The following is a 102,653-nucleotide window of genomic DNA, read 5'->3' on the forward strand; positions in this document are numbered from 1 at the left end:
TGATCGCGGTCGGACGCGACGGGTTCGCGCCGTTGACGAAATACGACACGCGGTAGACCAGGCGAGCGGAACCATTGTCCTGCGGATACACGAACAGGTCGGTCTTCTGGTTGCTGATGGTGGCGCCACCGACCAGGGTGGTGTGCGCATGCGCCCGGAGCGCGGAGATCGCGCGTGCAGCGCTGAGCTTGGGCAGCACCGAGGTCAACCCCAGCGAAGCACCCTGCATCAGTTCACCCGAGGCGCGCAGGGCATTGCCCTGGGCGTCCTGAACCACGGCGATGCTGCGGCCGTAGACCGGCACGCCACGATACATCTGCTGCTGGCGCACGACCTTGTGACCATTGGCGATGCTGACGGCACTGCGTGGCGCCAGCGACATGTCCTGACCGAGGTTGAGCTGCGCGGCCAGCGAGCTCGCCGGCACTGCACCGAGGTTCTGTGCATGCAGGGTCTTGGTGGTGGCGGCGGTGGCGACCGAGGCAGTGGCCATGCCGATCGCGGCGACCAGCAATTTCAGGCGGTAATGATTGGGCATTGAATGAACTCCTAGACAATGACGGGGACAGGCGAGCCCGATGTGGCCACGAGGCCCCATGCAAGATTTGCCGTGCGAGGCACGACCCCTTCTTCAAGTTCTGTCTAGCGATCCCAAACTACATCCGTATCGCCTGCCCTCCCCCTGACATTCCATTGTGCAGGCAGTGCGGGGATGCGTAACTGCAAGACGGCGATCACGCCGCCAAAGGACCATCCGTCAACCTCCCCGAAGACGGATCGCTTTACCATAAGCTTCGACGCAAGCCGGAACAACCCGACTTTTTCCTACTTCGAGTGATCGATATCACAGCCGCGGCTCTCATCACGAAGACAGGCAAAAAGCGCGAAATCATCGTGAAGATGACGTGCACGAGCGCGCGCCAGCGCTGAGCGATGACGGTGCACGATCATGGGGTGCCGATGATCGGCAGGGACGCTCGCGTGCGCGGCTCAGCCCGAACCGCACCGATGAAACTCAGAGCATGCCGGTTTCGAGTTTCGCCGCGTCGGACATCATCGAATGCGACCACGGCGGATCGAACACCAGATCCACCTCGGCCTCGCTGATCGTGGGAATCATCTCCAGCTTGGTGCGCGCATCGTCGACCAGGATGTCGCCCATGCCGCAGCCGGGGGCGGTCAGCGTGAGCTTCACGTAGACCTTGCGTTCGCCGGATTCGATCTGCTCCAGGCTGAGGTCGTAGACCAGGCCCAGCTCGACCACGTTCACCGGGATTTCCGGATCGAACACGGTACGCAACTGCTCCCAGGCGAGCTTCTCCACATCCTCGTTGGTGGCGTTCGCCGGCACCTGGATCGGTTCGGGTCGCGGCTTGCCCAGCGCGTCGGCGTCGTCGCCGGCAATGCGGAACAGGTTGCCTTCCACGTAGACGGTGAAGCTGCCACCCAGCGCCTGGGTGATGTAGCCGATCTGGCCCGCGGGAAGCGTCACCTGCTCGCCCTGCGGCACCATCACGGCATTGCAGTCGCGCACCAGGGTGAACGGTTCGCTGCTCAGACTGAAACCACTCATGCCAACGCCAATCCTGTTTCGATGGGCGCGCACGTGCGTCGAACCCGGGTTGCCTATTATGCCGGCCACCGCGTGCGGCCGCTTGTCCCAGATCAGGCCTCGGCGGCCGAACTCAAGGGCCTGCGAGGGCCCGTGGCCCGGCGGCACGCTATGATGGCCGCTTTGCCCGATGGACGACGCATGCTTCCCGCCCCACTGAACCGCCACCACCGATGAGCACGCGCGTCGCCTTGCTGTATGCCTTTTCGCTGTTCAGCGCGGCCATGCTGGGACTGGCCGGCGGCGCGGTATGGATGGTCGTCTCGATGTATCTGCGCCATTCCGCGCCATGGCTGGCCCTGCCCATCGGCGGCCTGCTGGCGTTGACCATCCGCACCTGCGTGCGCCCGGCGGGCACCGGCGCAGCGCTGCTGGCCGCCGCCGCGACCCTGCTGGCCGCGCTTTACGTGAACGTGCTGATCGCCGGCGTGCTGATCGCGGGCAACATGGGGCTGGGCCTGATCGAGGCGATGCGCACCGCCGGCGTCGGCATGCTGTGGCAACTGGCGCGCATGGCCTTGTCACCCGCCGATTTCGCCTGGACCGGCCTGGGCATGCTGGTGGCAGCATGGCTGGCCTGGTGGCGACGTCGCCGGGGCTGAGAGCAACAGCGCCCGGACTGCTTCTCAGCCGTCCACGTCCTTCAGCGCCGTCACCAGTTCGCCCACCGCTGCCTGGCCGTCGCCGTACAGCATGCGGGTGTTGTCGGCGTAGAACAGGGCGTTCTCGATGCCGGCGAAGCCGGTGCCCCTGCCGCGCTTGATCACGATCACCTGCTTGGCGTTGCTCACGTCGAGAATCGGCATGCCGTAGATCGGCGAGGCCGGGTCGGTCTTGGCCAGCGGGTTGACCACGTCGTTGGCGCCGATCACCAGCGCCACGTCGGTGGTGGCGAACTCGGGGTTGATGTCGTCCATGTCGGCGATCAGGTCGTACGGTACGCCGGCCTCGGCCAGCAGCACGTTCATGTGGCCGGGCATGCGGCCGGCCACCGGGTGGATCGCGAACTTCACCTTCACCCCGCGCTTGATCAGCAGCTGGGCGAACTCCCACACCTTGTGCTGCGCCTGGGCCACGGCCAGGCCGTAGCCGGGCACGATCACCACGCGTTCGGCGTAGGCCATCATCACCGCCGCGTCGGCGCCGTCGATGGGTTTCTGCGCGCCAGTGATCGCCTGCGCCTCGCCGCCGGCCGCCCCGAAACTGCCGAACAGCACGTTGCCGATCGAGCGGTTCATCGCCTTGGCCATCAGTTGGGTCAGCAAGGTGCCGGCCGCGCCGACCACCATGCCGGCAATGATCATCGCCTCGTTGCCCAGCACGAAGCCCTCGAACGACACCGCCAGGCCGGTGAACGCGTTGTACAGCGAGATCACCACCGGCATGTCGGCGCCGCCGATCGGTAGCGTCATCATCAGGCCGAACAGCAGCGCCAGCGCGAAGAACACCAGGATCAGCGGCAGGCTGGCCTGACCCAGCACCAGCATGAAACCCGCCACGACGGCAGCGGCCAGCAACAACATGTTCACCGCGCGCTGGCCGGCGAACACGAAGCGCCTGTCCATCCAGCCCTGCAACTTGGCGAACGCCACCAGCGAGCCGGAAAAACTCACCGCGCCGATCAGCGCGCCGAGCACGCCCAGGGTCAGTTCGACCGGCGAGAGTGCCGGCGGCAACGCATTCACCGCCCACGCTTCCGGACGCAGCGGCGAGGTGTCCGGCACCGCATGCAGCATGCCCAGGCCGCGCGCGTAGCCGATCAGCTCGACCGCGCCGATCGCCGCTGCCGCGCCGCCACCCATGCCGTTGTACAGCGCCACCATCTGCGGCATCGCGGTCATCGCCACGCGGCGACCGGTCCACCAGGCGGCGCTCACGCCGATCAGCACCGCGGCGACGATCAGCCCGCGGTTGTGCATGTCGGGCAGGAAGAAGGTGGCCAGCACCGCCAGCAACATGCCGTAGCCGGCCCAGACGATGCCGCCGCGCGCGGTGCGCGGCGAGCTCATGCGTTTCAGGCCCAGGATGAACAGCAGCGCCGCGATGAAATAGCAGGCCTTGATGGCGCCATGCCCGATAAAATCCGGCAGCCAGTTCATCACTTGGCCTCCTTGCCGGCGCCCGGCTTGCTGGACTTGAACATCTCCAGCATCCGTTCGGTCACCACGTAGCCGCCGGCGGCGTTGCCGGCGCCCAGCAGCACGCCGATGAAGCCGATGGCGATCTCGAACGGGGTGTCGGCCCGGCCTAGCGCGATCATGGCGCCAACCAGCACAATGCCATGCACGAAGTTCGAGCCGGACATCAGCGGGGTATGCAGGATCACCGGCACCCGCGCGATGATTTCATAACCGGTAAACGCGGCCAGCATGAAGATGTACAGCGCCAGGAACCCGTCGATCATGACCCCACCCCGTCGGAACACCGTTGAGCCTGCATCATACGGGTGCCGGTCAACCCGTGCGAGCCTGCCGCGTTGAACTCCGGGAGCACACCGCCGGAGCCCGCAGATGATCCAATCGAAGACGGGGACGCGGTCGCCGTGAACAGCGCGATCGGCACCCTCGACGCGGATCTGCTGAGCGAGGTCCGCGAAACACCCGCCACCCTGGATGCGTTCCTGGCCCAGGTCGAACGGCGTGCGTTCCGCATGGCCGAACTGCAGCTGCGCCATCGCGAGGACGCGATGGACGCGGTGCAGGACGCCATGCTGCGGCTGGTCAGGCACTACCGCGACAAGCCCGCGACGGAATGGGCGCCGCTGTTCTGGGGCATCCTGCGCCGGCGCGTGGTGGACCTGCAGCGGCGCCGCAAGGTGCGCTCGATCGTGGTCGGCTGGCTGGGTGGCGGCCGCGATGGCGACGGCGACGAACTGCCCGTGTGGGAGCCCGCCGATCCCGGCCAGGACCCGCTGGGCCGGCTGCACGACGTGCAGTCGTACGCCGACCTGGCCGCCGCGGTGCGGCAACTGCCGCAACGCCAGCGCGAAGCTTTCATGTTGCGCATGCTGGAAGGACTCGACGTGGCCGAAACCGCCCGTGCCATGGGCTGCTCCGAAGGCAGCGTGAAAACCCATCTGTCGCGCGCCATGCATCATCTGCGCGACCAACTGGAGGACTGGCGATGACTTCGCTGGACAAAGGCAGGCCGGACGACAACCGGCCCGGCGAAAACCTGGAGCAGCGTGCACGCGAGCTCTGGCACGAGGCCGCGCAGCATATCGACCCGGTCACCGCCGGGCGGTTGCGTGCAGCCCGACGCGAGGCACTGCGGGCACCTGCCGCATCGGTGCAGCGCACGGTGCGCTGGCTGATCCCCTCCGGCGCGTTCGCCGTGATCGCGCTGGCGGCGCTGATGGTGTGGCAACCGCTGCCGCACCAACACACGCAGGCGGCCATCCATCCGGCGAACACCCTCGACGATGCCGACGCGGATCTGCCGCCGGATGCCGACAAGACCGACCCCAACCTCTACCAGAACCTGGAGTTCTACGACTGGCTGGCCAGCACCGACAGCCCGTCCACGAAACGCTGAGCCATGAATCGAATCCTTCGCCCGATCCTGCTCCTGTTGCTCGCCACCCTGCTCGGCGGCGTGGCGGTGGCGCCACTGCACGCACAGGATGCGCCACCACCGTCGCGCGACGCGGCCGTGCCGCCGGTGCGTCCGTGGAGCAGCCTCGACCCGGCCCAGCGCGAAGTGCTGGCGCCGCTGAAAAATGACTGGGACGGCATGTCGCCGCGCAAGCAGGCGCGGATGCTTCATCGGGCCGAACACTGGGTCACCCTGCCGCCGGAAAAGCGCGAGGAAGTCCGCCAGCACATCGCCCGCTGGCAACAGATGACGCCTGCCGAACGCAGGCAGGCGCGTGAGAACATGCGCAAGTTCCACCAGATGCCCGAGCAGCAGCGCGAACAGCTGCACACCACCTTCGAACGCTTCCAGAAACTGCCGCCGGCGCAGCGCGAGGAATTGCTTCGACGCTGGCGGGAGCTGCCACCGGACCAGCGCCGCTGGCACGGCCCGCGCAGCGGACGCGACCGTCCGCCTCCGCCGTCACCCGGTGACCAGCCGCCCCCGCCACCGCCCGGCCAGAACAGCCAGATCTAAGAGGGGTTGTGAGTTTTTCAACCTCTCAGGTCGGCCATGGCGAGGGCATGGGTGCCCGAGTTGAGGCAACGCAGGAGCAGTTGCCCGACGGCCGGGCATGAAACAGTCATGCAAGTGACTGTTTCATGTGAACGAGCCCGGGCGTGTACCGGGCTCGCGATAGAAGAAAACCACAGGAAATGGTCTTCTTCACAGACTCTCAGCCACGCTCAGCCGGCGAAGCGCGTCTCGCCGGCGTGGCTCAGGCAGCTTTTCGCCACCAGTTCGTCGTCGAAGTCCGGCTTCAGCGCAGCTTCGTGCACCAGCAGCTCGACGAAGTTGAACACGTTGCGGGCGTACATTTCCGAGGCGTGCAGCGGCGCACCCGCCGGCAGGTTCAGCGGCCCCAGGATCACCACGCCGCCATGCTCGACCCGCTCGCCCGGCCGGGTCAGCTCGCAATTGCCGCCGCCCTCGGCGGCAAGATCCACGATCAGCGCCCCCGGCTTCATGCCTTCGACCATCGCGCTGGTGAGGATCTTCGGCGCCGGCCGTCCCGGCACCGCCGCGGTGCTGACCACCACGTCGAACACCTTCAGGTGATCGGCCAGCGCCTGCTGCTGCGCCGCGCGTTCCTCGGCGGACAGCTCCCGCGCGTACCCGCCGCTGCCGGCCGCGCTGACGCCCAGGTCGAGGAACTTCGCACCCAGCGACTCGACCTGCTCGCGCGTTTCCGGGCGCACGTCATAACCCTCGATCTGCGCACCCAGCCGCCGCGCGGTGGCGATCGCCTGCAGGCCGGCCACGCCGGCACCGATCACCAGCACCCTGGACGGCCGAATGGTGCCGGCCGCCGTGGTCAGCATCGGGAAGAATTTCGGCGAAGCCTCGGCGGCGATCAGCATCGCGCGGTAACCGGCCACCGCCGCCTGCGAACTCAGCACGTCCATCGCCTGGGCGCGGGTCGTGCGCGGCAGCAACTCCAGCGAGAACGCGGTGAGCTTGCGCGCATTCAGCGCCGCGATCCGCCCGGCCGCACCGTAGGGACGCAACTGGCCGACCACCACGCTGCCCTCGCGCATCCCGGCAAACACCGCATCGTCCGGTGGCAGCACGCAGGCCAGCAGGTCGGCCTGGCCGAGCACCGTCGTGGCATCGGCAAACTCGACGTCCGCATAGCTGGCGTCGGGAAAACCGGCTGCGCGCCCGGCGTCGCGTTCGAGCAATACGCGCAGGCCCTTGCCGCGCAGCTTCTTTGCCATCTCCGGCGTGATCGCCACGCGACGTTCGCCAGTGGCGGTCTCGCGCAATGCGGCTACGGTGATCCCCATGGTGCAGCCCCTCGACAATGGTCGGGCCATCTTAAGGCATGGAGAGCCTTTGATCCGGGCCGGCCCGAAAGAGTAAGCTGATCCGCCGGCCAACGCGGTTCGTCCGTCCCGGGGTCATCACCGGAGATCCCGATGCCCGCAACACCCGCCGCTTTCGATCCCTCCTCGCTCCATGACCTGATGTCGCTGGCACGCAGGGCGCGCGAACTGGCCTACGCACCGTATTCCCGCTTCCAGGTCGGCGCAGCCGTGCTGACCCGCGACGGTCGGCAATTCAGCGGCTGCAACGTCGAAAACGCGGCCTACGGCTTGTGCAACTGTGCCGAGAGAACCGCCCTGTTCAGCGCGATCGCAGCCGGTTGCCGGCGCGGCGACTTCGTGGCGCTGGCGGTGATCGCCGATACCCCGGACCCGGTCAGTCCCTGCGGCGCCTGCCGTCAGGTGATGTCCGAGCTGTGCCACGACGCCATGCCGGTATTGTTGGGCAACCTGCACGGCGACACCGAGCAGACCAGCGTGGCTGCGCTGCTGCCGGGCTCGTTCCAGTTGCCGATGCCGGCCTGATTCCCCTCACCGAAGCCTTTCCATGCCCTTCGATCTTTCCTTGCTGCAGCAACGCCACTCCGTTCCCTCGCGCCAGCTCGGCGAACCCGCGCCGGACGAGGCCACCCTGCACGAGCTGCTGGAGGCCGCCATCCGGGTGCCCGACCACGGCAAGCTGGTGCCGTTCCGGCTGATTCGCCTGCAGGGCGAGGCCAAGCTGGTCTTCGGCCGGCGCGTGGCGGAAATCGCGCAGAAGAACCAACCCGAGATGTCCGACGCCAAGCTGGAGAAGGATCGCCTGCGCTACACCTTCGCGCCCCTGGTGATCGCGGTGATCGCCCGCCTGGACGCCCTCAGCAAGGTGCCGGAAATCGAGCAGAAACTGTCCGCCGGCACGGTCGCCCACAACATCCTGCTGGGCGCCTTCGCGCTGGGCTACGGCGCCCAGTGGCTCACCGGCTGGGCCGCCTACGACCGCGAAGTGGCAGCGCTGCTTGGCCTGGCCGACAACGAGCAGGTGATCGGCTTCGTCCACCTGGGCACGCCACAAACCGACGTCCCCGATCGCGATCGCCCGGCGCTGGGCGACCTGCTCAGCAGCTGGACCCCGTGAACGCCACCGAAAATGGCCGTCCAGCCGTCCATCTGGTCGATGGAAGCCTGTACGTGTTCCGTGCCTGGAACTCGATGCCGGACGAGTTCCACGACGTCGACGGCCACCCGGTCAATGCCGTGCATGGCTACACCCGTTTCCTGTGCGAGCTGCTCGAACGCGTGCAGCCCGAACACATCGCGGTGGCCTTCGACGCCTCGCTGACCAGCTCGTTCCGCAACGCGATCTATCCGCCGTACAAGGCCAACCGCGAGCTGCCGCCGCCCGATCTCGAGCGGCAGTTCGTGCAGTGCCGCGCGATCACCGAAGCGCTGGGCCTGTGCCTGATGATCGACCACAGCTACGAAGCCGACGACCTGATCGGCAGCACCGTGTGGAACCTGCGCGCCCAGGGCTGGCGCAGCGTGATCGTCTCCGCCGACAAGGACTTCGGCCAGTTGCTGGGCGAGCACGACGAGCAGTGGGACTACGGCCGCGGCCTGCGCTGGGGACCGGCCGGCGTGCACGAAAGACTCGGCGTGCATCCGCACCAGGTCGCCGACTACTTGGCCCTGTGCGGCGACAGCGTGGACAACATTCCCGGCGTCCCCGGTGTCGGCGCCAAGACCGCCGCCGCCCTGCTCAGCCACTTCGGCAGCCTCGACATCCTGCTCGAGCGCATCGACGAAGTCGCCTTCCTGCGCCTGCGCGGTGCCGCCGCCTGCGCCGCCAGACTGCGCGAACACGCCGAACAGGCGCGTATCTACCGTCGCCTCACCCGCATCGCCCTGGACGCTCCCGGCGCCAGCAGCATCGAGGTCCTGCAACGCCAAAGCCGCCCGGCCGAACAACTCGAAGCCCTGTGCGAACAGCTCCGCATGGGCGCCTTCACCCGCAGCCGCCTGCGCGCATTGCTGCGCTGAAAGCCAAAGTCAAAAGCCTCACCCCCTCCCAACCTCCCCCTGCCGTGCAGGGGGAGGAGCTCAAGCCTGCCACGCCCGGCTCCGCTCCCTCCCCTGCTCGCAGGGGAGGGTCGGGGTGGGGTCGCTCTTGATCTTCCCCGCGACCCTCGGCCACCCCCTCCTGCCCCCTGCCCGCAGATGGACGGACTAGCCGAACTGAAAGAAAAACGGCGACCCGAAGGCCGCCGTTTTCATCACCACCAACCAGCTCAGTGCGAACCGGCTTTCGCTGCATCCTTCGCCGTCCACTGTTTCAGCCACGCGTTCACCGCGTCGTGCCATTGCACGCTGTTGTGCGGCTTCAGCACCCAGTGGTTCTCGTCCGGGAAGTGCAGCAGCTCGCTGGGAATGCCGCGGCGCTGCAGCGCGGTGAACGCGCCCAGGCCCTGGGTGTCGGGGATGCGGAAGTCCTTCGCCGAGTGCACCACCATCATCGGCACGCGCCAGTCCTTGACGTGGTTGACCGGGTTGAACTTCTCGTAGTTCTCGGGGTGGTCGAACGGCGTGCCGCCGTTCTCGTATTCCTCGAACCACAGCTCCTCGGTGTCGTAGTACATCGCGCGCGCATCGAACACGCCGTCGTGGTCGACCAGGCACTTCCACGGCTGGTTCCACACGCCGGCCATCCAGTACACCATGTAGCCGCCGTAGCTGGCGCCCAGCGCGCAGGCGCGGTCGCCGTCGAGGAAGCTGTACTTGTCCAGCGCGGCCTTCCAGCCCAGCTTCAGGTCCTCCAGCGGCTTGCCGCCCCAGTCGCCGGAAATCGAATCGGTGAACGCCTGGCCATAGCCGGTGGAGCCGTGGAAGTTCACCGTCACCACCGCGAAGCCCTGGCCGGCATAGGTCTGCGGGTTCCAGCGATAGCTCCAGCCGTTGCTCATCGCGCCTTGCGGGCCGCCATGGATGATGAAGGCCACCGGATAGGTCTGCCCGGCCTGGTAGTCAACCGGCTTGACCACGTAGCCCTGCACGGTTTCGTTGTTCCAGCCCTTGAAGGTGAAGAACTCCGCATCACCCATCTTCGCGTTCTTCAGGTCCGCCGCGTTGAAATGCGTGACCTGCTTCAGGTCACTGCCATCGGCGTGGGCCATGTATACATCCGCCGGCCGCTTCAGGTCGTCGCGGGTCAGCAGCAGCTTGCCGGCGGCCAGCGAGAAGCCGCTCACCGTGCCCTCGCTCACCAGTTGGCTGACCTTGCCACTGGCCGCATCGATCGCGAACAGCGGGTGCTGGCCGTTGTCGTCGGCGGTGGCGTACAAGGTCTTGCCGTCGGCGGAAACCGTCAGCCCGCCGGGCGAGCGATCCCACTGCGGATCGACCTCGTGGCGCGCTCCCGTGGCCAGATCCAGCGCCATGATCGCGAAGCGGTCCGCCTCGAAGCCCGGCTTCCTCATCGCCAGGTAGTACAGCGTCTTGCCGTCCGGCGACGCCACCGGGGAGGCATCCCACGCCTTGTTTTCAGCGGTCAGGTTCCTGGGCGCCGCCGAGCCATCCGCGGGCACGCTGTACACGTCGAAATTGGTCGACCACGGCTCGCTGGTTCCGGCGATGCGCACGTCGAAGTACACGGTCTTGCCATCGGGCGAGAAGCTGAACTCGCCCTCGTCACCGAATGGCTTGCTCGGCACGTCGCCGTCGATGCCGCGACTGAGCAGCTTCGGCTCGGCCGCCAACTGGCCCTTGCCATCGAACTGCCCCAGGAACAATTGATTGCGCCGACCATTGGCCCAGGTATCCCAATGCCGCACGAACAGCTTCTTGTAGATCGTGCCGCTGGCCTTGTCCTTGTCGCGTGCCTCGACGCGCTGCTGCGTGCACGCCAGCGTGGCGCAATCGGTGAACACTTCATACGACAGCAACACCTGCCTGCCATCCGGCGACAGCTTGTAGCCACCCAGATCCAGCGCGCCATGACTGACCTGCACTGCGGCCGCGTGCTTGACCAGGTTCAAGCCCGCGCCATCCCCCAGATCCACCCGCCACAATTGGTCGACACCCTTGGCCGGCGCCATGAAATACAGGCTGCGCCCATCCACCGCCCAGCGCGCCGAACCGCCCTTGTCGACCACCTTCACCGGCTGGCCGCCATTGCGCAGATCCAGCACATAGATCGACCCCACGCCCTTGTTCGCCGCGTAATCCGTGCTACGCAGCCCGAACGCCGCATAGCGCCCGTCCGGCGACAACTGCGGATCACCGACCCGATCCATCATCACCAGGTCGCGCACGTTGAAGGCGTGCGGGCCCTGGGATTTGGTGAAGCTGGTATCCACGACGCTCTGCGCCATCGCGGGGGTCACCGCCAGCGCCAGCAGCAATGCGGCAATCAGGGGTTTCATGGGAAGGTTCCTTGGCTGGTCGAAAGCCATGACGGTAAGCGTCAAACCGGTCTCAGACAAGCCTTGTCCAGATCGGCACGGCGGGAAGGCCCCCGCCCCAAAGCGCCCCGCGTGGGGGCGACTTCCCGTCGCGACGCTTTTCCAGCCCGAGCTTTTGCGCCTGGAGCAGCTCCCACGATAAAGCCGTGCAGACTGACTCCTGCAAGTTGGCGTGATTCCCCGACGAACCGCAATGTCATGAATTCATGACTTTTTTGGCAGGCATGCCCTACCATCCCACGACATGAAAAGCGTGGACACACCGCTGCTGCTGCTTGCGCGTCAGCTCGGCACCGCCCTGCGCGCCGAACGCAAACGGCTGGGTCTGGCCCAGGCCGAAGTGGCGCGGCACGCCAACGTTGGTCGCCAGAAGCTGATCCAGGTCGAGCAAGGCAAGCCTGGCGTCGCCCTGGCTGCTTATGCGGCGACCATGGACGCGCTGGGTCTGGTTCCCGAGGTCACGCCGGCAAAAATTCGAGTGGCCGAATATCCCCAACTCAAGCGGCTGACCTGGAACCGGCCTGGCGCAGACACCGTGGCCGAACGCGACGCACTGGCACTGTACGAACGTCACTGGGACCTGGTCGACGTGGATCACATGACCACGCACGAACGCAGCTTGCTGCAGCGGCTGATGGACAAGTACGGACAAGGAATCCTGCATGTTTGAGCGCCCGCATCACCAGAAGATTGCCCAGATCCTTCACACCATGGACGCCGACCTGCTCACGCACGCAAAGTGCTACTTCGGCGGCGGCACTGCGATCGCGCTGAAGCTGGGCGAGTATCGTGAATCGGTCGACATCAACTTCCTGTGCTCCGATCTGGTCGGCTATCGGCTTCTGCGCGAGGCGATCACGCCACCCACGCTCGGTGCGGTTCTTCGCGCGCCGATCAAGCACCTTCGTGAGGTGCGCACACAGCGGGACAATACCTCGACGTTTCTGGAGGTCGACGGAACGGCGGTCAGGGTCAAATTCGTCCTGGAAGGACGCATCGCCATCACCGGCGCCCTCGATCCGGAGCTATCCGTACCCGTGCTCTGTCGTGAAGACATGTACGCCGAAAAACTGCTCGCCAACGCCGATCGCGCGCTGGACCGCTCGCAGATGAGCCGTGACCTGATCGACCTGGCCATGAGATCCAGGCATGGGGCCCCATCCCCACGGCGCTGGAAAAGGCGGAAGGCGCCTATGGCCGGTCCATCCAGGACTATTTCGATCGCGGACTGAAGCTGCTGCGTGACGACCGTTACCGCAACGAATGCCTGAAAACCATGGCGATGGATCCGGAATTCGGCGCCGGTATCGTCGCCACGCTTACCGCGCAATCAGGCCGCCATAGTCACCCTTGAAAACAGTCTCGAAAAGCCTCGTCGGACCATCCGTGGGAGCGCACCCTGTCCACGAGGGACTTCCTTCGGTTGCGCGCGATGCGTTTCCGTCACGTGACGAAGAACTATCGCGCACAGGGTGCGCTCCTACGACAACCTAATCCGTAGGGCGGACACCGTCCGCCACCCGCGCCCCGCACCGCAACATCAAAAGCCGGCGGACAGTGTCCGCCCTACCCGCGATCACCCATCAAGCAGACGACTCCGGTGCTGTGTGTATCATCGGCGCTTTCGCGTGCCGCCGAGCACGTCCAAGGGGAAGGGAACGATGGGCGTTGACCAGCACCGGCTCGGCTATCGGGGCGATATCGAGGGCTTGCGGGCCATTGCCATATTGCTGGTGGTGGCCGCTCACGCGAAGGTTCCCTGGCTGGCTGGCGGCTTTATCGGGGTGGACATCTTCTTTGTCCTTTCCGGCTACCTCATCACCGGCGTCCTTCTGCGCGAGATGGAGCAGACGGGACATCTGCGGTTCGCCAATTTCTACGCGCGACGATTCCGCCGGTTGCTGCCCGCCTTGCTGGTGATGCTGGTGTGCACCAGCCTGTTCGCCGTTGTCGTATTGCCACCGGCAGCCCAAGGCGACCAGGCCGTCGCAGCGGCCACCGCATCGGCGTGGCTCAGCAATATCCATTTCGCATTTGCCAAGCTCGACTACTTCAGCCCCGGCGCGGCGAGCAACCTGTTCCTGCACACCTGGTCGCTGGGTGTGGAAGAGCAGTTCTACCTCGTCTGGCCAGCGCTGATGATCTGGACTTTCGGCGCATCGCGAGATGGCAGCAACCGCACCAAGCGCCTGAAGATCACCATGTTCGCCATCTCCGGAATCAGTCTGGCCTGGTGTTTCCTGCTCACCGAAACCGCTTCGCAAATGGCCTTCTACATGATGCCGTTGCGCGCATGGCAATTCGCTGCCGGAGCACTCGTCTGGCTGCACTTCGGCTCGTCCAACGATCACACAGAACGTAACGAAACACGCACGATCAATGCATGGGGCGGCTGGGCTGGCCTGGCATTGATCGCCGTGGCCGCATTGTGGTTCAACGCCAACATGCCCTACCCCGGCTGGCGTTCGCTGCTGCCAACCCTCGGAGCCGCCGCGATCATTGCCGCTGGCGCGCACGGCGCCAGCCGCGGCATGTCGCGGGTACTCAGCAGCAAACCATTGCAAGCCGTAGGCCGCGTTTCGTACTCCTGGTATCTGTGGCATTGGCCGGTACTTCTGCTGGGTGGCGCCCTGGTCGCCACGGACAGTGCGCTTTACCGAACCGCGCTGGTCGCGCTGTCGCTCCTGCTTGCCATGGCCGCCTACCGCTGGGTGGAATCGCCCATCCGCCACCAGGCCCGATGGGTGGCACGACCGGGCGTGACGATACTGGCTGCCATCGGATTCATGGCAGCAGCGAACGTGTTGTGCATCAGCTGGTACAACGCCGCATGGAACTGGCTGCATACCCCCACCCAGCAGCGCTATGCCAAAGCGCACGCCGATCTGCCAACCATCTACAAAATGGGTTGCGACGACTGGTATCAAAGCGACCAGGTGCGACCGTGTTCATTTGGCCCAAGCGACGCCAAACATACCGCCGTGCTGATGGGCGACAGCATCGGCGCACAGTGGTTTCCAGCCGTCGCCGCCGTCTTTGATCGACCGGACTGGCGGCTGCTGGTGCTGACCAAGTCGTCATGCCCGATGGTGGACGAAACCATCTTCTACCCCCGCATCGGACGCGACTACACCGAATGCACCACGTGGCGAACCCACGCCTTGCAACAGGTGGCGGCATGGCGGCCGGATATTCTCATCCTGGGCTCGGTCCAGACCTACGACCTCAGTCAAACCCAATGGCTTGAGGGCACCACACGACTGTTGCGCAGCGTCGATGACAGCGTCGGTCACACCTATATCCTGCGCGGTACGCCGCACCTGCCGTTCGATGGGCCCAACTGCCTTTCCGCGCAGAGTTGGCTCCCCCAGCTCTATGCCCGTCAGGCTCCCTGTCGCGCACCAGCCTTCAGCCAGCAGAACGATGACGTATTCCGATGGCAGCAGCAGGCCGCCGCGCGCTTTGACAACGTCACTGGGCTGGACATGAACCAGTTCGTCTGCCCCAACGGCGAATGCGCTGCCGAACGCGGCGACATGGTGGTATATCGCGACTCGCAACACCTGACCGCGAGCTTCGTGCGGTCGTTGAGCGGAGAACTGGTGCGGCAGCTTCATCTGGACGGGCCGATGGAGCATTCGGCCGGAGATCATCCGTCGCCAACGGCCAGAGCCAAAGCACATCAACCCTCGGCCGAAACCGAACGCAACTGAAGATGGTGCCGGGCGGTTTTGTGACCGCCACCACATCCCGCGTCCTCTGACCGGCAATCAGAGGGTTTCTCACCGCCGCCAGCACGCCTCGCAGCATGCTTGGTACAAAACGTGCGTGTCTCCGGGCTACTCACAGGGGAGAGTTCACCATGTTGCGCCAGCGCCATGCCGCCGGTTTCACGTTGATCGAGTTGATGATTGTGGTGGCGATCATCGCTATCCTGGCGGCCATCGCGTTGCCGCTGTACAGCGACTACGTAGCACGCTCGCAAGCCGTTGCCGCACTGGACGAAATCACCTCCGGTCGCACGGCATACGAAGAGCGCACCAATAACGGTGACAGTGATGCCACGCACTACACCACTGTCGACAATCTGGGCATGCAACAGGAAACGGAGCGATGCAGCGTCTCGGCCACCGCGCCGGTGGAAGGGGTGGGCAAGATCACCTGCCAGATCAAGGGGAATCCCGAGGTCAATACCCGGAAGATCAACTTGCTGCGCGACAGTTCAGGCAACTGGACCTGCCAGACCGACCTCGATGCACGCCAGATTCCGAAAGGATGTCATCCATAGGCGGCGCACCTTTGCCGGCTCAATTGATACCGACCTCCCAGCACCGCACAAGCCCCGCGCACGTTTTGAACCAATCAGGCACTGCGTCGCGCCAGAAACTGACGCCCTGCGTCAATTGATGACACGGCACGGCAAGCCATATTCCTGCACCAACCCGAGCGCGCGCCTCTTTAATTTCTCATTCCGGCAACGCTTGTGGAGATTCGTGACTGTGTGCACAATCAGTGAACCCACAACCATGCGGAAATATCACGGCGGTAGTGATGGCACACAAACTGCTTGAACTGCCGTGAGCTTCCTGGTCGTTCCTGACCGCGAGTAAGGGGTACCGTTCCCGCCTAGGGGGAATTCGGGACCGGGGCTCAGGGGGCATCAACGGTTAGCTAACCAAAACAGAGGAAACACCATGAAGAACATGCAGAAGGGCTTCACCCTGATCGAATTGATGATCGTGGTTGCGATCATCGCGATCCTGGCCGCGATCGCGCTGCCGCAGTACCAGAACTACGTGGCTCGTGCGCAAGCAACATCCGGCTTGGCTGACATCACCCCAGGAAAAACGGCGTTTGAAGAGAAGGTCAACAACGGTATCGTCTCGGCGGCATCCTACAGCCCCGCTGAAATCGGTCTGCAAGGGACCACCGAGCGCTGTGTTATTACCACTACGCCTGCCGACAACACCGGTGCAGGCAGTATCACGTGCACGCTGTCTGGCAACCCGAAGGTCAAGGGCGCGTCGTTGACGTGGACCCGCGATACCAACGGCGCATGGAAGTGCACTGGCGCAGATGGTACTGCCACCGGCTTCAAGGCCAAGTTTGAACCGAAGGGCTGTAACTAATAGCCACTGAAAACACTCAACTCCCAATGGAGTAGGTGTACCGAAAGAGGGGCATTGCCCCTCTTTCTTTTTGCCTTGCTTTTGCCTCAATAAGCCGGTCACTCATGAACACATCCAGCGCCAGCTCTCGACAGGGCCTTTTCCCACTGCTGTTTGCGCTGGTCGTCATTACCGCCGTCATGTGGCCAGCTCTTTCCGGCAGCTTCATCTTCGACGACTACACCATGTTTGCCGACAACAAGGTCATCCAGGGGGTGACCTGGAACTGGCAGTCATGGCACGCCGTGTGGCTTTGGGCTGAACAAAACATCCAACGCCCGCTGGCCATGTTGAGCTATTCACTCAACTACGTGTTTGGAAGCAGCACCTGGGGGTTCAAGGCCACCAACCTGGCTATCCACCTGTTCAATACTTTGTTGCTGCTCACCTTGGCCAAGCGGTTGTTGTTAGCTGGCTGGCAGCCGCGTGCAAACGATGACGTCGCTACGCACGAACGTCGCACGGCCAAATGGGCACTGCTGCTGGCTACCGCTTGGGCGATACACCCGCTACAAGTCTCCACGGTCATGTATGTCGTGCAGCGCATGGAGCTGCTTGGGTTCACATTCACGTTACTGGCCCTGCTTGCCTACTGGCGGGCTCGCCAGCGGCAAATGACCGGCCAACGCGACTGGACATGGTTGCTTGCAAGCATTGCCCTCATCGCCATGGGCTATACCGCGAAGGAAACGGCAGCGCTCACCCCCGGCTACATGCTGTTGATGGAGCTGACCGTTCTCCATTTCCGGGCGAAAAACGCAACAGTCGAAAAGATTTGGAAAATCGCATACGCCTTGGGTTGCATTGCAGCCATTGTCCTGCTGTTTTCCTACGTGCTTCCGCACTACGCACCACCTTCGTCTTTCGCCGGGCGCAATTTCAACGCATGGGAACGCACGCTGACGCAAATGCGCGTGCTGCCGATGTACATCGGTTGGTGCGTACTGCCGCTGCCGAGCCTCACCCACTTCTATTACGACAACTACGTGGTTTCCACCGGCTGGCTTCATCCAGCCAGCACCCTGGTCGGGGGACTGTTCCTGCTAGCGCTCATGGGAACAGCCTGGAAAGTACGTAAAGGTCGCCCGCTACTGGCGCTAGGCATCGCCTGGTTCTTCATGGCCAACGCCATCACCAGTGCACCGCTACCGCTGGAGCTTGTCTTTGAGCACCGCAACTATCCGGCATTGTTTGGCATCCTGCTCGCGATTACCGATCTGATATGGCTTGCCACACGGCGTGCGCACCCTCGAATGCCGGCGTTGCTGGGAGGGCTGCTGATCGTCAGCCTGGGCTTTTTCACGGTGCTGCGCTCTGCAACCTGGGGCAACCCGCTACAACTCGCGATGACATTGGTCAATGACAACCCGACATCGCCTCGCGCCAGCTACGACTTGGCCATGCGCTACATGCAGCTGTCGCGAAACGACCCCAAATCGCCCATGTACCCTCGCGCCGTAGCAGAATTCGAACACACTGCGAGCCTCCCCAGTTCATCCCCACTCGCGGAACAGGCGCTACTGTTGATGGCGGCGAGCAGCGGCTCGCCCATCAAGCAAAAATGGTGGGATGGCTTTCTTCGCAAGCTTGAAACACGCCCCATTGGTCCGCAGGAATTCATTGCGCTTAATGCACTAGCAACCAAACGGGTCAACGACAATGCCACTGCTATCGACGATCACGAATTGCAGCGTGCGTTCGAGATCATGATCCAGCGCCAGCCAAAGCGAAGTACTTGGCACGTGCAGTACGCCGATCTTGCAAGCTTGGTTCTTCATGACGGAAAACTGGCGAAACAACAATTGCTGATCGCGTTGGAACTGGAACATGACTCGCCCTCATTTGCCAAGGAACTAGGTCGGTATCTGGTCAATAACGAGCGCTACAGCGAAGCGCTCGCGGTTCTGACCAGAGTCATGGAAGTTGATCCTCCGCTGACTAAAGATCCGGAATTAAGTGATTTGAAAGCAAAGGCCGAGACAGCACTGGGACTGAAAGGCAACCACGCCCAGATAGAAGGTATTCAGTCACCCTCAGCTGTCCAAGACAAGCGTTAGCGCCGCGCCGACCACTCTTCGTCCGCCATCCGAACGTGATGCCTAGAAAGGGTCGCAGTGAATCACGATCGATCTTGATCATCGAGCGATCCACGGCAGCCATGCTTATGTGAGAGAGTCACGGGCAGGTTCCTGAATAGCTGCCTGCCATGAACGCAATAACCAAAGATCATGCGCACAGCGCCGGCCAATTCGAGGTCGCCTTCGTATGACACTGCTTGCCCGTTGCCGCCATCCAGGCTCATGGCTCTTGCTGTTAGCCATGCTCTGCACCCTGTTTATCTACAGCACCGGCCTTCAAGGAGGCTGGCTGTTCGACGACTACCCCAACATCGTTGACAACCAGGGCGTGCATCCCGTCGACAACAGCATTGCGAGTCTGGTACGCGCCGCGTTGTCTTCTCCGGCCAGCGAGTTCAAGCGCCCGCTGGCTTCGCTGAGTTTCGCGGCAAACTACCTTGCCAGCGGGCTCGATCCGTACAGCTGGAAGTTGGCCAATGTGGTCATCCACCTGCTGAACGGGGCGCTGGTTTTCCTGTTGGCGCGCGTACTGCTGCTTGCGGCTTCTGAGGGATCGTCTCCAGTTTGCAAGGGATTTCCTTCGATCGTGCGCGATGATTTTCGATCGCCTGGCGAAGAGCTGTCGCGCACAGGGTGCGCTCCTACATCCAAACGTACCGGCATCGTCGCTGCAATGATCGCGGGCGGCTGGATGCTGTTGCCGATCAACCTCACCGGCGTGCTGTATGTGGTGCAGCGAATGGAGAGCATGGCGAACCTGTTCGTGCTGCTTGGCCTGATCGGTTACGTCGCCGGTCGCCGGTGCATGCTTGTTGCAACCACCTCGACTCAAACCGGCCCTGCGCGCGGCGCCGGATCGGGCTGGGGTGGCTTCAGCCTGTGCCTGCTCAGCATCACCCTGCCCACCGTGCTCGGGTTGCTGGCCAAGGAAACCGCGGTGATGTTGCCGCTGTATGCGCTGCTGGTCGAGTGGGCGATATTCCGGTGGCGAAAGGCGGTGCCGCAAACCGTTGGCGCAAGCCGTTGGGTGCCGGAAATCCCGGCCACACCCACCACCGTAGGGCGGGCAATGCCCGCCACTCCCTTGCAAGGCGACCGGGATGAAGAACCGGCGGGCAGTGCCCGCCCTACGCTGGGTGAGTCGCGGAAGGACTGGCGCGTCATCACGCTGTTCCTGCTGGTACTGGCCTTGCCCTTGGTCATCGGCTTGGCATGGCTGCTGCCCGATCTCTTGAAACCGGAAGCCTGGGCCACCCGGGACTTCACCTTGGGCACCCGCTTGCTCAGCGAGGCGCGCATCGTCACGGATTACATCAGCTGGACTTTGCTGCCCACGCCGGATGCACTGTCGTTCTATCACGATGACTTCCGAATCTCGACCGGCTTGCTGGCGCCATGGACGACCTTGGCCAGCATCGTCTTCCTGGTCAGCCTGATGGCATTGTTACCGTGGCTGCATCGACGCCAGCCGCTGGCCGCGCTCGGCATCGCGCTGTTTCTTGGCTGCCATTTGCTGACCGGCACCGTGCTTCCGCTGGAGCTGACCTACGAGCATCGCAATTACTTCGCCAGCTTTGGACTGCTGCTGGCGGTTGTGCCGTTGCTGGCTGCGCCCTCACGCGGCATCGCTCCTACGGACGCGACGGATGACGACTCATCAGCAAGTGAGTCCACGGATCGGCTACCGATGGCCTTACCGCGCTACGTGTTGCTGGCCGGATTGATGCTGCACTGGACGGCGCTTACCGCCATCACCGCCCATGCCTGGGGCGATCCGTTGCGACTGGCCGAGGAGCTGGCTTCGCGCGCGCCGCAGTCGCCACGCGCCCAGTACGAACTGGGCCGAACTTACATTATCTACTCGCATTACGACCCCTCCTCGCCTTTCACCCAGCTGGCGTATGCACCACTGGAAGCTTCCGCCGCGCTGCCCCATTCCTCGATTCTTCCGGAGCAGGCGCTGATTTTCATGAACGCCCGCATGGGACTGCCACTGAAGGATGCGTGGTGGAACAGCATGATCGCAAAACTGAAAGCCCACCCGCCCGGGGTACAGGACGAAAGCTCGCTAGGTGCACTGACCCAATGCGCACGCGACCGTCACTGCACGCTGCCGGCACAGCGCATGGTGTCGGCATTCGATGCAGCCTTGGCACACCCGAACCCCGGTTCGCGCCTGCTTGCAACCTATGGTGACTATGCCTGGAACGTGCTGGACGAACACAACCTCGGCGAACGCCTGACCGAGCATGCCGTCCAGGCCACACCCGACGAACCCGCCTACCGGATCACCCTGGTGCGCATGCTGGTGGCACAAGGTCGCAAACAGGAGGCTCGCGCGGCACTGCGTGGACTGGAGGCGCTGAACATTGGCGGACGCCTGGACCGGGAACTGGATGAATTGCATGCGTTGGTGGATTTGCCTTAGCGGCCGGCAAGCGTGCCTTTCAGTCGACTGGACATTGGGTTATCCGGAGGCTTAAGCACCGACATATTGACGTCCTACGACCCAAATGGGAGTTTGGCGTCGATATATCGGTGCTTGCCTTGGCAACACCCGTGACGCGCCCTGGAATTTCGCAGACTGCGGAACGACCGTCTGTGCATGTGCGATGACATGAGCAATCGCGAACCGCCAAGCACCATGGATACAACTGCCCCTACGCACACGGACAGCCAGCATTTAGACTGTTACCTTGCGGCAACCAACTGCCATCGGATCACACATGAAGCGCGCGCTTATCTCGGGAATTACCGGCCAGGACGGCGCCTATCTGGCGGAATTCCTGTTGGCCAAGGGTTATGAGGTCCATGGCATCAAGCGACGCGCGTCATCCTTCAATACCGAGCGCATTGATCACTTGTACCAGGATCCGCATACGCCAAACCGAAAGCTGGTACTGCACTATGGCGACCTGACCGACTCGACCAACCTGATCCGCATTGTCCAGCAGGTGCGGCCCGACGAAATCTACAACCTCGGTGCGCAAAGCCACGTGCAAGTCTCCTTCGAGACGCCCGAGTACACCGCCAACGCGGACGCCCTGGGCACGCTGCGCCTGCTGGAAGCTATCCGTATCCTCGGCCTGGAGAGCAGCACCCGTTTCTACCAGGCCTCAACTTCGGAGCTCTACGGACTGGTGGCCGAAACACCGCAAAGCGAACGCACACCGTTCCACCCGCGCTCGCCCTACGGCGTCGCCAAACTCTATGCCTACTGGATCGCGGTCAACTACCGCGAGGCCTACGGCATGTACGCCTGCAACGGCATCCTCTTCAACCACGAATCGCCCATCCGCGGAGAAACCTTCGTCACCCGCAAGATCACCCGCGCCTTGGCCCGCATCCATCTCGGCCTGCAGGAATGCCTGTATCTGGGCAACCTCGATGCTCGCCGTGACTGGGGGCACGCTCGGGATTACGTGGAAGCACAGTGGCTGATGCTGCAACAGCCGCAGGCCGAGGACTATGTGATCGCTACCGGCAAACAGCATGCCGTGCGCGAATTCGTGGACTGCGCTGCGCGCGAACTAGGCATGGTGCTGGAATGGGTCGGCAACGGTCTCGACGAGAAAGCCGTACTTGCCAGTGCATCCACCGATTCCGCAGCAAAACCAGGCCAGTGCATGGTTGCCATCGACCCACGCTACCACCGGCCAGCCGAAGTGGATACGCTGCTGGGCAACCCGACCAAGGCCCGCGAAAAACTCGGTTGGACGGCCCGCATTGGCTTCGAGGAGCTTGTACGCGAGATGATGACAACCGACCTTTCCCATGCACGCCGTGACGCCTTGGTCGAACGCTCTGGCTTCCGGATCGCGCAGCACCACGAATGAACTCGATGCGGATGTCTTCCAAAATCTATGTTGCTGGCCATCGCGGCATGGTTGGCTCAGCCATCGTCCGGCGCTTGCAGGCGGAAGGCTACGACAACCTTTTGCTGTGCACGCGGCAAGAGCTGGACCTGACCGACCAGCACGCTGTGGAAGCCTTCTTCGCCAGCGAGAGCCCCGAGTACGTTTTCTTGGCAGCCGCCAAGGTCGGTGGCATCCACGCCAACGATACCTATCCAGCGGAATTCCTGCGCGACAACCTCGCCATCCAGACCAACGTGATCCACAGCGCTTGGAAACACGGTGCGAAAAAGCTCCTTTTCCTCGGCTCCTCCTGTATTTACCCGCGTGACTGCCCGCAGCCGATCAAGGAGGAATACCTGCTGACTGGCCCACTCGAACCGACCAACGAGTGGTACGCCATCGCCAAGATCGCGGGCCTAAAGATGTGCCAGGCCTATCGCAGGCAATACGGCTTCGACGCAATCTGTGCTATGCCGACCAATCTCTATGGGCCGGGCGACAACTATCATCCGGAAAATTCGCATGTGGTGCCGGCGTTGATACGGCGACTGCACGAGGCCACGCAGAGCGGTGAAGCGAAGGTGCTTATCTGGGGCACTGGTAAACCGCTGCGTGAATTCATGCATGCGGACGACCTTACCGATGCGCTGTTACTTCTTATGCGCGATTATAGTAGCGAGTCCATCGTCAATATCGGCTCCGGCCAGGAGCTGAGCATCGCGCAACTTGCGCACATGATCGCTGATGTCGTCAGCTTTCGCGGCGAACTCATGTTCGATCCGTCAAAGCCCGACGGCGCGCCACGCAAACAGCTCGACACCACACGCATGGAAGCACTGGGCTGGAAGGCACGCATCGCCTTGCGTGATGGACTTGCGCAGGCATGGCGCGCCTGGCTTGCGAGCGAATCGGCGCATGCGGGGGGCGATGCTGTCTCGCAATGAGCGCACTCAAGATTCCATTGCGCGTCGTCAATTCCACGCTGCGCTTGCTGCCCTCGACGAACATTCTGCGGCAGGCCGGATGGCTCGCGGTTGCAAAAATCGTTCAGGGCGTAGCCAGTATCGCGGCAACTCTTGCTGTCGCGCGTCATCTTGGCCCTGCGGAATTCGGCCTGCTCTCGCTTGCGTCAGCTATCGCACTGTTCGTCGGATCTGCCGCGTCTCTGGGCTTGGAGCAAATCGCAACGCGTGAACTGTCCACCGCAGATCCCTTTCGCCACCCACCGATGCTGTCCGTGCTCCGCCGCATGCGCGTGATCGGCGCGCTGCTTGGTTGCACAGTGTTGCTCGCAATCACCTTGACACCAAATGCACGCGGGTATGGGGTCTCCAGCCTACTTCTAATCCTTTGTCTGCTGCCGTTTGCGCAAGTCGGCGACCTGGCCGAGTGGCGGCTAATAGCCGCCGGGCGCAGCCGACGCGTTGCCTTCGCAACCGCGCTGTCCTCGCCGTTGGCTGCACTGGCGCGGCTGGCATTTGCACTCACCGACGCAGGCGTCGCGGTATTCACGTGGCTGTTGGTCGGCGAATGGGCGCTCCGCTCGTTGCTGTTGGCGCTCTCCTCCCGCGACCGCAACTTGATCGCACCCGAGTCCGAGCCCATCCTTCTCGCAAGCGCACTTCCTCTGCTGCGCGACAGCTTGCCGCTACTCCTCAGTGGCATCGCCGTGTTCGTCTACATGCGCATCGATCAATTCATGATCGCCGCCTTGCTCGGGCCGCGCGAGGTCGGCCTGTATTCGGCGATTGTCGCCTTGGCCGAAGTGCCGCTGGTGCTCCCAGCCTTGTTGCTTCGTGCAGCGCTGCCAATCCTTACCCGCCAATCGGAAGCCGACCCTTTTCTACGCGACCAGACGCTTACGAGCCTGATGCGCAACGGTTTTTATCTGCACCTTGTGATCGCGCTCATTGCAGCGGCGTTCGCGAAACCACTTGTAGAGTTGCTGTACGGGCCCACCTTCGCTGCATCAGCGCAGGCGTTGGGTATTTTGGTTCTAGCCGCACCGTTCGTCGCACTGGGTGTGCTCAGCTCGTCTTGGTTGGTGCTTGAACGTCGTACTGGTCACGCCCTGCGTCGCACAATGGTAGGTGCTGTGTTAAACGTGGTGCTTAACCTATTCTTCATCCCGCGCTTCGGGGTTGCGGGCGCCGCAGCCGCGACGCTCGCCGCACAAGTGACGGCCACCTACCTGATCGATGCCTTTCATCCGCAAACACGAGCCTTGTTCCACATGAAGAACCGCGCACTGTTTCCCCGCTTCCGGAGCGGAACATGAAGCTTCCTATGTGGATACGACACTGCATCGCGCGCATTGAAGCGAGCAATTCAGGTTACCTGGATCAGGTGGGCTGGATTCGTACCCGCGCCGAGCGCATCGCTCTCGATGCGAGCGGTGAGCCCATGCCGTGGTTCACCTATCCCGCATTGCACTTTCTCCGCGAGCGCGTCAAGCCAGATTGGCGCGTACTCGAGTTCGGCGCAGGCATGGGAACGCTATGGTGGAGTCGCCATGTGCGCGAAGCCGTAGCCATAGAGCATGACGCGGACTGGGCAGATCATGTAACCAACAAATGCAATGCACGACTGATTCGCGTATCCGCCGGCAGTGCAGAGGATTACCTGCGGCCCGCGCTCATTTCAGGGACCTACAGTGTGGTAATTGTGGATGGCATTTTTCGCAACGAGTGCCTCGCGATCGCACCAAGCCTTCTGGACAATGGTGGAGTGATCGTGCTTGACGATGCACAGCGCGAAGAATATCGATCCGCTGTCGAGGCATTACGCGGACAGGGATTCAAGCTGCTCCCGCTGCATGGGCCACAACCGGTCAGCAAGCACCCAGGCTGCACGGCCATCCTGTACCGCGACGTTAACGTGCTCGGTTTGTAGACAATGTCCGCAAACTACGCGCCAATCGCATATTTCGCGTTCAACCGCCCCGCGCACACCGAGCGAACCCTGGCTGCACTTGCCGCTAATCCGCAGGCGGAGGCAACAGATCTGCATGTATTCGTGGACGGCGCTCGCAACGAAGCAGAGTGCCCGCTTGTCGCTAAAGTGCTGGACGCGGTGCGTGCTGTGCAGGGATTCCGAACGGTCACGGTGCATGCATCCAAAGCCAATCAAGGGCTCTATTCCGCGATCACGGGGGGCGTGAGTCGTGTACTCGCCGATGCGGGCCGAGTGATTGTCGTCGAGGACGATATCCTCGTCTCACCGTTCTTTCTGGCCTACATGAACGAAGGACTGGATCGCTTCGAATCGGATTTGCGGGTCGGTTCGATCCACGCATACAGCCCGCCGATCGCTGGTCTGCCGGATCATTTCTTCCTGCGCGGCGGCGATTGCTGGGGCTGGGCGACCTGGACGGACCGCTGGAGCCTCTACCGTGAAGATACTCATGAGCTCGTCAGCGAACTCGTGGCAAATGATCAAATAGACGCATACCTTAGTATCTACGGGCACCATTCGCTCGTTCATCTCATCAAACGCGCTTGGGGGCGGAACTTTTCTTGGGCGTCAAACTGGCATGCGAGCCTTTTCCTGGCGGGCAAATTGACTTTGCATCCCGGCCGATCGCATGTCGAGAATATAGGCAACGATGGCACCGGCACACATGCTGCGGATTCTGGCATTTATGCCACAAAAACCACAGAATCGTACGATGGCATTGGCGCTGTTCATGTTCTCCACGACAGCGATTGCGCTAAAGCCATGCGCGATTTCATGGACGGTGTCGCATGCGAAACTCCCTACAGAATATTGCGACGTAAGCTGGTAACCCTGCTGTTCAAGTGGAACGCTCATTTGATCTTCGCAAAGCAGCGCGGCAGAACAGGCGCGAACGTGTAACTTCACTGGCTTGGTGAACCTATGATTGAGCGCATATGTTGCGGCAACAAAGAACTTGCCCTGATCGTCCGCCGTGATTTCCGTCATGAAGGCATCGAGTTCTTCACTCCGGGCACCTACTCCCAACAGCTCGGCTACATGAACCGTCCAGCCGGGTACGTCATCCCCCCGCACGTGCACAACGCCGTGCGGCGAGAAGTCCAGTACACCAAGGAAGTCCTGTTGATCCGTAGCGGTCGGGTTCGCGTCGATTTCTACACCGAAGCGCAGGAGTATTTGCAAAGCACCGTGCTCGTGGCCGGCGACGTGATCCTGCTGGCCTTCGGCGGGCATGGCTTCGAAATGCTCGAACCCACCGAGATCATCGAGGTCAAGCAAGGGCCCTACTGCGGCGATCAGGACAAGACGCGGTTCGATCCGGTTTCGGGCGATCGCATCGTGACCAAGGACAGCAACACATGAGCACAACCGGCATTCCCGTCAACACGCCGTTGCTCGACGGCAACGAAAGGAAGTACCTGCTCGAATGCATCGAGTCAGGCTGGATTTCCTCCGAAGGGCCGTTTGTTCGGCGCTTCGAGGAATCCTTCGCCGAACGCGTCGATCGTCACCACGGTGTCGCCGTGTGCAACGGCACAGCGGCGCTCGACGCGGCAGTCGAGGCGCTGGGCATCGGTGCCGGTGACGAAGTGATCCTGCCCGCCTTCACCATAATTTCCTGCATCGCTCAGATCGTCCGCGCCGGAGCCACACCGGTGCTGGTGGACAGTGATCCGGTGACTTGGAACATGGACGTGCGTGAGGTGGAGGCAAGGATCACGCCACGCACGCGCGCCATCATGGTGGTGCACATCTACGGCTTGCCAGTGGACATGGACCCGCTGCTAAAGATCGCGGCCCGGCATGGCCTGGCTGTGATCGAGGATGCGGCGCAGATGCACGGCCAAACCTACAAGGGGCGACCCTGCGGCAGTTTCGGCGACCTCAGTACCTTCAGCTTCTACCCAAACAAGCACGTCACCACGGGCGAAGGCGGCATGGTACTTGCGAACGACGACAAGCTGGCGGATGACTGTCGCAGCCTGCGCAACCTCTGCTTCCAACCGCACAAGCGCTTCGTGCACGAGCGTCTGGGCTGGAATCTCCGCATGACCAACCTGCAAGCCGCACTCGGTCTTGCGCAACTGGAACGCCTGGATGAGTTCCTTGTCCGCAAGCGCCGCATGGGAGCACGCTACGATGCTGCCTTGTCAACGCTGCCTGCCATCCAGCTTCCCCTTGTCGAGACCAGTTACGCGCGCAACGCCTACTGGGTATACGGCATCGTGCTTGGCGAGGAGCGCGACATGGATGCCGAAGAAGCCATGCGCCAGCTGGCCGCTCGCGGAATCGGCACGCGCCCGTTCTTCTGCCCGATGCACTGGCAACCGGTACTGCAACGCAAGGGACTGTTCGAGAGCGAGTCCTATCCCGTAGCCGAACGCCTCTATACGCGCGGTTTCTACATTCCAAGCGGGTTAGGTTTGGCCAAGGCGGAACAGGACAGGGTTTGCGAAGCCGTGACGGAAGTCCTGGCATGAGCGCCTTCGCCGATCTCGCCCGCTTCTACGACGTCGTCTACGCGGACAAGGACTACGCCGCCGAGGCGAACTACGTCGCGCGCCTGCTCGATACGCACGGCCACAATCCGCGCAGCGTGCTGGAGCTGGGTGCGGGCACCGGCCGTCTGGCCGTGGAGCTGGCGCGCGGCGGCTTGCGCGTGCTCGGCATCGATGCCAGCAGCGACATGGTAGAGCTCGCCAACGGCCGCCAGCGCCAACTCGGCGTGGAAGGCATCTCCTTCCTTGCCGCCGACGCCACCCGTTTCCGTGCCGGACAACGTTTCGATGCCGTCATCGCCTGCTTCCACGTGCTCAATTACATGGCCTCGCCGCAAGCACTGACTGCCGCCTTCGCCACCGCAGCGGCACATCTCGAACCGGGTGGGCTGTTCCTGTTCGACAGCTGGCACGGCCCGGCCGTGCGTGCGCAGGGCCCCGAAGCGCGAGTGCGCGACCTCATGGTGGAAGGCGCACCGGTGGTGCGCATCGCCGAGCCTCACCACGACCCAGGGCAGCAGACCGTGGACGTGCGCTACCGGTTCTTCGTCCAGCCGTCTTCCGCGGAGACTTGGCAACTGATCGAGGAAACCCACCACCTGCGCTATCTGTTCCGCGAGGACATTGCCACCGCCTGCCGCGATGCCGGCTTTGAATTGGTGTGCGGAGAAGCTTGGCTTAGCGGGGCTCCGCTTGACGAGCGGACGTGGAGCGCCTGCTATCTGGCCAAGCGGATTCGGGGCGATGACTGGCAGTAATGCCCTGGATTCTCAGGGGACGAAGCCTGACGTCCTGATCCTTTTTCCGGACGACTGGGCGATCTACTCTCCCACGCTGCTACGTCTGGTAGATATCCTGTCGGAATCCTTCGCCGTGCGCGCCCATGTGCTGGACACTGGCCGGGTCGATAACACGATGCTTGACCAGCCGCGTTTTCGGCGCATCTGTCTGTCCGGAAGCATTGCAAAGCTGCTCAGGAAAACCGGCACGTATCGGCCGTTCCGCGCCATGGCTTTGGCACATTCCGCCCGTCACGCTGTCGGCCCGCATACACAGGTCATCGCCGTGGATGCCGACGGCACCATGGCAGCACGACTGCTGGGGCGACCCTTCCATCTCCTTTCGCTGGAGGTGGGCAGGCATCCGCTGTTTCGCCTGATAACAGGAAGACACGCCCGTTCGATCATCATCCAGAGTCCGGAACGACTGCAATATCAGTTTGGCGGCGCCATCGCTTCCCAGCTGCCGGTCTTCTATGTGCAGAACGCCCCGGAAGTGCAACACCACCCCCCCGTGCGCGTTGCTCGCCGCGAACACCCTCGACTGGTTTACATGGGTCATCTGATGCCCATGCATGGCCTCGCAGCCATGCTGAACTTGGCTCGTGCGTGGCCGCAGGCTACCTTGACCTTGCTAGGGTTACGCAATGCCGCCGGCATGGAGCTCGTCAGAGCGCACAACGGGGATCTCATCGAGTCGGGCCGCGTGGTCGTATACGAGGACTACGTGCCGGAGGCAGCGTTACCGACTTTTCTTGGCGACTTCGACATCGGCTTATGCCTGTACGAACTTGGCCGGCGGCGCCATGATTTCAACTATCTGAGCTCGCCGGCAGGGAAGATGTTCAATTACTTCTCCGCGGGCCTTCCCGTAGTCGCTTCAAACTTGGCCGGGCTCAGTCCGGTATCGCTGCACCAAGCCGGCATCCAGGTGGATTCGCACGGGGTCGAAGCTCTGATCGGGGCGTGCCGTACCATCCTGGATGACTATACGCACTACAGCATGGGGGCTAGCCATGCCGCCATGCACTACGACTTCAGAAGTGCAGTCGTCCCTCTGGCAGATTTTCTGCGTTGCTGCATGGAACACTCGTGAGACTCCTTTTCGTCGGCAAGCGCCATCCACAACAGCGCGACCTCATTGAGCGTCCCTACGGTCGCTTCCACCATCTTCCGGTGGAGCTTTCCACACTTGGACATGAAGTCCAGGTGCTTCTTTGCAGTCATCGCCATTTGCCATCTACACGTACCCGAATTGCCGACGTGGACTGGCTCAACGAGGATATACGGACGCTCGGCGTCGGAGATTTCTTTCGCAGATTGAGCCGGCACGCCGCCGAGTTCCGACCCGACTGGATCGTAGGCATGTCCGACACCTACTACGGCTGGATTGCGAATGGACTGGGGCGCACCACGGGAGCCCGCGTTGCCATTGACGCCTACGACAACTACGAAGCCTACATGCCGTGGAATCTCCCGTTGCATGCGTTTTGGAGACGATCAATCCGTGCTGCCGACCTGGTGACGGCGGCGGGTCCGCAGCTGGCGCAGCGACTGCAATCGCACCGTCGGGGCGGACGTCCGGTCGAAATCATCCCCATGGCTGCAGATCCGGAATTCCGGCCACTGGACAAACAGGCCTGCCGTCGCACCCTTGGGTTGCCGGCTGAGGGGCGTTTGGTTGGTTACGTGGGAAGTTGGGCACGAAACCGGGGCACGACCATGTTGATCGACTCGTTTCGGCAAGCACGCGCCGTTCGGCCCGACCTTCAACTTGTGCTCAGCGGCAAGCCGCCGCCGGAGGCCTTGGCCGAACCGGGCGTGGTGAGCACCGGTTACGTCCCGGATGCACAGCTACCCGATGTGATAAATGCATTGGACGTAGCCTGCGTGGTTACCGCCGACACCAGTTTCGGTCGATACAGCTATCCCGCCAAACTGTGTGAAGCCATGGCATGTCACGTACCGGTTGTGGCCACAGACACAGAACCGGTGCGTTGGATGCTGGCGGGAAGTACCGACCATCTTGTTCAACACGGGGATGCGGCGAGCTTCGCGAAACGCATGCTGGATCTTCTGGACGCACCGCGCGCTGAATACGGCCCCCGTCCCACTTGGCAAGACCAGGCGCTCAAGCTCGATCAACTGTTTTCGGAAGTCGTACGATGAAAGCGATAGATCAGCGTCGGAATGATTCTGCGCAGCGGAAGCAACGCCCTATCCGGGATGCGTCGCAGCACGCCAGCAGACGCAGACTTCGCCCGCTCAATCTCGAACGTGGTCCGTAGCGCGTCGATGCACAAGTTGCGGCAATCCAGGCCCGCATCTGCGAAAAAGCGTTCAAGCTGCCTCATCTGCAGTGGCTCGCAGTCATATACTGCGCCTTTGCCCATCAGGCGCAGATAAGGCGTGCGCCAGGCATGCGGCAGCCAACTCAGGAACGCCAGCTTGTAGTGCGGCTCGACCAGCATCCACCGATTGGGCACGGCCAGATAGCCCACGCCATCCGGGCGCAGCACGCGGCGCAGTTCTGCGAGATGGGCGCGCTGAGTACCTTCATCACCAACGTGTTCGATGACATGGTTGGTCAGCACAACATCGAAAGACTCATCGGCGAACGGCAGTTGGGTATCGCGTACATGATGGTAGCGATAGCCATCCGCGACTTGGCGATTGTCATGGACATCCACTGCATCGACTGCGCATCGCAGTTGCGGATGGGTTCCGAAGTAGTGGGCGATGCCACCTGAGCCCGTGCCCACCTCAAGCATGTGAATGGGCTGCGGTCGACTGGCCAACTCCAGCAGGCGCTCAATTTTCAACCCTTTCAGGTTCCGCGAACGCATGTCCTTAGATATGTGCGGCTTTCGATCGGTTGGAGTTTCGTTACCCATGGCCAATGCAAGCCTCAAGAATTTTCGCGTAGTTTTGACTTACTGCCAGCCAATCGAAACGCCGGATGATCCCTTCCCGGAATACTTCGACGCCGCGAAGGTGAGCATCCCTGCGAATCAGAATATCCCTCACTGCTTCGGCCAACTTCTCGCTGTCACTCGGGCCGACACGGATACTCCCCTCACCCTCCGGCAGTACGTTCCGCGTCGCCGGCAAATCGGATACGACAACCGGGCAACCACAGCCGGCAGCTTCCAGACATACTAGGCCGAGCCCTTCCTGATCACCTGAGGATGCTTCTACAAAGGGAGCCACAAACACCGCTGCACGTTGATAGCGGGCTGGCAAGTCCCTCTGAGACAAGGCGCCAATGAAGTGAATCTTGTCTTGCAGGTCAAGGCCTTCCACCTGTGCCCGACGTTCCGTCTCTTCCGGGCCAAAGCCCACCACCGTCAGATGCGCAGAGGGAAACGTATCCAGGATTGACGGCATGGCGCCTATCAGATGGCGCAATCCCTTTTTCTCCACCAGCCTCCCCACGAAGAGAATTTCATCGCGGGATCGCTCCGTGGCGATGTCGGGAATGAACCGCGAGATCAAATCGACTCCCATGGGCTGGACGGCAACGGCATCCACATCTGCTCCGAGCCGTGCCAGTTCCTCGCGCATGGCTTCGCTGACCACGGTGGTCGATGCAGCCCGGCGAATGACAAATCGTTTGAGTGCGTTCAGTACCTTGCCTCGCAGGGCAAACAGATCGGCTCCGTGCGAGGTGACCAGGAAAGGTGGTGCCTGTCGGGACAGCTTGCCCAGCAGTGCGACGATCAGGCCCTGAGGAAGCAGCCAATGGGCATGAATCACATCAACTTTTCTGCTGCGCAACAAGCACCAGATTCGCCATGCCTGCGCCAGCACGAAGGTGGGCACCAAGAACATCTTCCAGCGGTTGCGGCGCAGGTTGTTGACGATGCCACCACCGTTGACGAGCGTTTCGAAGCGCCTGGGTGCATAGCGATATCGAATCACTTCGACACCATCAAGCATCTCGCGTTTCGCAGCACCGGGCGCGCTGGGCACCAGGGCGACGACATGGAATCGATCGGTGAGGCGCTTGGCCAACTCGTGAACGAACCCAGGCTCGGGGTCACCACTCCAACGAGGATAGGTCGACGCCAATACAACGAGCGTGGGTCGCTCGTGCATAATCGTGTCAGGCATCGCGTCGGTACATCAGTCCGGTGATCTGTTCGGATACCAGTCCGATCAGAAACACAATTACCGAGGCGCTCCACAGCAGCGTGCTCATGTTTGTCAGTCGGCCATCATGCATGAATGTCCACGCATAATTCGCACAGCCCAGCAGAAAGAACACCACGCTCGCCGGCACGAACAACTTCAGCGGCGAGTACAGCGTGGCGATCTTGAAGATGATCAGCAGGAAGCGCAGGCCGTCGCGCAGTGGCTTGATGTGGCTCTTGCCCACGCGCTGGGCGGCCTTGATGGGGATGTAGGCCACGGCGTAGGCGCTGCGGAAGAACGCCATGGTGCTGGTGGTGGGGTAGCTGAAGCCGTTGGGCAGCAGGTGCAGGAATTCGCGGAACTTGTCCGCGCGTACGGCACGGAAGCCGGAGGTGAGATCGAGCACCGGATGGCCGGTCATGCGGGTGGCGAGCCAGTTGTACAAGGTGTTGGCCAGGCCGCGGCCGACGCCGGCCTGGCTGTCCCAGTCACGGGCGCCGACGACCATGTCGTAACCGCGGTTCAGCTGGTCGAGCAGGCGCTTGATGTCGGCGGGATCGTGCTGGCCGTCGCCGTCCATGAACACCAGGATGTCGCCGCTGGCGGCCCGGGCGCCGCGCTTGATCGCAGCACCGTTGCCCATGGAGTACGGCGCGCTGAGGCAGGTGATGTCGTTGCCCTTGCAGATACTGCGGGTGTCGTCGGTGGAGCCGTCGTCGACCACGACGATTTCCGCATCGGGGTGGGCGGCGCGCAGCTGCGGCAGGAGGGCCGCCAGGGCGGGCGCTTCGTTCTTGGCAGGCAGGATGATGCTGAGGCGGTTCAACAGGTGGCTCCCCCGGATGACCCCGGGATCATAGCGTGAAGGGGGGGATGGGGTCAGGCGGGAAGTTGGCAGCGCGGGAATCTCGGGGATTGGATCAAGAGCTTGACCCCCTCCTGCCCTCCCCCTGCTAGCAGGGGGAGGAACCGGTTCCGTAGCTGCGCGCCTTGCTCCCTCCTCTGCGAAAGCTGGGGAGGAACCGGGGCGCGGGGTGGTTCGCCTTGAGTAGAGGAAGATCGAGGGCTCGCGCACAGGGTGCGCTCCTGCGCAGGGTCACTGGGTTCGGGCGGGTGCGGCGGACGGTGTCCGCCCTACGGGAGACGGGAACAGCGTTCCTACGGTAGCAAGGTCATGCCCGCGTGTTTTGCGGCGCCACGGTCAAATGTCATGGTTCGTTCGCAGCCGGCGGACATCGCGGTGCAGGCGATCAGGCAATCGGCGAAATCCGCCTTGGAATCGCGGTACACGCGCACCGCTTTCCAGACGGTCGCGGCGCGCTCCACGCTCAATTCCTTGGTGCGCAACAGGGCTTCCAGCGCTTCCGTGAGCTGCGTGCGGTTCAGCCCGTACGCCGCACCAAGCACCCAGGCCAACTCGACCACGGATACGATCGAAATCCAGCCTGGATCTTCGACAGTCAGCGCATCGAGCAAGGCAGAGGCTTTGGCCGACTGTGCCGCATCATCCTGCATGATGTAGCGCACAAGGACGTTGGTATCCAGGCCGATCATTTGGCTGCCGCGCCCGCCGCTGCGATCGTTGCGTTCATCTGCTCGATCGACACCCGCTTGGCCGGTTTGCCGAACATGCCCTTCAGTGCGGTCACGGGGCGCGTGGCAGCCATGAATTCATACCTGCCCGGCTCGATTTCCACAAATTCCACCCGATCCCCGGCACGCACATGCATCGCCGCACGTACGGCGGCCGGGATCGTGATCTGGCCTTTGCTGGTGACGCTGGCGGTAGTCATGGTGATCTCCCGTTGTTTCCTTACATTAGTGTAAGGAATTTTTACTCCGGGAGCAAAGCTGCGCGCTTTGCTCCCTCCCCTGCAACAAGCAGGGGAGGGTTGGGGTGGGGTCGCTCTGCGCGGCAAGCGCAAAGTCAAGAGCCAACCCCCTCCTGCCCTCCCCCTGCAAGCAGGGGGAGGAATCGGTCCGGTGGCGTCGCCCAACCATGGGGGAGTGCAGCAGGTGTTGTGCGTTTGTGCGCTGCGTCGGGCTATCCGGCGGTGACCCGCGGGGAATTGCATTCAGTGGGTGACCTGCGGGGCGGACTGCGGTAGATTCAACAACATACAGGGGCAAGGTCGAGCCGTTTATGTCATCTCAATTGCAACCGTCGCTTACGGGTCTGTCCGGCATGGCGCGCCGGCTGGTGTCCGAAGGCGTGATGGCGGAGGACGTGGTCCGCAAGGCCATGGCGGACAGCGGGCAGCAGAAGGCTGCGCTGGGTACGTGGCTGCTGGACCACGGCCTGGTCGACAGCGCGGAGCTGACGCGGGTGGCGTCGGTCGAGTTCGGCATGCCAATGATGGACGTGACCTCGTTGAGTCCGGCCACGATGCCGCTGGATCTGATCAGCGAGGCGCTGATCACCAAGCACCAGGCGCTGCCGCTGTTCCGACGCGGCAAGCGGCTGTACGTGGGCATCGCCGACCCGATGCAGTCGCATGCGCTGGACGAGATCAAGTTCCACTCCAACTGCATGGTCGAGCCGATCCTGGTGGAGCGGAACTCGCTGCAGAAGGTAATCGAAAGCCTGCTGAACAACCTTCGCAACACCATGCCGGACATGGGTGGCGGCGACCTCGACGAGCTCGATATCGAGGCCGGCGACGGCGAGAACGAGTCGAACAGCGGCGTCGATGCCACCGGCAATGACGACGCGCCGGTGGTGAAGTTCGTCAACAAGGTGCTGGTCGACGCGATCCGCCGGGGCGCCTCGGACATCCATTTCGAGCCGTTCGAAACGCAGTACCGGGTGCGCGTGCGCATGGATGGCATCCTCAGCACGGTGGCCAACCCGCCGATGAAGATGGCCAACCGCATCTCATCGCGCATCAAGGTGATGTCGCAGCTGGATATCGCCGAGAAGCGCGTGCCGCAGGACGGCCGCATCAAGCTCAACCTGTCCAAGACCCGCGCGGTCGACTTCCGTGTCAGCGTGCTGCCCACGCTGTTCGGCGAGAAGATCGTGATGCGTATCCTGGACGGCTCCTCGGCCAAGATCGGCATCGAGAAGCTGGGCTACGAGCCGGATCAGCAGAAGCTCTACATCGACGCCATCCACAAGCCGTACGGCCTGGTGCTGGTCACCGGCCCCACCGGCTCGGGCAAGACGGTGTCGCTGTACACCGGCCTGAACATGCTCAATACGCCCGAACGCAACATTTCCACCGTGGAAGACCCGGTGGAAATCCGCGTGGAAGGCATCAACCAGGTGCAGCAGAACGTCAAGCGCGGCATGACTTTCGCCAGCGCCCTGCGCTCGTTCCTGCGCCAGGACCCGGACGTGATCATGGTCGGCGAAATCCGTGACCTGGAAACCGCCGAGATCGCGATCAAGGCCGCGCAGACCGGCCACATGGTGCTGTCCACCCTGCATACCAACGACGCGGCGCAGACGGTTTCGCGCCTGATGAACATGGGCATCGCCCCGTACAACATCACCTCGTCGGTCACCCTGATCATCGCCCAGCGCCTGGCGCGGCGCCTGCACGACTGCAAGAAGCCGATGGATCTGCCGCCGCAGGTGCTGCTGGCCGCCGGCTTCAGCCAGGCCGATATCGACGAGGGGATGACGATCTACGAGGCCGGCGGTTGCGACGGCTGCAATGACGGCTACAAGGGCCGCGTGGGCATTTACCAGGTGATGCCGATGCTGGAGGAGATCCAGAAGATCATCCTGCAGGGCGGCAACACCATGGAGATCGCGGCAGCGGCCAAGGCTGCCGGGGTGAACGACCTGCGCGCTTCGGCCCTGCTGAAGGTGAAGCAGGGCCTGACCAGCCTGATCGAGATCGACCGCGTGACCAAGGAATAAGCGGCGAACCGCGACCGCCGCCGCACCGAAGTTGCGTCCGGCGCCACGGTTTGGCGGGGCAAAAATGACATAAGCTTCACGAATATCTTGTTTGCCGCCCGCGGGGACGGCGCCGGGACTGGACCACTGGGGGAAGATGCGCATGGCCACGGCTACCGCAACGAATATCGACAAGGCGCGCGCGCTGGGCGCCCAACGTGCCGAAGTCAGCAAGCTGACCACCTACGAGTGGGTGGCGCTGGACAAGCGCGGCAAGCGCATGAAGGGGGACATGCCGGCGAAGAACGCCTCGCTGGTGAAGGCCGAACTGCGCCGCCAAGGCATGAATCCGCAGACCGTGCGCGAGCGCTCCAAGCCCCTGTTCGGTTCCTCCGGCAGCACGGTGAAGCCGGGCGACGTGGCCGTCTTCAGCCGCCAGATCGCCACCATGATGGCATCCGGCGTGCCGATGGTGCAGGCCTTCGACATCATCGCCGATGGCCAGAAGAACGTCCGCTTCAAGAACATCCTGCTGGACGTGAAGCAGAACATCGAGGGTGGCGCGTCCCTGCATGAGGCGCTGGGCCGCTACCCGGTCCAGTTCGACGAGCTCTACTGCAACCTGGTCCATGCCGGCGAAGCCTCCGGCGTGCTGGACACCGTGCTGGACACCGTGGCGACCTACAAGGAACGCACCGAGGCGATCAAGAAGAAGATCAAGAAGGCACTGTTCTACCCCATGATGGTGCTGGCCGTCGTGTTCCTGGTCATGCTGATCATGCTGCTGTTCGTGGTGCCGGTGTTCTCCAAGACCTTTCAGGACGCCGGCGCCGACCTGCCCGCGCCGACCCAGGTGCTGGTGAACATGTCGGAGTTCATGCAGAGCTACTGGTGGCTGGTGATCGGCATCATCGTGGGCAGCATCGTGGCGATTGTCTTCGCCAAGAAGCGCTCGCTGAAGTTCGCCCACTTCCTGGACCGGCTGTCGCTGAAGCTGCCGGTGATGGGCAACATCGTGCGCAACTCGGCGATCGCCCGCTTCTCGCGCACGCTGGGCGTGACTTTCCGCGCCGGCGTGCCCCTGGTCGAGGCGCTGGAGGCCGTGTCGGGCGCCACCGGCAGCATCGTCTACGGCGACGCGGTCAGGCAGATGCGCGACGACATCTCGGTCGGCCACCAGCTGCAGCTGGCGATGAAGCAGACCGGCCTGTTCCCGAACATGGTGGTGCAGATGACCGCCATCGGCGAGGAATCCGGCGCACTGGACAACATGCTGTTCAAGGTGGCCGAGTTCTACGAGGAAGAAGTGGAGAACGCGGTCGACACCCTGTCCACCCTGCTCGAGCCGATCATCATGGTGGTGCTGGGCGGTATCGTGGGCGGCATGGTGGTGGCCCTGTACTTGCCGATCTTCAAGCTCGCCGGTACGGTCTGACCGAAGAGCCCCTCTCCCTTCGGGAGAGGGGCTGGGGAGAGGGTGCGGTTCAAGCGATGCGCCACAAACCGCCTCTGCCCACCAGAACGTTGACTACCGCAAAGTTGCTGCGCACCGCCAGCACCGACGCCGAACTCAAACTCTGGTATCACCTGCGCGCCAAACGCCTCGCCGGGCTCAAGTTCCGCCGTCAGCACCCCATCCCGCCGTATATCGCCGACTTCTTCTGCGAAGAACTCAGGCTGGTCGTCGAGATCGATGGTTCGCAACACGACGAGGAAACGGACAGCATCCGTACGCGTGCGCTGGAGCGACAAGGCCTCGTGGTGCTGAGATTCTGGGACAATCAGGTTTTGCAGGAAATCGAGGCGGTGCTTGAGGCGATTTTGAACTTCGCTAGGGGCCGCACCCTCTCCCCACCCCCTCTCCCGCAGGGAGAGGGGCCTTAAAAGCAAGGCTGACGCATGCCCGATCTTCCGTTCGCCCTCTGGATTGCCCTGGCCGCCGTGCTCGGCCTGCTGGTGGGCAGCTTTCTCAACGTGGTGATCCTGCGCCTGCCCGAGCGCATGGCTGCGGCCTGGCGCCACGAAGCCCGTGACGTGCTGAAGATCGAGGGCGACGCCGAACCCATGCCCCCGGGCATCGTGCGCGAGCCGTCACACTGCCCGCACTGCAAGCATCCGCTGTCGGCGCTGGACAACATCCCGCTGTTCGGCTGGCTGCTGCTGCGCGGACGCTGCCGCTATTGCCAGACGAAAATCTCGATCCAGTACCCGCTGGTGGAATTGCTCAGCGGCATCCTGAGCGCGGTGATCGTGTGGAAGTTCGGGCCCTCGTGGGCCGCGCTGGCGGGACTGGGGTTCACCTGGGTCTTGATCGCGGCAGCCGGCATCGACTTCCGCACTCAATTGCTGCCCGATCAGCTGACCTTGCCGCTGTTGTGGCTTGGTCTGTTGCTGTCGTTGCTGCCGATGTTCGTCAGCGCACCCAGCGCGATTCTTGCCGCGGCGATCGGCTACCTCAGCCTGTGGAGCGTGTACTGGGGATTCAAGCTGCTGACCGGCAAGGAAGGCATGGGTTACGGCGATTTCAAGCTGTTGGCGGCCCTGGGCGCGTGGATGGGCCCGGTCGCGCTGCTGCCGATCGTGCTGCTGTCCTCGCTGATCGGCGCGCTGGTGGGCGGCAGCCTGATCGCACTGCGCAAGCATGAGCGCGAGATCCCGATGCCGTTCGGCCCGTTCATCGCTGCCGCGGGCTGGGTCTGGTTCGTGGCCGGCCCGGATCTGCTGGACGGCTATCTGCATCTGACCGGCATGCGATGACCGGGCATCGAGCGGCGCTGGTGATCGGGCTCACCGGTGGCATCGCCGCCGGCAAGACCGCGGTGACGCGACGCTTCGAGGCGCTGGGCGTGCACGTGCATGATGCCGACGTGGCAGCCCGCGACGTGATCGAACCCGGCACGTCGGGCCTGGCCGAAGTGGTCGCGGCATTCGGGGCCGACGTGCTGGACGATGCCGGTCGCCTGGATCGCGCCGCCATGCGCCAGCGCGTCTTCGCCGACCCGGGCGCGCGCCGCACGCTGGAGGCCATCATCCATCCGCGCGTGCGGCAGTGGCTGCACGACCGCGCGATGGCCGAAGCGGGCCCTTATTGCCTGCTGGCCATTCCGCTGCTGGTCGAGAACATCGAACACTACCGCTGGATCGATCGCGTCCTGCTGGTCGATGCGCCCGAAGCGACCCAGCTTGCCCGCCTGACGGCGCGAGACGGCATTGACGAAACCCTGGCCCGTCGCATGCTGGCCAACCAGGCCGTGCGCCAAGAACGCCTCGCCATCGCCCACGACGTCATCGACAACAGCGGCGACGAAGCCGCCCTCGACCAGGCAGTTGTCCATCTGCACCAGCGCTATCTGGAACTGGCACGCCGCGTTTCCTGATGCGGCGGCAAACCGGCGGGCGGTGCCCGCGACCGCTACGTCACGGCCAGAACTCGCGGGTTCCCGCAACGCCCTGACCGCTGTTGGCGCGGGCCTGGGCGACGTGCGCCGGCGCCAGGCCGCCCAAGGCGTAGACGGGCAATGCCGCTGCTTCCGCCAGCGACTGGAAGCAGGTCCAACCCAGAGGCGGAATCTGCAGATGGGCAGGCGTGGCGGCGACCGGCGCCAGGGTGGCGAAATCCACACCCAGCTGCCCGGCCCGGGCCAGGTCAGCCGCGTCATGGCAGCTGGCACCGATCAACTGCGACGGCGGCAGGGGGCGCCCGCCAAGCGCCGCCACCTCGCGATTGCGCAGCTGCACGCCGATATCCAGCAGCTGCGCACCTTCGATGTCACCGTGCAGCAGCAGTTGCGAACCATGGCGGCGGGCCAGTGGCAGCAGCCCGGCAGCGAGTTCGCGCACCATCTCGCGCGGCCACAGCGGCAAGTGCAACTGCACCAGTTGCGCGCTGCGTTCGATCGCCTGGCCGATCCGCTCGAACCACGCGCCGGCCTGCTCCGGCGGCACGTCGACCGGGGTGATGGCGTAGCGGGAGGGCAGGCGCAACGCCTGCAGGATCGCGCGATCGGCCCGGGTCAGCATGGACGGATCGACCTGCTCCGGCGGCAGCCATTGCAAGGCCTGCCCTTCCAGCGACCGCGGCTCCCCTTCCCATTGCTCGGTCTGCCAGGTATCCAGCAGCAGCTCGCGATCGGGATAGTGGCAGGGCACGCGGATCAGCGGCTCCGCGCGCAGCAGGGTGACGCCGATCTCCTCGCGCAACTCCCGCGCCAGCGCCTCGAAGGGTGTCTCGTCCGCCTCCAGCTTGCCGCCGGGAAACTCCCACAGGCCGGCCAGATGCTTGCCCGGCGGTCGCTGCGCCAGCAGCACGCGACCCAGCGCATCGAGCATGACCGCGGCCATCACGTGCATGACCGGTTTCGGCTCGACCGGCATGGTAGTCAGTTGTTGCGCAGGTACTCGACCATGTCGAAATCGTAGGCATGGTCCGCATCGGCCTTGTGGTGCACGCGCGACACCTCGGTCCACTCGCTGAAATGCACGCCCGGGAAGAACGTGTCGGCGCCATCGACGGCGGCGCTGACCCAGGTCAGATACATGCGGCGCGCGCGCTGCAGGGCTTCGTGGAACACCATGCCGCCGCCGATCACCATCAGCCCGGTGTTGTCGCAGCGCGCCTGCGCCTCTTCGATGGAGCGTACCGTGATCTGCCCGGGAAACGGCGCCTCGTGGCGGCGGCTGAGCACCAGGTTGACCCGGTCCGGCAGTGCGCGGCCGATCGACAGCGCCGTGTTGTAGCCCATCAACACGTTCTTGCCGGTGGTCAGTTGCTTGAACCAGCGCAGGTCATCGGGCAGATGCCAGGGCAGCTGTCCCTTGCGGCCGATCGCGAAGTTTTCGTCGAGTGCAGCAATCAGCGAGATGGCCATGGAGAATCCTTGTAGGGCTGGTTCATGGGGGCGACCGGCATCCGGGGAAGATGCCGTCGAATCGCTCTGGATATTAACAGGCCGCGCCAGGGCTGCGACGACATTCCACCCTTCCAGGCCGGCCTCGGCAGGCTCCAGCCGCAGGCCTAGACCGCGACTTCGGCCTTGATCGCCGGGTGCGACCGGTAGCCTTCGATCGTGACGTCCTCGTAGCGGAAATCGAAGATCGAACCCACCGCCGGATTGAGCTTCAGCTGCGGCAACGGCAGCTCGTCGCGGCTCAGCTGCAGTCGCGCCTGTTCCAGGTGGTTGTTGTACAGATGCGCGTCACCCAGGGTGTGCACGAAATCGCCGACGCCCAACCCGCAGACCTGGGCCACCATGTGGGTCAGCAGCGCGTAACTGGCGATGTTGAACGGCACGCCCAGGAAGATGTCGCCGGAGCGCTGGTACAGCTGGCAGCTGAGCTTTCCATCCGCCACGTAGAACTGGAACATCGTGTGACAGGGCAGCAACGCCATCTTCGGCAGCTCGCCCACGTTCCAGGCGTTGACGATCAGCCGCCGCGAGTCCGGGTTGCGCCTGATCTCGTCGATCACCCAGGCGATCTGGTCGACCACGCCGCCGTCGGCCGTGCGCCAGGCGCGCCACTGTTCGCCGTAAACCGGACCGAGGTCGCCGTTCGGGTCGGCCCACTCGTCCCAGATCCGCACGCCATGTTCTTTCAGGTAACCGATGTTGGTGTCACCTCGCAGGAACCAGATCAGCTCGTGCACGATCGACTTCAGGTGCAGCTTCTTGGTGGTGACCAGCGGAAAGCCCCGGTTGAGATCGAAGCGCATCTGCCAGCCGAACACGCTGCGCGTGCCGGTGCCGGTGCGATCGGTCTTTTCGGTGCCATGGTCGAGAACGTGGCGAAGCAGGTCGAGGTAGGCGCGCATCCGCCGATTCTAGCCCGAGGGGCATGACAACGGTCACTGCCGCCGCGCGCCGACACGACATAGACTCGGGCTTTTCCAGCGAGGAGACGAGCATGGCCCAGTGGTTTTTCAGCTACGGCAAGAACACCGACCGGATCGGCCCGCTTGATGACGCCGCAGCACGGGAACAGGCCCGACGCCAACCCGACGGCTACTGCTGGAGCGAGGGCTTCACCGAGTGGAAGCCGATCCGCAGCGTGGCGGAATTCGGCGGCATGCCGCTGGCGCCACCGCCGATGCCGGCGTCGATGGGCGGCGGCCGCGCCGACGAGATCGACTACCGCATCGTCGGCACCGACATGCAGTTCGTCGAGATCGAGCTGGACCCGGGCGAAAGCGCGATCGCCGAGGCCGGCGCGCTGATGTACAAGGAAGCCGCCGTGCGGATGGACACCGTGTTCGGCGACGGCTCCAGCGGCGGCCAGAGCGGCGGCCTGATGGACAAGCTGCTGTCCGCCGGCAAGCGGGTGATCACCGGCGAAAGCCTGTTCACCACCGTGTTCACCCACACCGGCCAGGGCAAGGCGAAGGTCGCGTTCGCCGCGCCCTACCCCGGCACCGTGATGGCGATGAAGCTGTCCGACCACGGCGGCCGGCTGATCTGCCAGAAAGATGCGTTCCTGGCCGGCGCCCGCGGCGTGCAGCTGGGCATCTTCTTCCAGCGCAAGATCCTTACCGGCCTGTTCGGCGGCGAAGGCTTCATCATGCAGAAGCTTGAAGGCGACGGCTGGGTGTTCGTGCACGCCGGCGGCACCGTGGTGCAGCGCGAGCTGAAAGCCGGCGAACGGCTCGACGTGGATACCGGCTGCGTGGTCGCCTTCCACGACACGGTGAACATGGACGTCAGGCCGGTCGGCGGCATCAAGAGCATGCTGTTCGGCGGCGAAGGCGTGTTCCTCGCCACGCTCACCGGACCGGGCACGGTGTGGCTGCAATCGCTGCCGTTCTCGCGCATGGCCGGCCGCATGCTGGCCGCGGCACCGCAAGGCGGTGGCCAGCGCCGTGGCGAGGGCTCGATCCTCGGCGGACTGGGCGACATCCTGGGCGGCGACCGGAATTTCTGAGTGACTGCGTTCCGCAGGGCGGGCCGTGCCCGCCTTACGGAGCGGAAGCCAGCGGCAGCGTCGGCGCCCGGCGCGACATCGCGATCAGCCCCAGCCCGACGGCGATCAGCGGCAACGACTGCATCTGTCCCATCGTCACCCACGACGTGCCGAACAGGTAGCCGAGTTGCGCGTCGGGCACGCGCACGAATTCCACAGCGAAGCGGAAACAGCCGTATAGCAGCGCGAACAGGCCCGACACCAGGTAGCGCGGCCGCGGCTTCAGCGAAACCAGCCACAACACCGCGAACAGCACCACGCCCTCCAGCAGCATTTCGTACAACTGCGAAGGGTGCCGCGGCAGCCGGTCCGGCGCTTGGGGGAAGATCATCGCCCACGGCACGTCAGTCGGCTTGCCCCACAGCTCGCCATTGATGAAGTTGCCCAGACGACCCAGCCCCAGCCCGATCGGCACCAGCGGCGCCACGAAATCGATGGTGTCGAAGAAATGCAGTTTCTGCCGCCGCGACCACCACCAGCCCGCCGCCAGCACGCCGAGCAGGCCGCCGTGGAAGCTCATCCCGCCGTCCCACACCTTGAACAGGGTCAGCGGTGCGGTCCAGATCCAGTCGATGTCGGCATAGAACAGCATGTACCAGATGCGCCCGCCCGCGATCACGCCGAGCATGCCGTAGAACAGCAGATCCCCCAGCGCATCGCGGGTGACCGGAAGCCGTCCGCGCCGGCGCCGGTACTCGCCCAGCACGGCCACGAAAAAGAAGCCCAACAGATACATCAGGCCATACCAGTGCACCTGCACCGGGCCGAGATGAAACGCGACGGGATTGATATCGACGATGTAGGGCTGGGACATGACGGAGGCGTACTGGTAAAGAAAAGCAAGTGTAGCGGGCCGGCAGGGCGCAACGGACATCCACCGCCGCCACTTTTGACGCTGGCTCCGCGCGGGCTAGAATCCTCCACAGACAGCACCGCGCGCGTCGGGGAAACGGGAATCGCGCCGCTGTCGGGGAAGATCACGGCCCGACCATGCAAGCATGGTCGCATGGCCTGATTCATTGCACTCGGATCGCATCAAGGGGAAATCGATGTCCTGTCACTTCGCGCGGACACTGCTGTCCGCTACTTGCCTGCTATTGCCGCTCGCCGCCGTGGCGGCCGATGTGGTGCCCGCGGAGGACTTCGCGCGCCACGCACCACTGACGATGCCCAGCCTTTCCCCGGACGGAAAGCACTTCGCCGTCAACATGAACCTTGCCGACGGCGATTCGCACGCCCTGGTGGTTTATGACGTAGCCGACATGAGCAAGCCGATCAGCATGTTGCGCCTGCCCAAGTACGAACTGGCCGTCGACATCTCCTGGGTCAGCAACACGCGGTTGGTGGTGGAAAAGGGCAGACAACAGGGTTCGATTGACAAGCCAGTGGCAACCGGCGAGGTGATCGCCACCGACATCGACGGTAAGCACCAGGACTACCTGTACGGCCCCGAAAGCAACTACGGCACCCGCGCAGGCACGCGCGGCACCGACCGGGGCTGGGGTTTCGTGGCCGGCCTGCCGGAACTCGCCAACGGCAACTTCTTCATGACCACGTACAGCTGGGACAACCAGGATTACAGCACCCTGTACGATGTCGATGCCGGCAGGAACACCCGGCACCTGGTCGGCCAGATCAAGGTGGGCGGCCTGAGCTTCATGGTCGGGCCTGATGGCAAGGCTCACTATGCCTTCGGTCGCAACGACAACTGGGACTACGTCATCTATCACTCGCAAGGTGGCAACTGGACGCAGATGAATCCCAGCCAGGCTGGCGGGACTTTCACCCCGCTTTTCTTCACCCCGGACCGGCAGCGCATCTACGCCAGTCAGTCTGTCGACGGCGGCCCGGCATCACTGATCGAGCAGGACGAACTGGGTGGCAACCGCAAGGTCCTGGCCAGCGACAGCTTTGCCAGCATCGGCATCATGGAGATCACCCCTCATCCCTACCGGCCCTTCGCCACCACGCTGGCCACCGGTATACCCCAGCCCAACTATGTCGACCCCAACGCACCGATAGCCAAGCTCCATCGGGCACTCAGCCTGAAGTTTCCCGGGAGCTACGTGCACTTCGTCAACTTCAGCGAGGATGGCGGGAAGCTGCTGTTCTCCGTCAGCAGCGACCGTGACCCGGGCAGCTATTTCCTGATCGATACCAGGAACTACAAGGTCATCAAGCTGTTCTCAGCTGAGCCGTGGATCGATCCGGGCAAGATGGCCGAACGGCGCCCGCTGCATTTCAAGGCTCGCGACGGCATGGAGCTGGAAGCCATCCTCACCATCCCCAAGGGTGCCGACCTTGCAAAGCTGCCGATGGTGCTGATGCCTCATGGTGGTCCGATCGATGTGCAGGACGACTGGTTCTACGATGGCGACGCCCAGTTTCTGGCCAACCGCGGTTACCTCGTGCTGCAGGTGAATTACCGAGGTTCAAGCGGTCGCGGCGTGAACTTCCGGGACGCCGGATACCGCCAGTGGGGTACCGGAATCCAGCAGGATCTCATTGATGCCGTCAAATGGGCGATCGCCGAAAACTATGCCGATCCCCAGCGCGTCTGCGTCTACGGCGCCAGCTTCGGTGGCTACTCGGCACTGATGGCGCCCATTCGCGCGCCCGGCATGTTCAAGTGTGCGGTTGGCTACGCAGGCATCTATGACATGGGTCTGCGCTACAAGAAGGGTGACACGCAGGAAAGCAAGGCCGGTCGCAATGCCTTGCGCATCCAGATGGGCGACAACCCGGCCGAACTGGCTGCCAACTCACCGGTGAACCTGGCCGGCAAGATCGACGTTCCCGTGTTCCTGATCCACGGAGAAGACGACCAGCGGGCGCCATTTGCCCATGCCAAGGCGATGCGGGCTGCGCTCGAAGCCGCCCACAAGCCATACGAATGGCTGAGCAAGCCGGGAGAAGGCCACGGGTTCTACGACGAGAAGAACAACGTCGAGCTCTATACGAAGCTGCAGGCGTTCCTTGAAAAGAACATTGGCCCAGGCGTGACGACCACGCATTGACTTGTGTCGGACGAACCCGTCCAGTAGTGGAGAAGATCGTGACCATTCACCGTTTTGTTCGACTGACCACGCTTGCCCTGTTGTATTTCTGGACGCAGATGTCCGTCCAGGCTGCAGAGATACCGTACAAGGATTTCGCCCGGCATCCATCGCTGACGAACCCGGTGATCTCTCCCGATGGCAGGCATCTCGCCGTCTCGCTGCACAATGAGGATGGCAGCTACCAGCTCGGCGTGCTTACGTTACCGGACTTGAAACCGGTCAGCCGCCTGAACATGGCTGCGCGAACCCTGCCCATCGATATCACCTGGGTCAGCAATACCCGACTGGTGATGGGCCTGGGCGAAGAGAACGGCACGCTCGAGGCACCCCAGGGTACCGGTGAGGTGGTCGCGGTCGACTTCGATGGCTCGCACAAACGCGTGCTCTACAGCTGGCGCGTGCGCGATACCAAGGGCGCCAACATGAACGTCCTGGGGATGGTCCGGGGTGCTGGCTTCATCGCCGGCACGCCGCACCAGCTAAACGGTCACGTCTACATCAGTGTCAGCCCGTTTCGCACCCACGCCAGCAGCGGAACACGCGACAGCGGACAGTCACTGATCTACGACGTCGAGACGACCAGTGGCTACCCACGCCTGATGGGAGAGATCGACGAAGCCGGGATGACGTTTGTGTTGCACGACGACGTGGCGCGCTTTGCGTACGGCAGCAATCAGGATGATCCATATCGCATCGATGTCTACAGTCGCGAAAATGCCGAGGCCCCATGGAAGCTGCTGCCGGGCAACGTCACCGGCAAACGGCTGGTGCCGATGCACATCAGTGCCGATGGCAAGCATCTCTATTCGTTGTACAGCGCCAACGGCGGTCCCGACCAGCTGGTGATAAGCAATCTCGACGGCAGCGACCGCAAGGTGCTTGCCAGCGATGACTTCGCGTCCGTCAGCGATGTGCTCTGGACGCCATATCCCTACCAGCCTTATGCCGTGGTATTTGATACCGGGAAGCCTCACATCAAGTACCTTGATGAGGGCGTCTTTGCACAGATCAGCGCAGCGCTGGCCCAGAAGTTTCCCGATGAGTTCCTCACGGTGGCCAACGCCAGCCAGGACGGCATGCAACTGATCATCGGCGCACGCAGTGATCGTGACCCGGGAACCTATGCCCTGTTCGATCGCGCCACGATGAACCTCAAGCCACTGTTCCGCAGCCTGCCTTGGATCGACCCGCAACAAATGGTGGCCCGCAAGCCCATCACGTTTACGGCCAGCGACGGCACTCAACTGGCCGGCTTCCTGACCATGCCGTCAAACAGTGCCGGCAAACCCGTACCGCTGGTACTGCTGCCACATGGCGGACCGATCGGTGTGGCCGATTCGTGGAGCTACGACCCCTGGTCCCAGTTCCTGGCCAATCGCGGCTATGGCGTATTGCAGGTCAATTATCGGGGCTCGGGTGGTCGCGGCACCAACTTCGAACACTCGGGTTACAAGCAATTCGGCACCGGCATCCAGCAGGATCTGATCGACGGCGTGAAGTGGGCCATCCAGCAGGGCTACGCCGATGCCGGGCGCGTATGCATCTTCGGCGCCAGCTTCGGCGGGTACTCCTCGCTGATGGCACCGATCCGCGCGCCGGGCATGTTCAAGTGCGCGGTGGATTATGCCGGCGTTTCCGACTACGCGATCGAACTGCACCGCAGCGACACCCGGCGCTCTGCGGGTGGCCGAAACTATTTCGTCCAGGCAATCGGCACGGACGACGCCACGATTCGCGAGATCTCACCGATCTACCACCTGGACAAATTCACTATCCCGGTGCTGATCATTCATGGCAAGGACGACCCGCGGGTCCCTTACGAGAACGCAACCGAATTGCGCTCGGCGCTGGACAAGGCTGGAAAGCCGTATGAGTGGCTGGTGCGCGACAAGGAACAGCACGGCTTCTACAGCGAAGAGAACAATCTTGCGTTCTACGAGACTCTGCAGGCGTTCCTTGACAAGCACATCGGCAAGGACGTGCACTGAGAGACATCATCCTCCCACTGGCTTGCTGCAACGTCGACGATCCGCCGCCCTTCCTGTGCCCAAGGCTGGTGGACGGGCGGCCGGCGCAGCTGATTGCAGGCCACCGGGCCAGCTGACAGTGCAGGTCGAATCCCGCTCTGTTTCCAAGCGCAACGGAAGCCGTCGCTACAATTGCCCTGACACCTTGTTGCGGCGCTGTAAACCTTGCGTTATCGTCGAAATCGTGATCGGCCGCACCATACGGGCGACCGATCGCGAATCTGGATGTCGGGGGACATCCGTCGAAGGTCCGCGACTGGTAACGCGCGGACATTCCTGTCAGCAAAGGGGATATTCATGCATCGCAAGCTTCTCGCAAGCGCCATCTGTGCTTCGCTGGTCCTGCCCTTGTGGGCGAACGCTGCCAAGGCGCAAAGCCAGGACGGCAGCAGTTCCAGTCAGGACACCACTCAAACCGATCAATCCAGCAGCCAGGCAAACGAGAAGAATGCCACGAAGCTGAAGAGCATCCAGGTCACCGGCTCCCTGCTGCCACGCTCACAGATCGAGACGGCCACGCCGACGATCCAGATCACGGCCGAAGACATCACCAAGCAGGGTTTCACCACCGTTGCCGATGCCCTGCAAGCCTTGCCGCAAGCCACGGGTTCCGTGCAAGGGGCGCAGTTCTCGGGCGGCTTCACCCAGGGCGCGCAGACCATCAGCCTGCTCGGTCTCGATCCCGGCTTCACCCTGTTCCTCATCGACGGCAAGCCGATGGCTGACTACCCCCTGCTGTACAACGGCTCGGGGAATTTCGTGGACATCTCAACGATCCCGATGGCGATGGTCGACCACATCGACATCGTTCCCGGCAACCAGTCTGCGATTTACGGCTCCAGCGCGATCGCCGGCGTGGTGAACATCATCCTGAAGCAGCACGTCCAGGGCGTCACCATGAACCTGCGAGGCGGCGGCTTCAGCGAAGGCGGCGGTGGCAGCCAGCGCTTCCAGCTTACCGGCGGTCACGATTGGGAAAAGGCCAAGCTGACCTACAGCCTGGAATTGCGCAATCAGCGTCCGATCTATCGTTACCAGCGCCGCTGGTTCGATTCCAACAACGACCGTCCGGGCCTGGCCGCCGGCCAGAGCCGGCCGGCGCTGGACTACTTGCTGGTCGACCTGTTCTACGACCAGATCGGCACCGATCAATTCTTCGTGCCGGGGGGCAAGGCCAGTTGTGACCGGGTGGCGGGCGGCTCCGACAACACCACCGTCTATGCGACGGATGCTGCCGGCCGCGGCAATTTCTGCGGCAGTCCGAATTCGCCTGCATATTCCACCATCATGAATGGTGCAAAGGCTGGCACGGGCTATCTGAACTTCTCGTACGACATCTCACCGAATGCTCAGTTCTATGCAAACGGCCTGTTGAACGTGAGCAAGACCGATTATTACGTCGGAACCAACTATACCTGGTGGGGGTCCGGCCAGGATTACGGCGTAATTTACGGTGCCAACGTCGACAACGGCTCTGCCGACGACGGCCCCGGCTCCTTCATCCAGACCCAGTACACCATCGACAGCTCCGCCAATGGCATTGGCAACGCGGCCAATGAAACGGATCTCAACCGCTCCTACGTTGCCAACGTGGGTTTCCGCGGCACGTTCGGTGATTCCGATTGGGCCTACGATGCCTACTACCACCGCTCCGACAACGTGATCACCACCCGCCAGTTGCACCTGGTGGCCGACAAGGTCGACAACTACTTCCTGGGTGACCAGATCGGTTACGACCCGGTCTTCGACTACTACCCGGTGTTCAACCTCAACCTCGATCGCTTCTATTCGCTGATGACGCCCGAGGTCTATAACTCCCTCAGCGAACAGATCCGCACCCGATCACACACCTACACCCAGGAAGTGACCGGCACGGTCACCAACACGAACTTGTTCGATCTGCCTGGTGGCTCGGCGGGACTGGCAGTGTTGATGCAGTACGGCAATCAGAAGTGGGAGAACCCGACGGATCCGCGGCTGATCAACGGCTACTTCTGGGGCCTCACCGGTACCCAGGGCGAGGGCACGCGAGATCGCTATGCCGCCGCCACGGAGTTGAGCCTGCCGGTAACCACCTGGCTGACTGCCAGCGCGTCGGCCCGCTATGACACTTACAAGGCCGCCGGCCGCACCGACTCGAAAGCTACCTTCAAGATGGGGCTGGAATGGCGCCCGGTCGATACCCTGCTTGTCCGCGGCACCTACGCTACCGCGTTCCGCGCACCGGACATGGCAGGCCTGTTCCAGGGCGAGAGCGGCTTCTACACCAACGTGGTGGATTACTACCGCTGCCGCGTGGAAGATGGCGACCAGTTCGACGTCGACACCTGCCCGTACAACAACGAGCAGGTTCAAGGCAGCCAGGCAGGCAACAAGAACCTGAAGAACATCACGGCGAAGTCGCTGACTGGCGGCATCGTGTGGTCGCCCAGTTCGAACTTCAACATTCACGCCGACTACTATCGGGTCAACATCAGCAACGAGGTGTCCCAGCGCAGCATCAACGGCATCCTGTCTCTGGAGGCCGACTGCCGGCTTGGTCACACCATCGGCGGGTCGCCAGTGGATATCAACTCGCCGCGTTGCGTAGAGGCACTGGCGTTGATTGACCGCAACAACGATCCTGCAAATCCGCTGCAGTCGGGCATCAACAGCGTGAGCACCTATCCGATCAACATCTCCCAGGAAAAGGTGACTGGTGCCACGGCCGGTGCGCAATACCACTGGGATGCCGGTCGTTTTGGCGACTTCAATTTCTCGGCTGACTACAACGTCACCCTGGATCACACCTACCAGCAGTACCCGGGTGATCCGACGCTGGATCTGCTCTCGTACCGCACCTTCCCCCGAGAGTTCAAACATCGCGAAAGTGCCACCATCAACTGGACCAAGGGCCCAGTGAGCACCACGCTCTACGGTCTTCGCAACGGTCCGACGATGAACTACAAGGAAACCGGCACCGTGGGCCCGTGGATCACCTACAACGCGAGCATCCAGTTGCAGGTGAACGACGAAGTGAAGGTATCGCTGATCTCCAACAATCTGCTGAACAAGCGGCCACCGCGTGACAGCACCTACACCGCCTACCCGTTCTACGACGGCTTCAACTACAACGGCTACGGTCGCTCGATCTTCGCCGAGCTTGAGTGGAAGCTGTTCTGACGACAACTCACCCGCTGCAAAGAAGAAGGGTCGGCTCGTGCCGGCCCTTCTTCTTTGGTTTCGCGTGCGGTGGCGTATAGTCGCAACCCGGAGAATTTGAGCAGAACAAGGAGGATGCGCATGAAATTTCGACTGCAATTCGCCAGCTTGCTGTTGAGTGCCAGCGTCGGTTGCACCCTCGCAGCCACCGGAACACCGGTTGTCGACCAGGACATGCGCGATACCTTGCGTGCCATGAGCGATGCATCCACCTGGGGACATCCCGACCAGTTCGGCCAGTACGCAGGCATGCAGCGCTACGCCAAGGGAGAATACGCCGACGCGTTGAAGTACTTCCTGATCGGTGCGAAGTACGCCGACAAGCTTTCGCAACTGAGCATCGGGCTGATGTACCTGCATGGCGACGGCGTCGCTACGAATCTGATACTCGCCTATGCATGGACCGCAGTCTCCGCGGAACGGGGCTATCCTCAGTTCGTGGCAACACGTGACCGGATATGGGCGTCGCTGACGCCATCGCAGCAAGTCGAGGCCATAAGGGCCCAGACGATCATCACCGCCGAGTACGGCGACAGCGTGGCCAAGCCGAGGATGACTCGCGAACTCAACTACTGGCGTACGCAGATGACCGGCTCGCACATCGGTTTCGACAGCGGGGTGCAGCACGTGGACAAGGCCATGCTATCCGGCGGCGTACCTAGCGCGAACTGTGCTCGCCGTACCCTGGGCAACGTTCCGATCGCCGGATGCGGCGGCGACGTGTACGCGAGATGGCGCTGGGATCCAAAAACCTACTACTCGGTCGTGGATTCGAACTGGAAAGGGAAGGTTACCGTCGGCGACGTGCAGCCAGTGACGGTTCCGCCGACCAGGAATGCTGTCCGGACGCCAGCAGATGGACACATCGACGGAAAATGAGGCATCTGCTGTGTCGGCATGCATTCACGCCAGCCAGGCAGCACTGCCGGATCAGAGCAATACCGGCCGGTTGGGCAACTCGTCGGGACGGGCCCCCTCATTCCCGGGAAAATGACGTTCCAGCAACTCGCTTGCCGCAGCGATGCCGGCAAGACTGCCCGCGCGCCAGTCGCCACCGGCATAGCACTCGCGCATGCGCGCGCAGATCGCGCTCCATTCTTCGGCCGGGACCTTCGCCGCGATGCCGCGGTCGGCGACGACCTCGATGCGATGCTCGGCCATCAGCACGTAGAGCAGCACGCCGCAATTGTGCTCGGTGTCCCACACACGCAGCTGCGTGAACAGCTGCCGCGCGCGGGTCGGTGCGTCGAGGCCGCCCAGCACGTCCGCCAGTGCCAGTCGCGACTCGACCGCAAAACGGATCTCGCCCAGGTGGGTGCGTTCGCCCGCCGCGATCGCCGCGGCCATCTCGTCCAGCAAGGCTGGCGAAAAGCGGCGTGACAGGCGAAACCAGTCACCGGACAGATTCAGCCAAAGCCGTCGCATGCGCTCCATCACCAGCTCCCCGAGGAACCGCCGCCGCCGAAGCTGCCGCCGCCACCGCTGAAGCCGCCGCCAAAACCGCCACCGGAGCTTCCCCCGCCCCAACCTCCGCCGCCGCCAAGCCCGCCCCAGCCGCCACCGCCGATCGAACGGCCGGCGCCGGCCGGGAGCAGCATCAGCACGCCGCCGACCAGCGCGCCGATCAGGCCTGCACCCAGCGAGATCAGCAGCCACAGCAGGCCGCCGATCGCCAGCGCACCTAGCGACGCACGCAGCCATGCCGGGGCGCGTGCGAAGATCCCGCGCAGGAACAGTGCCGCGAACACGGCGATCATCAGGCCGGTCTGCAGGTCGAGGCCGCCATGTTCCCCCGCGGGCGAACCGCGGACCGGCGGCGGCAGCGGTTCGCCATTGATCAGCTGGGTCAACGCACCGACTGCGTCGCTGATGCCGCCGAAATAATCGTTGCCGCGGAATTTCGGCGCGATGTATTCGCGGATGATCCGGGCCGTGGCTGCGTCCGGGATCGCACCCTCGAGGCCGTAGCCCACCTCGATGCGTACCCTGCGATCGTTCCTGGCGATCAGCAAGAGCACGCCGTCATCGGTGCCCTTGCGGCCGATCCCGTTGGCCTCGGCCACCGCCAGCGAGTAGCCCTCGATGTCCTGGTCGCCGGTGCTGCCGACCATCAGCACCACCAGTTGGGCGCCCTTGGCCTTTTCCAGCGCCACCAGCTGCGCGTCGAGCTGGTCGACCTGCTGCGCGCTCAGCGTGCCGGTGAGGTCGGTGACATGCCGCGCCAGCCTCGGCACGGCATCCGCCGCGTACAGCCCGGCCTGCAGCAGCAGGAGCAGCACCAGCAGCCAGTGGCGAGACCGGCGCCCGGCCGTCATCAGTGGGTCGCCGCTGGCGCCGGTGCGGTGGTGCCGAAGTCGACCTTCGGTGCCGTGGAAATGGCCTGTTCGTTCTGCACGCTGAAGTTCGGCTTGACCTGGTAGCCGAAGATCTTCGCGGTCATGTTGTTGGGGAGGGTGCGGATCATGCTGTTGTATTCCTGCACCGACTGCACGTAGCGGTTGCGCGCCACGGTGACCCGGTTCTCGGTGCCTTCCAGCTGCGCCTGCAGGTTCTGGAACAGGCCGTCGGCCTTCAGCTGCGGGTAGTTCTCGCTGACCACCATCAGCCGCGACAGCGCATTGCCCAGCTCGCCCTGGGCGGCCTGGAACTGCTGCAGCTTCTGCGGATCGTTGAGCGAGTCGGCGTTGACCTGCAGGCTGCCCACCTTGGCACGGGCCTCGGTCACCTCGACGAAGACCTTCTCCTCGTGCTGGGCGTAGCCCTTGACCGTGTTGACCAGGTTCGGCACCAGGTCGGCACGCCGCTGGTACTGATTGAGCACTTCGGACCAGGCGGCCTTGACCGCCTCGTCCTGCTTCTGGATGGCGTTGTAGCCGCAGCCCGACAGCATGACCACGAGCAACAGCAATACGAGATGACGCAGGGTCTTCATGGATGGCTCCGATCCGTTGCAGGATTCATTCGATCATCCCATGCGTGACACTGCCACCGTGTCGGCACGGAGTGAAGGGACAGCTAGCCGAGCCAGCGCGGCAGCAGGATCAGCGCCCAGCTCAGCACCACCAGCATCAGCAGCACGAACACCGCGGCCGAGCCCATGTCCTTGGCCCGCCCGGCCAGTTCGTTGAATTCCGGGCTGACCTTGTCGACCACCGCCTCGATCGCCGAGTTCAGCAGCTCGGCCGACAGCACCAGCAACGGGGCCAGGATCAGCGCGAACTTCTCCAGGCCGCCATGGCCCAGCCACAGGCCCAGCGGCACCATCACGATGGCCAGGCAGGCTTCCAGGCGAAAGGATGCCTCGTGCTTCCAGCCGGCGCGCAAGCCCTTCATCGACCAGCGGAATGCGTTCCAGACCTGCTTCGGACCACGAAAACCTTCGGCGGCCATCAGCGGACCCGCCATCCGGCCGGTGGTCGCTGTCGTGACGGGGTGACATCGGGTTGAGGCATGGTGGGCCGGGCTCCGGGAAGCGGTGATGGCGGGCGTCTGATGATGCCACAAGCGGCCAGCGGCACACGGCCGCTGCGCCCTCCCAAGCACCTGCGGCAGGTACCTGTCATGTCGCAGTGCAGCTACACCCTGCCGACGGATGGGTTAGGCTTCGTCGGTTGTGGTCCGTTCAGGATCACAAGCCGAAGGCACGTGCCAGCACGTCGCCATGGTCTGAAACCCGCACGGAAAATCTATGGCAACCCAGAACCCGCCCGTCTCGCAGACGAAGTCCTTCAGTACCGTCTTCCTGATCGAAATGTGGGAGCGCTTCGGCTTCTACGGCATGCAGGTGTTGATGGTCACCTACATGGTGAAGAAGCTCGGCTTCGTCGACAGCAAGGCCAACCTGATCTGGGGCGCCGCCGCGGCGCTGATCTACGCGACGCCGGCCATCGGTGGTTGGGTGGGTGACAAGCTGATCGGCACGCGCCGCACGATGCTGATCGGTGCCGTCGTGCTCGCACTGGGCTACGCGATGTTGTGGATCCCGACCAACAACGCCTACTTCCTGTACGTGGCGCTGGGCGTGATCATCGTCGGCAACGGCTTCTTCAAGCCGAACGCCGGCAACCTCGTGCGAAAGATCTACGAGGGCGACGACACCAAGATCGACAGCGCCTTCACCATCTACTACATGGCGGTGAACATCGGCTCGACCATCTCGATGCTGCTGACCCCGTGGATCCGCGATTACGTGGGCGCGAAGTATGGCGACGCCTGGGGCTGGCACACCGCCTTCGGCGTCTGCGCGATCGGCCTGGTGCTGGGCCTGATCAACTACTCGCTGATGTACCGCACGCTGCAGCACATCGGCTCGCCGGCCGACGACGAGCGGGTCGACTTGAGGAAGCTGGGGCTGCTGGCGCTGGCGGCCATCGGCATGGTCTTCGTGTCGGCCTTCATCCTGCAGAATGAAATGGTGGCGCGGATCTGCGTGTATGCCGCCGGCGTGGTGATCCTGGGCATCTTCATCCACCTGATCCGCAGCAGCGAACACCATGAGCGGGCCGGCCTGGTCGCCGCCCTCGTGCTGGTCGCGCAGACGATCTTCTTCTTCATCTTCTACCAGCAGATGTCGACCTCGCTGAACCTGTTCGCCCAGCGCAACGTCGACCTCTCGTTCGACCTGTTCGGCTGGCACCTGTTCAACTGGATTCCCGAGCAGTTCCAGTCGCTCAACGCGATCTGGATCGTGCTGCTGAGCCCGGTGCTGGTGTTCATCTACAACAGCATGGGCAGGGTCGGCAAGAATCCGTCGGTGGCCGCGAAGTTCGCCTGGGGTTTCGCCGCGGTGGCGATCGGATTCTTCATTTACGGCGTGGGCGCCCGCTTCGCGGTGAATGGCCAGGTGTCGTCGTGGATCATGGTGTGGGGTTACGGCCTGTACTCGCTGGGCGAGCTGCTGGTCAGCGGCCTGGGCCTGGCGATGATCGCCCGCTACGTGCCGGCGCGCATGGGCGGCTTCATGATGGGCGCGTATTACGTGGCTTCGGGCATCTCGCAGTACCTGGGCAGTGTGGTGGCGAACTTCGCCAGCATCCCCACCGACATCAAGGACCCACTGGTGTCGCTGCCGATCTACACCTCGCTGTTCAACAAGCTCGGCCTTGCCGGCGTGGGCTGCACGGTGATCGCCATCGCGATGCTGCCGCTGATGAGCAAGCTGTCGGCCAGCCACTCCGATGCGGCGACCAACAACAAGCCGCTGCCGCCGGTGCACAGCGAGGAATACAACACGCCGTAAACGAAGCATGGAAACCCGCCGCGCAGCTCGGCGGGTTTCGCCCGAACAGATTCAGCCAGGAAGATCGCCATGCCTCACCGGTCCGCCCAACGCATCGGCCCGTTTGCATTGACGCGGACGCTGGCCTGGCTGCGGATCTGCGCCATCGCCGGGCAGAGCACGGCGGTGCTGGTCTGCGCGCTGTGGATGCATTTGAACGTGCCGCTGCTGCCCCTGCTGATCGGCATCGGCGTGCTGGCGGTGTTCTCGGTATTCGCCGCCTGGCGGCTGACCCAGCCGTGGCCGCTCGGCGAGTGGGAGGCGGTGGGACACATCGCCTTCGACACCCTGGTGCTCGGCTATCTGCTGTATTTCAGCGGCGGCGCCAGCAATCCGTTCATCACCCTGCTGCTGGTGCCGATCGCCTTGAGCGCCGCGGCACTGTCGGCGCGGGCGGTGCTGGCCGTGGCGGCGCTGGCAGGCATTGCGTACGTGCTCCTGCTCTACCGGCATGTGCCGCTGCCGATGTCGGTGCACGGGGATTCGCCGAACCGCTTCTCGCTGCACGTCGCCGGGATGGGCGTGAACTTCGTGATCAGCGCGGTGCTGCTGGGCTTTTTCATCAGCCGGCTGGCCCGCGTGCTGCGCTTGCAGCAGCTCGAAGTGCAGCGGATACGCGAACGCGCCCTGCGCGACGAGGGCATCCTGGCCATCGCTACCCAGGCCGCCGGCGCGGCGCACGAACTCAACACGCCGCTGTCGACGATGCGCACCCTGCTGCCGGAACTGCGCCGCGAACATGCCGGCGAGCCCACGCTGTCCGAAGACCTCGAGCTGCTCGAAAGCCAGGTCGATCGCTGCCGCACGATACTTCGCGAGATGGTCGCGTTCGGCAAGGCGCAGCTGTCGCAGGAACCGGAGCGGCTGCGGCTGGACCAGTTCATCCACGGCTGCCTGGAGCGCTTCCAGTTGCTGCGGCCGGAAGCCGAGCTGACGGTGACACTCGATCCGGAACTGGCCGGCACCGTCCTGCGTACGCCTCCGGGGCTTCGCCATGCGCTGATCAACCTGCTCAACAACGCGGTCGACGCCTCGGCTGCCAATCGGTCCGACGCGATAGCCCTGGAGGTTTCGCGCGACGGATCATGGCTGCAGTTGTGCGTGCGCGATCACGGCCCGGGCTTCGATGATGATCCCGAGATCACCGCGCTGGGGCATTCGCACAAGCAGACCGGGCTGGGCATCGGCCTGGCGCTGGCCGAAGCCACTGCGGAGCGACTCAACGGCGAGCTGGTCGCCGGCAATACCGGACACGGCGCCCGGGTCTGCCTGCGCCTGCCGCTGGCGGTGATCGCCGAAAAATAGCCCGGCGTGCGTGCAAGTCGCGCCGCTTCCGGCAAGAATGGGCGCTGGATCACCATCAGGAACCCCCGCGATGACCGAGTTGCCCCAAGCCGCCACGGCACGTCCGCTGCTGCTGGTCGACGACGATGTGACCTTCCTGCGCGTGCTGGCGCGTGCGCTGGGCTCACGCGGCTTCGAGGTGATCACCGCCAGCAATTTCGACGAGGCCCGCGCCCTGACGCGCCGGCACCATCCGCGCTACTGCGTGCTCGACCTCAAGCTGGGCGAGGAAAACGGCCTGCGCCTGATCCCCGAACTGCATACCCTGGTGCCCGACCTGCGCGTGCTGCTGCTGACCGGCTACGCCTCGATCGCCACCGCGGTGGAGGCGATCAAGCGCGGCGCGCACGACTACCTGGCCAAGCCGGTCGACGCCGACGCCGTGGTGCGCGCCCTGCTCGACGGCGACAGCGACGCCGATGACGCCGACTTGCCCGACACGCCGGAACAGCCGCTTGCCCTGCGCCGACTGGAGTGGGAACACATCCAGCGCGTGCTGACCGAATGCGACGGCAACATCTCCGAGACCGCCCGCCGCCTCGGCATGCACCGCCGCACCCTGCAGCGCAAGCTGAGCAAGCACCCGGTGCGAGAACGCCCCGACCGCGAGGACTGATCGCGAAGGCTGATCGCGAGGACTGACGTCCAGGCGGTCATCGAAATGCCAGCGCAGGCATTGCCCGCCGCTACTCCCGGAATTGCAGGAACCGGCGGACCGCGTCCGCCCTGCGTGCCGCCGGCACCTTTCGCCGCGCCCGCGCATCCCATGGCCGCCCCCGCTGCGACAACGCGCCATCTTTCGCGTGGCCGACAGCGGACTATCCTTGCAACTCTAGACCCCCATCCAGAGTATCGCTTGAACGCCATCCCGTTCGGCCTTTGCGCACTTGCCGCTGCCGTGGTCGCCGGCCCCTCGCCGGCTGCCGACGTTCCGCTGCAAACCACCACCCTCACGCCGGTCTCGGTGCACGCCAGCGACACCATGGTGACGGAAACGCCTAGCGTGCAGGTTCGCGTCACTCGCCAGAAGCTGCAGCAGCAGAACGTCACCGAAAGCGCCGACGCGTTGAAGTACGCGCCGAACATGATGGTGCGCAAGCGCTACATCGGCGATCCGAACGCGGTGATCAGCGGCCGCAACGCCGGCACCCTGCAAAGCGCACGCAGCCTGGTCTATGCCGACGGCCTGCTGCTGTCCAACCTGATGACCAACGGCTGGGATGGCGCACCGCGCTGGGGCATGGTGGCACCGCAGGAAGTCGGCGCCGTCGACATCCTGTACGGCCCCTACTCCGCGCTGTATCCGGGCAACTCGCTGGGCAGCACCGTGCTGATCCACACCGTGCTGCCGCAGCGGCTGACCGCCAGCGTGAGCACCCAGTTCTTCAGCCAGGACTACCACGACGCATACGGCGCCGGCGGCCACTACAACGGCCACCAGGCCGCCGCCACGCTGGGCAACAGGCAGGGCCGCTGGAGCTGGCTGCTCGAATACAGCCGACTCGACAACCGCGGCCAGCCGATGCAGTACGCCACGGCCCGGGCCGGCGGCGACCCCGCCCTGGCCGTGCCGGTGACCGGCGCCACCGCCGACCGCAACCCGAACGGCAGCGCGCGGCTGGTCTACGGCGCCAACAGCATCGAACACACCGTGCAGGACCAGGCCAAGCTGAAAGTGGGCGTCGACCTGAGCGAGCACGTCGCAGCGCTGTTCACCGTGGGCTGGTGGCACAACCGCGCCGAGGACTTCACCCGCAGCCTGATTCGCGATGGCCACGGCAACCTGGTCAATGGTGGCGTCATCAGCGCAGGCGGGCAGACCTGGACGCTGCCGGCCAGCGGGCTGGCGCCGTCCTCGGCCAGCGACACGCACATGCTGTACGGCGTCGAGTTGAACGGCCATCTCGACAACGGCTGGCGCTGGACCGCGGTAGCCAGCCACTACGACTTCCTGCGCTCGCTGGCCGGCAGCGCGAACAACGCCGAGCCCGGCCGGCCCGTCAACGGCCCGGGCACGGTCGCCAACAAGGCCGGCTCGGGCTGGGACACCCTCGACCTGCGCAGTTCCGGTCCCATCGGCGATCGTCACATGCTGTACGCCGGCATCCATGCCGATCGTTACGTGCTGGACAGCCAGCTGCGCAACGCCAGCCACTGGCTGGGCGATGCCGACGGCGCGCGGGTCAGCGCGTTCGGCGGTCGCAGCCAGACCCGCGCGCTGTATCTGCAGGATGTGTGGAGTTTCGCCGATGCATGGGCGCTGACCCTGGGCGGGCGGCTGGAACAATGGCGGGCCTACGACGGCCTGCGCGGCAACGGCAACACCACGCTGCGCTACGCCGACCGGCAACGCACCGACTTCTCGCCCAAGGCCGCGCTGAGCTGGGACTTCGCCGAAGACTGGGAACTGCGACTGGCCCATGGCAAGGCGGTGCGCTACCCGACCGTGAACGAACTGTTCCAGGGCAGCCTGTCGGCCAATGCGATCGTCAACAACAACCCGGACCTCCGGCCCGAGATCGACGAATCCACCGACCTCACGCTGAACCGCCACCTGGAAAACGGCCACTGGCGCATTTCGCTGTACCAGGACCGCATCGCCGATTCGCTGTACTCGCAGACCGACATCACCGTCACCCCCACCGTGACCAGTGTGCAGAACATCGACCGCATGCGCAGCCGCGGGCTCGAGGGCGAGATCACCCTCACCGACCTGTGGCTGGACGGACTCGACGTGCAGGCCAGCGTGGCCTTCAACCACGCCCGCACCCTGGACGACAGCCAGTATCCGCTGGCCAACGGCAAGGTGTTTCCGCGCATCCCGAAAATCCGCGCCAGCGTGTTCGCCGACTACCGCTTCGCGCCGCAATGGGACGCCTCGCTGGGCATCCGCCATTCCGGCCGCCAGTACGGCACGCTGGACAACAGCGACCACATCGACAGCTACGGCGCGGTGAGCCGCTTCACCGTGGCCGACGCCCGGCTGCGCTGGTCCTTCGCGCCCGGCTGGACCGCCGCGCTCGGCGTCGACAACCTGACCAACGAACGTTACTGGGTCTACCATCCGTACGCTGGCCGCACCTGGTTCGGCGAGCTGCGCTGGGAGTTGTGAAGAGCTGTCGGACCCCGTGCGCGATACTCCCTCCCCTGCTCGCAGGGGAGGGTTGGGGTGGGGTCGCTCTTGATCGCCAAAGTCAAAAGCACCCCCTCCCAACCTCCCCCTGAAAGCAGGGGGAGGAGCAAAACCCGAGGAGCATTCATGCGCCACCTGCTGATCACCCTGCTCTGCCTGCTCTCGCCCTCCCTATCCGCCCACGACGGCATGCACATGGACATGCCCAGGGGCCCCGAGCTTGGCGCCAGCGCCGCGTTCGACAGTCATGGTCGGCTGTACGTGGTGGACGCGGCGGACGGTCACGTGCGGCTGCGCCACTCCGATGACGACGGCCGCACGCTGAGTGCGCCGATCGAGGTGAACGCCGTGGCGGAACGCATCTACGCCGAAGGCGAGAACCGGCCGAAGCTCGCGTTCGGTCCCCACGACGAGATCTACGTGAGTTGGTCGCAGCCGCGCACCGCACCGTGGACCGGATTCGTGCGCTTCGCCCGTTCGACGGATCGCGGCGAGCATTTCAGCGAACCGCTGACCGTGCACCACGACCGCGCGGAGATCACCCACCGCTTCGACGCGCTGGCGGTCGACGGCAAGGGCCGCATCGTGATCGCCTGGATCGACAAGCGCGACCTGGTCGCCGCCGACGCCGCGAACAAGCCCTACCTCGGCGCCGCGGTCTACTACAGCTGGTCGGAGGACGGCGGCGCCAGCTTCGTGCCCGAGCGCAAGCTGGTCGACCAGAGTTGCGAATGCTGCCGCATCGCGCTGGCACGCACGCCCGACGGGCATGTCGCGGCGTTCTTCCGCAGCATCTACGGCGACAACATCCGCGACCACGCCTATGCCGTGCTGCGCACGGATGGCCAGGACAGCACGGTCCGGCGCGCCACCTTCAGCGAGTGGCATATCGCCGGCTGCCCGCACCACGGCCCCGGCCTGGCGATCGGCGCTGACGGTGTCCGCCACGCGGTGTGGTACGAGGCGAAGAGCGCGCCCACGATCCACTACGGCCAGCTCGACCCCGGCCACCCACCGCAACACGCGACGACGATCGCCGCCGCCGGCGCCAGCCACGCCGACGTGGCCGTGCACGGCCATACCGTGTGGGTGGTGTGGAACCAGGTCTGCGCGGATGGCTACACGCTGATGCTGCGCCGCTCGACCGACAACGGCGCGCACTTCGACGCGGAACGCGCCATCGCGCACAGCGGCGGCGCGGTCGGCTCACCGCAGTTGCTGACGAAGTCGGGCCAGGCCTTCGTGGCCTGGAACACGGCGCAGGGATTTCGCCTGATCGGTGTTGCACCATGAAGCGCCTGCTGCCGCTGCTGTTCCTGCTGTTGCCCGCGCTGGCCTGCGCCGGTTCGCTGCAGCCGCTGGCCGCCAATGACGTCGCCACCCTGCTTGAGCCACCGGCGCACGGCGAACGCATCATCGCGCTGTGGGCCCTCGATTGCGCCTACTGCGAACCGAACCTGCAGGCGCTGGCCAGGCTGCGCGACCAGCATCCCGACGAGATCGAGCTGGTGCTGGTGACCACCGACGGCATCGAGCAGGCCGCGACGATCGAGGCGCGCCTGCACGGGATGAAGATGGACGGCTATCCGAACCGCGCCTACGCCGAAGCGTCGCCCGAACGCATCAACTTCCTGCTCGACCCGCACTGGGGTGGCGAGACACCGCGCGTGCTGGTGATCCGCGCCGACGGCAGCCGGCTCGGCATCAGCGGCGCGCTGACGCCCGCGCAGCTGGAAAAACTTCGGTAGCGCCAACCCCGCCAGCCTCGGGCGACAACATGCTAAGGCTGGGCGACGCTCTCGGCCGGAGCCGGCTCGGGGATCTCGGTGGTGCCATCGTCCTCGTCGCCGTACAGCGCCACGTGCGGCACGCCGTCGGCGCCGATCCAGCCGCGGTACATGCCATCGGTGTTGAACGGAATCGAGATGTGGCCTTCCGCATCCAGCGCGATCGCGCCGCCGTTGCCGCCCATCGACGGGATTTCCTGGTTGATCACCTCGGCCGCGGCGCGCTTCAGCGGCACGCGCATCTGGGTCACCTTCATGCAGATCTCGTGCGCGGCCACGGTGCGGATGTAGAACTCGCCCCAGCCCGTACCCGACACCGCGCAGCCCGAGTTGGCATAAGTGCCGGCACCGATGATCGGCGAATCGCCGATGCGGCCCCGGCGCTTGTCGGTCATGCCGCCGGTGGACGTGCCGGCAGCCAAGTGGCCCTGCGCATCCAGCGCCACCGCGCCCACGGTGCCGAAATGTCTGGCCGTCTCGACGTCCGCATGCGGCTGTTTCGCCGCGTCTTCCTTCAACGCCTTCTGCAGCTGCTGCCAGCGCTCCTCGGTGCGGAAATAGGCGGGATCGACCAGGGTGATGCCCTGCTCCTGCGCAAACGCCTCGGCACCGTCGCCGGAAAGCATCACGTGCGGCGAATGCTCCATCACCGCGCGCGCCAGCAGGATCGGATTCTTCACCCGCTGCACCCCGGCCACCGCGCCGGCGTGCAGCGTATAGCCGTCCATGATTGCCGCATCCAGCTCGTTCCGGCCGTCATGGGTGAACACCGCGCCCTTGCCGGCATTGAAGTTCGGGTCATCCTCCAGCACGGCAAGCGCGGCGGCCACCGCGTCCAGCGCCGGCTTGCCCGCCTTGAGCTCGGCATGGCCGCTCTGCAAAGCCTGTGTCATCGCCGCGCGTACCGCCTGCTCCCTGGCCGGCGTCATGTCGCGCTTGATCACCCCGGCACCGCCGTGGATCACCAGGACGGGCGACACGGCGGCATGGCTCATGGCGGTGATTCCGATGGCTGCAAGGGCGGCAAACAGATGACGCGATTTCACGACACTCTCCCGGACGGTGACCGGGCGAGTATAGCCATCCTTCCGCGTCACTTCGGCGCGAAGTGCACCCGCTTGCCTTCCAGCTCAACCTTCACGCCGGCAAGGTCGGCCACCCGCTGCAATGCGCTGCCAGCCGGCATGTCGTTGAACGACAGCGTCACGGCACCCTGCCCCAGCGCGTCCGGGTTGACCAGAGTCCAGCCCGCCATTCTGGCAATCGACTCCGCCGCCGTGCGCGTGGTGCCGTTCGTGATGTGCTCGGTCACCCTGACCGGCGATGCCTCGGCGAGCACCTGGGCCGGGCAGCCTGGCTGGGGCGTGATGTCGATGACATAAGCCTGCTTTCCATCCGCGCCCTTGCCCTTGGCGTGCAAAGTCTGACCCAACGCGCCGCGCAAACGGCTATGCGCAAGCGACGCGGTGCCGTTGCTGCCCACCGCCAGATCGATGCGCAGCTGGCCATCGACAGGCACAGCGGTTGCTTCCACCGTCATTCCGCCCACGCTTGCCGTCGCCGTCTTGCCCGGCAGCGTGCACAGCGCCATCGCCGCCGTTTCCGCATGACGCTTGTGTCCGTCGTCGGTCGACAGTTCGACCTGCATGTCGAGCTGGTACTGCGCTCCCGCGACTGGGGGACTCGTGTGCGTCGCTGGCGGCGCGCTGGCGGCATAGACCGAACCGCCCACGATGATGGCGAGAGCGAAACCGGCGACGGCTCCGGCACCCTGGCGTCGGCGATTCGGTGAGGACTGTTTCAACATGGCAATGCGCTCCGTGAGTGGATGACGAGGGGACCAGGCGCAACCCACCGGCAGCGCGAAGGCGCCCGACTGGGTCTTCAACATCGCGTTCGCATAGCTGCGCCGCCGCTCGCCGTGGTCGCGCAGCACGGCGGCATCGCAGGCCAGTTCCTGGTCGCGGCGAAGCGCGGCAAGCGCCCACCAGGCCAGCGGGTGGAACCAGAACAGCGCGGCCGTCAGCTGGGCGAACAGGCACCACCAGCCATCGTGGCGGCGCGCATGCGCCGTCTCGTGCGCGAGGATCAGCATGCGTTCGCTGGCGTCGTAGCGCTGCTCGAAATCCGCCGGCAGCACGATGCGCGTACGCCAGGCGCCGACCAGGGCCGGTCCGACATCCGTGCCGACGGCGCGCAACACCGGCCAGCGCGACGAAGAGACGGGCACGGCAGTGGCTCCGCGCAGGCAGCGCCGGTAGCGCTGCTGCACCAGCGCGGCCAGCACCAGACTGCACACGCTGCCGGCGACCCAGGCCAGCATCGCAAGGACGCGCCAGTCGATGGCACCTGATGCCGCCGCGTGCGCCGGCAGTGCAGCGACAGCCGAGGTGATCGCGATCACCACCGGCGACAGCACCACGACCGGCGCTTCAACCGCATGGGGCAGCTGGCTGGCCAGCATCGCCAATGGCGGCAACAGCCACAGCTGGAACGCCCGCTCGGCGCCGAACAGCCGGCGGCATGGCCGGCGCAGCAGGGCCACCACCAGCACGGCAGCGGTGAAGGCCAGCACCAGCAACCAGCCGCGCCCGAGCCAGTCGATCGCGGCTTCACTGCTCATCGTCGAGTTCCTTCAGCAGCTTGCGCAGCTCGGCGATGTCCTTCTTCGACAGTTTGCGCTGCTCGGAGAAGTGCGCCACCAGCGGTGCCACGCGGCCGCCGAACAGGCGGTCGAGCAGGCCCTTGCTCTCCTGCTGCACGTACTGCTCGCGGGTCAGCAGCGGCGTGTAGAGGTAGCGGCGGCCGTCGCGCTCGGCGTGCACGGCCTTCTTGCGCAGCAGGCGGTTCAGCAGGGACTTCACCGTGCCTTCCTGCCAGCTTTGCGCCGGGCCGACCTCGGTGAGGATTTCTTCGGCGGTACGTGGCGCTTCGCGCCACAACACGTCCATCACGACGGCTTCGGCTTCGCTGATTGCCATGGGTCACCGTTTACATGTGTAAGTGATTTGATGTTTACACGCGTAATTGATGGCGTCAAGCCTGTTTCGCCCGGACGGGAGCCGCTTCGCCGCAGCGCAGGAACCCGATGCAGGGTTCGCCGCAACGATGCGGTTCCGATGAGAACGCGCGGGCCTCGGACCTTGGTACAAGGTCGACCCGGCGCAATCCGTCGTATCCTTGTCAGCTGACTCTCCCTGCAGGAAGGCACAGCAATGGACAAGGTTTATCCCAGCGCCGCAAACGCCCTTGATGGTTTGTTGTTCGATGGCATGACCATCGCGGCCGGCGGTTTCGGCCTGTGCGGCATCCCCGAGAACCTGATCGGCGCGCTGCTCGAAGCCGGCACCAAGGAGCTCACCATCGTCGGCAACAACGCCGGCGTGGACGATTTCGGCATGGGCCCGCTGCTGAAGACGCATCAGGTAAAGCGCGTCTACGCGTCGTACGTTGGCGAGAACAAGGAATTCGAGCGACAGACGCTGGCCGGCGAACTCGAACTGCACCTGACCCCGCAGGGCACGCTGGCCGAGAAGCTGCGTGCGGGCGGTGCCGGCATCCCCGGTTTCTACACGCGCACCGCGTTCGGCACCAAATTGGCCGAGGGCAAGGAGACCAAGGTGTTCGGCGGCAAGGAATACGTGCTGGAGGAATCCATCACCGCCGACCTGTCGATCGTGAAGGCGTGGAAGGGCGACGCGCATGGCAACCTGGTGTTCCGCGAGACCGCGCGCAATTTCAACCCGATGATCGCCACCTGCGGCAAGGCCTGCGTGGCGGAGGTCGAGCACCTGGTGCCGGTGGGCGAGCTGGACCCGAACAACATCCACGTGCCGGGCATCTACGTCGACCGCATCGTGCAGGGCGCGAAGTACGAGAAGCGCATCGAGTTCCGCACCCTCGCCGGCGTGGTCGGCGCGAAGGAAAGCCCGATCCGCGTGGCGATGGCCAAGCGCGCGGCGCAGGAGCTGCAGGACGGCTTCTACGTGAACCTTGGCATCGGCATCCCCACCATGGTGGCGAACTACATCCCCGACGGCGTCAGCGTCACCCTGCAGTCGGAGAACGGCCTGCTCGGCATCGGCCCGTTCCCGACCGAGGACCAGCTCGATCCCGACCTGATCAACGCCGGCAAGCAGACCATCACCACCCTGCCCGGCTCCAGCTTCTTCTCCAGTGCCGATTCGTTCGCGATGATCCGCGGCGGCCACATCGACCTGTCGATCCTTGGCGGGCTGGAGGTCTCCGCGCACGGCGACCTGGCCAACTGGATGGTGCCGGGCAAGATGGTCAAGGGCCCGGGCGGCGCGATGGATCTGGTCAGCGGCGTCAAGCGCGTCGTGGTGCTGATGGAGCACTGCGCGAAGGACGGCTCGCCGAAGATCAAGGACCAGTGCGAGCTGCCACTGACCGGCAAGCAGGTGGTCGACCTGATCATCACCGACCTGTGCGTGTTCGCGGTGGAGAAGGGCAAGGGCCTGACCCTGCTCGAACTCAACGAAGGCGTGAGCCTGGATGACGTGAAGGCGAAGACGGGTTGCGCGTTCGACGTGGCGCTGTCGACCCCGTAATGACCAGGCGAGGCGGGAACGACCCGCCTCGCTGCTGCGGACATGCCGGTGTTCGCCTACACGCCGGCTTCCGCCACCTCGGCGGGCAGCGGATGCGGAAAGCGGATGCTCGCCACGTTTTCCCTGCCGGGCAAAGTCTGCAGTTCCAGCGACCAGGCGAAACGGTCGCTGATCCGTTGGGCGATGGCCAGTTCGAAACCGTGCCGATCCACGTTTTCCACCGGCGGGGAATGGGCGGGGCCCGTTTCCAGCACCTCGGCATGGTTGCGCACGCTGATCATCCCCGGCAGCACGCTGATCACCACCCGGCCCTGCTCGGTCTGCTGGGACGCGTTGCGGATCAGCTGCCAGCACAACACCGACAAGGCCTGTGGCGAGCCCTGCAGGGCGAACCGCGCAGGCTCTTCCAGCAGCAATTCGATCGGCCGCCCCGACAGCATCTCGCGGGCGGCCTCCAGTTCTTCCTGCAGGACGTCGTTGACGATGAAATGACGATCGTCCATCGGGCTGTCCGCTTCGCGTGCCAGCACCAGCAGGGCCTCCACCAGGACTTCCATCTCGCGCGTGGCGCGCTTGATGCGGCGCACCGAGCGGTTGCCGAAGTCGCTCAGCCCTTCTTCCTCGGCCAGCATGTCGACCGACATCTTGATCACGGTGAGCGGGCTGCGCAATTCGTGGCTGGCGTCACGGGTGAAGTTGCGCTCGCGCTGGTTGTAGTTGGCCAGGCGCACGGCGAAGCCGTGCAACCCGCGGGTAAGCGAGGCCACATCTGCATCGGTATGCGCCGACAACTGTTCCACCCGCAGCAGCCCGGGATCGGGCGACTGGCCGTCCCAGCGATTCACCACGCGTGCCAGCGCCCGCACCGGCCGCCATTCACGCCGGGTGATGAACCAGGCCAGCGCGGTGATCACCACGATCACCGCAATCACCAGGGGCGTGGAAACCACGTTGTACATGCCCAGCACGCAGACGAAGACCACGGTCACGAACTGCAAGGCGAAAACCGTGGCAATGCGTCGACGGAACGCACCCGTGGGCGTTGAGGCCATGGTGACCCGGCTATCCATTACCTGTACTTGCCATCTCATTCATGGCCATCTCTGTCACGCTCATCCCGGGTCACGCCGTCTCGGGTGAGGAGGCGACTTCGGATTCCAGATCCGCGAGGCGATAACCTGCCGAATGGATGGTGTGTAACAGGGGGCGCGCGAAGGGTTTGTCGATGACCCGGCGCAGGTTGTACAGATGCGAACGCAAGGTGTCGGAGTCGGGCAGCGTATCGCCCCAGATCTCGCGCTCGATGTCCCGTCGACTGACCACGCGGGGCGACTCGCGCATCAGGATCGCCAGCAGTTTCAGGCCGATCGGCGAGACGGTGAGCTCCTGGCCCTCGCGGGTCAGTTGCAGGGTGGCGGTATCCAGCGTCATGTCGCCCACCGTGAGCACTTCGGTGGAGACCTGGCGACGGTCGCGGCGGATCAGGGCCCGTACCCGGGCTTCCAGCTCGCGCACCTCGAACGGCTTGACCAGGTAGTCATCGGCCCCGGCTTCCAGCCCGGCCAGCTTGTCCTCCAGCGTGTCGCGCGCGGTCAGCATCAGCACCGGGGTGGACTTCTTGGCCTCCTTGCGCAGCTTGCGGCAGACCTCCAGCCCGTCCAAGCCCGGCAACATCAGGTCCAGCACGAGCACGTCATAGCTGTTGGCCACCGCCAGGTGCAGGCCGCTGACCCCATCGGCCGCGTAATCGACGGAATAGCCACGGCGCTCGAGAAATTCGCCGACCATCTCGGCGATCTGGCGGTTGTCCTCCACCAGCAGAATCAGGCCCGCTTGCTCGTCGTGTACGGTCATGTCGTCAATCCCCATCCGTGATTTCACATAAGTGAAGATGAAAGCGGCCTCGGGGTGAGGGTAATGTGAAACGAACGGCGACGATTCAGAGACCGTTGGGTTTGGCTTCCCGGCGCAGCAGCGGTTCCAGCTGTTGCCACACGGTGTCGAGCACCTGCGGCTGGGCCGCCGCCACCGGATGCATGCCGTCAGCCTGCATCTTCGCCGGGTCGAGTGCGATGCCTTCCAGCAGGAACGGCACCAGCGCCGTGCCGCGGCTGTGCGCGAGCTCGGCATAGATCGCTCGCAGGCCATCGCGATATTGCGGTCCGTAGTTCACCGGCAGCTCGATGCCGACCAGCAGCACGCGCACTTTCGCCTGCTGTGCCGCCGCGATCATCGCGTCGAGATTGGCGCGCAGCGCGGGCAACGGCAGGCCACGCAGGCCGTCGTTGGCGCCCAGTTCAAGCACGAGCACGGCGGGGCGGTACTTCTTCAGCAGGGTCGGCAGGCGGTTGCGTCCGCTCAATGACGTCTCGCCGCTGATGCTGGCATTGACCGCGGTCCATTTCGGCACCATGGTGGACAGACGCGCATCCAGCAGATGCACCCAGCCGGACTCGACCGGGATGTTGTGCGCGGCAGACAGTGAATCACCCAGGACCAGCACGGTGTTTGGCGTGGCGGCCTGCGCCGTGCCGAGCCAACCGAACAACAACCCGCCGCACAACCACCAGCAAAGGCTTCGACGCATGAGTGATTCTTCCCGACCGCTGCTTGAAGCCCGCGATGTTAGCAAGTCGGTCGATGGCCCCGAAGGAAGGCTGGACATCCTCGACAAGGTCAGCCTGCAGATTCGCCCCGGCGAAAGCTTCGCCATCGTGGGTGCCTCCGGTTCCGGCAAGACCACCCTGCTCGGACTGTTGGCCGGACTGGACACACCGGACAGCGGCGGCGTCGTGCTGGACGGCCATGCGCTGCAGACGCTGGACGAGGAGGCCCGCGCCGACCTGCGCCGGCGGCTGGTCGGCTTCGTGTTCCAGTCGTTCCATCTGCTGCCGGCGCTGACCGCCGAGGAGAATGTGATGCTGCCGCTGGAGCTGGAGGGCGCGAGCGACGCGCGCTCCCGCGCCCGCGACGCGCTGGAAGCGGTAGGACTGGGCTCGCGCCGCCGGCACTACCCCGCACAGCTCTCCGGTGGCGAGCAGCAGCGCGTGGCGATCGCCCGTGCCTTCGTCCACCGCCCCCGCGTGCTGTTCGCCGACGAACCCACCGGCAATCTCGACCAGCGCACCGGCCACCACATCTGCGATCTGTTGTTCGCCCTGAACCACGACCACCACACCACCCTGGTGCTGGTCACCCATGACGCCACGCTGGCCGCACGCTGCGATCGGCGCATCGAGCTGGAAGAAGGGCGGGTGCTGGCCAGCTCCGGAGAAGCCGCATGAATGGCATCGGCTTTGCTCCTTCCCCCGCGCACCCCAAAGGGGCTTCCTGCGGTCGCAGGGAAGGGTTGGGGTGGGGGGCTCGCCCATGAACCTGTGGCGCCTGTCCCTGCGCAGCCTGCGCCGCGAGTGGCATCTGCCCGAGCTGCGCACGCTGGCCGCGTCGCTGGTGCTTGCCGTGGTCGCGCTCGGCGTGGTCGCCACCCTCGCCACGCGGATCGAACGGGGCATGCTGGCCAGCGCGGCCGAACTGATCGGCGGCGACCTGGGCATCTCCTCGCCACAGGCCTTGCCGCCGACCTACGCGGAGCAGGCGCGCGTCGACGGCCTGTCGCTGTCCCGCACCGCCAGTTTTCCCAGCGTGGCTTTCGCCCATGAACAGGCCCAGTTGCTCGACGTGCAGGCGGTCGATGCGAGCTATCCGCTGCGGGGCACGCTGGAACTGGGCGGCACCGCCGGGCACCGCAGCGGCGGACCGGCGAGTGGCGAGGTCTATCTCGACCATCGCGCCCTTGTCGCACTGAATCTGAAGGTCGGCCAGCCGCTGCAGCTGGGCGGCCGCGAACTGACCATCGCCGCCGAACTGATCCGCCAGCCCGATGGCGGCGAGCTGCTGGCACTGGCGCCGCGCGCCCTGATGAACCTGGCCGACGCCGAACAGGCCGGCCTGCTCGGCGTCGGCAGTCGCGCCCGTCATCGGCTGCTGTTGGCCGGTCCGCCCACGGCCGTGCAACGCTGGCGTGACTGGACGCAGTCGACCGGCCTGCCACAGGGCGCGCAACTGATCACGCCCGAGCAGACCCAGGAACGCATGCGCAGCGCCTTCGACCGTGCCGGCGCCTTCCTGCGCCTGACCGCCCTGCTCTCGGCGCTGCTGGCGGGCATCGCGATCGCGCTGTCCGCGCAGCGTTACGCCCGTCGCAAGACCGCCGAAGTCGCCCTGCTGCGTGCCCTGGGCACGCCGCGGCGGCGCGTGCTGGCGCTGCTGCTGGGCACGCTCGCCGCTCTGGCCGTGCCGGCAACCTCGCTGGGCATCGTGCTGGCGCTGGGGCTGTCGCAGCTGGCCTGGCTGCTGGCCAGCCAGCTGTTCGGCAACGTGCCGACCCTGCTGCCGCTGCTGCCGGCATTCGCCGCCGCGGCGATGGGGATCGCCGTGCTGGTCGGCTTCGCCCTGCCACCACTGGCGCGGCTGGCCGAGGTGCCGCCGGTGGCGGTGTTCCGCCAGAGCCTGCAGCGACGGGTACGCCGCTTCGACGCGCTGTACCTGATTCCGCTGCTGGTGGCGCTGGGCCTGATCTGGAGCCAGAGCAGCTCGCTGCAGCTGGCCGGCATCCTCGCCGCCAGCCTGCTCGGCGTGGCGCTGATCGCGGCGCTGCTTTCCGGTGCGCTGCTGTGGCTGGCCCGCCGCATTGCGCCCGGCGCGCATCCGGCCTTGCGCCTGGGTCTGGCCGCGCTGGCGCGACGCCCCGCGTTGAGCGTGATCCAGGCCACCGCGCTCAGCCTGGGGCTGTGCGCGCTGCTGTTGCTGGCCGTGGTCGCGCCTTCGCTGCTGCAGGGCTGGCGCCAGGAGCTGCCGGCGGACGCGCCGAACTGGTTCGCGCTGAACCTGCAGGACGATCAGCGCCCGGGTTTCGCGCAATCGCTGGCCGCGACGGGCGGCGACCAGCTGAACATGCTGCCGCTGGCCGTGGGCAAGCTCACCGCGATCAACGGGCGGCCGATCGACCAGTTGCGCTTCGAGGACCCCCGCGCGAAGGAATGGGTCGACCGCCAGCTGCGCCTGTCCTGGTCGGCCGAGCTGCCGCCGGCGAACGAAGTGGTCGCCGGCCATTGGCAGGGCGCGCATCCGGCGCGGGCCGAGGTCTCGGTCGACACCATGTGGCGCGACATGTTCGCCCTGAAGCCGGGCGACACGATGAGTTTCGACGTGGGCGAAGGTCGCATCGACGCCACCGTCAGCAGCGTGCGCAAGGTGGACTGGAGTTCGTTCCGGGTCAACTTCTTCCTGCTGCTGGACCCGGCCCACGCGGGCGACCTGCCGCACAGCTGGCTGGCCAGCTTCCACCTTGCCCGCGGCCATGCCACGCAGCTGGCGCAGCTGTCGCGCGACTATCCGAACCTCAGCCTGGTCGACGTCGATGCGCTGCTCGATCGGGTGCGCGAGATCATCGAGCGGGTCGGCAATGCGGTGCGCTGGATACTCGGCTTCAGCCTGCTCGCCGGCGCGCTGGTGCTGATCGCGGCGCTCGCCTCCAGCGCGGCGGAAAGACGCCACGAAGCCGCGCTGCTGCGCACGCTGGGGGCTCGTCGGGGGCAATTGCGCGTGGCCGCCGCCTGCGAATTCGCCCTGCTCGGCCTAGTGGCCGGGCTGACCGCCGCGCTCGGTGCGGCGGGAGCCGGCCTGTGGCTGGGCCAGGCCGTGTTCCATATCGACGGCTTCGCGCCGCCGCTCGCGCCGCTGGCACTGGCGGCGTTGCTCGCGGCCTTCGTGGTGATGCTGCTGGGGCTGGCCGGCACCCGCAAGGTCAGTCGCACGCCGCCGATGCGCCTGCTGCGCGAGGGGTGAGCGGTTTGAGTCTTTCAAGCTCTCAGGCCGGACATGGCCGGGCGTGCGCTGGAGGAAAACCACAGGAAGCGGTTTTCCTCCCAAGCTCTGAACGGAACGCCCGGCGCGGCTGATAAAGTTGCACCGATGCCTTCCCGCCCGAACCCGCCGACGACTGCAACCCTGCGCCAGCGCCTCGCGGACGAGTGGCTGCTGTGCCTGTTCGCGGTGCTGGCCATCGCGCTGGCGATCTTCGATCCGCAGCCGGCCGGCCGCTATCGGCACTGGCTGCAGCTGCCCACGCTGGCGGGCCTCACCGGCCTGCTGATCGCGATCCAGGGCATCCGCGACAGCGGCCTGGTGCAGCATGCCGCCGTCGCCGTGGTGGCGCGCGCGCATTCGCTGCGCAGCCTGGGCCTGCTGCTGGTGGTGGCGACGGCGCTGCTGTCGATGGGGCTGACCAATGACGTGAGCCTGTTCCTGATCGTGCCGCTGACCCTGGCGATCGGCAGCGTTTCGAATTTGCCGGTGCTGCGCATGGTGGTGCTGGAAGCCCTGGCGGTGAACGCAGGCTCCACCCTGAGCCCGATCGGCAATCCGCAGAACCTGCTGTTGTGGCAGCACTCGAAGCTGCCGTTCCTGCACTTCGCCGCGGCGATGCTGCCGGCGGCGATGGTGATGCTGGTGCTGGTCGCCGGATTTGCCTGGCTGTGGCTGCCGCGTGAGCGCGTGGCGTTGAATCCGCAACGGATCGACGGCGCCGTCACGTCGACGCGGCTGGGCACGTGGTCGATGGCCGCCCTGCTCGGCATGGTGCTCGCCATGGAATACGGCCAGGCGCCCCTGGGGGCCGGGTTGTTGCTGCTGTCGTATGCGCTGCTGGCGCGGCCCAGCCTGCTGCGGATCGACTGGCTGCTGCTGGCCACCTTCGCCGCGATCTTCGTCGGGCTCGGCCATTTTTCCAGCCTGCCGCTGGTGCAGCAGGCGCTGGATCGGCTCGACCTCGATCATCCGCTGACCCTGTATGCCAGCGGCATCGTCGCCGCCCAGTTGATCAGCAACGTGCCGGCGACGGTGCTGTTGCTCGAGCGCACAACGGACCCGATCGCGCTGGCGGTCGCGGTGAACGTGGGCGGCTTTGGCGTGGCGATCGGTTCGCTGGCCAACCTGATCGCCCTGCGCCTGGCGAAGCAGCCGCAGGGGCTGCGGCTGCTGCACCGGGTCTCGATACCGTTCCTGCTGGTCTGTGCGCCGCTGGCCTATCTGGCGTGGCGCTGGCTGGGCTGAGAGGTTGTGGTTTTTTCAACCTCGAAGCCCGGCCATGGATGGCCGGGCGCGGATCGGTCACGCAAGTGACTGATCCGCGTGAGCACGTCCGGGCACGTACCGGACGTGCGATGGAAGAAAACCGCAGGAAGTGGTTTTCTTCACAGGCTCTGACCGGCCCGATCAGTCGTCGTCGTTGTCGTGCGGCACGCTGACCTTGCCCTTCACGCCGGAGTGGCTCACGTCGCCGCTGCCCTTGGCGCCCAGGTTGAAATCGCCACCCACGTCGCTGACGTCGAGATCGCCGGAACCCAGCGTGTCGGCGCGCACGCTGCCACCGACTTGGCGCAGGGTGACGTCGCCCGAACCGATGCTGCCGATGCGGGCATCGCCCTTGACGCCGTCGGCCTTGAAATCGCCGGAGCCGACCGAGCCCAGGTCGAGGCTGCCGATGTCGGTGGCGTCGATATCGCCCGAACCCACGCTGGCGCCGAACTTGCCCGACAGCTGGCGCACGTGCAGGTCGCCGGAGCCCACGCTGGCCTGCAGCTGTTGCATGCCGGCCACGTCGGCGTCGCCGGAGCCGACGCGCAAGGTCACCGGCAGGTTGGCGGGCAACTGCATGGTGACTTCGAGGCTGGCGTAGGAGTCGCCGCCGAACAGGTTGAAGCTGAAACCGCCGCCATCGCCACCGATGTCGACCAGCAGCTGGTCGCCGTCGCGGCGCTGGGTGACCTGCAACTTGTCCAGCACCGCCTGGCTCGATGCGCAGGCACGGCCGGTCAGGGTCAGCCCCTTGTTGCCGCCGCTGCCGGTCAGGTGCAGATCCTGGCTGTGCACATCGATCTGGACGCCGTGCACGCCGGCCAGGTCCAGCTGCAGGTTGCGCGGCGCCTCATATTTGCAGGGGCTGGTGGCGAAGCAGGCGAATGGGGCGAGCAGCAGGGCTGCGGTGAGAATACGGCGCATGGAACTCTCCTTGAGGGATGGACGCGATGGGTCGACACCGGTTGGGATGCCGCTGCCCGCCAAAGGGTTGCAAGCGGGCGGCACGAGCGCGCCGGTCAACCCGGGCCGCCCCGCCGCGTTCCTGCCTGGTACCCATCACGGAGACAGACCATGCATCGCAAGACCCTGCTCGCTTCCACGCTGGCCCTGATGATCGCCGGATCGGCCACCTTCGTGATGGCCCAGAATACGCCGCCGCCGGCACCGCCCGCCAAGACCGGCAAGTCCATGCACATCCTCCCGGGCGACCATGACGATGCGATGCGCATGCACATGCGCTCGCACGGGTTCGATCGCGGGCACGGCCGCGGGCACGACGGGGTGATCGGCGACCTGCATGCGCTGGAACGGCTGTACACGCAGGCCGGCCGCGGCAAGGAGATGGCTGCGGTCTACAACGACGTGCTGGCCAAGTCGCAGGACCCGCAGGTGCGTGACTACGTCTACCAGCGCCTGGCTCGCCTGCAGGCGCAGCCGGCGAACGTGGATCAGGCGATCGCCACCCTGCGCAAGGGGCTGGATGAAAACCTGGCCAACGAGGCGAAGATGCGTGCCGAGCACGACAAGATGCGCGCTGCCTGGCAGCAGCGTGCCGGCCAGGCCACCCCCGCGGCCAAGTAGGTTCCGCCGAGGCGAGGAACCGGCGGCGCCATGGTTTCCGCCATCGCGCCGTTTCAGGGTGTCCGCTCGGCCTGCTTGGCGCGCTGCCACAGTTGCTCCTGTTCATCGAGCGTGCGCTCGGCGAACGCCGCGCCCTCGGCCGCGGCCAGCTGTTCCATCTGCCGGAAACGGCGTTCGAACTTCGCATTGGCATGGCGCAGCGCCTGCGAGAAGTCGACGCCGGCGTGGCGCGCCAGGTTCACCATCACGAACAGCACGTCGCCGATTTCGTCCTGCAGGCGCGCCGGATCGGCACCCTTGGCGAACTCGACCCGCACCTCTTCCACTTCCTCGGCCAGCTTCTCCAGCACCGGCTCCGGGCCGGGCCATTCGAAACCGGTGTCCGCGGCGCGCTGCTGGAGCTTGTACGCGCGCTTCCATTCCGGCAGGCCCGTCGAGATGCCGGCCAGCGCACTGTCGTCCATCGACGCGCCTTTCGCCGCGCGCTCGGCCGACTTGATCTGCTCCCACGCCTGCATCTGCTCGGTGAGGTCGGCGTAGCGCGTGTCGCCGAACACGTGGGGGTGGCGGCGCAGCATCTTCGCGCTGATCGCGTGGGCCACGTCGGCGAACTCGAACAGGCCGCGCTCGGAGGCCATCTGGGCGTGGAAAACCACCTGCAGCAGCAGGTCGCCGAGTTCGTCGCAAAGGTCGGTCCAGTCCTGCCGATCGATCGCATCGGCGACCTCGTAGGCCTCCTCGATGGTATAGGCCGCGATCGAGGAAAAGTCCTGTTGCACATCCCACGGACAACCGTTCTGCGGATCGCGCAGGCGCGCCATGATGGCTAGCAGGTCATCGAGGCTGTATTTGGTCATGAGATGAAAAGCGAGTGGAGAGGAGTGAGGAGTGAGAGAAAGCCAAGAAGCCGGCGTGAGGGAGCGGGATGGAGCGTGAGCCCCTCTCGCTACTCGCCCCTTTCACTCACTCCTCGCCTTTGAGCAGCCGTGCGGCCCAGTCGATCGCACGATCGCCCACCGCGATGAACTCCGGATTCAGCAGCGATTCGCCCCGGTTGTAGCGGAACGGCTGGCCGGCCAGATCCAGCACGGCGCCGCCGGCCTCGTCGAGCACGCATTGTGCCGCGGCGGTATCCCATTCGCTGGTGGGGCCCAGGCGCAGATAGACGTCCGCATCGCCACGGGCGATCAGGCAGAATTTCAGCGACGAGCCCAGCGGCACCATCCGGTAGTCGTCGCCGATCAGGCGTTGCAGCACCTCGCCCTGCGCTCCACCGTGCGAGCGGCTGCCGGCCACCGTCGGCGGCTGCGCCATCGCCCGCGCATGGATGCGCTGCCACGCGCCGTCCGCCTGCGTCTGCAGCCAGGCGCCCTGGCCTTGCGCGGCGACGTACAACTCGCCGGTCACCGGCGCCAGTACCACGCCGAGCACGCTGCGGCGATCGTCGATCAGGGCGATGTTGACGGTGAATTCGCCGTTGCGCTTGACGAACTCGCGGGTGCCGTCGAGCGGATCGACCAGCCAGTAGCGCGACCATTGCCGGCGCTCGGACCACGGCCGCGCGCTGGCTTCCTCCGACAGCACCGGCCATTGCTCATCGAGCGCAGACAGGCCCGCCATGATGGCCTGCTGGGCGGCGAGGTCGGCCGCAGTCAATGGCGACGCGTCGTCCTTCATCTGCACCGCGAAATCGCCGTGGTAGACATCCAGGATGGCCACTCCCGCCGCGCGTGCGATGACGCCGATCTTCCTTGCCAGTTCGGGCGGCATGCTCATGATTTCCGGAACCTTCCGGCCAGATATTCGCGGGCCATGAACAGCGCGGCGATCGAGCGCCCTTCGGTGACGTCGTCACGGCCGAGCAAGGTGTGCAGTTCGGACATCTTCCATGGCACCACTTCAAGTTCCTCCGGTTCGTCGCCGACCAGTTTCTCGGGATACAGGTCCTGGGCCAGCACCACGTGCGCCATGTGCGTCATGTACGACGGCGACAGCGACAGGTTGTGCAGGATCTTCAGCTTGTGCGCGCCGTAGCCGATCTCCTCCTTCAGCTCGCGCTCGGCGCCCTGCTCGGCGGTCTCGTCCTGGTCCAGCCTGCCCTTGGGCAGGCCGAGTTCGTAGCGTCCCACGCCACCGCCGTATTCGCGCACCAGCAGCACCGTCTCGTCATCCAGCATCGGCACGATGATGACGGCACCCAGGCCGCTTCCCTTCAGCCGCTCGTAGGTGCGGCGCTCGCCGTTGGAAAACTCCAGGTCGACCTGCTCCACATGCAGGAAATGGCTGTCGGTGACGTCGCGGGTCGCGTGGATGATCGGTAGTTTGCGCATCCGCCCATTCTAGCTCGCGTGGCTCAGCGCCGCAGGCGCTGCAGCGCCTGCGCGTGGATCGCGGGCGTGCCGGCCAGCACGCTGCGCGTGTCCAGACCCGGCGCAGCGCCGTCCAGGTCGGTGAACACGCCGCCGGCCTCGCGCACGATCACCGCCAGTGCCGCCACGTCGAGGATGTTCACGTCCGACTCGATCACCAGATCGAGGCTGCCGCGCGCCAGCAGGTGGTAGTGGCAGAAGTCGCCATAGCCGCGGATCCGGTTGCTGTCGCGGATCAGCGCGCCCAGCGCATCCCAGCGGGAGTCGCCGGTGAGGGTCCGGATGTTGCCGGTGGAAATCGAGGCCGCGCCCATTTCGCCGGTCGCCGCCACGCGCACGCGTTCGCCGTCCAGCCAGGCACCTTCGCCGGCGCTGGCCCACATCGTCTCGCCGTAGACCGGCGCGCTCGACACGCCGAGCACCAGCTCGTCGCCATCCATCAGGGCGATCTGGGTGGAGAAGAACGGCGTGCGGCGCACGAAGCTCTTGGTGCCGTCCAGCGGATCGACCAGCCACAGCAGGCCGCCGCGCTCGCCGTCCAGGCCGAACTCCTCGCCGTAGATCGATGCCTGCGGCAACGCGGCCTGCAGGATCTTCCGGATCGCCTGCTCGGCTTCGCGATCGGCCACGGTGACCGGCGTGGCGTCGGACTTCAGTTCCACCTCGACGCCACGAAGCCAGTAGTGGCGGATCACCTCGGCGGCCGCCGCGGCCGCGTCGCGGGCGGCTGACAGGGCTGTTGCGGCGATATCGGGAGTCATGCCGGTCTCGTTCCTTCAAAGGGTGGGCGCTGGCGGCGCATTGGCGGCCAGTCCGCCATGGCGCCGGATATGCGTACTGCCGTCCGCTGCCGGTGCCGCCAGCGTGGCCAGCCAGCGACGCAGCATCGGATCAGTCTGTCGGCTGCGCAACGTGGCGTCCAGTCGCCAACCCAGCGGACTGAGCTGCAACCCGCCGGCAAGCTGCAGCGGACCGCTGTCGGCGTCGCGCAGCTGCACGTCGATCACTCCGCCCCGTGCCTGTGCGGTGGCCTGCAATTCGCCCAGGGCGACGTCGCCCTGCGGCGTCCGCATGACCGCGTCGTGCCAGCTCGCCTGCGCGTCCAGCTGCATCGGCCAGCCTGCGCGCAGCCGCGCGTGGGCAACCTGCAGTTGCAGTTCGCCCCGCGGTTTCCCCCAGGGCGTGGCGAGTTCGTGACCGATCGCCGTCGAGCTTGCCCGGACGCTGGCGTCGCGCACGTCCACTTCATCACCGGGCAGACGTTCCAGCCCGCCCGAAAGATGCAGCTGCGGCCCATCGAAATCCAGGCGCAGGCGCGGCTGGCCCAGCAGAGCGCTTCGTGACAGCTGCCATTGCAACTGGCCGCGGGTCCGCCCGTCCGCCGCGATCACCGCGCCGGCACGGCCGTTCCACACGCTGCCGCTGACCTGCTGCAGCCGGATACCGTGCAGCGACGGCTCGATCCACGGCAATGCCCAGCGCGCGGGCAGGAAGCACAGCAGCGCGCCGGCCAGCACCAGCAACAGGACGAAACCGATCAGGCAAGTTCGCAATGGCTTCAAGCGGGGAATTCCAGGTGGGACGATGCACGGGCTTGAGCGACCGTCGCGCTGCACCGATGATAGCCGGATGACCAACCTCGCAAACGGCAACACTGCGCTCGCGGCGCGCGACCTGCGCCATGTCTGGCACCCCTGCACCCAGATGCATGATCACGACCCCACCGGTTCGGGCAGCGTGCCGATGCTGCCGATCGTGCGGGGCGACGGTGCCTGGCTCGTCGATGCCAACGGCAAGCGCTACCTGGATGGCATCAGTTCGTGGTGGACCAACCTGTTCGGCCATGCCAATCCGCGCATCGCCGCGGCCCTGGCCGAGCAGGCGCGCACGCTCGAGCACGTGATTTTCGCCGGCTTCACCCACGAGCCAGCCATCGCGCTGGCGGAAGAGCTGACAAGGATCACGCCGCCCGGACTGGATCGGGTGTTCTACGCCGACAATGGTTCGGCGGCGATCGAAGTGGCGCTGAAGATGAGCTTCCACTACTGGCTCAACCAGGGCCACGGCGAGAAGACCCGCTTCATCGCGCTGACCGGCAGCTATCACGGCGAGACGCTGGGCGCGCTGTCGGTCAGCGATGTCGCGCTGTACCGCAAGACCTACGCGCCGCTGCTGCTGACGCCGTTCCTGGCGCCATCGGCGGACACCTGGCAGGCCGAGCCCGGCGAATCGCCCGAACAGGTGGCCATGCGCGCGCTGGCCGCCCTTCGGGTGCTGCTCGAGCAGCACGCGCACGAGACCTGTGCGGTGATCGTCGAGCCGCTGGTGCAATGCGCCGGCGGCATGCGCATGTATCACCCGGCGTATCTCAGCGGCCTGCGCGCGCTGTGCGACGAGTTCGCCGTGCACTTCATCGCCGACGAGATCGCCGTGGGCTTCGGCCGTACCGGTACGCTGTTCGCCTGCGAACAGGCTCCTGCAGCATCCGGGCGTGGCGGCGGTGTGTCGCCGGATTTCATGTGCCTGTCGAAGGGACTGACCGGCGGTTTCCTGCCCCTGTCGGCCGTGCTGACCAGCGAGGCGATCTACCAAGCGTTCTACGCCGAATACGCTGCCGGCAAGGCATTCCTGCACTCGCACAGCTACACCGGCAACCCGCTGGCCTGCCGCGTGGCGCTGGAGACGCTGGCGATCTTCCGCGACGAGCCGGTGCTGGAACGCAACCGTCATTTGGCCGTCCATCTGGGTCGCCGCCTGGAGGCCCTGCGCGATCACCCGCATGTCGCCGACGTGCGCCAGACCGGCATGATCGCGGCGGTGGAGCTGGTCGCCGACAAGGCCAGCCGGCGACCTTTCCCGGCGGAACAGCGGCGGGGCTTGCGCGTCTACCTGCACGGCCTGGAGCACGGCGTGCTGTTGCGGCCGCTGGGCGACGTGATCTATTTCATGCCGCCCTACGTGGTCAGCGCGGCGGAAATCGACCTGCTGGTCGACACGGCGATTGCCGGGATCGAACGCGCCGTGAGCCATTGAACGGTGCGCGAGGCCTGCCCGCGGTCGGCGCCCGCGCTATGCTGGGCGGCCGCTCCATGCCATCCGGTTCCCATGCGCACGATCCGTATCCACCTCGACCAGCCACTCACCGTCTCGGCGGAAGTCGCCTTGCCGGCCCAGGCCGCCGAGCATGTCGGCCGGGTGCTGCGCATGAATGCCGGCGACCCCCTCACCGTATTCAACGGTGACGGCAACGACTACGACGCGACCATCGTGGCGCTGGGCAAGCGCGACCTGCGGGTGCGGATCGACGCGAAACTGCTCGTGCGGAACGAATCGCCGCTGCCGCTGACCCTGGCCCAGGGCGTGGCGCGGGGCGAGAAGATGGACCTGATCGTGCAGAAGGCCACCGAGCTTGGCGCCGTCCGCATCGTGCCGCTGCTCACCGAACGTTCGGAGGTGAAGCTGGACCCCGCACGCGCCGAGAAGCGACTGGCCCACTGGCGTGCAGTCGCGGCCAGCGCCTGCGAACAATGCGGACGCGCGCGGTTGCCCGAGATCACCCCGGCACAACCGCTGGCCGGTTGGCTGGCCGGGCTCGCCGATGACGGTGCGTTGCGTCTTGCCCTGCTGCCGGAGGGCGCCCGTTCGGCCCGCGAGCTGCGCTTCGGCACCGCCGGCGGCCTGCTGGTGATCGGCCCGGAAGGGGGACTGGGCGAGCGCGACATCGATGCGCTGAGCCGGGCCGGTTTCGAAGGATTGCGGCTGGGCCCGCGCATCCTGCGCACGGAAACGGCGGGGCTGGCCGCCATGGCGGCCCTGCAGGCGCTGCACGGCGACGGCTGATTCACCGCCCCGAAATCACCGCCTCGAGACTCGCCCCGGCAACTTGAGAAAGCCGCGACCTCTCAATCGTCGGCGTCGACCGAGCCGTCTTCCACAGTCTCGACGGTGTCCATCACCCCGGAATCGTCGTACAGGTCGAGCAAGGTGGCTTCGATCCATTCCAGGTCCGGGATCATCGCCACGTCATCGCGCACCAGCACATGGGCGCGCACGCCCGGCTGCAAGGGCTTGCCGTCGTGGGTGGGAATGATCAGCTCGGCATTCAGCGTGGTCAGGCGCGGAAAGCCCTGGGTCAGCACCGCGATGAACGGCAGCTTCGGGTTGCCACCAAGCGCCTTCAACACGGCCACGCGCACGCTCAGATCCGCGTCGCCCGCCTCGGTCCCGGCCAGTTCGGCAAACGACACCAGCGGCACCCGCCAGCCACGCCACTGGATTCGTCCCAACATCCACGCCGGCGCACCGGCCAACGGCTCGGGCGTGCTCTGGGTGATCACTTCGGCGATGTTGGCGTTGGGCAACAGCAGGCGCTGGTTGCCCACCGGCACCAGGACGCAGCGGATTTCACGCGGCAGCGGATCACTCATGGAAACACCTCGATCAGGCGCGCCGCCAACTCGGTCGGCGTGCCGGAAAAACTCACCAGCCGTTCGGCGAAGATCCCGCTGACCATGTCAGCGAAATGTTCTCCGGACGACGACTCTACCCAGACCTGGCCGCCGCGATCATGGACCGCCTGCGCGCCGGCCACCGCATCGTTGCCGCGCCCGGCGAAGACGATCGCCAGCGCATCACGGCCAAACACGCTCGCCGCCATGGTCAGGCTGGCGTCGATCGACGGTGCTTCGGCGGACTCGCCGCCGGTGGCCTGCAGTTCGATGCTGCCATCGCGGCGCAGGCGCACCTGCTGACCCGCCGGCACCATCAAAACCTCGCCCGACCCGGCGCGGCGGCCCTGTTCGGCCAGTCGCACGGGCAAGGCGCAGTGCGTCCTGAACTTCTCCGCCAGCGCCACGTCGGACTGTTCGCCCACGTGCTGGGTATGCAGGAAGGTCAGGCGCGTGGTTGCCGGCAATGCCGCCAGGAAGGCACAGACCGAATCGATGCCATCGGTGGCGGCGCCGAGCACCACCACCCGGCTCAGCGCGCTGCCGAGTTCGTCCAGCACCATTTCGTGGTCCAGCACGCGCTCGTAAGGCTGCGGTGCGACGGCTTCCTCCATCGAGACCAGCTCGAGGCTCATCACCGGTTCGACATCCGCCGCGACCGCGTCGGCGTCAGGCGCAAGGAAGTCGGCCGCGCTCATCTTCTCGATGCCGAACATGCCGGCATCGGGCTTTGCGGGTGCCGCTGGCGCCGCATCTTCTTCGACCAGGCTCCATGCATCCGGCGCGCGCACACCCGGCACGCCACCGGCCATGACCGGATGGGGGGCCGAAGCCGGCGTCGTGGCCACGTCGGTGTCGACCAGCGCAGACAGTTCGAGATGATCGATCTGGAATGCCGGCGGCGTCACGCTGGCCAGCACTGGCGCGGCTTCCGCCGGCGGCGCGTCAACGGTCGCCACCACGTCGAAGTGCGCTGCCGGTCCGGCCGCGCCTGCATCGTGGAAATTGCCATCGTGGAGCGGCGGCGGCTCGAGGTCATCCACGAAACGCAAACCGGGGCCCGATGTCATGTCGTCTTCGGCGGGCAGGTCGCCGGAGGCCAGCAAGGCCTCAAGCTCTGCCGCCAGGTTCTCCGATTCCGCGCTGGCGATCTGTTCGTGCTGGCCGTCCGCGTCGTCGTGTGCGGGCAGGAAATCCTCCGCTTCGGGTTCCGCTTCCGCCAGCGATGGAGCAGCGCTCGCCACTTCGTCGATCTGCGGTTCCGGCGTGGCAGCCGGCTCGACGGGCGCGGCCACGGCGACGGGAGCCGCAGGCGTGGCCGGCGGTGCCGGTGTCGCGACGACTGGCGTGTCGATGAGGCGCTGACCGTCCGGGCGCGGCGGATCCACATCACCGACGGCCAGTACCTTGACGGCCAGGTGTCGTGCCCAGCGGTCGCGATCCCAGCCGGCCAGCGAGCGGCTGGCCTGTGCGTCATTGAAGACCACCCGGTGACGTTCATCGTCGATCACCTCATACAGGTGATCGAGTGCATCGTCGGCACTGTCGTCCAGGTTGATGACCAAAACGTCGGCGCCCACCTGCTGCAGCAATTCGCGACTCAGGCTGGAAACGCCGCCCTCGTGCACGATGCGTGCGCCACGCTCCTGCAGCGCCTCGCGCAACTGGGCAACCAGTTCGGTATCGTCAAACAGCAGGGCAACCGCCGGCGCCATTTCAGTCATGAACAGGCTCCGTTGCTCGCTGCTCCAATACTTCGCCGATCTGCACCAGCAGCTCCGCTTCCTGATACGGCTTGCCGAGGTAACGATCCACGCCGATGTCGAACGCACGCTGGCGATGCTTGTCGCCGCTGCGTGAGGTGATCATGATGATCGGCACGTCGCGCAGCCGCGGATCGGCCTTCATGTGGGTCGCCAGCTCGTAACCGTCCATGCGCGGCATCTCGATGTCGAGCAGCATCAGGTCGGGCACCCGCTCGTGCAGCTTCTCCAGCGCATCGACACCGTCCTTCGCCGTGCTGACCTCGTACTCGTGGCGTTCCAGCACGCGGCCGGTGACCTTGCGCATGGTGATGGAGTCGTCGACCACCATCACCAGCGGACGCACCTGGACCTCCTCGACCACCGGCGCCTGGACCGCGCTGAGGCCTTCGGACAGGCGCTGGTCGCGGCGGATCATGCCGTGACGCACCAGCGGTGCCAGATCGAGAATGATCAGCACCGAGCCGTCGCCCATGATCGTGGCGCCGAGCAGGCCGGGCACCGAACTGATCTGCGGGCCCACCGACTTGACCACGATCTCGCGCGAACCCAGCACGGCGTCGATGCGAATTGCCGCGCGCAGGTCGCCGGCGCGGGTCAGCAGCAGTGGCTGCTGTTCGTCTTCGGCCGGCAGGCCCGGCGGCAGACCGAGCAGCTCGGCCAGATCATGAATGCCGAACGCCTCGTTGCCATAGTTGAACGACGGCTCGTCCTGCGCCATCAGGGCGGCCAGCTCTTCCGGATTGACCCGGGCCACGCCCTGCACCGATGTCATCGGGATCGCGAACGTCGCCTCGCCGATGCGCACCAGGATGGCCTGGGTCACCGCCAGCGTGAACGGCAGGCGCAGGATGAAGGTGCTGCCCTGGCCTTCTTCCGACTCGATCGACAGCGAACCGCCGAGCTGCTTGATCTCGTTGGCGACCACGTCCATGCCCACGCCACGACCGGCCAGCTGGGTCACGGTGCTGGCGGTGGAGAAGCCCGGCTGGGTGATCAGCGACAGCAACTGGTTGTCGGTCGGCTTGGTCTCGGCACGCAGCAGGCCGCGCTCGATGCCGCGCTTGCGGATGGCTTCGCGGTTCAGGCCGCGGCCGTCGTCGCTGACGCGCACCACCACCTCGGTTGCCTCGCGGGCCACCGTGATGTGCACCGATCCCTCGACCGGCTTGCCCGCCTTGCGGCGCTCGGCCGGGCTCTCGATGCCATGGGCAATCGCGTTGCGCAGCATGTGCTCGAACGGAGCCTTGATGCGGTCGAGCAGGTTGCGGTCCATTTCGCCGTGGGCACCGTCCACGTACAGCTGGGCCTGCTTGTGCTCTTCCTGCGCCGCCTGACGCAAGGTGCGGCGCAGGTTCGGCACCATCGTGTCGAACGGCAGCATGCGGGTGCGCAGCAAGCCGTCCTGCAGCTCGGTACTGACCCGCGACTGCTGGATCAGCAGGGTCTCGGCCTGGCGCGTCAGTTCGTCCAGCATGTTCTGGATGGAGACAAGGTCGGAGACCGACTCGGCCAGCGCACGCGAATACTGCTGCAACTGCGAATAACGGTCGAGCTCGAGCGGATCGAACACGGTAAGACCCGCTTCGCGATGCTCGCGCTGGAAGCGCGCGATGATCTGCGCCTCGGTCTCGATTTCCAGCATGCGCAGCTGGCTGCGCAGACGGGCCACCGTCTGTTCCAGCTCGACCAGGTTGAAGCGGTAACCGGCAACCTGCTGTTCCAGTCGCGAACGGTAGATCGCCACTTCGCCGGCGTGGTTGACCAGGCTGTCGAGCAGGTCGGCGCGGACGCGGATCTGCTCCTGCGACGACCGCACCTCTTCCTCGGCCTCGGGCATCAGCTCGGGCAGTTCGGAGTCGATGGCAGCGCCCTGACGCGGCGCAGGAGCCACGGCTGCGACGGCCGGGGTCGCCATGACTGCGGCAGCCAGCGAGGCGTCGTCGGCAAACGTGGTTTCACCGGCCAGCGCCAGCAGGTGATCGATCATGCCCTGCGGATAGTCGGACACCTGACCCTGCGAGACTTGCTGCACCATCGAGTGCAACTGGTCGAAGCTCGCTTCCAGCGCGGAAATCAGCGGCGCGGTCTTGGCCGCATCGCGGATCGGCTTCTCGAGCAGGGTTTCGATCGCGTGGCTGAGATCGCCCACCGCCATCAGGCCGGCAATGCGCGCGCCACCCTTGAGGGTATGCAGGTCTCGCTGCAATTCGGCCACGTGTGACAGGTCGGCCGAATCGGCATGCCACTGGGCAAGCACGCCATCGGCGTGGTCCAGGATCTCGCGGGCCTCGTCGATGAAGACTTCCAGCAGGTCGGCATCGATATGGCCGAGGCTTGCCGGGGCATGAGCGGATTCCGGCGTCGGTGCGGCATCGACCTTCGCCGCGGCTTCGGATTCCGCCTGCTTCGCGGCAGCCTGCTCGGCAGCCCGCTTCTCGGCGGCAGCGTGTTCCGCGGCGGCCTGCTCGGCAGCCAGCTTCTCGGCGGCAGCGCGTTCCGCGGCGGCCTGCTCGGCAGCCAGCTTCTCGGCAGCGGCGTGTTCCGCAGCGGCCTGCTCGGCAGCCAGCTTCTCGGCGGCAGCCTGTTCCGCGGCGGCCTGCTCGGCGGCCAGCTTCTCGGCGGCAGCCTGTTCCGCGGCAGCCTGCTCGGCAGCCAGCTTCTCGGCGACAGCCTGTTCCGCGGCAGCCTGCTCGGCAGCCAGCTTCTCGGCAGCAGCCTGTTCCGCAGCGGCCTGCTCGGCGGCCAGCTTCTCGGCAGCAGCCTGTTCCGCGGCAGCCTGCTCGGCAGCCAGCTTCTCGGCAGCGGCACGTTCTGCAGCGGCCCGCTCGGCGGCCAGCTTCTCGGCGGCAGCCTGTTCTGCGGCACGCTCGGCAGCGGCCTCCTCGGGTGCAAATGCGTCCAGCGCGGCCGCCAGCTCGGCGGTCACTTCGGCATGGTGCGCCTCATCCGGATGGACGTCCTGCGCGTCATTCCCCGCAGCAGCGGCCTCGGCCATGCCGGCTTCCAGCGAAGCCGCCATGATCGCTTCGTCGACACCCGCTTGATCGGCCGGCGCGTGATCGGCCGGGGCCAACGGCTGCACCGGCTCGAGCTCGCCGACCTGCGGCTCGAACACGACGTGAGCCACCCGCGATTCGGGATAGTCGTCGCGCATGCGGACGATCTGCGCGGTGAGTACATCGGCGTTGGGCAACTGCGGCTCGGCGGCGTCGAACTGTCCCATGACGTGGTCGACCACATCGATGGACTGCCCCAACAGACGGACGCCGTCGGCGGTGAGCGGCAGGCTGGCGGCACGAAGGCGCTTGAACAGGCTTTCCAGCGGCGACAGCAACTGGGTCAGCAACGGGATGTCGACCATCGCAATCGCCCCGTGCAGCGTGTGCACGGCCCGCAGCAGTTCCTCGCCGATCGGCAGCTCGCCTTCGCAACGCTGGATCGCGCCACGAATGGTTTGCAGATACTGGGCCACTTCGCTGCGCAGGATTTCCAGCAGCACCGGATCGACCGGAGGCATCACCGGCATCGCGATCGCGTGATCCGGGGTGGCAGGCTGGTCTTCGGCCGGGGCGCCAGCCAGACCGGCCAGGCCCGCCGTCGGCACCGAGGCGGCGCTCGAGTCGAGACGCGGCACCCGCCGGCGAACGGTGCGACGGACCGTTTCGGTAGCCGTCGACGCATGGTCTTCCAGTCGCGCCGGATGACCCGCCGCCAGCTGCTCGGCGGTGTGCATGATCGCGCTGAGCGGAGCGCCCGGCTGGCCCTCGCCCTTGAGGGCGGCGAGCAATCCGGGGAGTGCGGCGATGGCATGGCGCACCAGCGCCTGCACGTTGGCATCGGGCTGGATGCTGTTGTCGAGCACGCGGTTGAGCATGTCCTCGACTTTCCAGGCGAACTCGCCCAGCACGCCGGCACCGACCAGGCGACCCGAGCCCTTCAGGGTGTGGAACGAACGACGGATGCTGACCAGCGACGACGTCTGCGCGGGATCAGCGAGCCAGGTCTTCTCGGCACCGAGCAGGTTGTCGATCTCTTCCTGCATCTCTTCCAGGAAGATGTCGCGGATATCGTCATCGATGCCTTCGGCGTCGATGTTGAATTGGGTGTTTTCAGCCAGCGCATCGCGCACCGGCACCTGCTCGACCACCTCCTCCTCGATCTCGACCCAGTCGCCATCGTCGTCATGGGCGTCGCCGCCCACGAGCATGTTCGGTGCCGGCGCCTCGGTCTGGGCCAGGCGCAGACCGTCGAGATCGTGCGCCGGGGCCGCGGATGCCCCGCTGTCGCCCACGAACAGACCGGTGAGATCGACGCCAGGCAGCAGGCTGACCGACTCGGACAGTTCCGGATGTTCCGCATCGACGCCTGCGGGAACCTCCGCCGGAGCCATGGCATCCGCGGCGACGGGGGCAGTGCCGACTTCGCGCTGCGCGGGTACCGGCCAGTAACCCAACAGGCCGAGGCTGTGCTCCGCCACGTCGAGGATGTGTTCCAGCCCGCCACGATGTTCGCGGGCCGCCTCGAGGTAATACTCCAGGGCAGCCAGGGCATCGGCCAGATGATCCATCTGGGTGCCGCTGGGCACGCGTCGATCCTGCAGCAGTTCGTAGTCGACGAAGCGACCCACGCCCTGGGCAAGTTCCGCCGGACGGGGCGAAGACAGCATGCGCATGGCGCCCGCCACTTCGTCCATCTGCAGCGGTGCGCCGGCGAGTCGATCGTGCTCCCAGCCGGATTCGACGAACGCCACGATCGCGTCCTTGACCCGACCGGTGTTGGCGATGGCTTCCTGCATCAGGGTGGTGACGACGCCAAGTGCCTCGCTGCGCGGCAACGCGTGCATGGCATCGCCAGCGCCCGGTTCGCCGTCCGAACCGAGGCTTTCGATGTGATCGTCCAGCGAGGCCTCGACGTAAAGCAGGGCCCCGGCGACATCCAGCAGGGTCTCCTCGTCGGCGGCGCGCAGCCGGTTGGCAATCTCGTCAAGCACCCGACGCTGTTCGGTGACCACGCGCCGCGGCACGGCCAGGGCCAGCATGCCCAGGGTATCGCCGACGCGCTCCAGCACCTCGCCCTGCACGGCCAGCTGGGCGGGGTCGCCATTCTGCTGGCGCAGGAACAGATCCAGGGCTTCCTTGACGCGCAGCAGGTCGTCCTTCAGCGCGCGGGAAACGGAATCGAGCAGGGCACGATTGTGGCCTGCCATCGAGCCGCGCGCGTGCTCGAGCTCGCCGGCGTCGGGCAACAGGGCGTCCAGACCATAGGTGCTGCGCAGCAGCTCCATTTGCGGGCTGCGCTGCTTGGCCTGGGCCACGATGTACAGCAGTTTGCAGGCGACATCATCCGCCTCGCCACCGCGCAGGCTGTGTTCACCCTGCTCGATCAGCAGGCGGATATTGCGGTCAACCTTGCCGATCAGCTGGCGCACTTCGCCCGCAAAGCCCTTCAACGCACCCTGTTCGAGGCCTTCGAGAACGCCGGCGGCGATCCACCACAGGCGCCGCCCGTGCACGTGATAGCAGCGGGCTGTGATCGCCAGCAGGGTCTTGCGCATGTTGACCAGCTGCACCGCGGCATTCTGGCCGCGAAACCAGCCGAGCAGTTGCTGCTGGAAGCGCAGGCGCAGGTCGACCAGCTCGGCGCGATGCGCTTCGGCGTAGGCCTCGCTCATCGCTGCCGGGGCCTGCTCGGGCAGGAAGGCGTCGAGATTGGGGTGGAACATCGCCGATTCGGGCAATGCTTCCTGGCCACGGCTGGCGCGCAGGTCGTTCAGCAGCGGCAGCAGCACCACCGGCACGTCGCGGTGCCCGCTGGACAGCCGTTCGAGGTAATCGGGCAACTGCATCAGGCCGCGCATCAGTGCCGCATACGCTTCCTCACGCTGGGTAACGTGATCCTCCAGCAGCGCGATGGCGAGGGTCTCCATCTCCGCGGTGACCATGGCTGCGCCGTACAGCTCGACCATCTGCAAGGTGCCCTGCACCTGATGCAGGTGATCGGCACAGGTGCGCATGAAATCGCGCTTGCCCGGATTGTCGACGTAAGACTCCAGTGCCTCGCGGGCGATCGACAAGGTGTCGTCGAGCTCCGGCTTGACCCATTGCAGCGTCGTGAAATCGATGTGGTCTTGAAGTCTCATGCGCCTCTCTCAATGGTTGCACAACGCCAGCATCCTGCAACCATCGAGACTGCCCCCTGTCTTGTGCTTTTCTCAATCGCGCCGGAAAGCGGCACGGCCGATGTCAACCCGGCAGCTTGAAGTGAGCCACCGAACGCCGCAGATCGCTCGCCAGCTGCGCCAGCGTACCGATCGAGTCGGCCGTCTGGCTGGCACCCTGCGAGGTCTGCGAAGTAATTTCCTGAATCGCGTTCATCGAGACGGAAACATCCGTCGCCGCCGCGGACTGCTCGCGTGCTGCGGTGGAGATGTTCTGAATCAGCGCGGACAGATCGTGCGAAACGCGTTCGATGTCACCCAGCGCGCTACCGGCATCCTCCGCCAGGCGCGCACCGGCGACCACCTCGGCGGTGGTCTGTTCCATCGAGTTCACCGCTTCGTTGGTATCGGACTGAATCGTCTGCACCAGCGTTTCGATACGCTTGGTGGCGCTGGTCGAACGTTCGGCCAGTCGCTGCACTTCGTCCGCCACGACCGCGAAACCGCGGCCGGCCTCACCGGCCGAAGCCGCCTGGATCGCCGCGTTCAACGCGAGGATGTTGGTCTGCTCGGCGATGTCGTTGATCAGTTCCACGATCGAGCCGATCTCCTGCGAGGATTCGCCCAGCCGCTTGATGCGCTTGGAGGTTTCCTGGATCTGGTCGCGGATCGAGTCCATGCCCGAGATCGTCTCGCGCACCACTTCGGCGCCGTGCGAGGCGATCTTCACCGAGCGTTCCGCCACGTCGGCCGATTCGGCCGAGTCCCTGGACACCGTGTCCATCGAGGTCACGATCTGGTTGATGGCCGAGGTGGCCGAGCTGATCTGCTGCGCCTGCTGTTCCGCCGCGTTGGCCAGATGGCGGGCGGTGGTCTGCGTTTCCTGGGCCGACGAGGAGACCTGCTCGGAGGTCTCGTTGATCGTGGTCACCAGTGAACGGAGCTCGTCGATGGCGTAGTTCACCGAGTCGGCGATCGCGCCGGTGATGTCCTCCGACACCGTGGTCTTCACGGTCAGGTCACCTTCCGCCAGCGAGCCCATCTCGTCCAGCAGGCGCATGATCGCCTCCTGGTTGCGCTGGTTCAGCTCGGTACTCTGGGCGAACCGCTTGCGCTGGTCGCGCACCAGGGTGATGACCAGCAACAGGGCGAAGGCCACCGCGGCGATCGCGCCGAGCAGGCCCCACCACACGTTCGGGAACAGCCGGCGCAGCGGCAGCTTGCCGATCTGCTCGGACAGGTCGTTCGCACGCAGCAGCACGGTCTGCGAATCCAGCGAGGCCTGGTTGCCTGCGCTCTTCACGTCGGCGATGTTGCCGGCAGCGGCGACCAGCTTGGAAACCGGGTCGGCCAGCTGGTTCCAGCTGGCGTCCATGTCGGTCAGGATCTTGCGGGCGTTCGCGTCGTTGATCGGCTTCACGCCGCTGTCCGGGTTGCCTTCGATCAGGCCCTTGAGCACGTTGCCGTACAACTGCGCGTCGCGGAACAGGCCGTCAGCCGCAGACTGGGCGCTGTCGCCACCCTGCAGCACTTCCTGCACGCGACGGATGATTCGGTCAGCCGACAGCATCTGGCGTGAGGTACCCAGCATCTGCTCGGAACTGCCGTTGCGCTGCTGCAGGATGTTGACCACCTGTTCCATGCTCGAGTTGAGCAGGGGCATCTGCTGCGAAAGCGTGGCGGCGCGTTGTCCGGAGTCCAGCACGACGGCCTTGTTGGACAGGATCTTGCCGATGTCGGCGTCGAGCTGCCGCCAGGAAGCATCGAGCGCGTTGACGGCACGACCCGCAGGGGTGGCGTTGTTGTCCGCGTACGGCTGCATGCCGCTCTTGGGGTCGCCCTTGTTCAGCCGCTGCACCGCGGAATCAATCGCGTTGCGGGTGGACTCGAGCTCCTTGAAGGAATCGGTGTTGCCATCGGCCGATTCCAGCGCGAACTTCGCCGTCTGCTGTGACAGCACCTGGATCTGCGTGGTCAGCGCGATCGCCTGGCGATCTTCACTGTTCTTCTGGTTGAGCAGGAAGAAGTCCAGTGCCGCGAAACCGATCGCAATCAGCAGCAGGACAATGAGTGCGGTGTAACCGCGTTCCCTGCTGACGCCCCCTGTAGTGCTCATGTTCACCTCATCCGTCTAACTTGTCTGCGTTGCCGGCCCCGCACAGCGGATACCGGCCAGGGAATGTTGTCCCAAGTTTCCGGCCCGTTCCGGCGCCGGCCCTCCATGCCACTTCCGCCTGCGTCTGCTCAGGCGGCGGCCTGGCGGAAATCCGGCGCTCGCACCAGCCGGTTCATGCTGAAAATGGCCATCTGTTGCTCGCCCACCCGGCTTTCGACGAAACGCGTCAGTCGCGGATCATCTTCGCGCCCGGCGTCACGCCGCTGCTCCTCGTCGACCGTACGCTGGCCGAACACCTCGTCGACCAGCAGGGCCACGTTGCCGCCACCCTGACGCACCACCAGCAAGCGGGTGCGGTCGGTGTGCTGCGTGCGCTCGCCGAACAGGAACCGGCCGAAGTCGATCACCGGCACCAGGTTGCCACGCACGTTGGCCACGCCAAGCAGCCAGGGCTGGGTGCCCGGCACGGCGGTCAGCACGGGCACGGCCAGCAATTCGTTGATCTCGTCGATGCCACTGACCAGCAGGCGCGAACCCACCCGGAAGCCGATGCCACGCCAAAGGCCGGGCGCCTCGAACTTTTCCTGCGTATCCGAAGCGTGGGCCAGCGACAGCCGCTCGTACTGGGCGAGGATCTCGAAAGGAGTGCGGTTGACGGACTGGTTCATTTCTCGCTCGGCAACAATTCGTTGATGCAGGCCAGCAGTTCTTTTTCGTTGACCGGCTTGGTGATGAAGGCGCGCGCACCCTGGCGCAGCCCCCACACGCGATCGGTTTCCATCGACTTGGTGGTGATCATCACGATCGGCACGTTCTGGGTCTTCGGGTCGCGCGTGAGCGTGCGCGTTGCCTGGAAACCGTTCATGCCGGGCATGATGACGTCCATGATGACGAGGCCGGGCAGATCGCTGCGTACGCGCTCGATGCCTTCCTCGGCGGTATTCACCGCCGCCACCTGGTGTCCGGCGCGCTCAAGCAGGGTGGTGAACACGCGCACGTCGGTCGGCGAGTCGTCGATGATGAGAATATTGGCCACAGGTCCCCCTCAGAATCTGCAGTCAGTGGCTCGATACCGTGCTGACATGGCGATGGATGGCACCAAGCAGCTCGTCACGCGTGAACGGCTTGGTCAGATACTGTTCGGCACCCACGATGCGGCCGCGCGCCTTGTCGAACAGGCCGTCCTTGGAGGACAGCATGATCACCGGCGTAGCACGGAACTGCGGATTGTTCTTGATCAGCGCGCAGGTCTGATAACCGTCCAGCCGCGGCATCATGATGTCGACGAAGATGATCGCCGGCTTCTGGTCGGAGATCTTGGCCAGGGCCTCGAACCCGTCGACCGCAGTCAGCACGTCGCAGCCCTCCTTCTTCAGAAGGGTCTCCGCCGTGCGGCGGATGGTCTTCGAGTCATCGATCACCATGACCTTGAGACCAGCCAAGTCGTTAGCACTCACGTTCAAATTCACTCACTCCCCCTGCGGCCCGCCCCGAGCTCAGGATAGGCACCACGACATGCAACGTCCATGCCGGACGGTGCGCATGCAAAATTTATTCTTGACGAGCCATCGGCAACCGCTCTGGGACGGTGATTCCGATGACTTTGCTGTTTACTGCCTGCCCGCCGAGACTGTCAAGCAATAATCACCCGTGTGGTCTGACGACCGCACAAGGTGACCCATAGTGGCACCATCTGGCCACCGACGACAGCCTCGACCGCTGCTCTCCGCATCGCCGCGTGATGGCCTCCACGCTCTTCCATCTTAATATGGCGGCCTGCCGTCCCGCTCCCCTCCGCGCGGCGGCCCATTCCGGAGAATCACGATGAGCCTCGCGATCGGCGTGCTGATGGACCCCATCGGCGCAATCAAGGTGGCAAAGGACAGTAGCTTCGCGATGCTGCTGGAAGCGCAGCGCCGCGGCCATTCGCTGCACTACCTCGAACAGGGCGACCTGGCGCTGCGCAACGGCGATCCGTGGGGGCGCATGGCCACGCTCGAAGTCCGTGATGATCCGGCCCACTGGCACAGCCTGGGCACGCCGCAATGGCGCGACCTGCGCCAGCTCGACGTGGTGCTGATGCGCAAGGACCCGCCGGTCGATGCGCAGTTCATTTACGACACCATGGTGCTGGAAGTCGCCCGGCAAGGCGGCGTGGCGGTGGTCAACGACCCGCGCTCGCTGCGCGACTGCAATGAAAAGCTGTTTGCCCTGCAATTCGGGCAATGCATCGCGCCGACCCTGGTGGCGCGCGATGCCGGCGAATTGCGCCGATTCGCCGCCGAGCACGGCGAAGTGGTGCTGAAGCCGCTGGATGGGATGGGGGGGCGCGGCATCTTCCGGGCGCGGGCGGGCGACAGCAACCTCAACTCGATGCTGGAAACCCTGCTGGGCGGTGACGCCCACGGCGAAGGGCGCCAGTTCGCGATCGCCCAGAAGTACATCCCGGAAATCACCGCGGGCGACAAGCGCATCCTGGTGATCGATGGCGAACCGGTCCCCTATGCCCTGGCGCGAATCCCCCAGGGCAACGAGTTCCGCGGCAACCTCGCCGCCGGCGGGCGCGGCGAAGGGGTTCCGCTGTCCGATCGCGACCGCTGGATCGTCGAACAGGTGGCGCCCGAACTGCGCCGGCGCGGCCTGCTGTTCGTCGGCCTCGACGTGATCGGCGATTACCTGACCGAGATCAACGTCACATCCCCGACCTGCGTGCGTGAACTCGACGCCCAGTTCGGGCTTAACATTGCCGGTCAGCTGTTCGACGTCATCGAGCAGCACGTTTTCGGAAACCGCGCCGCGTGAGCCACACTGCAAGCGTCAACTCCCCGCCCGATCCGATCGGCGCCACTTTCCTGTTTTCGCTGCTGCTGCATGGCGTGTTGCTGCTGGGCATCACCTTCCACTTCGTGAAGCCCTCGCCGAGCCTGCCCACGCTCGACGTCACCCTAGTCAACGTGGCCAACCGGCAGGCGCCGGACAAGGCGGACTTCCTGGCCCAGGCCAACAACACCGGCGGCGGCCAGAGCGATCGTGCCGCGCGCCCGTCGGCGCCGTTCTCCGGCGCGATCCCCAAGCCCGACCCCGGGATCGCGGCGCAACCGGTCGACGCCACCACGCCGCTGCCGCGCGAGGCGACCCCGACCCGCATGGTCACCACCAGCAGCGCCAGCGACTTCCAGGTGACCAGCGACACCGCCCGGGATCAGGTGGACCCCCAGCAGCAGACGCCGACGGCGGAAGAGCTGAAGCGCCGCGAGGCCATCGCGCAACTGGCCGCCGAACTGCGCAAGAAGAAGGTCGACTACGCCAAGCGGCCCAAGGTGAAGTACCTCACCGCCAGCACCCGCGAATACGCCTACGCCGCCTACATGCGGGGCTGGTCCGACCGGGTGGAGCGGGTGGGCAACCTCAATTACCCGGAAGAAGCGCGTCGCCAGGGCTTGCACGGCGACGTGCTGCTCACCGTGGTGCTCAACCTCGACGGCAGCATCAAGACCATCGAAGTCATCCAGAGCTCCGGCCAGAAGGTGCTGGATGCCGCCGCCGAGCGCATCGTGCGCCTGGCCGCGCCGTTCCCGCCGGCCCCGAAAAGCGCCGAGCACATCGACCAGCTCAACATCACCCGCACCTGGCGCTTCCAGCCGAACAACGTGCTGCAGACTCGCTGAACCTCGCGGCACGCAGTTCGGCGAACGACCCGCACTGCGCTTACAATGGGCGCATGACCGCCGTGCAGCCATCGACACTCACCGGACACTTCCTGATCGCCATGCCCAACCTGGCCGATCCGCCGTTCTCGCGCGGCGTCGCCCTGCTGTGCCAGCACGACGAGGACGGCGCGGTCGGCCTGCTGGTCAACCAGCTATCCGAGTACAGCTTCGGCGACGTGCTGGCCCAGATGAAGCTGGAGTGCGCGGACAGCGAACTGGCCGACGCGCCGGTCCTGATCGGCGGCCCGGTGCAACAGGAGCGCGGCTTCGTGCTACATCGCGAACCCGGGCCGTGGGATTCCAGCTACCGCATCAACGAGCACTGGTCGGTCACCACCTCGCGCGACATCCTGGTCGCCATGGCGGCCGGTGAAGGCCCGCGCCAAGCGATCATGGTGCTCGGCTACGCGGGCTGGGACGCCGGCCAGCTGGAACAGGAGCTGATGGCCAATGCCTGGCTGACCGCCGAAGCCAGCGACCGGGTAGTGTTCGACACGCCGCTGGAAGAGCGCTGGAGTGCCGCAGCCGGACTGGTCGGCATCGATCCGCGCCAGCTGTCCGGTTACGCGGGCCACGCATGAGCTGCGCGTTCGGCTTCGATGTCGGCAGCAAGATCACCGGCGTGGCGATCGGCAACAGCTTCACCGCCAGCGCCCGTGCGCTGGCCACGCTGGCCGTGCACGACGACACGCCGGACTGGAACCGGCTCGACACGCTGCGCCGCGAATGGCAACCGGACACCCTCGTGGTCGGCCTGCCGCTGACCCTCGAGGGCGCCGAGCAGCCGGCCAGCCGCCGCGCCCGCCGCTTCGCGGCGCTGTTGCAGGAGCGCTACGGGTTGCCCGTGGTGCTGGTCGACGAGCGACACAGCTCGCAGGAAGCCGCCCAGCGTTTTGCCGGCGCCCGCGCGCTGGGCCTGAAGCGACGCCGCGACGCGGCAGCCATCGACGCCGAAGCCGCCGCGGTCGTGCTGGAGCGCTGGCTCGGCATGGCCACGACGAGCAGCGCGCCAGGCGCCGATCACTAGAACCCCCTTCCACCTCCAGATCGCCCGCCATGAGTCCTCGCCTGCGCCACCTCACCACCCTGGAAAACCTGCCGCGCGAGACCATCGAGCGCCTGCTCGACCGCGCCGAGGCGCTGCGCGACGCCTGCGCCCACGGCACCCGCAAGCTCGACGTGCTGGCCGGGCGCACGGTGCTGAACCTGTTCTTCGAACCCTCCACGCGCACCCGCACCTCGTTCGAGCTGGCGGCGCGGCGGCTGGGCGCCGACGTGGTCAACTTCGACATCGGGCTGTCATCGACCAGCAAGGGCGAGGAGTTGTTCGACACGCTGCACACGCTGGAAGCGATGCACCTGGACGCCATCATCGTGCGGCACAAGCAGTCCGGCACGCCGGACGAGCTGGTTCGCCACGCCATGAGCGGGGTGTCGGTGATCAATGCGGGCGACGGCAACCGGGCCCATCCCACCCAGGGCCTGCTGGACGCGCTGACCATCCGCCAGCACCGGCCCGACCTGGAGAACCTGCGCGTCGTGATCTGCGGCGACATCAGGCACTCGCGGGTGGCGCGCTCGGACATCAATGCCTTGAGCGCGCTCGGCGTGAAAGAGATCCGCCTGTGCGGGCCCGCCGAGCTGATGCCCGATGCCGACGAGGTGTCCAAGGGCTCGCGCCATGACGATTTCGACGAGGCCATCGAAGGCGCCGATGCGGTGATCATGCTGCGCCTGCAGAAAGAGCGCATGGCCAGCATCGAGCTGCCCGACGAGGCCGCCTACTTTGCCCACTACGGCCTGGACCGGCGACGCCTGGCGCGGGCCGCCCCCGGCTGCCTGGTGATGCACCCGGGGCCGATCAACCGCGGCATCGAAATCGCCTCCGACGTCGCCGACGGCGCGCAGTCGCGCATCCTCGAGCAGGTGGGCAATGGTGTGTTCGTGCGCATGGCCGTGCTGAACGAAGTGCTGGCACGCTGAAGCGCAGCGGTTACGGCACCGCAGCACGGTCCCGGGCAAGCGGGCATAATGTCCCGCGCGGCATTCACCACACTGGGGATCATCATGCGATCGACGACGCGATACATCGCGCTGGGCTTCGCCGGCATCATGCTGGCGGCCTGCGGGCACAAGGACAAGGACGCACCACTGGCTTACGTTCCGGCGGACACGCCGTACGTGATGGCCAATCTCGACACCATGGACGACAGCACCCGTGGCGCCCTGCTCGCGCAGGCCGATGCGCAACTGCCGTCCCAGCTGGCGCAACTGGATGCCGCGGCCGACCGGCTGGCCGCGAAGGACCCGGAGGGTGCACGCCTGCTGCGCGCGCTGCACGCCGAGTTCAAGGGCAAGACCATCGAAACCTTCGCCGAAGGCGCAGGCATCAATCTCAAGGGCTACTCCGCGTTCTATGGCCTGGGCCTGGCCCCGGTCGCGCGCTTCGACCTGAGTGACCCCGCCGCGTTCGACGCGTTCGTCGGCCGGCTGGAAACCGCCTACGGCAAGAAGCTGGAGGTGGCCAGCATCGACAAGCAGTCCTACCGCCGCTTCACCTCCGCCGCCTCGGGCACGCAGATGGTCCTGGCCACCGTCGGCAAGCAGGCGGTCGCCGCGCTGCTGCCCGGCGACGCCTCGCCGGCGCTGTTGCGCCAGGCACTGGGACTGGACCGTCCGCAGAAGAGCCTGCAGGACGACGGTCGCCTGGCCACCCTGGCCAAGGCCAAGGGCTACCAGAAGTGGCTGGTCGGCCAGTTCGACCTCACCCGCGCGCTGCCGCTGGCGGTGAGCGGCAAGGACCCGCTGGTGAATGCGATCCAGAAGGCCCGCGCCCAGGCGGTGTCGGCCAAGACCGGCGAGCCGGTGGCCACCCAGTTGCAGACCTCGCCCAGCTGCAGTGCTGACGCGGCGCGCATCGCCGCTCGCGTGCCCACGATCAGCTTCGGCTACACGCAGCTCGATGCCAAGCACCAGGACGCCCGCGTCGACATCGCCCTGGCGGACGACATCAGCCAGGCCTTCGCCGGCCTGAAAGTGGCCTTGCCCGGACTGGGCAAGGCCGGCAGCGCGCCGTTCGACCTCAGCATCGCGCTGCCGATCGCCAGCATGCGCGGCTTCTGGATGGCCCAGGCCGACGCGGTCGCCGCCAAGCCGTTCACGTGTGCCTCGCTGACCGACCTCAACGACAGCTTCGCCAAGCTGGGCCCGGCCATGCAGAAGGCGGCGATCCCGCCGTTCGGCGACATGCTGGGAGTGCGCCTCGCGCTGGATTCGCTGAGCGCCGGCAAGGATTCCGCCATGCCTTCGTTCACCGGGCGCCTGGTGCTCGGCACCAGCAATCCCGAAGGACTGCTGGCGATGGGCCAGATGATGGTGCCCGCGCTGTCCCAGCTGAAGCTGGGCCACGACGGCGCGCCGCAGGCGCTGCCCAAGGACATGGTCGGCATGCTGGGCCAGCCTGCATGGGTGGCGATGAGTGAAAAGGCGCTCGCGCTCGGCGTCGGTGCCGGCGAAGACAGCCACCTGGCCGACACGCTGAAGGAACCCGGCGGCGACGCCGGCCAGATGACGCGGATGCACATCAGCGGCGCCATGTACGTCAGCTGGCTGCAATTGATGGAACAGAAACTCGATGCGCTGGCTGCTGCCACCGCCACGCTGGGCAAGAGTGACGAGCCGTCGATCGACGACGGCAGCGACGCCACCAGCGCCGCCGACGAACTGGCCCGTTCCAGGGCGCAGTTCGCCGCGATGAAGGCCCAGGCCGAACGGGTCGACAGCATCGATGCCGAGATGCACGTGGACAAGAGCGGCATGGTGATCACCAGCCAGACCGTGCTGAAGTAATCCCGGCGGGAGCAAAAGCCGGGGCGCCTTCGCGCCCCGGCTTTTTTGTGCCTGCGACGAACAACTGCCGAACATGTCGATGACGTCCCGTTCGCATCCGTGATCGAGCACTGAACGGAGTGCGTCGCGGCGACATGCATTTCACCCCGAGGCTGGTGCCATGTCCTCAGGAAGCCGCTGCATGGCATCCCGCCTGCCACCGGCAGGCCCCCACCGCCAGTCAGGGAGATCGAATATGCGCCATCCCAAGATCCGCACCAGCCTCTGTGCCACCGCCATGATGTTCGGCTTCGCGGCCATTCCGTTCGGCCAGGTGATGGCCCAGGACAACGCCAGCCAGATGCAGAAGGCGTCGGACAACCAGACGGTGCCCGACAAGGCCGCCGACGCCTGGATCACCACCAAGGTGAAGTCGGAGTTCGGCACCACCAAGGGCGTTTCCGCCACCGACATCTCGGTGTCGACCAATGACGGGGTGGTGACCCTCAGCGGCACCGTTTCCAGCGCCGCGGAGAAAGACAGCGCCGAGCGCGTTGCGAAGAGCGTCAAGGGCGTCAAGAGTGTCGACGCCAGTGGGCTGACCGTCGGCGTCGCCGAAAAATGATCGCGGCATGAGGGTGGTGATGCCACCTCGCTGAAACGAAAAAGGCGCCCCAGGGCGCCTTTTTCCTCATCCGGAAGATGCCTCAGCGATTGAGGAAATTCGCACCGCCAAGGTTGTTCCCGTCGCGCGTCTCCTCCAGTTCCACGCCGTCCAGGCCCTGCGACAGGGTATGCGCATCGCCACCCTGCGCCAGTTTGATGCGCAGGCGCACCTCGTTGGAGCTGTCGGCGTAACGCAACGCGTCCTCGTAGCTGATCTCGCCAGCGTGATAGAGCTCGACCAGGGCCTGGTCGAACGTCTTCATGCCCAACAGGGTGGACTCCTTCATCACTTCCTTCAGCTTGTGGATCTCGCCCTGGCGGATGTAGTCCTGCACCAGCGGCGTGCCCAGCAGCACTTCCACCGCCACGCGGCGCGCCTTGCCGTCCGGGGTGGGGATCAGCATCTGCGCCACGATGCCCTTCAGGTTCAGCGAAAGGTCCATCAACAACTGCTGGCGACGGTCTTCCGGGAAGAAGTGCAGGATGCGGTCCATCGCCTGGTTCGCGTTGTTCGCGTGCAGGGTGCACAGCACCAGGTGGCCCGTTTCGGCAAAGGCAATCGCGTGGTCCATGCCCTCGCGGGTACGCACCTCGCCGATCATGATCACGTCCGGCGCCTGGCGCAGGGTGTTCTTCAGGGCGTTGTCCCAGCTATCGGTGTCGATGCCGACCTCGCGCTGGGTGATGATGCAGCCCTC

General features: G+C 65.3%; 92 protein-coding genes and 1 pseudogene. 54 read left to right on the plus strand and 39 right to left on the minus strand.

Annotated features, from left to right (window positions below):
• Both UU7_RS14305 and sufT read right to left on the minus strand, forming a co-directional pair.
• A pseudogene (locus UU7_RS14305) lies at positions 1-538 on the minus strand (M4 family metallopeptidase); the annotation flags it as partial.
• Positions 539-1,015: 477 nt separating this feature from the next.
• Complete coding sequence (gene sufT, locus UU7_RS14310) at positions 1,016-1,573, minus strand: putative Fe-S cluster assembly protein SufT (protein ID WP_007809473.1); 558 nt, start codon at positions 1,571-1,573, stop codon at positions 1,016-1,018.
• Between the two features lie 212 nt (positions 1,574-1,785).
• Between sufT and UU7_RS14315 the strand changes: the two genes are divergently transcribed.
• A complete protein-coding gene (locus UU7_RS14315) occupies positions 1,786-2,214 on the plus strand; it encodes a hypothetical protein (protein ID WP_007809475.1) in 429 nt (142 codons plus the stop codon).
• A gap of 24 nt (positions 2,215-2,238) precedes the next feature.
• On the opposite strand, the gene UU7_RS14320 is transcribed toward UU7_RS14315, so the two are convergent.
• Together UU7_RS14320 and UU7_RS14325 are read right to left on the minus strand one after the other, a co-directional pair.
• A complete protein-coding gene (locus UU7_RS14320) occupies positions 2,239-3,711 on the minus strand; it encodes an NAD(P)(+) transhydrogenase (Re/Si-specific) subunit beta (RefSeq protein ID WP_007809477.1) in 1,473 nt (490 codons plus the stop codon).
• Positions 3,711-4,016, minus strand: coding sequence for an NAD(P) transhydrogenase subunit alpha part 2 (locus UU7_RS14325; protein WP_007809479.1), 306 nt, complete (start codon positions 4,014-4,016; stop codon positions 3,711-3,713). The genes UU7_RS14320 and UU7_RS14325 overlap by 1 nt, the downstream gene beginning before the upstream one ends.
• A 138-nt stretch (positions 4,017-4,154) precedes the next feature.
• Between UU7_RS14325 and UU7_RS14330 the strand changes: the two genes are divergently transcribed.
• Genes UU7_RS14330 through UU7_RS14340 form a run of 3 tightly spaced genes read left to right on the plus strand, consistent with a single transcriptional unit; the run spans position 4,155 to position 5,722 of the window.
• A complete protein-coding gene (locus UU7_RS14330) occupies positions 4,155-4,739 on the plus strand; it encodes an RNA polymerase sigma factor (RefSeq protein WP_007809481.1) in 585 nt (194 codons plus the stop codon).
• Complete coding sequence (locus UU7_RS14335) at positions 4,736-5,146, plus strand: hypothetical protein (RefSeq protein WP_007809483.1); 411 nt, start codon at positions 4,736-4,738, stop codon at positions 5,144-5,146. The genes UU7_RS14330 and UU7_RS14335 overlap by 4 nt, the downstream gene beginning before the upstream one ends.
• A gap of 3 nt (positions 5,147-5,149) precedes the next feature.
• Positions 5,150-5,722 carry a DUF3106 domain-containing protein gene (locus UU7_RS14340; protein ID WP_007809485.1) on the plus strand — a complete coding sequence of 191 codons (573 nt, stop codon included), beginning with the start codon at positions 5,150-5,152 and terminating at the stop codon, positions 5,720-5,722.
• A 209-nt stretch (positions 5,723-5,931) separates the two neighbouring features.
• Here UU7_RS14340 and UU7_RS14345 read toward each other — a convergent pair whose 3' ends face one another.
• The gene (locus tag UU7_RS14345; RefSeq protein WP_007809487.1) at positions 5,932-7,032 is read right to left on the minus strand and encodes an NAD(P) transhydrogenase subunit alpha; all 1,101 of its coding nucleotides are present in this window, start codon (positions 7,030-7,032) and stop codon (positions 5,932-5,934) included.
• Between the two features lie 132 nt (positions 7,033-7,164).
• Between UU7_RS14345 and cdd the strand changes: the two genes are divergently transcribed.
• From cdd to UU7_RS14360, 3 genes are read left to right on the plus strand one after another with little or no spacing between them, the layout of a single operon-like run.
• A complete protein-coding gene (gene cdd, locus UU7_RS14350; protein ID WP_007809488.1) occupies positions 7,165-7,596 on the plus strand; it encodes a cytidine deaminase in 432 nt (143 codons plus the stop codon).
• A gap of 22 nt (positions 7,597-7,618) precedes the next feature.
• On the plus strand, positions 7,619-8,188 hold the full coding sequence (locus UU7_RS14355; protein ID WP_007809490.1) for a nitroreductase family protein: 570 nt from the start codon (positions 7,619-7,621) through the stop codon (positions 8,186-8,188).
• Positions 8,185-9,090, plus strand: a complete 906-nt coding sequence (locus tag UU7_RS14360) for a 5'-3' exonuclease (protein ID WP_007809491.1) — start codon at positions 8,185-8,187, stop codon at positions 9,088-9,090. The genes UU7_RS14355 and UU7_RS14360 overlap by 4 nt, the downstream gene beginning before the upstream one ends.
• A gap of 248 nt (positions 9,091-9,338) precedes the next feature.
• On the opposite strand, the gene UU7_RS14365 is transcribed toward UU7_RS14360, so the two are convergent.
• Positions 9,339-11,468, minus strand: a complete 2,130-nt coding sequence (locus tag UU7_RS14365; RefSeq protein ID WP_007809493.1) for a S9 family peptidase — start codon at positions 11,466-11,468, stop codon at positions 9,339-9,341.
• Between the two features lie 292 nt (positions 11,469-11,760).
• Between UU7_RS14365 and UU7_RS17455 the strand changes: the two genes are divergently transcribed.
• From UU7_RS17455 to UU7_RS14450, 17 genes are all read left to right on the plus strand, one after another.
• Positions 11,761-12,177 carry a helix-turn-helix domain-containing protein gene (locus UU7_RS17455; protein ID WP_238530958.1) on the plus strand — a complete coding sequence of 139 codons (417 nt, stop codon included), beginning with the start codon at positions 11,761-11,763 and terminating at the stop codon, positions 12,175-12,177.
• Positions 12,170-12,739, plus strand: coding sequence for a nucleotidyl transferase AbiEii/AbiGii toxin family protein (locus UU7_RS14380; RefSeq protein ID WP_007809497.1), 570 nt, complete (start codon positions 12,170-12,172; stop codon positions 12,737-12,739). Before UU7_RS17455 ends, UU7_RS14380 begins: the two co-directional genes overlap by 8 nt.
• A 429-nt stretch (positions 12,740-13,168) precedes the next feature.
• Positions 13,169-15,220 carry an acyltransferase family protein gene (locus UU7_RS14385; protein WP_007809499.1) on the plus strand — a complete coding sequence of 684 codons (2,052 nt, stop codon included), beginning with the start codon at positions 13,169-13,171 and terminating at the stop codon, positions 15,218-15,220.
• Positions 15,221-15,369: 149 nt separating this feature from the next.
• Entirely contained in the window at positions 15,370-15,795 is a 426-nt protein-coding gene (locus UU7_RS14390) for a pilin (RefSeq protein ID WP_007809501.1), read from the plus strand.
• Positions 15,796-16,201: 406 nt separating this feature from the next.
• Positions 16,202-16,636 carry a pilin gene (locus UU7_RS14395; RefSeq protein ID WP_007809503.1) on the plus strand — a complete coding sequence of 145 codons (435 nt, stop codon included), beginning with the start codon at positions 16,202-16,204 and terminating at the stop codon, positions 16,634-16,636.
• Between the two features lie 104 nt (positions 16,637-16,740).
• Positions 16,741-18,732: a tetratricopeptide repeat protein gene (locus UU7_RS14400; protein ID WP_007809505.1), complete on the plus strand. Its 1,992-nt coding sequence runs from the start codon at positions 16,741-16,743 to the stop codon at positions 18,730-18,732.
• 262 nt (positions 18,733-18,994) lie between these two features.
• Positions 18,995-21,181: a hypothetical protein gene (locus UU7_RS14405; protein WP_007809507.1), complete on the plus strand. Its 2,187-nt coding sequence runs from the start codon at positions 18,995-18,997 to the stop codon at positions 21,179-21,181.
• A 298-nt stretch (positions 21,182-21,479) separates the two neighbouring features.
• Positions 21,480-22,589 carry a GDP-mannose 4,6-dehydratase gene (gene gmd / locus UU7_RS14410; protein ID WP_007809509.1) on the plus strand — a complete coding sequence of 370 codons (1,110 nt, stop codon included), beginning with the start codon at positions 21,480-21,482 and terminating at the stop codon, positions 22,587-22,589.
• An 11-nt stretch (positions 22,590-22,600) separates the two neighbouring features.
• Positions 22,601-23,554 carry a GDP-L-fucose synthase family protein gene (locus UU7_RS14415; protein WP_274378299.1) on the plus strand — a complete coding sequence of 318 codons (954 nt, stop codon included), beginning with the start codon at positions 22,601-22,603 and terminating at the stop codon, positions 23,552-23,554.
• Positions 23,551-24,888, plus strand: a complete 1,338-nt coding sequence (locus tag UU7_RS14420; RefSeq protein WP_007809513.1) for an oligosaccharide flippase family protein — start codon at positions 23,551-23,553, stop codon at positions 24,886-24,888. Before UU7_RS14415 ends, UU7_RS14420 begins: the two co-directional genes overlap by 4 nt.
• Positions 24,885-25,502, plus strand: coding sequence for an O-methyltransferase (locus UU7_RS18470; protein WP_157582321.1), 618 nt, complete (start codon positions 24,885-24,887; stop codon positions 25,500-25,502). Before UU7_RS14420 ends, UU7_RS18470 begins: the two co-directional genes overlap by 4 nt.
• Before the next feature lie 3 nt (positions 25,503-25,505).
• Positions 25,506-26,465, plus strand: a complete 960-nt coding sequence (locus tag UU7_RS14425) for a glycosyltransferase family protein (protein ID WP_157582324.1) — start codon at positions 25,506-25,508, stop codon at positions 26,463-26,465.
• A gap of 21 nt (positions 26,466-26,486) precedes the next feature.
• The gene (locus UU7_RS14430; protein WP_007809522.1) at positions 26,487-26,927 is read left to right on the plus strand and encodes a cupin domain-containing protein; all 441 of its coding nucleotides are present in this window, start codon (positions 26,487-26,489) and stop codon (positions 26,925-26,927) included.
• Positions 26,924-28,045 carry a DegT/DnrJ/EryC1/StrS family aminotransferase gene (locus UU7_RS14435; protein WP_007809525.1) on the plus strand — a complete coding sequence of 374 codons (1,122 nt, stop codon included), beginning with the start codon at positions 26,924-26,926 and terminating at the stop codon, positions 28,043-28,045. The genes UU7_RS14430 and UU7_RS14435 overlap by 4 nt, the downstream gene beginning before the upstream one ends.
• The gene (locus UU7_RS14440) at positions 28,042-28,821 is read left to right on the plus strand and encodes a class I SAM-dependent DNA methyltransferase (RefSeq protein ID WP_007809526.1); all 780 of its coding nucleotides are present in this window, start codon (positions 28,042-28,044) and stop codon (positions 28,819-28,821) included. The genes UU7_RS14435 and UU7_RS14440 overlap by 4 nt, the downstream gene beginning before the upstream one ends.
• Positions 28,808-29,938 (plus strand): glycosyltransferase family protein, encoded by a 1,131-nt coding sequence (locus UU7_RS14445; protein ID WP_007809528.1) that lies wholly within the window; start codon positions 28,808-28,810, stop codon positions 29,936-29,938. Before UU7_RS14440 ends, UU7_RS14445 begins: the two co-directional genes overlap by 14 nt.
• On the plus strand, positions 29,935-31,011 hold the full coding sequence (locus tag UU7_RS14450) for a glycosyltransferase (RefSeq protein WP_238530959.1): 1,077 nt from the start codon (positions 29,935-29,937) through the stop codon (positions 31,009-31,011). The genes UU7_RS14445 and UU7_RS14450 overlap by 4 nt, the downstream gene beginning before the upstream one ends.
• On the opposite strand, the gene UU7_RS17765 is transcribed toward UU7_RS14450, so the two are convergent.
• From UU7_RS17765 to UU7_RS14475, 5 genes are all read right to left on the minus strand, one after another.
• A complete protein-coding gene (locus tag UU7_RS17765; RefSeq protein WP_157582327.1) occupies positions 30,984-31,736 on the minus strand; it encodes a class I SAM-dependent methyltransferase in 753 nt (250 codons plus the stop codon). The genes UU7_RS14450 and UU7_RS17765 overlap by 28 nt on opposite strands.
• Positions 31,729-32,856, minus strand: coding sequence for a glycosyltransferase (locus UU7_RS14460; protein ID WP_202946807.1), 1,128 nt, complete (start codon positions 32,854-32,856; stop codon positions 31,729-31,731). The genes UU7_RS17765 and UU7_RS14460 overlap by 8 nt, the downstream gene beginning before the upstream one ends.
• 91 nt (positions 32,857-32,947) lie before the next feature.
• Positions 32,948-33,802, minus strand: a complete 855-nt coding sequence (locus UU7_RS14465) for a glycosyltransferase family 2 protein (protein WP_007809532.1) — start codon at positions 33,800-33,802, stop codon at positions 32,948-32,950.
• A gap of 332 nt (positions 33,803-34,134) precedes the next feature.
• The gene (locus UU7_RS14470; RefSeq protein ID WP_007809533.1) at positions 34,135-34,530 is read right to left on the minus strand and encodes a type II toxin-antitoxin system VapC family toxin; all 396 of its coding nucleotides are present in this window, start codon (positions 34,528-34,530) and stop codon (positions 34,135-34,137) included.
• Complete coding sequence (locus tag UU7_RS14475; RefSeq protein WP_007809534.1) at positions 34,527-34,769, minus strand: AbrB/MazE/SpoVT family DNA-binding domain-containing protein; 243 nt, start codon at positions 34,767-34,769, stop codon at positions 34,527-34,529. The genes UU7_RS14470 and UU7_RS14475 overlap by 4 nt, the downstream gene beginning before the upstream one ends.
• Before the next feature lie 350 nt (positions 34,770-35,119).
• On the opposite strand from UU7_RS14475, the gene pilB reads away from it, so the two are divergent.
• From pilB to coaE, 5 genes are all read left to right on the plus strand, one after another.
• Entirely contained in the window at positions 35,120-36,844 is a 1,725-nt protein-coding gene (pilB, locus tag UU7_RS14480) for a type IV-A pilus assembly ATPase PilB (protein ID WP_007809535.1), read from the plus strand.
• Positions 36,845-36,986: 142 nt separating this feature from the next.
• The gene (locus UU7_RS14485) at positions 36,987-38,258 is read left to right on the plus strand and encodes a type II secretion system F family protein (RefSeq protein WP_007809536.1); all 1,272 of its coding nucleotides are present in this window, start codon (positions 36,987-36,989) and stop codon (positions 38,256-38,258) included.
• A gap of 56 nt (positions 38,259-38,314) precedes the next feature.
• A complete protein-coding gene (locus UU7_RS14490) occupies positions 38,315-38,707 on the plus strand; it encodes an endonuclease domain-containing protein (protein WP_007809537.1) in 393 nt (130 codons plus the stop codon).
• A gap of 15 nt (positions 38,708-38,722) precedes the next feature.
• Entirely contained in the window at positions 38,723-39,580 is an 858-nt protein-coding gene (locus UU7_RS14495; protein WP_007809538.1) for a prepilin peptidase, read from the plus strand.
• Positions 39,577-40,200 carry a dephospho-CoA kinase gene (gene coaE, locus UU7_RS14500; RefSeq protein ID WP_007809539.1) on the plus strand — a complete coding sequence of 208 codons (624 nt, stop codon included), beginning with the start codon at positions 39,577-39,579 and terminating at the stop codon, positions 40,198-40,200. The genes UU7_RS14495 and coaE overlap by 4 nt, the downstream gene beginning before the upstream one ends.
• 40 nt (positions 40,201-40,240) lie before the next feature.
• On the opposite strand, the gene UU7_RS14505 is transcribed toward coaE, so the two are convergent.
• The 3 genes from UU7_RS14505 to UU7_RS14515 all read right to left on the minus strand — a co-directional run bounded on the left by UU7_RS14505 (position 40,241) and on the right by UU7_RS14515 (position 42,632).
• Positions 40,241-41,173, minus strand: coding sequence for a Nudix family hydrolase (locus tag UU7_RS14505; RefSeq protein WP_007809540.1), 933 nt, complete (start codon positions 41,171-41,173; stop codon positions 40,241-40,243).
• Between the two features lie 29 nt (positions 41,174-41,202).
• Positions 41,203-41,691 (minus strand): dihydrofolate reductase, encoded by a 489-nt coding sequence (locus UU7_RS14510; protein WP_007809542.1) that lies wholly within the window; start codon positions 41,689-41,691, stop codon positions 41,203-41,205.
• Positions 41,692-41,837: 146 nt separating this feature from the next.
• The gene (locus tag UU7_RS14515) at positions 41,838-42,632 is read right to left on the minus strand and encodes a thymidylate synthase (RefSeq protein WP_007809544.1); all 795 of its coding nucleotides are present in this window, start codon (positions 42,630-42,632) and stop codon (positions 41,838-41,840) included.
• Between the two features lie 92 nt (positions 42,633-42,724).
• On the opposite strand from UU7_RS14515, the gene UU7_RS14520 reads away from it, so the two are divergent.
• Positions 42,725-43,735, plus strand: a complete 1,011-nt coding sequence (locus UU7_RS14520; RefSeq protein ID WP_007809546.1) for a TIGR00266 family protein — start codon at positions 42,725-42,727, stop codon at positions 43,733-43,735.
• 34 nt (positions 43,736-43,769) lie between these two features.
• On the opposite strand, the gene lgt is transcribed toward UU7_RS14520, so the two are convergent.
• On the minus strand, positions 43,770-44,588 hold the full coding sequence (gene lgt / locus UU7_RS14525) for a prolipoprotein diacylglyceryl transferase (RefSeq protein ID WP_007809548.1): 819 nt from the start codon (positions 44,586-44,588) through the stop codon (positions 43,770-43,772).
• Positions 44,589-44,940: 352 nt separating this feature from the next.
• Here lgt and UU7_RS14530 point away from each other — a divergent pair, with 352 nt between their 5' ends.
• The 4 genes from UU7_RS14530 (at position 44,941) to UU7_RS17465 (ending at position 52,940) form a co-directional block, all read left to right on the plus strand.
• A complete protein-coding gene (locus UU7_RS14530) occupies positions 44,941-46,791 on the plus strand; it encodes an alpha/beta hydrolase family protein (RefSeq protein WP_238530960.1) in 1,851 nt (616 codons plus the stop codon).
• 26 nt (positions 46,792-46,817) lie between these two features.
• Positions 46,818-48,821 (plus strand): alpha/beta hydrolase family protein, encoded by a 2,004-nt coding sequence (locus UU7_RS14535; protein WP_007809552.1) that lies wholly within the window; start codon positions 46,818-46,820, stop codon positions 48,819-48,821.
• Positions 48,822-49,157: 336 nt separating this feature from the next.
• On the plus strand, positions 49,158-52,022 hold the full coding sequence (locus UU7_RS14540) for a TonB-dependent receptor domain-containing protein (protein WP_007809554.1): 2,865 nt from the start codon (positions 49,158-49,160) through the stop codon (positions 52,020-52,022).
• A gap of 120 nt (positions 52,023-52,142) precedes the next feature.
• Complete coding sequence (locus tag UU7_RS17465; RefSeq protein WP_007809555.1) at positions 52,143-52,940, plus strand: SEL1-like repeat protein; 798 nt, start codon at positions 52,143-52,145, stop codon at positions 52,938-52,940.
• Positions 52,941-52,991: 51 nt separating this feature from the next.
• Here UU7_RS17465 and UU7_RS14550 read toward each other — a convergent pair whose 3' ends face one another.
• The 4 genes from UU7_RS14550 to UU7_RS14565 all read right to left on the minus strand — a co-directional run bounded on the left by UU7_RS14550 (position 52,992) and on the right by UU7_RS14565 (position 55,451).
• Entirely contained in the window at positions 52,992-53,495 is a 504-nt protein-coding gene (locus UU7_RS14550; RefSeq protein WP_007809557.1) for a TPM domain-containing protein, read from the minus strand.
• On the minus strand, positions 53,495-54,376 hold the full coding sequence (locus UU7_RS14555; protein WP_007809558.1) for a TPM domain-containing protein: 882 nt from the start codon (positions 54,374-54,376) through the stop codon (positions 53,495-53,497). Before UU7_RS14555 ends, UU7_RS14550 begins: the two co-directional genes overlap by 1 nt.
• Complete coding sequence (locus UU7_RS14560) at positions 54,376-54,993, minus strand: LemA family protein (protein ID WP_007809560.1); 618 nt, start codon at positions 54,991-54,993, stop codon at positions 54,376-54,378. Before UU7_RS14560 ends, UU7_RS14555 begins: the two co-directional genes overlap by 1 nt.
• Before the next feature lie 83 nt (positions 54,994-55,076).
• On the minus strand, positions 55,077-55,451 hold the full coding sequence (locus tag UU7_RS14565) for a diacylglycerol kinase (RefSeq protein ID WP_083846007.1): 375 nt from the start codon (positions 55,449-55,451) through the stop codon (positions 55,077-55,079).
• Positions 55,452-55,749: 298 nt separating this feature from the next.
• On the opposite strand from UU7_RS14565, the gene UU7_RS14570 reads away from it, so the two are divergent.
• The 6 genes from UU7_RS14570 to UU7_RS14595 all read left to right on the plus strand — a co-directional run bounded on the left by UU7_RS14570 (position 55,750) and on the right by UU7_RS14595 (position 63,564).
• Positions 55,750-57,300 (plus strand): peptide MFS transporter, encoded by a 1,551-nt coding sequence (locus tag UU7_RS14570; protein ID WP_007809564.1) that lies wholly within the window; start codon positions 55,750-55,752, stop codon positions 57,298-57,300.
• A gap of 69 nt (positions 57,301-57,369) precedes the next feature.
• Complete coding sequence (locus UU7_RS14575; protein ID WP_007809566.1) at positions 57,370-58,644, plus strand: ATP-binding protein; 1,275 nt, start codon at positions 57,370-57,372, stop codon at positions 58,642-58,644.
• A gap of 70 nt (positions 58,645-58,714) precedes the next feature.
• The gene (locus UU7_RS14580) at positions 58,715-59,299 is read left to right on the plus strand and encodes a response regulator transcription factor (RefSeq protein ID WP_007809567.1); all 585 of its coding nucleotides are present in this window, start codon (positions 58,715-58,717) and stop codon (positions 59,297-59,299) included.
• A gap of 240 nt (positions 59,300-59,539) precedes the next feature.
• Positions 59,540-61,795, plus strand: coding sequence for a TonB-dependent receptor (locus tag UU7_RS14585; protein ID WP_007809569.1), 2,256 nt, complete (start codon positions 59,540-59,542; stop codon positions 61,793-61,795).
• A 147-nt stretch (positions 61,796-61,942) separates the two neighbouring features.
• Positions 61,943-63,109, plus strand: a complete 1,167-nt coding sequence (locus UU7_RS14590; protein ID WP_007809572.1) for a sialidase family protein — start codon at positions 61,943-61,945, stop codon at positions 63,107-63,109.
• Positions 63,106-63,564: a hypothetical protein gene (locus tag UU7_RS14595; RefSeq protein WP_007809574.1), complete on the plus strand. Its 459-nt coding sequence runs from the start codon at positions 63,106-63,108 to the stop codon at positions 63,562-63,564. The genes UU7_RS14590 and UU7_RS14595 overlap by 4 nt, the downstream gene beginning before the upstream one ends.
• A gap of 32 nt (positions 63,565-63,596) precedes the next feature.
• On the opposite strand, the gene UU7_RS14600 is transcribed toward UU7_RS14595, so the two are convergent.
• From UU7_RS14600 to UU7_RS14610, 3 genes are all read right to left on the minus strand, one after another.
• Positions 63,597-64,598, minus strand: coding sequence for an isoaspartyl peptidase/L-asparaginase family protein (locus UU7_RS14600; protein WP_007809577.1), 1,002 nt, complete (start codon positions 64,596-64,598; stop codon positions 63,597-63,599).
• 98 nt (positions 64,599-64,696) lie between these two features.
• A complete protein-coding gene (locus tag UU7_RS14605; RefSeq protein WP_007809579.1) occupies positions 64,697-66,226 on the minus strand; it encodes a M56 family metallopeptidase in 1,530 nt (509 codons plus the stop codon).
• Positions 66,216-66,584, minus strand: coding sequence for a BlaI/MecI/CopY family transcriptional regulator (locus UU7_RS14610; protein WP_007809580.1), 369 nt, complete (start codon positions 66,582-66,584; stop codon positions 66,216-66,218). The genes UU7_RS14605 and UU7_RS14610 overlap by 11 nt, the downstream gene beginning before the upstream one ends.
• 234 nt (positions 66,585-66,818) lie before the next feature.
• On the opposite strand from UU7_RS14610, the gene UU7_RS19170 reads away from it, so the two are divergent.
• Positions 66,819-68,174 (plus strand): 3-oxoacid CoA-transferase, encoded by a 1,356-nt coding sequence (locus UU7_RS19170; RefSeq protein WP_007809582.1) that lies wholly within the window; start codon positions 66,819-66,821, stop codon positions 68,172-68,174.
• A gap of 56 nt (positions 68,175-68,230) precedes the next feature.
• Here the strand turns inward: UU7_RS19170 and UU7_RS14620 are convergent, their stop codons facing one another.
• The 3 genes from UU7_RS14620 to UU7_RS14630 all read right to left on the minus strand — a co-directional run bounded on the left by UU7_RS14620 (position 68,231) and on the right by UU7_RS14630 (position 70,761).
• On the minus strand, positions 68,231-69,226 hold the full coding sequence (locus UU7_RS14620; protein ID WP_007809584.1) for a sensor histidine kinase: 996 nt from the start codon (positions 69,224-69,226) through the stop codon (positions 68,231-68,233).
• A 70-nt stretch (positions 69,227-69,296) separates the two neighbouring features.
• Positions 69,297-70,028 carry a response regulator transcription factor gene (locus UU7_RS14625; RefSeq protein ID WP_007809585.1) on the minus strand — a complete coding sequence of 244 codons (732 nt, stop codon included), beginning with the start codon at positions 70,026-70,028 and terminating at the stop codon, positions 69,297-69,299.
• 85 nt (positions 70,029-70,113) lie between these two features.
• Positions 70,114-70,761, minus strand: coding sequence for an arylesterase (locus UU7_RS14630; protein ID WP_040673518.1), 648 nt, complete (start codon positions 70,759-70,761; stop codon positions 70,114-70,116).
• On the opposite strand from UU7_RS14630, the gene UU7_RS14635 reads away from it, so the two are divergent.
• From UU7_RS14635 to UU7_RS14645, 3 genes are all read left to right on the plus strand, one after another.
• A complete protein-coding gene (locus UU7_RS14635; protein WP_007809590.1) occupies positions 70,760-71,458 on the plus strand; it encodes an ABC transporter ATP-binding protein in 699 nt (232 codons plus the stop codon). The genes UU7_RS14630 and UU7_RS14635 overlap by 2 nt on opposite strands.
• Before the next feature lie 85 nt (positions 71,459-71,543).
• Positions 71,544-74,021, plus strand: coding sequence for an ABC transporter permease (locus UU7_RS14640; protein WP_007809592.1), 2,478 nt, complete (start codon positions 71,544-71,546; stop codon positions 74,019-74,021).
• Positions 74,022-74,147: 126 nt separating this feature from the next.
• Complete coding sequence (locus UU7_RS14645; protein ID WP_007809595.1) at positions 74,148-75,287, plus strand: SLC13 family permease; 1,140 nt, start codon at positions 74,148-74,150, stop codon at positions 75,285-75,287.
• Between the two features lie 162 nt (positions 75,288-75,449).
• On the opposite strand, the gene UU7_RS14650 is transcribed toward UU7_RS14645, so the two are convergent.
• The gene (locus tag UU7_RS14650; RefSeq protein WP_007809597.1) at positions 75,450-76,235 is read right to left on the minus strand and encodes a DUF4097 family beta strand repeat-containing protein; all 786 of its coding nucleotides are present in this window, start codon (positions 76,233-76,235) and stop codon (positions 75,450-75,452) included.
• 150 nt (positions 76,236-76,385) lie between these two features.
• Between UU7_RS14650 and UU7_RS14655 the strand changes: the two genes are divergently transcribed.
• Positions 76,386-76,895, plus strand: coding sequence for a YfgM family protein (locus UU7_RS14655; RefSeq protein ID WP_007809599.1), 510 nt, complete (start codon positions 76,386-76,388; stop codon positions 76,893-76,895).
• Positions 76,896-76,948: 53 nt separating this feature from the next.
• Here the strand turns inward: UU7_RS14655 and mazG are convergent, their stop codons facing one another.
• The 5 genes from mazG to UU7_RS14680 all read right to left on the minus strand — a co-directional run bounded on the left by mazG (position 76,949) and on the right by UU7_RS14680 (position 80,826).
• Complete coding sequence (gene mazG / locus UU7_RS14660; RefSeq protein WP_007809601.1) at positions 76,949-77,752, minus strand: nucleoside triphosphate pyrophosphohydrolase; 804 nt, start codon at positions 77,750-77,752, stop codon at positions 76,949-76,951.
• A 106-nt stretch (positions 77,753-77,858) separates the two neighbouring features.
• Complete coding sequence (gene cysQ / locus UU7_RS14665; RefSeq protein WP_007809603.1) at positions 77,859-78,671, minus strand: 3'(2'),5'-bisphosphate nucleotidase CysQ; 813 nt, start codon at positions 78,669-78,671, stop codon at positions 77,859-77,861.
• On the minus strand, positions 78,668-79,225 hold the full coding sequence (nudE, locus tag UU7_RS14670) for an ADP compounds hydrolase NudE (RefSeq protein ID WP_007809604.1): 558 nt from the start codon (positions 79,223-79,225) through the stop codon (positions 78,668-78,670). Before nudE ends, cysQ begins: the two co-directional genes overlap by 4 nt.
• Positions 79,226-79,248: 23 nt before the next feature.
• The gene (locus tag UU7_RS14675; protein ID WP_007809605.1) at positions 79,249-80,025 is read right to left on the minus strand and encodes an inositol monophosphatase family protein; all 777 of its coding nucleotides are present in this window, start codon (positions 80,023-80,025) and stop codon (positions 79,249-79,251) included.
• 15 nt (positions 80,026-80,040) lie between these two features.
• A complete protein-coding gene (locus UU7_RS14680; RefSeq protein ID WP_007809608.1) occupies positions 80,041-80,826 on the minus strand; it encodes a type II secretion system protein N in 786 nt (261 codons plus the stop codon).
• A gap of 67 nt (positions 80,827-80,893) precedes the next feature.
• Between UU7_RS14680 and UU7_RS14685 the strand changes: the two genes are divergently transcribed.
• Together UU7_RS14685 and UU7_RS14690 are read left to right on the plus strand one after the other, a co-directional pair.
• Positions 80,894-82,297, plus strand: a complete 1,404-nt coding sequence (locus UU7_RS14685) for an adenosylmethionine--8-amino-7-oxononanoate transaminase (RefSeq protein ID WP_007809610.1) — start codon at positions 80,894-80,896, stop codon at positions 82,295-82,297.
• A gap of 72 nt (positions 82,298-82,369) precedes the next feature.
• On the plus strand, positions 82,370-83,104 hold the full coding sequence (locus UU7_RS14690) for a 16S rRNA (uracil(1498)-N(3))-methyltransferase (RefSeq protein WP_007809612.1): 735 nt from the start codon (positions 82,370-82,372) through the stop codon (positions 83,102-83,104).
• Positions 83,105-83,166: 62 nt separating this feature from the next.
• Here the strand turns inward: UU7_RS14690 and UU7_RS14695 are convergent, their stop codons facing one another.
• The 7 genes from UU7_RS14695 to pilG all read right to left on the minus strand — a co-directional run bounded on the left by UU7_RS14695 (position 83,167) and on the right by pilG (position 95,175).
• The gene (locus UU7_RS14695) at positions 83,167-83,691 is read right to left on the minus strand and encodes a chemotaxis protein CheW (protein ID WP_007809614.1); all 525 of its coding nucleotides are present in this window, start codon (positions 83,689-83,691) and stop codon (positions 83,167-83,169) included.
• Positions 83,688-85,436 (minus strand): chemotaxis protein CheB, encoded by a 1,749-nt coding sequence (locus tag UU7_RS14700; protein WP_007809616.1) that lies wholly within the window; start codon positions 85,434-85,436, stop codon positions 83,688-83,690. Before UU7_RS14700 ends, UU7_RS14695 begins: the two co-directional genes overlap by 4 nt.
• On the minus strand, positions 85,429-91,617 hold the full coding sequence (locus tag UU7_RS14705) for a FimL-related protein (RefSeq protein WP_007809618.1): 6,189 nt from the start codon (positions 91,615-91,617) through the stop codon (positions 85,429-85,431). The genes UU7_RS14700 and UU7_RS14705 overlap by 8 nt, the downstream gene beginning before the upstream one ends.
• Positions 91,618-91,720: 103 nt before the next feature.
• Positions 91,721-93,751, minus strand: a complete 2,031-nt coding sequence (locus UU7_RS14710) for a methyl-accepting chemotaxis protein (protein WP_007809620.1) — start codon at positions 93,749-93,751, stop codon at positions 91,721-91,723.
• 128 nt (positions 93,752-93,879) lie between these two features.
• Positions 93,880-94,419 (minus strand): chemotaxis protein CheW, encoded by a 540-nt coding sequence (locus UU7_RS14715; RefSeq protein WP_007809622.1) that lies wholly within the window; start codon positions 94,417-94,419, stop codon positions 93,880-93,882.
• Entirely contained in the window at positions 94,416-94,787 is a 372-nt protein-coding gene (locus UU7_RS14720; protein WP_007809635.1) for a response regulator, read from the minus strand. The genes UU7_RS14715 and UU7_RS14720 overlap by 4 nt, the downstream gene beginning before the upstream one ends.
• A gap of 22 nt (positions 94,788-94,809) precedes the next feature.
• Positions 94,810-95,175, minus strand: a complete 366-nt coding sequence (gene pilG, locus UU7_RS14725; protein ID WP_007809637.1) for a twitching motility response regulator PilG — start codon at positions 95,173-95,175, stop codon at positions 94,810-94,812.
• A 400-nt stretch (positions 95,176-95,575) separates the two neighbouring features.
• Between pilG and gshB the strand changes: the two genes are divergently transcribed.
• From gshB to UU7_RS14760, 7 genes are all read left to right on the plus strand, one after another.
• Complete coding sequence (gene gshB / locus UU7_RS14730; RefSeq protein ID WP_007809639.1) at positions 95,576-96,553, plus strand: glutathione synthase; 978 nt, start codon at positions 95,576-95,578, stop codon at positions 96,551-96,553.
• On the plus strand, positions 96,550-97,419 hold the full coding sequence (locus UU7_RS14735; protein WP_007809641.1) for an energy transducer TonB: 870 nt from the start codon (positions 96,550-96,552) through the stop codon (positions 97,417-97,419). The genes gshB and UU7_RS14735 overlap by 4 nt, the downstream gene beginning before the upstream one ends.
• Positions 97,420-97,472: 53 nt before the next feature.
• Positions 97,473-98,042 carry a YqgE/AlgH family protein gene (locus UU7_RS14740; RefSeq protein ID WP_007809643.1) on the plus strand — a complete coding sequence of 190 codons (570 nt, stop codon included), beginning with the start codon at positions 97,473-97,475 and terminating at the stop codon, positions 98,040-98,042.
• Entirely contained in the window at positions 98,039-98,488 is a 450-nt protein-coding gene (gene ruvX / locus UU7_RS14745) for a Holliday junction resolvase RuvX (protein ID WP_007809646.1), read from the plus strand. Before UU7_RS14740 ends, ruvX begins: the two co-directional genes overlap by 4 nt.
• A 29-nt stretch (positions 98,489-98,517) precedes the next feature.
• Positions 98,518-99,444 (plus strand): aspartate carbamoyltransferase catalytic subunit, encoded by a 927-nt coding sequence (locus UU7_RS14750; protein ID WP_007809648.1) that lies wholly within the window; start codon positions 98,518-98,520, stop codon positions 99,442-99,444.
• Positions 99,445-99,528: 84 nt separating this feature from the next.
• Complete coding sequence (locus UU7_RS14755) at positions 99,529-101,310, plus strand: hypothetical protein (RefSeq protein WP_040673521.1); 1,782 nt, start codon at positions 99,529-99,531, stop codon at positions 101,308-101,310.
• 235 nt (positions 101,311-101,545) lie between these two features.
• A complete protein-coding gene (locus UU7_RS14760; protein ID WP_007809653.1) occupies positions 101,546-101,914 on the plus strand; it encodes a BON domain-containing protein in 369 nt (122 codons plus the stop codon).
• 82 nt (positions 101,915-101,996) lie between these two features.
• On the opposite strand, the gene UU7_RS14765 is transcribed toward UU7_RS14760, so the two are convergent.
• Positions 101,997-102,653, minus strand: a 657-nt coding sequence (locus UU7_RS14765) for an ATPase, T2SS/T4P/T4SS family (protein WP_007809654.1), incomplete at its 5' end; no start/stop codon positions are given.

The organism is Rhodanobacter spathiphylli B39, assembly GCF_000264295.1.
GTDB lineage: Bacteria > Pseudomonadota > Gammaproteobacteria > Xanthomonadales > Rhodanobacteraceae > Rhodanobacter > Rhodanobacter spathiphylli.

What these genes read in the sequence shown, in the direction of transcription:
- UU7_RS14355 (WP_007809490.1), top strand. Translation starts at nt 7,619, where the DNA reads ATGCCCTTCGATCTTTCCTTGCTGCAGCAACGCCACTCCGTTCCCTCG.
- UU7_RS14655 (WP_007809599.1), top strand. Translation starts at nt 76,386, where the DNA reads ATGCATCGCAAGACCCTGCTCGCTTCCACGCTGGCCCTGATGATCGCC.
- UU7_RS14435 (WP_007809525.1), top strand. Translation starts at nt 26,924, where the DNA reads ATGAGCACAACCGGCATTCCCGTCAACACGCCGTTGCTCGACGGCAAC.
- UU7_RS14495 (WP_007809538.1), top strand. Translation starts at nt 38,723, where the DNA reads ATGCCCGATCTTCCGTTCGCCCTCTGGATTGCCCTGGCCGCCGTGCTC.
- UU7_RS14345 (WP_007809487.1), bottom strand. Translation starts at nt 7,032, where the DNA reads ATGGGGATCACCGTAGCCGCATTGCGCGAGACCGCCACTGGCGAACGT.
- UU7_RS14395 (WP_007809503.1), top strand. Translation starts at nt 16,202, where the DNA reads ATGAAGAACATGCAGAAGGGCTTCACCCTGATCGAATTGATGATCGTG.
- UU7_RS14590 (WP_007809572.1), top strand. Translation starts at nt 61,943, where the DNA reads ATGCGCCACCTGCTGATCACCCTGCTCTGCCTGCTCTCGCCCTCCCTA.
- UU7_RS14315 (WP_007809475.1), top strand. Translation starts at nt 1,786, where the DNA reads ATGAGCACGCGCGTCGCCTTGCTGTATGCCTTTTCGCTGTTCAGCGCG.
- UU7_RS14610 (WP_007809580.1), bottom strand. Translation starts at nt 66,584, where the DNA reads ATGGCAATCAGCGAAGCCGAAGCCGTCGTGATGGACGTGTTGTGGCGC.
- UU7_RS14445 (WP_007809528.1), top strand. Translation starts at nt 28,808, where the DNA reads ATGACTGGCAGTAATGCCCTGGATTCTCAGGGGACGAAGCCTGACGTC.
- cdd (WP_007809488.1), top strand. Translation starts at nt 7,165, where the DNA reads ATGCCCGCAACACCCGCCGCTTTCGATCCCTCCTCGCTCCATGACCTG.
- UU7_RS14715 (WP_007809622.1), bottom strand. Translation starts at nt 94,419, where the DNA reads ATGAACCAGTCCGTCAACCGCACTCCTTTCGAGATCCTCGCCCAGTAC.
- UU7_RS14490 (WP_007809537.1), top strand. Translation starts at nt 38,315, where the DNA reads ATGCGCCACAAACCGCCTCTGCCCACCAGAACGTTGACTACCGCAAAG.
- UU7_RS14425 (WP_157582324.1), top strand. Translation starts at nt 25,506, where the DNA reads ATGTCCGCAAACTACGCGCCAATCGCATATTTCGCGTTCAACCGCCCC.
- UU7_RS14625 (WP_007809585.1), bottom strand. Translation starts at nt 70,028, where the DNA reads ATGACCGTACACGACGAGCAAGCGGGCCTGATTCTGCTGGTGGAGGAC.
- cysQ (WP_007809603.1), bottom strand. Translation starts at nt 78,671, where the DNA reads ATGAGCATGCCGCCCGAACTGGCAAGGAAGATCGGCGTCATCGCACGC.
- gshB (WP_007809639.1), top strand. Translation starts at nt 95,576, where the DNA reads ATGAGCCTCGCGATCGGCGTGCTGATGGACCCCATCGGCGCAATCAAG.
- UU7_RS14515 (WP_007809544.1), bottom strand. Translation starts at nt 42,632, where the DNA reads ATGCGCGCCTACCTCGACCTGCTTCGCCACGTTCTCGACCATGGCACC.
- UU7_RS14705 (WP_007809618.1), bottom strand. Translation starts at nt 91,617, where the DNA reads ATGAGACTTCAAGACCACATCGATTTCACGACGCTGCAATGGGTCAAG.
- UU7_RS14685 (WP_007809610.1), top strand. Translation starts at nt 80,894, where the DNA reads ATGACCAACCTCGCAAACGGCAACACTGCGCTCGCGGCGCGCGACCTG.
- nudE (WP_007809604.1), bottom strand. Translation starts at nt 79,225, where the DNA reads ATGCGCAAACTACCGATCATCCACGCGACCCGCGACGTCACCGACAGC.
- UU7_RS14415 (WP_274378299.1), top strand. Translation starts at nt 22,601, where the DNA reads ATGTCTTCCAAAATCTATGTTGCTGGCCATCGCGGCATGGTTGGCTCA.
- UU7_RS17765 (WP_157582327.1), bottom strand. Translation starts at nt 31,736, where the DNA reads ATGGGTAACGAAACTCCAACCGATCGAAAGCCGCACATATCTAAGGAC.
- UU7_RS14380 (WP_007809497.1), top strand. Translation starts at nt 12,170, where the DNA reads ATGTTTGAGCGCCCGCATCACCAGAAGATTGCCCAGATCCTTCACACC.
- UU7_RS14605 (WP_007809579.1), bottom strand. Translation starts at nt 66,226, where the DNA reads ATGAGCAGTGAAGCCGCGATCGACTGGCTCGGGCGCGGCTGGTTGCTG.
- lgt (WP_007809548.1), bottom strand. Translation starts at nt 44,588, where the DNA reads ATGTCCCAGCCCTACATCGTCGATATCAATCCCGTCGCGTTTCATCTC.
- UU7_RS14560 (WP_007809560.1), bottom strand. Translation starts at nt 54,993, where the DNA reads ATGAAGACCCTGCGTCATCTCGTATTGCTGTTGCTCGTGGTCATGCTG.
- UU7_RS14430 (WP_007809522.1), top strand. Translation starts at nt 26,487, where the DNA reads ATGATTGAGCGCATATGTTGCGGCAACAAAGAACTTGCCCTGATCGTC.
- UU7_RS17465 (WP_007809555.1), top strand. Translation starts at nt 52,143, where the DNA reads ATGAAATTTCGACTGCAATTCGCCAGCTTGCTGTTGAGTGCCAGCGTC.
- UU7_RS14575 (WP_007809566.1), top strand. Translation starts at nt 57,370, where the DNA reads ATGCCTCACCGGTCCGCCCAACGCATCGGCCCGTTTGCATTGACGCGG.
- mazG (WP_007809601.1), bottom strand. Translation starts at nt 77,752, where the DNA reads ATGACCAAATACAGCCTCGATGACCTGCTAGCCATCATGGCGCGCCTG.
- UU7_RS14325 (WP_007809479.1), bottom strand. Translation starts at nt 4,016, where the DNA reads ATGATCGACGGGTTCCTGGCGCTGTACATCTTCATGCTGGCCGCGTTT.
- UU7_RS14640 (WP_007809592.1), top strand. Translation starts at nt 71,544, where the DNA reads ATGAACCTGTGGCGCCTGTCCCTGCGCAGCCTGCGCCGCGAGTGGCAT.
- pilB (WP_007809535.1), top strand. Translation starts at nt 35,120, where the DNA reads ATGTCATCTCAATTGCAACCGTCGCTTACGGGTCTGTCCGGCATGGCG.
- UU7_RS14635 (WP_007809590.1), top strand. Translation starts at nt 70,760, where the DNA reads ATGAGTGATTCTTCCCGACCGCTGCTTGAAGCCCGCGATGTTAGCAAG.
- UU7_RS14650 (WP_007809597.1), bottom strand. Translation starts at nt 76,235, where the DNA reads ATGCGCCGTATTCTCACCGCAGCCCTGCTGCTCGCCCCATTCGCCTGC.
- UU7_RS14600 (WP_007809577.1), bottom strand. Translation starts at nt 64,598, where the DNA reads ATGAGCCATGCCGCCGTGTCGCCCGTCCTGGTGATCCACGGCGGTGCC.
- sufT (WP_007809473.1), bottom strand. Translation starts at nt 1,573, where the DNA reads ATGAGTGGTTTCAGTCTGAGCAGCGAACCGTTCACCCTGGTGCGCGAC.
- gmd (WP_007809509.1), top strand. Translation starts at nt 21,480, where the DNA reads ATGAAGCGCGCGCTTATCTCGGGAATTACCGGCCAGGACGGCGCCTAT.
- UU7_RS14690 (WP_007809612.1), top strand. Translation starts at nt 82,370, where the DNA reads ATGCGCACGATCCGTATCCACCTCGACCAGCCACTCACCGTCTCGGCG.
- pilG (WP_007809637.1), bottom strand. Translation starts at nt 95,175, where the DNA reads ATGGTGATCGATGACTCGAAGACCATCCGCCGCACGGCGGAGACCCTT.
- ruvX (WP_007809646.1), top strand. Translation starts at nt 98,039, where the DNA reads ATGAGCTGCGCGTTCGGCTTCGATGTCGGCAGCAAGATCACCGGCGTG.
- UU7_RS14740 (WP_007809643.1), top strand. Translation starts at nt 97,473, where the DNA reads ATGACCGCCGTGCAGCCATCGACACTCACCGGACACTTCCTGATCGCC.
- UU7_RS14320 (WP_007809477.1), bottom strand. Translation starts at nt 3,711, where the DNA reads ATGAACTGGCTGCCGGATTTTATCGGGCATGGCGCCATCAAGGCCTGC.
- UU7_RS14440 (WP_007809526.1), top strand. Translation starts at nt 28,042, where the DNA reads ATGAGCGCCTTCGCCGATCTCGCCCGCTTCTACGACGTCGTCTACGCG.
- UU7_RS14390 (WP_007809501.1), top strand. Translation starts at nt 15,370, where the DNA reads ATGTTGCGCCAGCGCCATGCCGCCGGTTTCACGTTGATCGAGTTGATG.
- UU7_RS18470 (WP_157582321.1), top strand. Translation starts at nt 24,885, where the DNA reads ATGAAGCTTCCTATGTGGATACGACACTGCATCGCGCGCATTGAAGCG.
- UU7_RS14420 (WP_007809513.1), top strand. Translation starts at nt 23,551, where the DNA reads ATGAGCGCACTCAAGATTCCATTGCGCGTCGTCAATTCCACGCTGCGC.
- UU7_RS14335 (WP_007809483.1), top strand. Translation starts at nt 4,736, where the DNA reads ATGACTTCGCTGGACAAAGGCAGGCCGGACGACAACCGGCCCGGCGAA.
- UU7_RS14470 (WP_007809533.1), bottom strand. Translation starts at nt 34,530, where the DNA reads ATGATCGGCCTGGATACCAACGTCCTTGTGCGCTACATCATGCAGGAT.
- UU7_RS14700 (WP_007809616.1), bottom strand. Translation starts at nt 85,436, where the DNA reads ATGACTGAAATGGCGCCGGCGGTTGCCCTGCTGTTTGACGATACCGAA.
- UU7_RS14485 (WP_007809536.1), top strand. Translation starts at nt 36,987, where the DNA reads ATGGCCACGGCTACCGCAACGAATATCGACAAGGCGCGCGCGCTGGGC.
- UU7_RS14505 (WP_007809540.1), bottom strand. Translation starts at nt 41,173, where the DNA reads ATGCACGTGATGGCCGCGGTCATGCTCGATGCGCTGGGTCGCGTGCTG.
- UU7_RS14580 (WP_007809567.1), top strand. Translation starts at nt 58,715, where the DNA reads ATGACCGAGTTGCCCCAAGCCGCCACGGCACGTCCGCTGCTGCTGGTC.
- UU7_RS14620 (WP_007809584.1), bottom strand. Translation starts at nt 69,226, where the DNA reads ATGGCCTCAACGCCCACGGGTGCGTTCCGTCGACGCATTGCCACGGTT.
- UU7_RS14755 (WP_040673521.1), top strand. Translation starts at nt 99,529, where the DNA reads ATGCGATCGACGACGCGATACATCGCGCTGGGCTTCGCCGGCATCATG.
- UU7_RS14750 (WP_007809648.1), top strand. Translation starts at nt 98,518, where the DNA reads ATGAGTCCTCGCCTGCGCCACCTCACCACCCTGGAAAACCTGCCGCGC.
- UU7_RS14645 (WP_007809595.1), top strand. Translation starts at nt 74,148, where the DNA reads ATGCCTTCCCGCCCGAACCCGCCGACGACTGCAACCCTGCGCCAGCGC.
- UU7_RS14475 (WP_007809534.1), bottom strand. Translation starts at nt 34,769, where the DNA reads ATGACTACCGCCAGCGTCACCAGCAAAGGCCAGATCACGATCCCGGCC.
- UU7_RS14550 (WP_007809557.1), bottom strand. Translation starts at nt 53,495, where the DNA reads ATGGAGCGCATGCGACGGCTTTGGCTGAATCTGTCCGGTGACTGGTTT.
- UU7_RS14570 (WP_007809564.1), top strand. Translation starts at nt 55,750, where the DNA reads ATGGCAACCCAGAACCCGCCCGTCTCGCAGACGAAGTCCTTCAGTACC.
- UU7_RS14595 (WP_007809574.1), top strand. Translation starts at nt 63,106, where the DNA reads ATGAAGCGCCTGCTGCCGCTGCTGTTCCTGCTGTTGCCCGCGCTGGCC.
- UU7_RS14565 (WP_083846007.1), bottom strand. Translation starts at nt 55,451, where the DNA reads ATGGCCGCCGAAGGTTTTCGTGGTCCGAAGCAGGTCTGGAACGCATTC.
- UU7_RS14400 (WP_007809505.1), top strand. Translation starts at nt 16,741, where the DNA reads ATGAACACATCCAGCGCCAGCTCTCGACAGGGCCTTTTCCCACTGCTG.
- UU7_RS14530 (WP_238530960.1), top strand. Translation starts at nt 44,941, where the DNA reads ATGCCCAGCCTTTCCCCGGACGGAAAGCACTTCGCCGTCAACATGAAC.
- coaE (WP_007809539.1), top strand. Translation starts at nt 39,577, where the DNA reads ATGACCGGGCATCGAGCGGCGCTGGTGATCGGGCTCACCGGTGGCATC.
- UU7_RS14340 (WP_007809485.1), top strand. Translation starts at nt 5,150, where the DNA reads ATGAATCGAATCCTTCGCCCGATCCTGCTCCTGTTGCTCGCCACCCTG.
- UU7_RS14695 (WP_007809614.1), bottom strand. Translation starts at nt 83,691, where the DNA reads ATGAGTGATCCGCTGCCGCGTGAAATCCGCTGCGTCCTGGTGCCGGTG.
- UU7_RS14405 (WP_007809507.1), top strand. Translation starts at nt 18,995, where the DNA reads ATGCTCTGCACCCTGTTTATCTACAGCACCGGCCTTCAAGGAGGCTGG.
- UU7_RS14555 (WP_007809558.1), bottom strand. Translation starts at nt 54,376, where the DNA reads ATGACGGCCGGGCGCCGGTCTCGCCACTGGCTGCTGGTGCTGCTCCTG.
- UU7_RS14540 (WP_007809554.1), top strand. Translation starts at nt 49,158, where the DNA reads ATGCATCGCAAGCTTCTCGCAAGCGCCATCTGTGCTTCGCTGGTCCTG.
- UU7_RS14675 (WP_007809605.1), bottom strand. Translation starts at nt 80,025, where the DNA reads ATGACTCCCGATATCGCCGCAACAGCCCTGTCAGCCGCCCGCGACGCG.
- UU7_RS14630 (WP_040673518.1), bottom strand. Translation starts at nt 70,761, where the DNA reads ATGCGTCGAAGCCTTTGCTGGTGGTTGTGCGGCGGGTTGTTGTTCGGT.
- UU7_RS14365 (WP_007809493.1), bottom strand. Translation starts at nt 11,468, where the DNA reads ATGAAACCCCTGATTGCCGCATTGCTGCTGGCGCTGGCGGTGACCCCC.
- UU7_RS14710 (WP_007809620.1), bottom strand. Translation starts at nt 93,751, where the DNA reads ATGAGCACTACAGGGGGCGTCAGCAGGGAACGCGGTTACACCGCACTC.
- UU7_RS14385 (WP_007809499.1), top strand. Translation starts at nt 13,169, where the DNA reads ATGGGCGTTGACCAGCACCGGCTCGGCTATCGGGGCGATATCGAGGGC.
- UU7_RS14760 (WP_007809653.1), top strand. Translation starts at nt 101,546, where the DNA reads ATGCGCCATCCCAAGATCCGCACCAGCCTCTGTGCCACCGCCATGATG.
- UU7_RS14510 (WP_007809542.1), bottom strand. Translation starts at nt 41,691, where the DNA reads ATGGCCATCTCGCTGATTGCTGCACTCGACGAAAACTTCGCGATCGGC.
- UU7_RS14520 (WP_007809546.1), top strand. Translation starts at nt 42,725, where the DNA reads ATGGCCCAGTGGTTTTTCAGCTACGGCAAGAACACCGACCGGATCGGC.
- UU7_RS19170 (WP_007809582.1), top strand. Translation starts at nt 66,819, where the DNA reads ATGGACAAGGTTTATCCCAGCGCCGCAAACGCCCTTGATGGTTTGTTG.